Consider the following 98718-nt stretch of genomic DNA (forward strand, 5'->3'; position numbering starts at 1 on the left):
CGAGCTGCCCACCGTGCCGGGTGTTGAGGTGGGGGAGGGCGACGGCCTTGGTGGCGAGCGGGCCGCCGCGCCAGTCGCCCGCGGTGAGGGTGTAGGCGCTGCGGGAGCCGTCCCGGTAGCGCACGGTGCCCTTACCGCGCACGGCGTCGGCCGCGCCGTGCGGCGAGGTGGCGGCGACCAGGAAGGAGAGGGCGTCGCCGCGTCCGCCGACGCGGACCCGCTGGCCGTCGGCGCGTACGTTGTCGGGGTGGCCGGGAGCCCGGTCGGGCCAGCGCAGCTGTGCCGCGTCCAGATCGAGCCGGGTTCCGGGGGCCCAGCCGGCGGCCTTGAGGTCCTGTGCGGACAGGGAGCGGCCCGCGCCGTCGAAGTCGGCGGCGCCGGGGTCGGCATCGTCGCTGACTGCGCGGTTGTCGTAGAGGCGTTCCAGAGGGAGGGCCCGATCGGCGGCGGGGGCGGTCGGTTGTGCGGTCGGCTGCCTGCGGTCCTGCGCGGTGGCGGTCGCCACCAGGGTCGGTGTCGTCGCGGATACGGCGGCCACCAGGACGGTGAGGGATCTGATCCAGGTACGTCTGCGCACGTGATGCCCTCTCGTGGGACTCCAACGGCCTTGAGTGCACCCCGAATTCCACCGGGGCGGGGTGAAATTAGGGAGGCTCTGACGCGGCGTCAAGGTGTCCGGCAGCCCAAGCCGGGCGGCTTGTTCACACAGCGCGCCTATGGTGTCCAGGGGTGTGCGAATGCCACGCTGATGCGCATGCACTTCCCCTTTCTGGACAACTGGCGCAAGCCCCACCCGGATGCCGAGGGGGTGGCGGCATCGACCGGCCGGCTGTCGGACGACCCGGAGAGCGCGGCGCAGCTTCTCTCCGAATGCGAACTCCTGCGCGAGCAGGCGCGAGGGGCCGGTGTCGAACTGGACGACTCCGTGGAGTCCTTGGCCGCGCTGGACCAGCTGCTGCCGCACTGGCGCGAGGACCCGGAGGTCACCCCCTGGCTCGGCACGGACGCCGGGCTCTATCTGGGGACCGTGATGGTGCGCACGGTGCCCGGCGCCCGATGGGTGCTCTCCTCCGGTGGTCAGCCGGTGGTGCGGTTGCCGTCCGGGCGGGAGGCGGACGTGCTGGAGGAGGGCGGCGCCTGGGCGGAGACCGGTTCCCCCGAGCTGTCCCAGGCGTACGCGGAGGTCAGCGAGGACTGACATACCCGACCGGCGTCCGCGCCCGGCGGGTACGGCGGGCGTGCGTCGTGGACGTGCTCCGTCGATGTACTCCGTCCGGTGCGTCCCCTCGCTGCGTGTCATCCAGGTAGTGCCCCATTCGGCCCGATAGTTTCCACATCCTATGGAATCGTCGCCTATGGAAGCCCTGCCCGCGGAACCGCTGATCGAGCTGCGTGGAGTCAACAAGCACTACGGCACGCTGCATGTGCTCCGGGACATCGACCTGACCGTGGGCCGCGGCGAGGTCGTCGTCGTCATCGGTCCCTCGGGCTCCGGGAAGTCGACGCTGTGCCGCACCATCAACCGGCTGGAGACGGTCGGGTCCGGCACCATCACCCTGGCGGGCCGGCCCCTTCCGGCGGAGGGCCGCGAGCTGGCCCGGCTGCGTACCGAAGTCGGCATGGTCTTCCAGTCCTTCAACCTCTTCGCGCACAAGACCGTGCTGGCGAACGTGGCGCTCGCGCCCATGAAGGTGCGCGGCAAGAAGAAGGACGAGGCCCATGCGCAGGCCCGCGAACTGCTGCGCAGGGTCGGCCTCGTCGAACACGCGCACAAGTACCCGGCGCAGCTGTCCGGCGGTCAGCAGCAGCGGGTGGCCATCGCGCGCGCCCTGGCCATGGACCCGCAGGCACTGCTGTTCGACGAGCCGACCTCCGCGCTGGACCCGGAGATGATCAGCGAGGTCCTGGAGGTCATGCAGCAGCTGGCCCGGGACGGAATGACGATGGTCGTCGTCACCCACGAGATGGGCTTCGCCCGCTCGGCGGCCAACCGTGTGGTGTTCATGGCCGACGGCCGGATCGTCGAGGACCGCTCTCCGGAGGAGTTCTTCACCGCGCCGCGCAGCGAGCGCGCCAAGGACTTCCTCTCCAAGATCCTCAAGCACTGAGAGGGGACGGTCGTGCGTACGCCTACTCCGCCCAGCCGCACCGCCCCCTCGGGCACCGGCAGCTCAGCCGGTGGCCCCCGTGTGCTCGGCCGCGGCCTGGTCGCCGCCGTCCTGCTGGCCGCCACCGCCGCCTGCGGGGCCTCCGGCAGCCCCCCGGCGCGCGGGCCGCAGCCCGAGCAGCTGCCGCACTACGACGTCGCCGAGGACTTCTCCCTGCCCTCCTCGCCCACCTGGAAGAGCGCCCACCGGCGCGGAGAGCTGACGGTCGGCGTCAAGGAGGACCAGCCCGGCATGGGCGAGAAGAACCCGGCCACCGGCGAGTACACCGGCTTCGACGTGGAGATCGCCAAGATGATGGCCGCCTCGCTCGGTTTCGATCCGGACAAGCAGATCGAGTACAAGGCCATCGCCTCCGCCAACCGGGAAACCGCGCTGCAGAACGGCCAGATCGACTACTACGTCGGCACCTACACCATCAACGAGGGCCGCAAGAAGCTGGTCGGCTTCGCCGGGCCGTACTACATCGCCGGGCAGCGGCTGCTGGTGCGCCGGGACGAGAAGCAGCTCAAGGGCCCGCAGGACATGGCGGGCAGGAAGATCTGCTCCGCCGTGGGCTCCACCCCGCTCCAGCGCATCCAGGCGGATCACCCGCGCGCCGTGGCCGTCGCCTACGACAGCTACGCCATCTGCGTCGACAACCTCCTCAACCACCAGGTCGACGCGGTCACCACGGACGACACCATCCTGCTGGGCTACGCGGCCAAGGACCCCGAGCGCCTCAAGGTCGTCGGCAAGGCGTTCTCCGAGGAGCCGTACGGCATCGGAGTGCCCCGCCAGGACCGGGCCCTGGCCAGGGCGCTGGACAAGGCCCTCGTCGCCCGCGAGCGCAGCGGCGACTGGAAGCGGGCCTACGACGCCACCCTCGGCCTCTCCGGCCGCCCGGCCCCCGAGCCGCCCCGCGTCGACCCCGCGCTGACGCGCTGACGCGCCGATGAGCTGCCGAGCTGCCGAGCTGCCGAGCTGAGAGGAACGCGAACGGCTCCATGGACGTACTGACAGAGAACTTCTCCCTCTACGGCGAGGGCTTCTGGGGGACGGTGAAGCTCACCGTCTACTCCTCCCTGCTGGCGCTCGCGGTGGGCGTGCTGATGGCGGGGTTCCGGGTGGCGCCGGTGCGGGCCCTGCGCGTGGTCGGCACCACATGGGTCACGGTGCTGCGCAACACCCCGCTGACCCTGCTGTTCTTCGCGATGCTGCTGGGACTGCCCCGCTTCGGGGTGGCGCTGCCGTTCGAGCTGTTCGCGGTGCTGGCGCTGGGCTGCTACACCTCCTCGTTCATCTGCGAGGCGGTCCGCTCCGGCATCAACACCGTGCCGGTCGGCCAGGGCGAGGCGGCCCGCAGCCTGGGGATGACCTTCGGTCAGACGCTGGGCGCCGTGGTGCTGCCCCAGGCGTTCCGCAGCGTCATCGCACCGATCGGCTCCACCTTGATCGCGCTGGCGAAGAACTCCGCGATCGCCGGCTCCTTCAGCGTCGTCGAGCTGCTGAGCACCTACAAGACGCTCAGCGAGAACGGCTACAGCGTCGTGTGGAGCTTCGTGTGGATCGCGGTCGGCTATCTGATCCTGACCCTGGCGATCAGCGCCCTCTTCCATGCCATGGAGCGGCGCTGGGGGGTGGCCCGATGAGCCTCGGTCCCAGCCCGAAGCGCGCGCCGCGCGCCGCCCAGGAGGCGTCCTCGGCGCTCTACGACATCCCCGGGCCCAAGGCGCGGGCCAGGCACCTGGGCTACGGCATCGCCGCGAGCCTCGCGCTGGCCGCGCTGGTCGCCTGGGTGATTCATCTCCTTGTCGACACCGGCCAGTTCTCGTACGTCAAATGGCGGCCGTTCGGCTACGTGGGTATCCAGGAGCTCCTGCTGCGCGGCCTCGGCAACACGTTGAAGGCGTTCGCCCTCGCCGCCGTACTGGCCCTCGCCCTGGGCGCCGTCCTGGCAGCCGGGCGGCTGTCCGAGCACCGGCCGGTGCGGTGGGTCAGCACGGTGCTGGTGGAGTTCTTCCGGGCCATGCCCGTACTGGTGATGATCTTCTTCGTCTTCGTGGCCCTGGAGGTCCAGCCGCTGCCCGCGCTGGTGACCGGGCTGACGCTCTACAACGGCTCCGTCCTCGCGGAGGTCTTCCGCTCCGGGGTGCTCTCCGTCGACCGCGGCCAACGGGAGGCCGCCTACGCGCTCGGCATGCGCAAGACCCAGGTCATGACGTACGTACTGGTGCCACAGGCGGTGCGGGCCATGCTGCCGACGATCATCAGCCAGCTCGTCGTCGCCCTGAAGGACACCTCGCTCGGCTTCCTGATCACCTATGAGGAGTTCCTGCACGCCGGGCGGTTGATCGCCATCAACATGGACTACACCATGCCGTTCATCCCCGTCGTGATCGTCGTCTCGGCCATCTACATCGGGCTGTGCATGCTGCTGTCGTGGTTCGCCAACTGGGTCGCTCGCCGCGAGCGCGGCAACATCAAGAACGAGGCCGTCTCCGTGGGCCCGCCCGAGGCGGCCCCCACCATGCCCGGCGCCCACCCCTGAGCGGCATCCCTCACCCCGGGGCCGTCGTGGCCGCACGGGTCACATCGGCGACCAGCTCGACCACATCGGGCCCGTACGCTTGCGAGTTGACGACCTTCAGCAGCAGGCAGAAGTTCCCGTTCGGCCCGTGCCGGCGGGCCAGCCGCACATGGTGCCGCACCAGATACCGCGCGGCCGCCTGGTTGGTGATGCCCCGCTGGCCGCAGATCAGGAAGACGGGTCGGGCGTCCTCCCGGTCCTGACCGGCGGTCAGCCGCGCCAGCAGCACATACTCGACGAGCCCCTTCTCCGCCGGGTACCGCTCCCCGTCGATCAGGAAGGTGGTCGGCTTCTCCCCGTCCCTGAGCATCGAGACCCCCGGCAGCAGGGAGCGGAGATGGGCGGCCATCCGCTCGTTGGAGACCGGCCCGCCCACACAGATCTCGGTGCGCTCACCGAAACCCTGCCGGGCGGCGTCGTGCGCGACGACGTCCGCCCTGGCACCGCACTCCTTGATGAGCGCCGACAGCTCCAGCAGCGCGAACACGTCGTTGGGGGCCACCGTCCACTCGTCGACAGCAGGGTCCTTGTTGACCACGAGCAGGCACGAGGAGTTCTCGGGCAGCCCGAAGAACCGCTGCTTGCGGCGGAGTTTGCGGCGCCACAAGGAGGAGCGGGCCAGCCAGCCCGCCGTTGCCGTGATCGCGGCGGCGACCAGACCGAGCACGATCTCCCGCAGGTTCTCGTCCATGACGCGGCAGCCTAGGCCCTCGCGCGCCGCGCGGACCGACGGGGTGAGCATGTCCCCGCCCACCGCGGGGTGCTGACGCATCCGCGTCAACCGGATTACGCTGCGCGGATCGCGTTGTCTCCCGGAGCACCCAAAGGAGGCCCCTGCCATGACGCCCTCTCCCGACGACCCTCCGAAGCCGAGTCCCCAGGCACCCGCCACCCGCGTCCGGCGCCGCCCAGCGGTGCGCCGCGCCGTCGCCGTGCTGGGCACCGGCGCCGTGGTCGCGGGGCTGCTGGGCGCCGTGCCGCCGAGCCCGCACCACGGGTCGCACACCGCGGGGCAGGAAGGTCGCGGCGGCGGGACCCCGGCCAAGTCGCCGGTGGCCACCGGCTACGGAGGCGCCGTCTCCAGCGTGGACGCCGACGCCTCCGCCGCAGGCATCAAGGTGCTCAAGAACGGCGGCAACGCGGCCGACGCCGCGGTGGCCACGGCCGCGGCCCTCGGCGTGACCGAGCCGTACTCGGCGGGCATCGGCGGTGGCGGATACCTGGTGTACTACGACGCGGCCGACGGCAAGGTGCACACCGTCGACGGCCGGGAGACGGCGCCCCGCAGCGCCGACAAGCACCTGTTCACCGAGGACGGCAAGCCGATCCCGTTCGCCGAGGCGGTCACCAGCGGACTCGGTGTGGGCACCCCGGGCACCCCGGCGACCTGGGAGAAGGCACTCCGCGCCTTCGGCACCAAATCGCTGGCGCAGACGCTGCGGCCCGCGACGAAGCTGGCGAAGCGCGGCTTCACGGTCGATGAGACGTTCCGGAAGCAGACGGCGGACAACCAGGACCGGTTCCGCGACTTCCCCGCGACGGCAAAGCTGTTCCTGCCGGGCGGCAAGCTGCCCGAGGTCGGCTCCAGGCTCAACAACCCCGACCTGGCCCGCACCTACCAGCAGCTGGCCCGCAAGGGCACCAAGGCCTTCTACCACGGCGAGGTGGGCCGCGACATCGTACGGACGGTGCGCAAGCCCCCGGTGGCGAAGGGCGCCGAGCGCACGGTGCGGCCCGGCGACATGACAGCGCGGGACCTGCGGGCGTACGAGGCACTGTCGCAGCAGCCGACCCGCACCAGCTACCGGGGGCTGGACGTGTACGGCATGGCGCCCTCCTCCTCCGGCGGCACCACCGTCGCCGAGGCGCTCAACATCCTCGAACGCGGCGATCTGGGCTCCCTAGGCGAGAAGGAGTATCTGCACCGCTATCTGGAGGCGAGCCGCATCGCGTTCGCCGACCGGGGCCGCTGGGTCGGTGATCCGGCGCAGGAGGACGTGCCGACCCGGGGGCTGACCTCGCAGCGGTTCGCGGACGCACGCGCCTGCCTGATCGACGACGGCAAGGTACTGGAGAGCCCGGTGGCGCCGGGCGATCCCCGCGACCCGCAGGAGTGCGAGCGCGGCGACGCCGACCAGGCGGCGCCCACCACCTACGAGGGGGAGAACACCACCCATCTGACCGTCGCCGACAAGTGGGGCAACGTCGCCGCCTACACCCTCACCATCGAGCAGACCGGCGGCAGCGGCATCACCGTGCCCGGCCGCGGGTTCCTGCTCAACAACGAGCTGACGGACTTCTCGTTCGTGCCCGTCACCCCCGGCGTCCACGACCCGAACCTGCCCGGCCCCGGGAAGCGTCCCCGCTCCTCGATGGCACCGACCGTCGTACTGGAGCGAGGTGAGCCGGTGCTCGCGCTCGGCTCACCGGGAGGCTCCACGATCATCACGACGGTGCTGCAGACCCTCACCAACCACCTCGACCGCGGGATGCCGCTCCTCGACGCCATCGCCGCGCCGCGCGCCAGTCAGCGCAACTCCGCGCGGACCGACGCCGAACCCGCACTGATGAACAGCAAGGTGCGGCGCCAACTGGAGGCACTGGGGCACTCGTTCAACCGGACTGCGGAGATCGGCGCCGCCACCGCCGTGCGACGGCTGGAGAAAGGGCGCTGGCGCGCCGCCGCCGAGCCGGAGCGCCGCGGCGGCGGATCGGCGATGGTCGTCCGGCCGACGGGACGCTGACGAGCGACACCTCCGCACCGAAGGTCGCGGAGGTGGAAACAGGAGGACGACCGGGTGACCCCGCGCCGCCGCGGCCCTTGGCCGCGGCGGCGGTCACCTGTGCCCGATCCCCGCGCGGTCAGCGGTTCGGGTACGTTCGCGGTCCTCGCCGGGCATACTTCGACCGTACGACTTCGACCTGCGGATCCGGGGGTCCGCCCGCCGGAATCCGCGCGGCGGGCGGGGCGCGGGGTGGGCCGCCCGTACGGCGCGTGGTTGCCACCTGATCACAGGCCGTACGATCGCTTCCCATCAGCTGTGTGACGGCCCGCCCACGGCGGCCGAACGGACCGGGGGAGAGTGCATGAGGTCCCTGCGCGCGGACGATCCCGAACGCATCGGTGAATACCGGCTGTTGGGGCGGCTCGGTGAGGGTGGGATGGGCAGCGTGTACCTGGCCCAGTCCCCGCGCGGCCGCACCGTCGCGGTCAAGCTGGTGCGGCGGGAGCTGTCCGAGCACGCCGAGTTCCGGCACCGCTTCGAGCAGGAGGTCGGCGCCGCCCGCCGGGTCGGCGGTGAGTGGACGGCACCGGTGCTGGACGCGGACACCGAGGCCGATCCGCCGTGGGTGGCCACCGGCTACATACCGGGCATCACCCTCTACGAGGCCGTCGCGGGCCGCAAGGCGCCGCTGCCCGTACGTACGCTGCGCATCCTCGCCAACCGGCTCGCCCGCGCGCTCGGCGCCATCCACGAGGCGGGGCTGATCCACCGTGACGTGAAGCCCTCGAACATCCTGGTCACCATCGACGGGCCGCGCGTCATCGACTTCGGCATCGCCCGCGCGCTGGAGACAGTCGCGGACGCCCAACTGACGCGTACGGGCGCCGTCGTCGGCTCGCCCGGCTTCATGTCGCCCGAACAGATACGCGGCGACCGGCTGACCGGGGCCAGCGACATCTTCTCCCTCGGCTCCGTACTGGCCTTCGCCGCGATACGGCGCACCCCCTTCGGCGGCGAGGGCGTCGCCGGGCACGTCCAGATGTACCGGATCACCCAGGAGGAGCCCGACCTGACGGGCGTCCCCGACGAGTTGCGGGACCTGATCGCCGCGTGTCTGGCCAAACCCGTCGCGGAGCGGCCCGGGTTGCCGGAGATCCTGGACCGTACCGCGGACCCGGAGGACGAGCCGGGCCCCGGCACGACCGGTGCGGAGGCCGCCGAACCCTGGCTGCCGGGCGGCCTGGTGGCCCAGCTCGGACGGCACGCGGCCCAACTGCTGGACGTGGAGGTCCCCGGCGCCCAGGCGGCGGCCGACCGGGCCGCCGAGGCCCCGGCGGTCCCGCCGCGCCCCGGCGCCGAGCCCTCGCTCACGACGGTGGAGCCCGCCACCCCGGCAGCGGCGCCCTCGACCCCGCCCCCGGGGGAGGGGCCCGCGACCGCGGCGCCCGGCCCGGACGCCCCCGCCACGCGACCGGCCGCGTCGGCGGGTGCCGAGCCGGCAGCGGACGAGCCCGCCGCGTCCGGCACCGGGCGCAACGGCGCCCCCACCGCGGGGGCGGACGGCAGCGGCACGGACACGGACGGCCGCGAGGGTTCCGCAGCGCCCGAGGACCCCGGCGAGCCGGAGCAGGGCGCAGCGGGCGCCGCACTCCCGCCCCCACCGCCGGCCCCCGGCGGCCCCGAGATGCACGGCATGGCGACCGTGACCGGAGCCGGCGCGCAGCACACGCCCCCCTCCGGACAGCAGCACACGCCCCCCTCCGGCCAGTGGCCACCGCCGTACGCGCTGCACGGTCCGGCGGCGGCACCCGCGCCGGAACGCTCGCACGGCCGCGGGATGCTGCTCGGGGCGCTCGGCGTGGTGCTGGCGATGGTCTCCGGCGTCGGTACCTTCGTCGCGCTGCGGGTCTACGACAAGGGCGACGAGGACACCAAGCCGCCCAGCTCCCAGCAGAAGCAGTCGCCCGGGACCGAGGACGACGGGAGCGGGAAGCCGTCGCCCGAGGACATCAGCAGCCCCGCTCCCGGCGGCGCGCTTCCCAAGGGGTACCTGGGCGCCTGGCAGGGCAGCGTCCAGGACGCCGACGGCTCCACGATCACCCGGCGGTTCGAGATCACCCAGGGCAAGGAGGGCGAGGTCGTCGCCAAGACCGTCAACATCCGGGCGGATCTGATGTGCGAGGGCGAGGCGACCCTCATCGGGTTCCGGAACAGGATGAGGGTCACCAGCCGGATCACCGCGAGCCACCCCGCGTCCAACCCCTGCTCCCCGTACAAGGAGCAGACGTTGAAGCTGAACAGCGACGGCACTCTCTCCTGGGCCTACCCGGCCGGCTCCCTCTCGGCGACCCTCCGGAAGGCGGGCGATCCGGCCGCACCGGTGCCTTCGGGGATGGCCGGCGAGTGGAAGGGCGTCAACGAGGAAGGGGACGCGCGCACCCTCTCCCTGAGCCGGGGCCGGGTCGGTACCGCGACCATGCGGGTGACCGGCGAGAACGACAAGGGCGGGAGCTGCGAGTGGGAGGGCGTGCTCGGCGGCGCCCACGCCAGGACGCTGCTGTACGGGCCGGAGAAGGTGGCTCGGGACAGCATCGGGGGCGGCTGCGGGGAGTCCGGAAGTTCATGGAGCATCACCTCGGTGGGTGACGACGAGATCCGGGTCTCCAAGGTACGGGAGGGCGACACCCCGCCGCGCGTGTACCGCCGCGTCGGCTCCGACTAGGGCGTCCGGCTCGCAACACCGTGCGACGGACCGGCCCGGAGGCCCCCGTGGCGCCTCCGGGCCGTCGCCAAGTCGTTCACCCTTCCGGCGGCTCACCGGACGCGTTGTCGTGGTGGACGTGCAGTTCGCCGTTCATGACGGTGTACATGGTGCTGTTCCCGTCCGCCGTGTTGGTCTGGGTCGGGCCGCCGTCCGCCGAATCTGGGGACGGTGTGCCGCCGTCGGCGGGCCGGTGGACTTCGACGTGGTTGTCGTGGCCGGCCACGACCGGCCCGGAGGCGTCACCGCCGATCCGGACCGAGAAGCTGTCGCCTGGTGCGGGTCTCATGGGAAGTCTCCTGCCTGTACGGGGATGTGCGTCACACGGGCGCGCCACGGCGCACCGGCGTCACCGCACACGGGTCAGTACGGAGCTGCCGCAGCCGTAGCACGGTCCCTCCATGGAGGACGGCGGCGTTTTCACGACGCGGGCTGTGTCACCCGAGGTTGTGAGGGTGATGGTCGTGTTGAGGTTCCCGAGGCGTCGTCCGCAGGAGCCACCGTCCACCTCGTACAGCGGTTCCGTCCCGCGATAGATCCGGCTGCTGCCGGTGAAGTTCAAGGCGATGATATTGCCGCAGATCGAACGGGCGGTCGCCTTGTAGTTCCCGGGACCGCTCCTTGTGAACACGATGACGGCTCCCTGGCTGTTCCGCCACGTCCCGGCGAGACCGGTGGGCGACGGCCGGGGTTCCGGTTCCTCCTGCGCACGGGTCGGAGTCGGAAAGGTGGTCGGAGTCCGGGGAGCCGTCGGCGCCGACGGGGTGTGCGACCTGACCGGAAGCGGGGTCGCCGACGAGTTCGCCGTCGTCGTGGAGTCCTGGTGGTTCTTCACAGCGACGCCCCCGATGACGAGAGCGGTGATGACGGCGAGCGCCGCGAGCACCGAGGTGCCCGCGGACATCCCGCCCCCGGCGGCCGTCGCGGCCGAGGCGCCCGCAGGGGTGCCGCTCGCCGTCCCGCCGGTCAGCCCGCCGCTCTCCCCGACGCCGGGCGGCGTCGGCGCCACGGTGCCGGACAGGTCCGGGGCGGTGGGACCCGGGCCGCCGGGCGACTGCGTGAAATCCCCCGCGTGGGCCGCCGGTTGGCCGACGTCCCCGGGGTCCGCGGCGAAGGCGCTGTCGGCCGTGGGCCCACCGCCGTGGGACGGACCACCGGCGAAGGAGGGGTCGTTGCCGGGCGAGGGGCCGCTGTCCGGGGCGGTGAAGCTGTCCGGTGGCGCGCTGTCACCCCCGGGAGGGCCTCCGCCCTGTCCGGTGACGCCGCCGTCGGCGTGCGGGGCGGCGTCCCCCTGCGGTGCGGCCGCCCCGGGCCCGTCCGCGGACCCGGAGAGCGGGGGCGGGGCGTACTGCTGGGCGCCCGCCGCCGCCTCGGCCCCGCGACCGTCCCCCAACTGGTGCCAGAGCACCACTGCCTCGGCCAGCAGGACCCCCGCCAGGACGCGGCGGCCGGTGACGAGCCTCCTGATGCCTTGCTCGTGGGTGAAGTAGGCCACGGCCCGGTCGTCGCCCGCCTGTTGCGCGGCGCCTCGTCCTCTGTCGAGCAGTCGGCCCCACGCGTCGAAGCGCAGTGCGCGGGCCAGGGCGGGGGAGGCGGCCCACGCGACCCGGACGGCGAGGTCCGGTCGTCCCGCCCGCTCGGCGAGCTCCGCCGCGACCTCCACCGCCCGTGCGTGGGCGGCCACCTGCTCGGGCTCGGTGGTCGGCTGTGCCGCCCAGTGGGCGAGGTACTCGCACAGCCGGTCGACGGGAAACGGATCCGGGTGCCGCTCCCGTACCGTCCGCCCGGCATCGACCGCGCAGCGGTACCCGCCGTCCGTCGCCGTGATCAGTCCGAGGTCCACCAGCCGCGCGCACACCGTGTACGGCTCCGCCACCTCGGCCAGCGCACCGATGTGTACCACGCCCAACTCGGCGTCGCCCAGGGCGGCCAGGAGGCGCAGCACCTTCTCGGCCCGCGCGTCGAGCTGGTCGAGCAGCAGCGGCAGCAGTTCGGACGTCGCGCCGGGCCGGGGCAGCAGCAGCGTACCGGCGGCGTCCCGCCGGGCGAGTACCCCGGCGCGCAACAGCAGCAGGGGGACCCCGGCCGCCGCCTTCCACAGCTCGGCGGCGGCGCGCGCGTCCTCGGGGGAGGTCGGGTCCAGCTCGCGGGCCAGCAGTTCCACACCGGCCTCCCGGTCGAGCCCTCCCAGTTCCAGGGACCTGCCCCCGCCCAGCGGCACCCGCTCCCGGCAGGCGAAGACGAACGTGGCGTCCGGGGCCGCGTCCGCCAGCTCCCGTAACGCGTCGGCGGACAGTTCGGCGCCGTCGACGTACACGGTCACCCGCACCCCGGTCATCAAGCGCCGCAGTTCGGTGGCGTGCGGCGCGTATCCGGCAGTGTCGTAGCAGGCCTCGAAGATCTCCTGGGCCAGGTCCTCCGCCTCCCGATGGGCCGCGGCGAGGAACAGCACGCCGTCCGGCCCCGGGGGCAGACTCCGTGCTGCGTGCCGCAGCAGAGTGCTCTTCCCGATCCCGGGCGGCCCCCACAGCAGCACGGGGCCGCCGGTGGCCACGGCGTCGGCCAGTGCGGCCAGCTCCGCCTCCCGCCCCAGCGGGGCCGACTGTCGTCCGGGCAGCAGTGCGATGTGGTCCCGGCGCACCGGCCGGGGCCGTTCGCGGTCCATCAGCAAGGTCACGGCCGATCCGTGCTGCGCGTCCACCACCACGTTGTGGTGACCGGCGACGATCGGCCCCATGGCGTCGCCGCCGATGTCCACCCGGACGCGGGTGGTGTCACCGTCACCCGGTTCGCCCCGCGGGCGCTGCCCCGGTCCGGTGGTCACACCGTCGCGGTCCTCCGGCTGCTCCACTGCCACCCCGCCTCCCCGGTCCGCTCCGCGCGTGACCGTCTCGTCGTCACTTGGTCTCCGCGCGTCACGCTAGGTACGAACCCGCCCGGCGACACCGTCCAATGACGGTTTCCGCGCGATTGCTTCGGCGCCCTGCCCGCCCCGGGGGCACCCGGCCGTGGTGGACGCGGCCCGCGTCACGGCCCGGCGAACGCGGTACGGCGCAACAGGGACAGGTCCTCGACGGTGATGGACCGGTATCCCGTGGAGACGACTCCGCTCTCGCGGAGCCCGCGCAGGGCCTTGTGCACGGTCGGTTCGGCGGCGCCGGACAGGGTGGCCAGCTCCGGCTGGGTGATCGGCCAGCGGATCACGGCGCCCGCCCCCAGTGGCTCCCCATAGGTCATCGCGATCTGGTGCAGCACCCGGGCCAGCCGGGTGCGGGCGTCGCAACCGGTGAAGTCGACGCGGTACCTGGTGGCCGCACGCAGCTTGGTCACCACGGCGGTGTTCACCGCGTGGGCGATCTCAGGCTCGCGCCGCAGGCAGCCGAGGAAGTCGCCCCGGGGCACGAGCCGGGCCGCGACGGGGCCGCAGGTGGTGACCGTGGCGGAGCGGGGCCGTCCGTCCACCGCGGCGAACTCGCCCACGAGGTCGCCGCCCATGCGCACCGCGAGCAGGGCGTCCCGCCCGTCGTCGGTCCGGGCCGTCACCTTCACCACGCCGCCGAGCAGGACCAGCACGAAATCGGTGTCCTCCGCCTCCCGGATGAGCACGCGGCCCGCCGCGTACCGCACCCGGGACCCCAGCGCGAGCAGCTGGTCACGCGCGGGCCGTGCCAGGCCGCCGAGCAGGCTCGGCGTCGGCCAGTTCGGCTCGTGGCCCGTTCGCCCCGCACCGCCGTTCCCGCGCCGGCCTGTCTCCCGCATCCGTCCCCCTGGGTCGTCGCCCCGCCTCGGCCGGGGTGCACCCGGGCCACCAGTGTGCGCCGGGGCGCACGCCGTCGTCCTCCCTCCGGGCCGGGAAATCCCCCTTCCACGGCCTCGGCGGGTCCGCTTCCGGGAGTTGAGCGCCTCCCTGTCCGGGAGTCGGGCGGACCCCCGTCCACGACTTGGCCGGATCCCGTACGGCGACGGGTTCCGGGCGCCGCGGGCCGGGCAGTGTGGAGTGTGCCGCGAAGACGCGCCGTGTGCCGGGTGCCGGCGGACACTTGACGCGAAGCCCCGCTGCCGCCCTGGAGGAGCGTATGACACAGACACGGGAACACCGGGCCCTGCTGGCCGTCGACATCGCACACTCGGCCGGACGCGGCGACGTGGCCCTCCACCGGATCCGGGAGGCGCTGTCGCGGGCGCTCGCGGAGTCGTTCGAGTTGAGCGACATCGACTGGCACGCCTCCCTGCGCGACGACTTGGGGGACGGCATGCGCATCACCACGCCGCCCGGCACCCCGAAGACGCGGCTGATCCACCCCTTGGTGCACGATCTGACCGCCCGCCTGCGCGCCCACAACCGGCTGGCAGCGCCCCCGGCACGTATCCGCGTCCGTATCGCGCTGCACGCCGGGGACGTCTGCCTGGGCCCGCGAGGCCAGGTCACCGGCCGACCGCTGGAAGTGCTCGCCCGGCTGCTCGACGCGGCTCCGGCCCGGGCGGCGCTCGCCCGGGCCCCGGAAGCCGTGACCGCCTCGCTGCTCGTCTCCCAGCCCTTCTACGACGACACCGTGCACCACGGCTACCCCGGCATCGAGCCGGAGGCCTTCCGAAGGGTCTCTCTCGCGGAGAAGGAGTACGCCGCCGACGCCTGGCTGTATCTGCCCGGGCACGAGGGCGTCCCCCCGGTGCCCGGACCGGCCGGTGCTCCGGCCCGGGCGGGCTCCGGCGAACCGAAGATGATCAACAAGGCGTCCGGGAACGGCGTCGTCTACGCGACCCAGAACGGTACCCAGAACATTCACCACGGACGGCGGTGAGCGCCGTGGACGGGGAGGAGCGCCGGTGAGTCAGGAACTGGCCGCAGTGGCCGAGGCCGGAGCCGCGGCGGTGGTCGCGGCGATGGCCACGGAGGTGTGGCAGAGCACGAGGGCCGGGCTCCTTCGCCTCTTCCACCGCGGCGACGAGGAGCGCCGGGCGGCGCTCGCGGCCCAACTGGACAACAACGCGGCCCTGGTCGACGCCGCCGCAGCACCGGACGAGGTGCGGCGTGCCGTGCTCGCCTACTGGTCCGGGGAGTTGACGGCGCTGCTGCACGCGGACTCCTCCCCTCGGCAGGCCCTCGCCCAGCTGGCCGCCGAGGTCGCCGCCGCCCTCCCGAAGGAGCGCGGGGCCGGCGTCTTCCAGCAGACCAACACCGCGCACGACCTCGGCACCGTGCTCGCCGTCCAGCAGGGCGATCTGCACGCTAGCCGCCGTGCCGCGTCGGCACCGTCACCCGGGACGGGTCGTTGTTCGGGGAGCTGAACTCCAGGCGGGCGCCGTCCGGGTTGTACTCGGCGTAGAGCGGGTCGACGGTGTCGACGACGACGGCGAGCCGGTGGCCGGCGGGCACGTCGTAGGAGGTGGAGAACAGCTCCAGGTCCACGCCGAACGGCTTGCCGGGGGTGCGGTCGTGGAAGGTGTAGGGGGCGTGGGTGATCAGCTTGCCGGTGCCGAGCGGGCCGACGTCGTAGAGGTGGGCGAAGAAGGTGCCGCTCTCCTTGTCGCTGGTCACCGTCGTGTGCAGCTTCGCCGTGCCCCGTACCCGGGTGGCCTGCGCATGGCGTTCGGACTGCCACACGGCGGCGCGGGAGCGCGGCAGCAGCGGTACGGAGACGACCGGCGGCAGCTTGAGGAACTGGTCGAGGATGCCGGTGAGGAAGACGGTGCCGCCGTTGGCGCCGGAGTCCTTGCCGGTGGCCAGCTCCTTCGTCCGGTCCAGTGGCACGGTGCGGCTGCCGGAGGGGACGTCCTGCCAGCTGCGGTAGCCCTCGTAGCCGCCGTTCGTCCGTGACTTGAGCTGGACGGGGGCCTCGGTGTCGATGCCGTTGTGCTCGTCCTTGAGATAGCGGTCGAACCACCGGTGCGCATGCGACCAGGTGTCGTTGGGGAGTCCGAGCAGACCGCTCGCCTCGGCGGTCGCATGGTCGCCGGGGCGGAACTCCAGCCGCTTGGGCCCGCGCAGCTTCTCGAAGAAGTCGGCGTACTGGTTGGGCGGGAAGATCGAGTCGTTCCAGGCGTTGCCGAGCATGATGGCGGCGCCGTTGTCGTTGATCTCGTCGAGGTAGGTCGCGGGGGAGCGCTTCTTGCCCCAAGCGATCATCTCGTCCTCCTTGGCCAGGTCGGAGGAGAGGAAGTTCTTCATGATCTCCCGCAGTTCGGGGCTCGGTCGGCCGGTGAGCTCGCCGGAGGCGCCGAGCAGCCCCGCCGCCTGGAGATGCTGGGTGCGACCGCTGTAGATGGCGCCGATCAGGTCGGCCCAGCCGCTGAGCGCGGTGACGGCCTTGATCCGCGGGTCGTGTCCGGCCGCCAGCAGACTGATGCCGGCGCCGTAGGAGACGCCGCCCATGCCGATCCGGTCCTTGTCGGCGGGGGTGTGGGCCAGTGCCCAGTCGATGACGCGGGAGGCGTCGGCGATGTCCTTGGGGCCGGCGGTCTCGATCAGGCCGCCGGACTGCCAGAAGCCGCGGGAGTTGTAACTGACCACCACATAGCCGGAGTCGGCGAGTTTCTTGGCCTGCGCGAGATATTCGATCTGCGGGCTGGCCCAGCTGGTGGGCAGCACGATCAGCGGGTAGGTGCGGGTGGCGGCCGGGTGTGCGGTGGCGCCCTCGGGGAGGAAGACGTTGCCCTTGAGGGTGATGCCGCCGTCACCTTCGATGTCGACGAAGTCGACACCGGTGACGGCTGCCGCTGCCGGCCGGGCCGTCGCGGTGGGCTGTGCCGTCGCGGTGGGGGCGAGGGCCAGGCCGCTGGTGAAGAGCGTCCCGGACAGGAGGACGGCGGCGGTACGGACGTGCCCTGAGGTGGGGGAGGGGCGCATGCGCTGCTCCAGATGTCGAGGGTGACCCAGGGGTGGGGGTGAAAGTGACTGGAGAGTAAGCGCGTTGGGCTACCCGGGGTAACCCGCCAGTAGGTTACGGACCGGTAAAGGGATGCGCCGCCCGCCGCTCCGTACGGGTTCTTGTCAGGCGGGCAGAGGGGACTTACGGTCTCAACCTCACGTATATCTACGCGTGTCGAACTGGCTGCCGCCCTCGAGAGACGTCCTCGTGAAGGAGCTGCTCATGCCCGACCTTGTACGTGCCGCGCTGGTACAGGCGACCTGGACAGGCGACACCGAGTCGATGATCGCCAAGCACGAGGAGCACGCCCGCGAGGCCGCCCGCCGGGGCGCGCGGATCATCGGCTTCCAGGAAGTCTTCAACGCCCCCTACTTCTGCCAGGTGCAGGAGCCCGAGCACTACCGCTGGGCCGAGCCGGTCCCGGACGGCCCCACCACCCGGCGGATGTGCCGACTGGCGCAGGAGACCGGCATGGTCGTCGTCTCCCCGGTCTTCGAGATCGACGGCTCCGGCTTCTACTACAACACCGCCGCCGTCATCGACGCCGACGGCACCGTGCTCGGCACCTACCGCAAGCACCACATTCCGCAGGTCAAGGGGTTCTGGGAGAAGTACTACTTCCGCCCCGGCAACCTCGGTTGGCCGGTGTTCGAGACCGCTGTCGGCAAGGTCGGCGTCTACATCTGCTACGACCGCCACTTCCCCGAGGGCTGGCGTGCCCTGGGGCTGGGCGGCGCGCAGCTCGTCTACAACCCCTCGGCCACCTCGCGCGGCCTGTCCGCCCATCTGTGGCAGCTCGAACAGCCCGCCGCCGCCGTCGCCAACGAGTACTTCGTCGCCGCCATCAACCGCGTCGGCGTCGAGGAGCTGGGCGACAACGACTTCTACGGGACGAGCTACTTCGTCGACCCGCGCGGCCAGTTCGTCGGGGACGTCGCCTCGGACAAGGAGGAGGAGCTGCTGGTCCGCGACCTGGACCTGAACCTGATCGACGAAGTGCGGCAGCAGTGGGCCTTCTACCGGGACCGACGCCCCGACGCCTACGAAGGGCTGGTGCAGCCGTGAGCCGGGAGCCGGAGCCGGCGGCCGGCGCCCGTACCGACAGCCACCGCGGCGCCGAGGTCCACCGCGAACTGCACGCCCGGCACCGGGCGGTGCTGCCCGGCTGGCTCGCGCTCTACTACGACGAGCCCCTGGAGCTCACCCACGGCGAGGGCCGCCATGTCTGGGACGCCCGAGGCCGCCGCTACCTCGACTTCTTCGGCGGCATCCTCACCACCATGACGGCGCACGCGCTGCCCGAGGTCACCAAGGCCGTCGCCGAGCAGGCCGGACGCGTCCTGCACACCTCCACCCTCTATCTCAACCGCCCCATGGTGGAGCTCGCCGAGCGCATCGCCGCGCTCTCCGGCATCCCCGACGCGCGGGTCTTCTTCACCACCTCGGGCACCGAGGCCAACGACGCCGCGCTGCTGCTGGCCACCACCTACCGCCGGTCCAACCAGGTCCTGGCGATGCGCAACAGCTACCACGGCCGGTCCTTCTCCACCGTCGGCATCACCGGCAACCGCACCTGGTCGCCCACCTCCCTCTCGCCCCTGCAGACCCTCTACGTACACGGCGGCGTCCGCACCCGCGGCCCCTTCGCGCACCTGGACGACGACGCGTTCATCCGAGCCTGCGTCGCCGACCTGGCGGACATGCTGGGCCAGGCACGCCCGGAGGTCGCCGCGCTGATCGCCGAACCCGTGCAGGGCGTCGGCGGCTTCACCTCGCCGCCCGACGGCCTCTACGCCGCCTTCCGCGAAGTCCTCCGGCAGCACGGCATCCTGTGGATCAGCGACGAGGTGCAGACCGGCTGGGGCAGGACGGGCGACCACTTCTGGGGCTGGCAGGCGCACGGCGCCGCGGGGCCGCCCGACATGCTCACCTTCGCCAAGGGCATCGGCAACGGCATGTCGGTCGGCGGGGTCGTCGCCCGCGCCGAGATCATGAACTGCCTGGACGCCAACTCCATCTCCACCTTCGGCGGCAGCCCCGTCACCATGGCCGCCGCCAACGCCAACCTCAACCACGTCCTCGAACACGACCTCCAGGGCAACGCACGCCGCGTCGGCGGTCTGCTGCTGGAGCGGCTGCGTGCCGCGTGCGCCGGGCTCGGTGTCGTCCGGGAGGTACGCGGCAGAGGATTGATGGCCGGAATCGAACTGGTCGTCCCCGGCACCGAGGAGCCCTCGCCCGAGGCCGCCTCGATCGTGCTGGAGGCGGCCCGCGAGGGCGGCGTCCTCATCGGCAAGGGAGGCGGTCACGCCACCTCCAGCGTGCTGCGGATCGCCCCGCCGCTCACGCTGACCGTCGCCGAGGCCGAAGAGGGCGCCGCCGTGCTGGAGAGCGCGTTGCGCGCCGCCGACAGTGCGATGTGAGGGGCTGCCCCTGTCTGCCGTCGACACCGTGCAGGTGGGTTGTGGCTTGTCGCGCAGTTCCCCGCGCCTCTTCGGGCGCAGAGCACTCAGGAGGGCAACCGTATGACCCTGACGACCCTGATCAAGGGCGGCCTCGTCGTCACCGCCGCCGACGAGACGGAGGCCGACGTCCTCGTCGAGGACGGCCGAATCGCCGCCGTCGTCGCCCGCAACAGCACCGCCGCCGCGTCACTGACCGCCGACCGCACCCTGGACGCCACCGACAGATACGTCATCCCGGGCGGCGTCGACGCGCACACCCATATGGACTTCCCGTTCGGCGGCACCTTCTCCAGCGACGACTTCGAGACCGGCACCCGGGCCGCCGCCTGGGGCGGCACCACGACCATCGTCGACTTCGCCGTGCAGACCAAGGGCCATGCGCTGCGCGAGGGGCTGGACCGGTGGCACGCCAAGGCCGACGGCCGGTGCGCCGTCGACTACGCCTTCCATATGATCCTCTCCGATGTGAACGAGGGCACCCTCAAGGAGATGGACGCCCTGGTGGAGGAGGGCGTCACCTCGTTCAAGATGTTCATGGCCTACCCGGGTGTCTTCTACAGCGACGACGGCCAGATCCTGCGCGCCATGCAGCGCACCGCCGCCAACGGCGGGCTGACGATGATGCACGCCGAGAACGGCATCGCCATCGACGTCCTGGTCGAACAGGCCCTCGCGGCGGGCCGTACCGACCCCCGCCACCACGGGGAGGTCCGCAAGGCGCTGCTGGAGGCCGAGGCCACGCACCGGGCCATCCAGCTGGCCCGGGTCGCCGGATCGCCGCTGTACGTCGTGCACGTCTCGGCGAGCGAAGCGGTCGAACAGCTGGCCGCCGCGCGCGGTATGGATCTGCCCGTCTTCGGCGAGACCTGCCCGCAGTACCTCTATCTGAGCACCGACAACCTCGCCGAGCCCGACTTCGGCGGCGCCAAGTACGTGTGCAGCACCCCGCTGCGCCCCCGCGAGCACCAGGCGGCGCTGTGGCGGGCGCTGCGCACCGACGACCTCCAGGTCGTCTCCACCGACCACTGCCCGTTCTGCTTCACCGGCCAGAAGGAGCTCGGCAGGGGGGACTTCTCCAAGATCCCCAACGGTATGCCCGGCGTGGAGCACCGGATGGACCTGCTCCACCAGGCCGTCGTGGACGGCCATCTCACCCGGCGCCGCTGGATCGACCTGGCCTGCACCACCCCGGCACGGATGTTCGGCCTCCACCCGAAGAAGGGCACCCTGGCCCCCGGAGCGGACGCGGACATCGTCATCTACGACCCGCGGGCGGAACAGACCCTCTCGGCCGAGACCCACCATATGAACGTCGACTACTCCGCCTACGAGGGCAAACGGCTCACCGGCCGCGTCGAGACCGTCCTCTCCCGGGGCGAACCGGTCGTGGAACGGGGCAGCTACTCGGGCCGGGCGGGGCACGGCAGGTACGTCCCGCGCGGGATCTGCCAGCTTCTCAACTGAACACGGACTCGTAAGGGGTATGCCCATGGACTTCGGACTCGTCCTCCAGACGGATCCGCCCGGCGCCGCGACCGTCGCGCTGATGCGGCAGGCCGAGCGCAACGGTTTCCGGTACGGCTGGACGTTCGACTCACCGGTGCTGTGGCAGGAGCCGTACGTCCTCCACAGCCGCATCCTCGCCGAGACGGAGCGGCTGGTCGTCGGGCCCATGGTCACCAACCCCGGCACCCGCTCCTGGGAGGTGACCGCCTCCACCTTCGCCACCTTGAACGAGATGTACGGCAACCGCACCGTGTGCGGTATCGGCCGCGGCGACTCGGCCATGCGGGTCGCCGGGCGCCCGCCCACCACCCTGGCCAGGCTGGGGGAGGCCATGCGGACCATCCGCGACCTGGCCGAGGGCCGCGAGGCGGTGGTGGACGGCACCGCGTTGCGGCTGCCGTGGGTCCGTGACGGCCGGCTGCCGGTGTGGATGGCCGCCTACGGTCCCAAGGCGCTGGCGCTGGCCGGCCGGGAGGCGGACGGGTTCATCCTGCAACTCGCCGACCCGCTGCTGACCGCGTGGATGGTCGGCGCCGTCCGGGAGGCCGCGGTGCAGGCGGGCCGGGACCCGGCCGAGATCACCGTCTGCGTGGCCGCGCCCGCCTATGTGTGCGAGGACACCCCGGAAGCACTCGCGCACGCCCGGGAGCAGTGCCGCTGGTTCGGCGGCATGGTCGGCAACCATGTCGCCGACCTCGTCGCGCGGTACGGCGAGCGCTCCGAGGCGGTACCCGCGGCGCTCACCTCCTACATCAAGGAACGCGCCGGTTACGACTACGCGCACCACGGCCGGGCCGGCAACCCGGACACCGCGTTCGTGCCCGACGAGATCGTGGACCGGTTCTGTGTGCTGGGTCCGCCGCAGGCCCATGTTGACCGGCTGCGCGAGCTGTCCGGGCTCGGCGTGGACCAGTTCGCGCTGTACGCGATGCACGATGCGAGGGAGTACGCCGTCGACGTGTACGGCTCCGAGATCCTCCCGGCGCTGGGTTAGGGATCACTCGTTCTGCTTCTCGTAGACCAGCGGCTGGTAGTCGGGGTGCCGGCGGATGTAGTTGGCGAAGAACGGGCACACCGGCGCCACCTTCTCGCCCGCCTCCTGTGCCGTCTCCAGGATGTGGTGCGAGAGAGCGCCGCCCACCCCCTGGCCCTCGTACTCGGGCTCGACCTCCGTGTGCGTCACCGCGATGACGCCGGGCGCGCGGAGATACTGCGCGATCCCCGCGAGGGAACCGCCGATCCGTGCCTCGTAGCGGCCCTCGGCGGCGTTGTCGGAGATCTCCGGTTGCTGCTCTCCGGCCATGCTGCTCCCTCGCTGTCGTCGGCTGCCGGCTGTCACTCGGTCGCGTCGTGGATCTGGGCGGTGAACTGCTCGGGCCGCACGGCCTGCCCCCCGCTGTCGAGCACGGCGACGGGCCGGCCCCGGAAGACCACCGTCGGGGTGACCGAGATGTCGCTCGCGTCGAAGGCGCGGCCGACCCGCTTCGCCCAGGTGTGATACCCCCGCTCCAGCACCGCTTCGTCGAAGGTGTGGCGGCGCAGCCCCGGCACGTCGTTGGCCAGCCCGAGCAGCATCCGGTCCTCGGCGAACCCGTCGTGCCCCTCGTGCGGCTGGTTGCGGTAGAGCGTGCGCAGATACGCCATGAACTGGGCCTGCCCCACGTCGGCCGCCGCCCCCAGCGCCGCCAGCGCATGGTGCGAGCCCTGCCCGCCCAGCTTGTCGTCCAGGAACGTGCCGAAGTGGAAGTGCAGTACGAACTCCCCGTCGTCGGCCAGCTGTTGCAGCGTGCCGCCCAGCGCGTTCTCCGCACGGGCGCAGTACGGGCAGCGCAGATCCAGGTAGAGGTCCAGCACGGGCGGCCCCGGCTCGGGCGCCTCGGGGTCGGCCCCGTAGACCACCGTCGTGCCGCCCTCGCCAGTCGTGTTCGCCGGGATCATGCGCCCAGCCTCGTCGCACCGGTCGGGCCCGGCAACGGGGGAGCGCCCATTCGGGGTGGCCGGGGCCGGGCGTGCGGAAGTTGACTTGAACCTCACTTCAACTTGCAGGGTGGTGATCACACGGCACGAAGCCCCCGGGACAGCGGCCGTGACCCGCAGCAGTACGCGACGAAGGAGCTCAGCCGTGATTCTGGTAACCGGAGCAACAGGCAAGGTCGGCAAGCATGTGGCGGCGCGGCTCGTGGCGGAGGGGATTGCCGTACGCGCCCTCGTCCGCGACCCCGCGACCGCCGTACTGCCCGACGGTGTCGAGGCCGTACGCGGCGACCTCGCGGACCCCGCGAGCCTGACCGAAGCCCTCGCGGGGGAAGAGGTGGAGGGCGTCTTCCTCATCTGGCCGCTGCCCGGCCCGCGCGGCGGGGCCGAGGCCGTCGCCGCGCTCGCCGAGCACACCCGCCGCATCGTCTATCTGTCGGCCCGCGGTGTGCCGGAGGACGAGACGGCACAGCTCACCGAGGACATCTTCGGCACCCACGCGGCACTGGAGCGGCTGATCCGCGCCTCCGTCGCCGAGTGGACCCTGCTGCGGCCCGGTGGCTTCGCCGGCAACACCCTGCTGTGGGCCCCGCAGATCCGGGCGGGCGGGCCGGTGCGCACGGCTCACCCCCAGGCGGCCCGCACGCTGGTGCACGAGGCCGACATCGCCACCGCCGCCGTCCGCGCCCTGCTCACCGACGACCTGGTGGGGGCAGCACCCGAACTCACCGGCACCGAACTGCTCACCCAGGCCGAGCAGGTCACCGTCATCGGAGAGGTCCTCGGCCGCCACATCGCCGTCGAGAAGCTCTCCCGCGGCCAGGCCCGCGACGATCTGCTGGCGGCGGGACTGCCGCCCGCCTACGCGGACGGCATCCTCGACGCGCACGCCGAGATGGAGGCCCACCCGGAGACCGTCGCCCCCGGAGCCCTGGAGCTGCTGGGCCGTCGGCCCCTCACCTACCGGCAGTGGGTGACCGACCACGTCGCCGACTTCCGGTGACCGGCCCGAGGTGACCGGCCGGGCGGCCTCCGGGCCGGACGAGTCGTCAGTTCGGCAGTGCCCGCAACCAGGTGGGCGGCTGGCTGTCGTCCCGTTCGGCCGATTGCGGTGGCGGACCGCCCGCCTGGAGCTGCCACAGCTTGGCGTATCTGCCGCCGCGCTGCACCAGTTCGGTGTGGGTGCCGCGTTCGGCGACCACGCCGCCGCGTTCCAGGACATAGATGGTGTCGGCGTTGCGGATGGTGGAGAGCCGGTGGGCGATCACGATGAGGGTCCGCTTGTGCGCGAAGGCGTCGAGGCCGCGCTGGATGGCCGCCTCGGTCTCGTTGTCGACCGCGGAGGTGGCCTCGTCGAGGATCACGACAGGGGGATTGGCCAGGATGGTGCGGGCGAGTGAGATGCGCTGCTTCTGGCCGCCCGACAGAGCGGCACCGCGTTCGCCGACCGGGGTGTCGTAGCCGTCGGGCAGGGAGTCGATGAAGGAGTCGGCCCCGGCCGCGCGGGCGGCCTCGGCGACGCGCCCCTGGTCGGCGTCGAAGGTGCCGTAGCGGATGTTCTCCGCGATCGTCCCGTCGAAGACGAACGGCTCCTGGGAGACGTAACCGATCGCGCCCCGCAGCTCGCGCAGGGACAGTTCGCGTACATCGACACCGTCGAGCAGCACCTGTCCCGACGCGGGGTGCCGGAAGCGCATCAGGAGCTTGGCGATGGTGGTCTTGCCGGCGCCGGTCGTGCCGACGATACCGGTGACCTGGCCCGGGGCGATGCGCATCGACAGCTCGCGCAAGGCGGGCTCCCGACCGGGATAGGCGAACGTCACCTTCCGCAGATCGAGCCCGCCGCGGATGCCCTCCGCGGGCAGCTCCCTGCTGCCCGCGGCGTCCTCCTTGGGCAGGCTCAGCAACCGCTCGACGCGCTCGAAGGCGGCGATGGAGCGGCGGTAGCCGTCCGTCATCTCCCCGAGCCGGTTGAGGCGCGAGAGGGCGATGGCGGGCATGTCCAGCAGGGGGGTGAAGCTCTCCAGCGCCAACTCGCCGCGCAGCACGGCGTTGCCGCCCAGCAGGATGGTGCCCGGCAGCGCGGCCAGGGCGCAGCCTCGCACCAGTTGGCCTTGCAGGGCGGAGCTGCGGTCGGTGCGGTGGTTCGCCGCCCCGTGCTCCGCGCTGAGTTCGGCCACGCGCTCGTCCTCGTACTCCTCGGTGCACGCGGCCTTGACCATCACATTGGCCTGCAGGGTGTCCGTCAGCCGGGCGTTGAGCCGCGACCGGGCCGCGGCCGACTTCTCGCGGTCGTCCGCCGTGCGCTCGTGGAACCGGAAGGAGAGCCAGGCGACCACGGGGACGGGGGCGAAGGCGACCCAGGCCAGCTGCGGGGCCAGCAGCAGATACGTGGGCGCGAGCACCGCGAAGCAGGTGGCCAGCTGCACCCCCTCGTGCAAGGTGCGCCCGACGAAGTCGCCGAGCTGCCCGATGTCCTCGGTCAGTACCTGCGAGGTGCGGCTGGTGCGCTCCCCCTCCAGGTCGGCGGTCGACAGTCGCTGGACGTGCGCGAACGTGGCCGTGCGCCACTCGCCCTCGACCTGCTGGCCGAGCTTGTTCCAGCGGACGTTGGCGGCGTACGCCATACCGGTGGCGGCCACCACCGCCAGCGCCGTGGCGCCCGCGAGCACCGGTAGTTGGGCGCCCAGACCGGCCAGCCCCATGCCCGACAGGGCCTCACTGCCGCCTTGGACGAGGACCGCGATGGTGTAGGAGATGAGCGCGAACGCACCCATCTCCAGGGCCTGGGAGACCACCGAGAGCGCTGCCGCGAAGGCGAACTTGCGGCGGTGCGGGCCGATGAGCCGGGGCAGGAAGCCGCGCCGGGAGCGCGGTTGGGAGGTATCGGCGGAGGCATCGACGGCGGTGTCGCCCCCGGGCGCGGCGGAGTTCGACCGCCGCCAGGACCGTCTGACGATCGCTGCCGTGGCCACGGCCACGACGCCGAGACTCACCCACGGTCGGGCCAGCACTTTCAACGTCTGCTTCCCGAAACCCAGCGCGAGGGCGACGGCCGCTCCGGCGCCGGCCACCGCGACGACGCCGGTACCGCTGCCGGACGCCTTCTTTCCGTCCTCGCCGAGAGGTCGTTGCCCGCTCGCGGCGCCGCCCGCTCGCCGCCGCGCCGAGCGGGGCGCCTGCCGGGGCGCGGGGCCGGGGGAGTGGGCGACCCTGGTGAGGAGCTGCGACACCGTCCGGCCCAGCAACCGTGCCACTTCCCGCGCGTCCACGGTCGCGTCGTGGAAGACCAGCACCCGGCCGGTGACCGCGCTGGCCTCCGCCTGCGTGATACCCGGCGCCGCCCGGAGGGAGGACTCCAGCAGCTGGGCCAGGTTGGGCCGACCGCGTACGGCCGTCACCTCCCAGCGCTGCCGACCCGGCAGCACCGAACGGGGGCGGACGGGGACATCGGCGAGACGGCTGAAGGACGGTGCGCTCGCCGCGGGCGGACCCATCAGAAGTGTCATGTACGCAAATCCACCAGAGTGCGGAACCGGTGTCCGCTGGGCGTGGCTGAACAGGGCGTAGGAAATCAGGCGACAAGGGTCGTACGGACCACATCGGCCATAGGGGCAACAACGGTCAGGGGGACTCTAGAGGTTGGCTCCGGCGGCCAGCCAGTGCAGGACCCGCTGGTTCACCCTTCCGGGTAAGCGCGGACTAGGGCACCCGTGCGGTCCACGCCTCGCTGCTGTATTTGGACAGCGCCAGCTCCTCGGCCCGTGCCATCTCCTGCGCGGTCACCCGGCCCTCGGCCAGGCCGTAACGGGTGCGGAAGGAGCCGATCATGCGATCGATGACCTCGTCGCGGGGCAGCCCGGTCTGCCGCCGCAGTGGGTCGACGCGCTTCTTGGCGCTTCTGGTGCCCTTGTCGGACATCTTCTCCTTGCCGATGCGCAGCACGTCGAGCATCTTCTCGGCGTCGATGTTGTACGACATCGTCACGTGGTGCAGCACGGCCCCGCCACCCGCGGCGAGCCGCTTCTGGGCGGCGCCGGCGATCTTGCCCTCCTTGGAGGCGATGTCGTTCAGCGGCAGGTACCAGGCCTTGATGCCCATGTCGCCGAGCGCGTTGAGCACCCAGTCGTCGAGGTAGGCGTAGGACTCGGCGAACGACAGACCCGAGACGAGGGAGGCGGGCACCGAGAGGGAGTAGGTGATGGTGTTCTCGGCCTCCACGAACATGGCACCGCCGCCGGAGATCCGGCGTACGACGGTCACCCCGTGCCGGGCCGCGCCTTCGGGGTCCACCTCGTTGCGCAGCGACTGGAAGCTGCCGATGATGACGGCAGGGGAGTCCCACTCCCAGACCCGCAGGGTCGGCGAGCGGCGGCCGGCGGCCACCTCGCTCGTGAGCACCTCGTCGAGCGCCATATGGAGGGCGGGCGACTGCGGCGGCTCATGGATGAGCTGCCAGTCGTAGTCGGTCCACTCGGTGGCCCGGGTCAGCGCACGGCGCACACACACCGCGATCCCCTCGGCCGTGAGGCCGTACATCGTGGTGCTCTCCGGCAGCGCCGCCTCGATGCGGGCGGTGAGCCCGGCGGTGTCGGTGTCGGAGGGGGCGCCCTCCAGGGCCCGGTCGATGGCGCCGAGCGCCTCGTCGGGTTCGAGGAAGAAGTCGCCGGCGACGCGGACGTTGCGCAGCACCCCGTCCCGGTCGTCCAGATCGACCACCACCAGCTTGCCGCCGGGGATCTTGTACTCGCCGTGCATCGGCTGACCGCCTGCCTCACTGTCCGTTCCGGCGGGACCGCGCTGGTGGTCCCGGCCGGTGTTCAGCCTACGTCCGTGACCAGCCGGCGCGATCGTCGCGTATGGCCGATCAGCAAGAAGGCGGACATCACCAGCGTGACGGCCTGGGCGACGACGGCGAGCCGCTTGTCGTCGAACCAGACCGGCTCGTACATGTCGGGGAACGGCCCCAGCTCTCCCACGTCGACGTAGGTGTAGATCAGCAGCAGCGCCAGCCCGCCCGCGGCGACCAGTGAGGCGAACGCGTCCGAGACCGTGCGCCACCACACCAGCACCAGCAGCCCCGCCAGCGCCGCCACTGCGGCCTCGATCCGGAACAGATCCCCCTGACTGATGCCCGCGCTCACCCTGTCGTACTGGTCGGCGAGGGTGGCGTGGACATAGGCGACCACACCGAGCCCGCCGGCGGACAGCGCACGGGCGCCGCCTTGCACGATGCGGTACGCCTGCCCGTGGGCCGCGGGTGGCGGAGCACGGTGGGGAGTGGGGGTGTTCGCGGTCATCGCCTCTCCTGCCGTCCGGATGTGGGGACACCGGTCCTGGGAGTCAGTAGCCGCCGTCGGTCTGCCTCGGCTTCTTGGAGGGCTTCTTCTCCTTCTCCTCGCGGGTGATCTTCTTGCCGGAGGGGTCGAGGACGAACCACTCGGCGCCGAACTGGTCGAGCCCCTGGCCCTCGGTGTCACCCGGCTTCTCGTCGCCCTCGTAGCGGTAGAGGGGATGGCCGTCGTAGGTGACCTGCCGCTCGCCGCCCTCCCGCTCGCCGGTGCCCAGCAGTTCGCTCCTGGCGCCCGCACCCGCCTCGGGCTCGGCCTTGCCCTTGACGACGACGGGGGGCCACGCCTGCGCGCAGCCCCCCTCGCACGTCGATCGGCTCGACTTGTCCGCCTCGAAGAGATAGAGCGTGCGGCCGGTGCCGTCGACCAGGATCCTGCCCAGGTCGCTGGAGCGCACCTGGACCGTCCCCTCCTTCTTCGTGGGCGACGGGGAGGGGGACGGGCCGCCGTCGCCGCCGTCCGAGCAGCCGCTGAGGACCGCGGCCCACAGCACCGCGGCTGCGGCGCACACGGCTGTCCAGGTGGTGTTCCTCATGTGCTCCTCCGGCTCGGCTCTCCCCGGCCGGGGGGTGGCTGGGGAGCGGCTGCGGGACCAGAGCACCACGCGCCCGGGGGCGCCGCCACTCGGCGGGGGCCGTCCTGCGTACCCGGCCCGCCGACGCGGGTCAGGCGGCGAAGCCGCCGTCCACCGCGAGCAGGGCGCCGGTGACGTAACGGGCGCCGTCGCCGGCGAGATGCGCCACCGAGTCGGCGATCTCCTCCGGCGTCCCGTACCGGCCCAGCATCGTCAGAGCCGCCTGTGCCGAGGCTCCCGGCCCGTCGGCGGGGTTCATATCGGTGTCGATCGGGCCCGGAGAGATCTGGTTGACGGTGATCCCGCGCGGGGCCAGCTCCCGGGCCAGCCCCTTGGTGAGCCCGGTGACGGCCGCCTTGCTCATGGCGTAGAGGGTCATCCCGGGGAAGGGCACCCGCGCCGACACACAGCTGCCGATGTTGACGATCCGGCCGCCGTCCGCCAGCCGCGCCGCCGCAGCCTGCGCCACCAGATAGGCACCGCGCACATTGGCCGTCAGCACCCGGTCCACCTCCGCCGGCTCCACCGAGCCGAGCTCTCCCTGGGCGCCGGTGCCCGCGTTGTTGACGAGGATGTCCAGCCGTCCGAACTGCTCCGCCGCCCCGTCCACGGCGGCCCGGACGGAGTCCACGTCGGCCAGTGCGGCGCGTGCGGTCCACGCCCGGCCCCCGCGCTCCTTGATCTGTTCGGCCACCTCGCGGGCGGACGCGGCGTTCGACTCGTAGGTCAGGGCCACATCGGCGCCCTCCGCCGCCAGCCGGAGGGCGACGGCCGCGCCGATGCCCCGGCTGCCCCCGGTCACAAGTGCCGCCTTGCCGCTCAGCGGCTTGCTGATGGTGTCGCTGCGCATGGTCTCCGCCCGTCTGTCCGTCGTCGTCCTGGCCGTCGTTCCGGATGTACCGGTTGTTCCGGTCATCTCGGTTGTTCGAGTTGTTCCGGTTGTTCGGGTTGACATGACTCGATCCTCGGGTGGGGCGGACGGCGGCGCTGGCGCTATTCGGACCGCACATTCTTGGTTTTCTGTGCTGCACTTCCTGGTACGGTTCAGTGAACCAACACGGGAGTGAAACGCACCATGGACACCACCGAGGAGTGGCTGGACGCCGCCTCCATCGACCCGTCGGTGGGCGCTCTGCGCCCCGACTACCGCGCCCTGCTCATCGTCGCCGAGGGCCTGCGCCCCGGGCCCGGTGACGCCTTCAGCGAGGAACTGCTGGCGGAGGCCGAGGCGAAGGCCTGCGACCCCGAACAGCACCCGCACGTCGCCGCGTGGCGGGAGGCGTTCCGCGCCTTCGGCGCGAAGCCCAAGCGGACCCGCCCCAGCGTCGACGCGCTGCTGCGGCGCGCCCCCGAGGGGCTGCCGCGCGTCGACAGGTTGACCGACATCTACAACGCGGTCTCCGTCGCGCACGTCGTCCCGCTCGGCGGCGAGGACCTCGACCACTACGTCGGCCCGCTGCGGCTCACCCGCGCCGAGGGCACGGAGCCGTTCGCGCTGATGTCCGGCGGCGAGCCGGTGACGGAGAACCCGCGGGCGGGAGAGGTGATCTGGCGCGACGACGAAGGCGTCACCTGCCGCCGCTGGAACTGGCGCCAGTGCGTACGCACCCGGCTGACGACCGGGACCACCCGCGCGGTCTTCATCCTCGACGCCCTCGAAGCCATGGACGACACCGCCCTGGAAGCGGCGGGCCGCGCCCTCACCGAGGCCCTGCGGACCAGCAGCCCCGGCGCGACGACGGCCTCCCGCCTGCTGCGGGCCGCCTGACGCCCACCACCGTCCTTACGACGGAGCGGAACCGCCCGGCCGCAGCTCGGCGAGCAACCGGGGAAGGGCCTGCCCGATCGGGTCCCGCACCACTTCGTCGGCGATCGGGTCGTACGGCGTCGGCTCGGCGTTCACGATGACGAGCCGGGCCCCGTGCTCGGCCGCCAGCCCGGCGAGGGAGGCGGCGGGCTGCACCTGGAGGCTGGTGCCCACGGCGAGGAAGACGTCGCAGGCCTTGGCCACCGCCACGGCCTCGGCCAGCACTTCGCCGTCGAGCTGCTGCCCGAACATCACGGTGGCGGACTTGAGGACGCCCCCGCACGCCTCGCACGCGGGGTCCGGCTCACCCGCCGCCACCCGGGCCAGCGCCTGTTCCATCGTCGAGCGCGCCCCGCACTCCGTGCACAGCACCGTGCGGGCGTTCCCGTGCAGCTCCAGCACCTTCCGCCCGGGGACACCCGCGGCCTGATGCAGCCCGTCGACGTTCTGCGTGATGACCCGCACCGGGGTGCCCGTGCGCTCCAGCCGCGCGATCGCCTCGTGCGCCGCGTTGGGGACGGACTTCCACACGGGGCTCTCGCCGCGCATCCGCCACGAGCGGCGGCGGATGTCGGGGTCCGCCATGTAGTACGCGTAGGTGACCAGCTTCTCGGCCTCCGGATCCTTGCGCCAGACACCCTGCGGGCCCCGGTAGTCCGGGATACCGGAGTCCGTGGAGATCCCCGCCCCGGTCAGGATCGCCACCAGCGGAGCGCTGTCCCTTTCAGCCATGGGACCAGCCTAGTTCTCCACCTGGCCGAGGCGGCCGGTGCGCACGACCTGGTCACCGTCGCCGGCCAGCGCGCCGAACAGCAACTGTCCGAGGCGCTGCGCCGGTTGCTGCCCGGCTCCGCCGTCGTCGGCGAGGAGACCGTGCACGCCCACCCGGCGTCCTACGCGGCGCCAGCCTTCGGCCGGGCGGTGCCCCCAGCCGTGGCGGGGGACGAGGGCTTTTGCACCATGGTCGCCCTCGCCCACGGTGCGACCCTCGCCGGGTGGATCCTGGCCCCGGCGCTCGACAGGACGGCCACAGCGCGGCGCGGCGGCGGCGCGTTCCTCAACGGTGGGCCGCTGCGGGCCGGTTCACCCGCGGCGGGCGCCACGCTGCACGTCGCCGTCTCGCACCCGGACCACACGGACGCCGCCCAGGAGCGCGCGCTGCGCGGACTGCGTACGGACGGCATGGACGTACGACCCACCGGGTCCGCGGGGCTCGAACTGGCGGGAGGCAACGCGCTGCCGTTCACCGCCGCGCGTGACGCGGACACGACCCGGCGTATGGTGGGGCTGCTGCGCAACGGAAGCGACGACAGCGACGACAGTCACCGGAGCCGGCCCGCCTGACCCGGGCCGGGCGGGCCGGGCGAGGGGAGCCGCAAGTGCCATCGATCAGGGACGCGGTGGTCGTGGGGGCCGGCCCCAACGGGCTGACGGCAGCCGTGGAGCTGGCCCGGCGCGGCTTCGAGGTCGAGCTGTTCGAGGCCCGCGAGACCGTGGGCGGTGGCGCCCGTACCGAGGAGTTGACGCTGCCGGGCTTCCGGCACGACCCCTGCTCCGCCGTCCATCCCACCGGCGCCGTGTCCCCCGCCTTCCGCGCCATGCCGCTGGAGCGGTACGGACTGGAGTGGCTGCACCCCGAACTCCCCCTCGCGCACCCCTTCCCCGACGGCAGCGCGGCCGTGCTGGCCCGCTCGGTCGGTGAGACGGCGGCCTCCCTCGGGCCGCGGGACGCGGGGGCCTACCGGCGTCTGGTCGGTCCGTATCTGCGCCGCTGGGAGACGCTCGCCGAGGACTTCTTCGGCTACGGCTCCGCCCTCAACGGGCGCTTCCCCACCGACCCGGTGCAGCTCGTCCGGTTCGGTCTGACCGGTCTGCAGCCGGTCACCTGGTCCAAGGTCCGCTTCCGCGACGAGAAGGCCCGCGCGCTGCTCGCCGGTATGGCGGGGCACGTCATCGCACCGATGAACAACCCGTTCATGACGGCTCCGGCCCTCGTCTTCGCGCTCGCCGGCCATGTCGTCGGCTGGCCGGTACCGCGTGGCGGCTCGCAGGCCATCTCCGACGCGCTGGCCGGATATCTGCGGGCGCTGGGCGGCACGATCCACACCGGCACCGAGGTCAAACGCCTGGACGAACTCCCGCCCGCCCGCGCCTACGTCTTCGACACCTCGCCGACCGCGCTGGCCCGTATCGCCGGGCTGGGCAGCGCCTATGACAACGTCCGCTACGGCGCCAGCCTCTTCAAGGTCGACTACGCGTTGGACGGTCCCGTCCCATGGACCTCCCACGACGCGGCCCGCGCCGGAACGGTGCACGTCGGCCCCACGCTGGACGACATCGACACCGCGATGCGGGACGCTGTCGTACGCGGCCGGGCCCCTCAGCGGCCCTTCCTGATCACCTCCCAGCCCAGCCTCGTCGACCCCTCCCGCGCCCCCGAGGGCAAACACGTCTTCTGGGCCTACGGCCATCTGCCCAACGGCTGGGAGGACGACGCCACCGAGGCGGTGGAGGGCCAGATCGAACGCTTCGCGCCCGGCTTCCGCGACCGGGTGCTGGCCCGCGCGACCGCGGGGCCGCCGCAGCTCGCCGCGCGCAACGCCAACTACGTGGGCGGCGACATCGCCTGCGGTTCGGCCGCCGGGCTGCGGCTGCTGATCCGGCCCAAGCTCAAGCGCGTCCCGTACGAGACCGCACACCCGTCCGTCTATCTGTGCTCCTCCGCGGCCCCGCCCGGTCCCGGCGTGCACGGCATGGCGGGCCACCACGCGGCCCGGGCCGTCTGGCGCCGCCTCCGCCGCACACGGTGAGGCGCAGCGCCGCCCGAGGTGGTGGCCCATGGTCGAGGGAGGCGTGGGAAAGATAGGGTCCCCAAGGCGCGACTGCCTGTTCGACCAACAGAGAGACCCAGGGGCAGAACCATGACAACGACGGCCCGGACCACACCGGCGCGCGTGCTGATCGCCGCGGACAAGTTCAAGGGATCGCTGACGGCCGTCGAGGTCGCAGAGCGTCTCACGGTGGGAATCCGGAAAGCGCGCCCCGAGGTGGACGTGGAGGCCCTGCCGGTGGCGGACGGCGGCGACGGCACCGTCGCGGCGGCCGTCGCCAACGGCTTCGCCCGTCACGAGGTGGAGGTGACCGGACCCCTCGGCGCCCCCGTCACGGCCGCCTTCGCGCTGCGCGAGGGCACCGCCGTGGTGGAGATGGCCGAGGCGTCCGGCCTGCAGCATCTGCCGCCCGGGGTCTTCGTACCGCTCACAGCCACCACCTACGGCGCCGGTCAGCTGCTGCTGGCCGCCGTCGAGGCGGGGGCGCACACCATCATCTTCGGGGTCGGCGGCTCGGCCACCACCGACGGCGGCGCCGGCATGCTCGACGCGCTGGGCGCCCGGCTGCTGGATCGGGACGGCGACTCCATCCCGTGGGGCGGCGGCGGGCTGCGCGAGCTGGTCTCCGCCGACCTGTCCGAGATGGATCCCCGGCTCAAGAACGTCGAGGTGGTGCTCGCCAGCGACGTCGACAACCCGCTGACCGGGCCCAAGGGCGCCGCTGCCGTCTACGGCCCGCAGAAGGGCGCCGCCGAGGAGGACGTGCAGCTGCTGGACGCCGCCCTCACCCACTTCGCCGAGGTCCTCGGCGAGCAGGAGGCCGCCGCCTCGCCCGGCGCGGGCGCCGCGGGCGGCATCGGCTTCGGTGCCCTCGTCGGGTTGCGCGCCCGGTTCCGGCCCGGCATCGAGATCCTGATGGAGGAGCTGGGCGTGGAGGCCGCCATCGGCCGGGCCACCCTCGTGGTCACGGGGGAGGGGTCGCTGGACGAGCAGACCCTGCACGGGAAGGCCCCGGCGGGCGTCGCGGCGGCGGCGCGGCGCGCCGGTAAGCCGGTGGTGGCCGTCTGCGGGCGGCTCGCCATCGGGAAGAAGGATCTGCAGGCCGCCGGCATCGAGAAGGCCTATGCGCTCACCGACATCGAGGCCGACGTCGAGCGCTGCATCGCGGAGGCTGGTCCGCTGCTGGAGACGCTCGCCGAGCGCCTCGCCGCCGACCGGCTGTAGCCGCGCCGGACCCGCCCCGTACCCGGAGCACAAGGCTCCGCACCGTACCCGGAGCAACAAGAGGGGCCCGCCGCAGTGCGCGGCGGGCCCCTCTTCGTGAGCGTATGGAGCGTCGGTCAGCCCTGGGCGGCGGCCCGTGCCTCGCGGCGGTTGTCGCGGAACGCGTTCACCCGGCGTGCTGTGGCGAACAGCGGAATCACCGCGCCGAGGACGACCTGGAGGGCGCAGCCGGTCTGGAGCAGCAGCTCGCCTCCGGGAGCGTCGAAGGCCCAGGAGGCGAGGAGCCCCATGCTGAGCGCGATCCAGCACAGCATCGCCACGGCCAGCCGACCTCGCGGCTTCGGGTACTCCACGCGGCTGACCATCAGCCATGCGACGCCGAGGATGCCGAGCGCGGTCGGCAGGAAGGGCAGCTCCAGCAGCACGATGGAGATGACGGTCAAGGCGCCGAAGGGTCCTGGCATGCCCTGGAACATTCCGTTCCGCATCGGCACGCAGGAGAACCGCGCAAGCCGTAGCACCACCGCCAGGAGGACCACCACGGCGGCGACCACGGAGATCCGCTGGTGTGCGTCGTTGGCGACCATGCCCCAGACGGCCACGAAGTAGGCGGGCGCCAGTCCGAAGCTGATGAGGTCGGAGAGGTTGTCCAACTCGGCGCCCATGGCCGAGCTGCGCAGCTTGCGTGCGACCAGCCCGTCGAACAGGTCGAAGACGGCGGCCATCAGCATCAGCACCACGGCGGTGGCGGCGCTGTGCCGGGCCATACCGCCGTCCTCGCTGCCGGTCAGATGCGGGATGAGGACGCCGGTGGTGGTGAAGTACACCGCCATGAAGCCACAGGTGGCGTTGCCCAGCGTGAGGGTGTCCGCGATCGACAGCCGGGTCGACAGCGGCATCTCGTCGTCGGCGTCGTCCGCGTAGTCGTCGTCCGCGTACTCGGCGTATCCGGCGAAGTCGTCCTCCCGGTCGGTGGACCGCTCCGCCGCGGGGACCCAGGCGGCCTGGGCGTCGGGATCAATCACGGTCAAGGCGAGTCACCCCCGCTGTCGTGGTCTGACCGACCTCCACGGCCGTCTCGACGCCCTCGGGGAGGTAGAGGTCCACCCGGGAGCCGAACCTGATCAGCCCGAGGCGCTCGCCCTGCTCGACCTTGGCACCACTGGGCACGTACGGCACGATCCGCCGGGCCACGGCACCGGCGATCTGGACCATCTCGATATCGCCCAGCTCGGTGTCGAAGTGCCAGACGACGCGCTCGTTGTTCTCGCTCTCCTTGTTGAACGCGGGAACGTAGCCGCCGGGGATGTGCTCGACGGACGTCACCGTGCCCGCGAGCGGGGCGCGGTTGACGTGGACGTTCAGCGGGCTCATGAAGATGGCGACGCGGGTACGGCCGTCCTGCCACGGCATGATGCTCTGCACCACGCCGTCGGCCGGGGAGATCACCCGGCCCTGGCCGATTTCCCGCTCCGGGTCCCGGAAGAACCACAGCATCCCGGCGGCGAGCGCCGTCGCGGGTACGGCGACCAGTGCGGCGCGCTTCGACCTGCGGGCGCGTGCCAGGCTGAGAGCCGCCGTCGCCACGGTCGGGACGAGCCACGGCGAGGCTCCGCGTGCCAGGCGCACCCGGGGTGCACCGGGCGTGCCGTGGTCGGTGCCGGACGAGGGAGAGCCGCTGGGTGCTGTGGATGGGCTGTGGGGCATGAATGACCTTCGTAGCGGAGGGAGCCGCGTAGGTGACAGGGGGACGGCGGCTTTCCCGGGATGCTATCGGTTTCTGATGGCAACTGGGCAAGCCAGCGGGCCAGTCAGTGACCGAAGTCCCGGTCCGGGGTGCGCCTTGAAATCTCAAGAAAACACCCCGAAACGGACATTCAGCCCTGGCTGCGGTACTCCTCCAGGAGCCGCCGGCCCACGATCATTTTCTGGATCTCTGCGGTTCCTTCGCCGATCAGCAGCATCGGCGCCTCCCGGTAGAGCCGCTCGATCTCGTACTCCTTGCTGAAACCGTACCCGCCGTGGATGCGGAAGGCGTCCTCCACGACCTCCTTGCAGTACTCGGAGGCGAGATATTTCGCCATTCCCGCCTCCAGGTCATTGCGTTGGCCGGAGTCCTTCTTGCGGGCGGCACCCACCATCAGGGCGTGTGCCGCCTCGACCTTCGTGGCCATTTCGGCCAGCTTGAACTGAATGGCCTGATGCCCCGCTATGGGCTTGCCAAACGTGTGACGCTGCTGCGCGTAGTCGATTCCGAGCTCGAACGCACGCTGCGCGACCCCGCAGCCACGTGCCGCGACGTTCACCCGGCCGACCTCGACCCCGTCCATCATCTGGTAGAAACCGCGGCCGGTCGCGCCGCCGAGCACCCGGTCGGCCGGAATCCGCAGGTCATCCATGATCAGCTCGGTGGTGTCGACGCCCTTGTAGCCCATTTTGTCGATCTTGCCGGGGATGGTGAGCCCGGCCCTGACCTGGCCGAAACCAGGCTCCTTCTCCACCAGGAAGGTCGTCATCGACTTGTGCGGAGGCGTGCCGTCGGGGTGCCCCTCGTCCGTGCGGCACAGCACCGCGACGAGCGTGGCGGATCCGCCGTTGGTCAGCCACATCTTCTGCCCGTTGAGCAGGAAGTCACCGCTGCCGTCCGGAGCGGGGACCCCCTTCGAGGTGATGGCCGACACGTCCGAGCCCAGGCCCGGTTCGGACATCGAGAAGGCACCGCGGACCTCGCCCGTGGCCATCTTCGGCAGGAAGTGGTCCTTCTGCTCCTGCGTGCCGTGCTGCTTGAGCATGTACGCCACGATGAAGTGCGTGTTGATGATGCCGGAGACGCTCATCCAGCCGCGTGCGATCTCCTCCACGCACAGCGCGTAGGTGAGCAGCGACTCGCCCAGCCCGCCGTACTCCTCGGGAATCATCAGGCCGAAGATGCCCAGTTCCTTCAGGCCCTCGACGATCTCGCTGGGGTACTCGTCCTTGTGCTCCAGCTGAGTGGCGACCGGCAGGATCTCCTTGTCGACGAAGCTGCGCACCGTCGAGAGGATCTCCTGCTGTATCTCCGTCAGACCCTCGGTCTGCGCCAGCCGTCCCATCTCACCTACCGCCCTTCGGCGCCGGCTCGCGCAGTTCGGGGCGGCCCGGCTGCTCACCGCCGCGCTCCTTGACGTAGGTCTCGGTCGGCACCATCACCTTGCGCCGGAAGACGCACACCAGGGTGCCGTCCTGCTTGTAGCCCTTGGTCTCGACGTGCACGATCCCGCGGTCGCTCTTCGACTTCGACGGGGTCTTGTCCAGCACCGTCGTCTCGCCGTAGACGGTGTCGCCGTGGAAGGTCGGCGCCACGTGCTTGAGCGACTCGATCTCCAGATTGGCGATGGCCTTCCCCGACACGTCCGGCACCGACATGCCCAGCAGCAGCGAGTAGATGTAGTTGCCCACCACCACGTTCCTGCCGAAGTCGGTCGTCGACCCGGCGTAGTTGCTGTCCAGGTGCAGCGGGTGGTGGTTCATGGTGAGCAGACAGAACAGGTGGTCGTCGTACTCGGTGACCGTCTTGCCCGGCCAGTGCTTGTAGGTCTCGCCGACGGTGAACTCTTCATAGGTGCGTCCGAACTGCATGGATCAGTCCTCCGGAGGGGTGAAGGAGGTGGTGCGCCGCATGCCGGCGGCTCGGCCCTTGCCGGAGATGACCAGCGCCATCTTGCGGCTGGCCTCGTCGATCATCTCGTCGCCGAGCATCGCCGAGCCCTTCTTGCCGCCCGCCTCGGAGGTGTAGTACTCGTACGCGTCCAGAATCAGCTCGGCGTGGTCGTAGTCCTCCTGGGAGGGGGAGAAGACCTCGTTGGACACCTCCACCTGCCCCGGGTGCAGTACCCACTTGCCGTCGAAACCGAGCGCGGCGGCACGCTGGGCGACCTTCCGGTAGCCCTCCACATCGCGGATCTGCAGATAGGGCCCGTCGATCGCCTGCAGATCGTGGGTACGGGCGGCCATCAGGATCCGCATCAGGATGTAGTGGTAGGCGTCGGCCGGGTAGCCGGGCGGCTGCTCGCCCACCACCAGCGACTTCATATTGATGGACGCCATGAAGTCGGCCGGGCCGAAGACGATGGTCTCCATCCGGGGCGAGGCCGCGGCGATCTCGTCGACGTTCACCAGGCCCTTGGCGTTCTCGATCTGCGCCTCGATGCCGATGCGGCCCACATCCAGGCCCACCGTCTTCTCGATCTGGGTCAGCAGCATGTCCAGGGCCTGCACCTGCGCGGCGTCCTGCACCTTCGGCAGCATCACGCAGTCCAGATTGGCGCCCGCGCCCTCCACGACGGTCACCACGTCGCGGTAGGTCCACTCGGTGGTCCAGTCGTTGACCCGCACGACGCGCGTCTTGCCACTCCAGTCGCCCTCGTTGAGGAACTTCACGATGGTGTGCCGCGCCTCCGGCTTGGCCAGCGGGGCGCAGGCGTCCTCCAGGTCGAGGAAGACCTGGTCGGCGGGGAGGCCCTGCGCCTTCTCCAGAAACCGCGGGTTGCTGCCCGGCACGGCCAGGCAGGAACGGCGCGGGCGGAGCGCACGCTGCCGGTTGTCGCTGTTCACGAGGTGACCTCCAGTGGTTCCATCTGGTCGCGCTCGCTGCGCTCATCGCGCGTATCGAGCTTGTGCTGTGTCCGGATCTCGTCGACGATACGGCCGATGATCCGGGTGATCCCGAAGTCCTTCGGGGTGAAGACGGCGGCGACCCCCGCCTCGCGCAGCGCCCGTGCGTCCGCGGCCGGGATGATGCCGCCCACGACCACGGGGACGTCGGCCGCGCCCGCCTTCCGCATCCGCTCCAGCACGTCGGGCACCAGTTCGGCGTGCGAGCCGGAGAGGATGGACAGGCCCACGCAGTGCACGTCCTCGGCGAGTGCCGCCGAGACGATCTCCTCGGGTGTGAGCCTGATGCCCTGGTAGACCACCTCGAAGCCCGCGTCCCGGGCCCGTACGGCGATCTGTTCGGCACCGTTGCTGTGGCCGTCGAGCCCCGGCTTGCCCACCAGCAGCCGCAGCTTTCCGACGCCCAGCTCCTCGGCGGTGCGCTCCACCTGCTGCCGCACCGCGGCCAGCTCGGAGCCCTCCTCGGCGGTCACCGCGACCGGGGCCGAACTCACCCCGGTCGGCGCCCGGAACTCGCCGAAGACCTCGCGCAGCGCGCCCGCCCACTCCCCGGTGGTGACCCCCGCGCGGGCGCACTCCAGCGTGGCCTCCATCAGATTGGTGTCGCCGGCCGCCGCCTGGCGCAGCGCCGCCAGGGCCTGCTCGGCGCTCGGGTGCAGTCCCGGCTCGCGGGTGCCCTCGCGCCAGAACGGCTCGTCCCGGGTCTCCCGCCAGCGCTTGACGGCCTCCACGGTGGCCGCCTCGCCGGCAGGGTCCACCGTGAGGATCGCGGTGTCCAGATCGGCGGTCAGCGGGCTCGGCTCGGTCGACTCGTAGCAGTTGACGCCGATGATCTTCTCCTCGCCCGACTCGATCCGGGCACGCCGCCGAGCGTGCGAGGCGACCAGCTGGGACTTGAGATAGCCGGACTCGACGGCCGCCATCACCCCGCCCATCTCCTCGATCCGCGCCATCTCGGCCAGCGACTCGTCCACCAGTGCGTCCACCTTGGCCTCGACGACGTGCGAGCCGGCGAACAGGTCCTCGTACTCCAGTAGATCGCTCTCGTGCGCCAGCACCTGCTGGATGCGCAGCGACCACTGCTGGTCCCAGGGGCGGGGCAGACCCAGCGCCTCGTTCCAGGCGGGCAGCTGCACGGCACGCGCGCGGGCGTCCTTGGAGAGGGTGACGGCCAGCATCTCCAGCACGATGCGCTGGACGTTGTTCTCCGGCTGGGCCTCGGTCAGCCCGAGCGAGTTGACCTGCACGCCGTAGCGGAAGCGGCGCTGCTTGGGGTCGGTGATGCCGTAGCGCTCGCTGGTGACCCGGTCCCAGATGCGGGTGAAGGCCCGCATCTTGCACATCTCCTCGACGAAGCGGACGCCCGCGTTCACGAAGAACGAGATCCGCGCGACGACCCGCCCGAACTCCTCGGGCGGCACCTGACCGCTGTCCCGCACCGCGTCCAGCACCGCGATCGCCGTCGCCATCGCGTACGAGATCTCCTGCACCGGCGTGGCCCCGGCCTCCTGCAGGTGGTAGCTGCAGATGTTGACCGGGTTCCACTTGGGCAGGTGGGCGACCGTGTAGGCGATCATGTCGGTGGTCAGCCGCAGCGAGGGCCCCGGCGGGAAGACATGCGTCCCGCGCGAGAGGTACTCCTTGACGATGTCGTTCTGCGTCGTGCCCGACAGCTGGGTGATGTCGGCGCCCTGCTCCTCCGCGACCACCTGGTAGAGCGCCAGCAGCCACATGGCGGTGGCGTTGATGGTCATGGAGGTGTTCATCTTCTCCAGCGGGATGCCGTCGAAGAGCCTGCGCATGTCGCCCAGATGGGAGACCGGGACCCCGACCCGGCCGACCTCGCCGCGGGCGAGGACGTGGTCGGGGTCGTAACCGGTCTGGGTGGGCAGGTCGAACGCGACGGACAGCCCCGTCTGGCCCTTTTCGAGATTGCGCCGGTACAGCTCGTTGGACGCCTCCGCGGTGGAGTGGCCGGCGTATGTGCGCATCAGCCAAGGGCGGTCGCGCTTCCTGTGCTCCCGTTCCTCACTCATGGGGGCGCCTCACACGTTCCGGAACCTGTTGATGGCCTCCAGGTGCTTCGCCCGCTTCTCCTCGTCGCGCACGCCCAGTCCCTCCTCGGGGGCCAGCGCGAGGACGCCGACCTTGCCCTGGTGGATGTTGCGGTGCACGTCGTGGGCGGCCTGCCCGGTCTCCTCCAGCGGGTAGCTCTTGGAGAGCGTCGGGTGGATCTTGCCCTTGGCTATCAGCCGGTTGGCCTCCCAGGCCTCGCGGTAGTTGGCGAAGTGCGAGCCGACGATCCGCTTCAGCGACATCCACAGGTAGCGGTTGTCGTAGCTGTGCTCGTAGCCGGAGGTGGAGGCGCAGGTGACGATGGTGCCCCCCTTGCGGGTGACGTAGACGCTCGCGCCGAAGGTCTCGCGCCCCGGGTGCTCGAAGACGATGTCCACGTCCTCGCCGCCGGTCAGCTCGCGGATGCGCTTGCCGAAGCGCTTCCACTCCTTGGGGTCCTGGTTGTGCTCGTCCTTCCAGAACCGGTAGCCCTCGGCCCTGCGGTCGATGATGGCGTCGGCGCCCATTCGGCGGCAGATCTCGGCCTTCTCCTCGCTGGAGACGACGCAGATCGGGTTGGCGCCGCCGGCCAGCGCGAACTGCGTGGCGTAGGAGCCGAGTCCGCCGCTGGCGCCCCAGATGAGCACGTTGTCGCCCTGCTTCATCCCGGCGCCGTTCTGTGAGACCAGCTGCCGGTAGGCGGTGGAGTTGACCAGCCCGGGGGCCGCCGCCTCCTCCCAGCTGAGGTGGTCCGGCTTGGGCATCAGCTGGTTGGACTTGACCAGCGCGATCTCGGCGAGCCCGCCGAAGTTGGTCTCGAAGCCCCAGATCCGCTGCTCCGGGTCGAGCATGGTGTCGTTGTGCCCGTCGGCGGACTCCAGTTCGACGGAGAGGCAGTGCGCGACCACCTCGTCGCCCGGCTTCCAGGAGTTGACGCCCACGCCGGTGCGCAGCACGACGCCCGCCAGGTCGGAGCCGATGATGTGGTACGGCAGGTCGTGCCGCTTGGCCAGCGGCGAGAGGCGGCCGTAACGCTCCAGGAAGCCGAAGGTGGACAGCGGTTCGAAGATCGAGGTCCACACGGAGTTGTAGTTGACCGAGGAGGCCATCACGGCCACCAGGGCCTCGCCCGGGCCGAGTTCGGGCAGCGGCACCTCGTCGAGGTGCAGAGACTTGCGCGGGTCCTTGTCCCGGGTCTCCAGCCCTTCGAACATGTCCACCTCGTCCTTGTGCACCGTCACGGCGCGGTAGGACTCGGGCAGCGGGAGGGCGGCGAAGTCCTCCGGCGAGGTGTCGGACGCGAGGATCGCGTCGAGGATCTGGTTCACGGTATGCCTCCGGCGGAGCGCGAAGTTACAAGATCGCTTGAGGGACGTCGGTGGTGAGGCAGTGCCGTCGGTTCGGCTCTTGCGGTGTTCGCGCGGGTGTGCGCGGCTCGCTTGTGACGCCAAGCGTTCCGGGGCACACGGTTTTCGCCGTGGGGACAGCGCCCGGACTGATGCCAAGCTATGACACCCAGTGCCAGAGCACAAGACACTGCGTGCCTCGAAATCTCACATGGCGCGATACCTACTCATCTGAGCGATGATCGATCACCGCGGCCCCTCCAGGGGCGCCTCCCGCCACAACTCACCCGCAGCCTGCGACGGCGAAAGAGGGGCAGCCTCCCCGGAAGCGCAGCAGCCCTCACGGCACGTGGTGCGGCGTCGGCTCCTCGCCCCGCCGCAGCCGGCTCTTCCGCCGTCCGTAGACGGCGTACAGCACGGCCCCCAGTGCCATCCAGCCGGCGAACCGTGCCCATGTCTCACTCGGAAGGTTCAGCATCAGCCACAGCGAGGTCAGTACCGAGGCGATCGGCAGTACGGGCACCAGCGGGGTACGGAAGGCGCGCGGCAGATCCGGCCGGGTACGCCGAAGAATGATCACACCCAGTGCCACCACGGCGAACGCGAAGAGCGTGCCGATGTTCACCAGCTCGGCCAGCTCGGAGAGGCTGACGAAGCCCGCCACGACCGCGACCAGCACCCCGAGCAGGATCGTGGAGCGGTACGGGGTGCCGAAGTGCGGGTGCACCCGGGCGAAGAAGGGCGGCAGCAGCCCGTCCCGGCTCATCGCGAAGAACACCCGCGACTGCCCCAGCAGCAGGATCATGCACACGGTCGTCAGCCCGACCGCCGCCCCGAAACTGATCAGTCCGGCCCAGAACGGCTCGCCCACGGCCTTGAACGCGTCGGCCAGCGGAGCATCCACCGTCAGCTCGGTGTACTTGCGCATCCCGGTCACCACGATCGAGACCGCGACATACAGCACCGTGCAGATGATCAGCGAGCCGAGGATGCCCCGGGGCATGTCCCGCTGCGGGTTGCGGGTCTCCTCGGCGGCCGTGGCCACCACGTCGAAGCCGATGAAGGCGAAGAAGACGATGGCCGCGCCGGTGAAGATGCCCATGACGCCGAACGTGGTCGGCTCGTACCCCGACATCAGCTGGATCAGCGGCGCGGCGAACCCGGAGGCGGACTCCGCGGTGCCCTGCGCGGGCGGAACGAACGGGTCGTAGTTGTCGGCCGTGATGAAGAAGGCCCCGGCGACGATCACCAGCAGCACCACCCCGACCTTGACGGCCACGACGGTGGAGGTGACCCGGGCCGACAGCTTCATCCCGGCCACCAGAATGGCCGTCAGCAGCAGTACCAGCACGCAGGCCAGCAGATCGAAACCGAACCCGCTCTGCTCGCTGGTGCCCGAGAGCCACCCCGGCAGATTCCACCCGACGCTCTCCAGCAGGGAACGCACATATCCCGACCAGCCGACCGCCACCACCGCACAGCCCAGCGCCAGCTCCAGCACCAGGTCCCAGCCGATGATCCAGGCGGGCAGCTCGCCGAGCGAGGCGTACGCGAAGGTGTAGGCGGAGCCGGCCACCGGAACGGTCGAGGCGAACTCCGCGTAGCACAGCGCGGCCAGCGTGCACACCACGCCGGCCGCGGCGAACGAGATCGCCACCGCCGGGCCCGCCGTCGACCTGGCCACCTGGCCGGTCAGGACGAAGATGCCGGTGCCGATGATCACGCCGACGCCGAAGACCGTCAGGTCGAGCGCCGAGAGCGATTTACGCAGCCCGCCCTCGGGGTCGTCGGTGTCGAGGATCGACTCCTCGACGGACTTGGTCCGCAACCAGGGCCTGGATCTGATCGCCTTGTGCCTGGGACCCTTCGCCCCGCCCGGCGCCACCGACACTGCCGCACCTCCACGTCGCCTTCGCGCCATGGTTCCGGCTCGCCGTGCCGGGAGCGGGTACGCGGGGCGGGAAGGCGGGGCAATTCACCCGACTCCCTCGCGGGAGGCCGGGGGCGGGGCTCAGTCCCGGGAGAGCGCGCGTTCGATGGTGGACATGATCTCGCCGAGCGGGGCGTCGGTACGGGCGACCGTCACCAGCACCTCGTCCCGGCGTTCCACGGACGCCGCGGGCTGCTCGGCGGCGGGCCGGTGCGCGCCGAACCCGGTGCCGAACGTACGCCGCACGATGGCGAAGGCGTGGTCGAGCTGCGCCATCACATCGCCGGCGGCACCCGAGCGCAGCCAGCGCCGCAGCACATGGTTGTGCGCGGTCACCACCGCTGAGGCGGCGACCTCGGCCAGCAGCGGCTCGTCGTAGCCGCTGACGCCGTCGCGGTGCGCCTCCTCGTCGAAGTGGCCCAGCAGATAGCGGGTGAACAGCCGCTCGTAGCGCGCCACCGAGGCGATCTCCCGCTCCCGCAGCGCCGGTACCTCGCGGGTGAGCTTGTACCGCTCGACGCTGCCCTTGGGGGAGGCGGCGTACATCTTCATGACTTCCTTGATGCCCCGGCACACGGTGTCCAGCGGGTGCTCGTGGGCGGGCGCCGCCTCCAGTACCGCCTGGGCACGTACGAGAGTGTCGTCGTGGTCGGGGAAGATCGCCTCTTCCTTGGAGCGGAAGTGCCGGAAGAAGGTGCGCCGTGCGACACCCGCGGCGGCGGCGATCTCATCCACCGTCGTCCCTTCGTAACCCTTCGTGGCGAAGAGCTCCATCGCAGCGGCGGCCAACTCGCGTCGCACCCTGAGTCGCTGGGTCGCGGCACCGTTCGCACGCTGGCTGGTCGTACGGGAGTTCTTCTCGGGCTCTGGCATGTGGTGAACGTTACACGCCGTTACAGGCTCGGGGGACGGGCCGTTGGCCGTGCTGCTCGCCGACGGCTCCAACAGCCCGCCCCACCCGGCGATGCCGCCGGTCACCGGCGTGCGTACTCGCGGAAGCCGCGCCCCGTCTTCCTGCCCAGACACCCCGCGGCCACCAGGTGTTCCAGCAGCGGGGCCGGTGCCAGCCCCGGGTCCCGGAACTCCTCGTGCAGCACCCGCTCGATGGCGAGCGAGACATCGAGGCCCACCACGTCCAGCAGTTCGAAGGGGCCCATCGGGTAGCCGCCGCCGAGCTTCATCGCCGCGTCGATGTCGTCCAGCGAGGCGTAGTGCTCCTGGACCATCTTCACGGCGTTGTTCAAGTAGGGGAAGAGCAGCGCGTTGACGATGAAGCCGGCGCGGTCGCCGCAGTCGACCGGGTGCTTGCGGACCTTTGTGCAGACCTCGCGGACGGTGGCGTGGGCCTCCCGGTCGGTCAGCACGGTGGAGACCACCTCGACCAGCTTCATGGCGGGCGCCGGGTTGAAGAAGTGCATGCCGATCACGTCCTGCGGCCGGGAGGTGGCGCGGGCGCAGGCGACCACCGGCAGCGAGGAGGTGGTGGTGGCCAGTACGGCACCCTGCTTGCAGACCGCGTCCAGCCGCCGGAACAACTGCCGCTTGATGTCGAGGTCTTCGGCCACCGCCTCGACCACCAGGTCCACCTCGGCGAGCGCGTCCAGCGACCCGGCCGGGGAGATGCGCGCCAGCGTGGCGTCCCGTTCCTCGGCCGTCATCCGGCCCTTGTCGACCGAGCGCCCCAGCGACCGCTCGACGCGCTCCTTGGCCGTCGCCGCCTTCTGCTCGCTGCGCGCCGCCAGCACCGTCGGGTAGCCGGCCTTGGCGAAGACCTCGGCGATACCGCCCGCCATCGTCCCCGAGCCCACGACGCCCACCGCGGTGACGGGGCGGCCCGGGGCGCGGGACGCCGCCGGGTCCCGGGTGAGGGCGTCGGGCACCACTTCACTGCTGCCCGGCGCGGCGTAGGTGTAGAAGCCGCGGCCCGACTTGCGGCCGGTCAGCCCCGCCTCACTCAGCTGTCGCAGGATCGGCGCCGGGGCGTGGAGCCTCTCGCGGGACTGCTCGTACATGGCCTCCAGTACGGTGCGTGCCGTGTCGATACCGATCAGATCGAGGAGGGCGAGCGGGCCCATCGGCAGACCGCACCCCAGTTTCATGGCGGAGTCGATGTCCTCGCGGGTGGCGTAGCGCGACTCGTACATCGCGGCTGCCTGGTTCAGATATCCGAACAGCAGTCCGTCCGCGACGAATCCGGGACGGTCACCGACCGCGATCGGATCCTTGCCCAGTTCCCGGGCCAACTCGGTGACGGCGGCCACCGCCTGCGGCGAGGTGAGCACCGAGGAGACGATCTCGACCAGCTTCATGGCCGGTGCCGGATTGAAGAAGTGCAGCCCCAGCACGCGCTCGGGCCGGTCGGAGTCGGCGGCCAGCCGTGTCACGGACAGCGCGTTCGTGCCGGTCGCCAGGATGGTGTCCGGCTTGACGACGGTGTCCAGTTCCGCGAACACCTGGCACTTGGTGTCGTACTCCTCCGGCACCACCTCGATGACGAGATCGGCCTCGGCCGCCGCGTCGAGGCCGGTGAAGGTGCGAAACCGCGCCAGCACGTCCCGGCGCTCGCTCTGTGTCATCCGCTCGCGCTGCACCGAGCGCGCGGTGGAGGACTCCAGCGCGGCAACGGCCCGCCGCGCGGCTGCTTCGTTCGTGTCGATGCCGATGACCTCACGCCCGGCGCGGGCGAGAATATCGGCGATGCCGGTGCCCATCGTGCCGAGGCCGACGACGGCGATCGTGCGCAGGGGAGGACGGTCCATCAGGGGACTCCAGAGGGTGTGACACAGGCCCCCGGCCAGGGGGCGCGATTGATGAGGGTGAGGGTTTCGTGCACTACCGGGCGCGCGGGCGTACGCACGCGCAGGGCAGGGGAGTTACCGGTCACGCCCCGCTGCGCGGCCCTGTCCCGGGGCCCGGTCACGAGGCGGTCCGTACGGGTCCGACGCGCCTGGGCGCGTGCCGGGCCCACTGCCGAACCGACGTCACTCTCGGCGGCTGCGTCACCAAACCGCCTGAGCGGGGGTACCGCTCTGATGAGCACTTTAACTCGTGGGTAACCATAAAGCCAGGGGTAGGAACACTTCCACCGCTGTGGAACTCAGCACGTGAGGGGGAGCCGGAGTGGGCGACGCGTTCCGAGCGCTGATCGACCGTGTGCGGCCCGAGGCCGAGCCCGTCGAGTACGCACGTCTGGTCACACTGGCCAGGCAGCGCAGCACAGAGGCGCGCGACCAGCTCGCCGCCGTGCTCGTGGAGACCGAACGGCCGCTGTGGGCCCGGGAGATCGCGGCCTTCGCGCTGGGCAGCGCGGGGGACAGAAGGGCCTTCGAGACCCTGATCTTCATGCTGAACTACCGCGACCCGGTCTGCTGCGCCAGCGCGGCCCAGGCGCTGGAACGGCTGCGCGATCCCCGTACGGCCAAGGCCGCGGCGGCCCTGGCCACCAACGAACTGCGCACCGCCTACGCGCTCTACCCGGTACGCCTGCTGACCGCGCTGCGCGCCCCGGAGTCGGTGCCCACCCTCATCAACGTCCTCCAGCGGCTGCTGATCGGGCCCCTGCACTACTGGCCGATCGCGGAGGCCTGCGTCGTCGGCCTCGGTGCGCTGGGTGACAAGCGCGCCATCCCGGTCCTCGACGCGGCAGCCGAACACCACCGCCTCTCCCCCTCCGCGAAAGCGGCGCTGGCCCGCATCCCGGCCTGACGCTCCACGCCCCCTTCTCACTCCCCGGTCAGGACGCGTACGTAGCGGACGTCGGGCACCTGTGCGCCCCCGACCTCGAAGGTGTCGGTGCGGCCGTCGGCGGCGAAACCCGCCCGCTCGTAGAAGCGGCGGGCACGGGAGTTGCCCGCCAGCACCCACAGGAACATCCGGGGGCAGCCGCGTGCTGCGGCCCCGTCGAGGACCGAGGCCAGGAGCAGCCGGCCCACACCGGTCCCGATGTGCTCCGGACGCACATACAGCGCGTACAGCTCCTCGTCCTCGCCGGGCGCTCCCGGTCGCGGTACGGCGTCCGAGGTGCGGTACGGCCCCACCGCTGCCCAGCCCACGACCCCGCCGCCGGCGGTGTCGTCCTCGGCGACCACGTTGTGCACGATTCCCCGGCTCGCGCCGAAGTGGCCCCGGCGCCGCTGCGCGTTCTCGGCAGGCGACATCTCCTCCAGATATTCCCGCGGGACCAGCCCCCGATAGGCGTACTGCCACCCGCGCACCCGCACTTCGGACACGGCGTCGATGTCGTCCTCGGTCATCTCTCGTACTCGCATGGAACGAGGGTGGTCCAAGGCCGTGCGGCTCGGCACCGGATTTTCCTCCGGCCGACACGCGATACTCGACAGAAGATGTCCGGTTACCGCGTCAAGGTGGTGCCATGACGAGGACGCACACCAGGGAAGAGCTGTCCGCACCCGGCGCGAGCTGGGCCGAGTTCCACCAGGCGGAACCCGGGTTCGCCGAGACGGTGGAGCAGCGCTTCCGGAAGTACACGCACCATGTGCTGGCCACCCTGCGCAAGGACGGGTCGCCGCGGCTGACGGGGCTGGAGGCGGACTTCCGGGCGGGTCGGATGTGGCTCGGGATGATGCCGAACTCGCTCAAAGCGCTGGACCTGCGCCGCGACCCCCGCTTCGCGATGCACGCCAACCCCGGCTCCGGCACGGAGATGGACGGCGGAGACGTACGGGTCTCCGGGCGCGCGGTCGAGGTCACGGACGACCCGGAGGAGATGGCGAGCTGGGCCGCGGGCGTGCCCGACGGCGAGGTGCCCGAGGTCTTCCATCTCTTCCGGGCGGAGGTCACCGAAGTGGTGCGGGTGACCATCGAGGGGGAGGAGATCGTCTTCCGCACCTGGCGGCCCGGGCGTCCGCTGCGCACCATCCGGCGCGGCAACGACGACGCGCCGCCGCGCGAGGACCCGGTGGGCTGAGGCTACTGCGGCGGTGCGGGGTCGGCCTGCTGTCCGGTCGGCTGCCCGCTCTGCTGGGTGCGGGCGCCGGAGCGGCCGATCGTGTGGACGAACAGTTCCTTGCGGCCGGGCGCTCCACGGCGCTCGGGGACGGGCAGCTCGTAGGTGACCGGGCGCGCGTGATCGGCCAGCTGCCGGTCGGCGTTGTAGACGCGGCCGAACTTCCACAGCATGCGGGCGAAGTTCGTCTGGCCATGGGCCAGATTGCGGCCCAGGACGCGCATCGCGCCGATGGCCGTGCGCAGCCCCAGGTGCTTGCGGTTGATGACGGCCTGGGTGCTGACCAGCTCCCGGTAGAACTGCTCCAGCGGCAGCCGGGTGGGCACGACGGCGTGCTGGATGTCGAAGAGCCGGTAGTCGCGCGTGGTCAGCTGGCGGCCCTCGGTGTGCCAGACCTCCGTGCCGGGGTACGGCGTCATGACGGTCAGGTGCACGATCTCCGGTACCGCCAGGGCGAACTCGCGCACCAGACGGAACTGCTCCTCGTCCCAGCCCGGATCGACGATCAGGTTGATCGCCACGCTGATGCCCATACGGCGCGCCGTCTCCAGCGCCTTGAAGTTCTCGTCCGGGCTGATGCGCTTGCGGAACTGGTCGAGCCCCTCGGCGTCCAGCGCCTCCATGCCGAGGAACATGTACTTCAGCCCCAGCCGGGTCCAGCGCTCGAAGACCTCCTCGTTGCGCAGCAGGACGTCCGCGCGGGTCTCCAGGTAGTACCGCTTGCGGACGTTGCGGCGCTCCAGCTCGGCGGCGATGCCGTGGCCGTGGTCGGGCTTGATGAAGGCGACGTCGTCGACGATGAAGACGTTCGGCTCGCGGATGGAGGCCATCTCCTCGGCGGCCGCCTCCGGCGCGGCCCGCCGGTAGCTGCGGCCGTAGAACGTCCACGCGGAGCAGAACGAGCAGTCCCAGGGGCAGCCGCGGGTGAACTCGATGGAGGCACAGGGGTCGAGCTCGCCGATGAAGTAGCGGTTGCGGCGGCGCATCAGGTCCCGGGCGGGCCGCGGCCGGTCGATGCTGTCGAGCATCTTGGGCGCCGGGCCGCGCCCGTCCGCCGTCACCACGCCGGGCACGGTGTGCGCCGCCTTGTCCCGTGCGGCCTCCAGCAGCGGCACGATGACGGTCTCACCCTCCCCCCGGGCAATCGCGTCGACCGCGCCCTCGGCCTGCTCCAGCACATGGTCGCCGACGAAGGAGATGCTGTGCCCCCCGAAGAAGACGAAGCACCCCGGGGCGGCCGCCTTGGCGCTCTGGGCGATCCCGATGGCCTCGGGGATGTTGGCCAGATAGTTGAGGGAGATGCCCAGCGCCTCGGGCTGGTAGGAGCGCAGCTCCCTCTCCAGCAGCTTCCGGTCCAGCACCTGCAGGTCCACCACGCGCACCTGGTGTCCGGCCTCCCTGGCGGCGGCGGCGACGCGTTCGAGCCCGAGCGGCTCCAGACGGAGGAAGATTTCGGAGTACATCAGCGCACTCGGGTGGACCAGCATCAGGCGCATACGGGCGCTCCAGATCTCCAGGGCAAGGCGGTCGGCGTGCGGTCGTGGCCAGGGAGCGATGGCCAGGGACATGCCCCTTCGAGGAAATTATCCGTTGAGCGCCTTTTCGTCCTGGGACACGCCGATCCGTCCACGTATGCCCGAGTCGCTGCCGGGTGCTCGGCCCGGAGCGGTCACCTCGGCGGGAGCACGGCGAATGCTTCGACCTCCATGAGAAGTTCCGGCCGGATCAGCCCGGCCACCTGCACGGCGCTGCTCGCGGGGAGCCGTTCCGGGTCGAGATACCGGTCGCGTACGGCACGCAGCGCTGGTATGACGGACAGGTCCGTCACGAAGAAGGTGAACTTCACGACGTCGGCGAAGCCGGCTCCGGCCTCCCGCAGACAGCGCTCCAGGTTGGCGAACACCTGCTCGGCCTGGGCTTCGGGGTCGCCCTCGCCGACGACCTTGCCGTCCGCGTCGAGCGCGATCTGCCCGGATATCGCGGCCAGCCTGCCTTCCGCGACGACGAGATGGCTGTAGCCGTTGCCGGGCGCGAGGCCCTGGGGGGCGACGATGTGAGTGGGCGACGATGACATGCGGCACATGCTGTCAGAGCAGAGTGAGCTGTGTGCAGTGGTTTTCCCCGGCGTCGTCGAGCTCCGGGTCGCCGAGTTCCGCGTCGTCGAGTCCCGGGGCGTCGAGCTGGGCGCCGCCGGGCACCGCGCCGCCGGGCGAGCTCGGTGCCGCCGACTCGATCCGCCGGGTCGCGCCGGACGTCGAGGGCCCCACGCCGTACTCGGCGGCCAGCTCGTGCACCTGCCGCGTGATGCGCCGCTGGTACCACTTGGGCGCATACGCGCCGCCCGAGTAGAGGGCCTCGTAGTGCCGCACCAGGTGGGGATGGTGCTGGTGCAGCCACCGGAAGTACCACTCGCGGGCTCCCGGCCGCAGATGCAGCGCGAGCGGTGTGACGGAGGTGGCCCCGGCCGCGGCGATGGCGCGCACGGTCGTACGCAGCTGCGCCGGCGAGTCGCCCAGGAACGGGATCACCGGAGCCATCAGCACCCCGCACGGAATCCCGTGCTGCGAGAGCGTGCGTACGACATCGAGCCTCCGCTGCGGAGCCGGGGTCCCGGGCTCCACCGTGCGCCACAGCTCCTCGTCCGTGAAGCCCACGGACACCGAGATCCCCACGTCCGCGATGGCGGCGGCCGAGCGCAGCAGGTCGAGATCGCGGAGGATGAGTGTGCCCTTGGTGAGGATGGAGAAGGGATTCGCGTAGTCGCGCAGGGCGGTCAGAATGCCCGGCATCAACCGATAGCGTCCTTCCGCCCGCTGATAGCAGTCGACGTTCGTACCCATGGCGATGTGCTGGCCGCGCCAGCGGGAGCTGCTCAGCTCCTTGCGCAGCAGTTCGGGCGCGTTCACCTTGACGACGATCTGGGTGTCGAAGCCCTCTCCCGTGTCCAGGTCCAGATAGCTGTGCGTCCTGCGTGCGAAGCAGTAGACGCATGCGTGGGAGCAGCCCCGATAGGGATTCACGGTCCATTCGAACGGCATCCGTGAGGCGCCGGGCACCCGGTTCACCAGCGAGCGGGCCCGCACCTCGTGGAAGGTCATGCCGCGGAACTCCGGGGTGTCGAACGTCCTGCTCGTCACGGCGGAGGTGCCGAAGAGGGCGGGCGCCGCGGTCCGGCTGTGCTCGTCCGTGTCCCTCAGCTCGTCCCAGCGCATCGTCGGCCTCCTCGGTGGTGGTGTCGCGTCCCTCTGGCGGCACTGTCGCTTCTTCGTCCTCAGAATAGAACACTCGTTCGCACCGAACGTGTCAAGGCGGATTTGGGGAGCCGACCCGAGGGTGATTGGCTGGCCACCTCGTCCACCACAGGCCGTCCCAACACAGGCCGTCCAACCACAGGAGGAGTCATGGCGCAGGTCGAGGCGACCACGCAGCGGGAGATCGCCGCCGGGCCCGATGAGGTGTTCGATGCGCTGGCCGACTACAGCGGGACCCGGGCCGAGCTGCTTCCCGACCACTTCAGCGAGTACGAGGTCAAGGAGGGCGGCGACGGCGAGGGCACCCTCGTGCACTGGAAGCTCCGGGCGACCAGCAAGCGCATCCGTGACTGCCTGCTCGACGTCACCGAGCCCGAGGACGGTGAACTGGTCGAGAAGGACCGCAACTCCTCCATGGTCACCACCTGGCGGGTGACCCCGGGCAGCAAGGAGAAGACGGCCCGGGTCACCGTGACGACGGTCTGGAACGGTGCGGGCGGTATCGGCGGCTTCTTCGAGAAGACCTTCGCCCCCAAGGGCCTGGCCCGTATCTACGACGAGGTGCTGCAGCGGCTGGCCACCAGGATGGAAAAGGCCGGCTGACCCGTGCCCCGCACCCGGGGACCCGCGGCGCGGCGCGCACTCACCGGATCGGGTGGTTTCCGCCGAAGAGCGCTGCCGCGCCGCTGATCCTCCGCCTCGGCGAAAACCCCTGCTCGGCACGGTGACGGGCGCCTCGGGCAACCGAATTCGTTCCCACCGGCCCCACGCCGCGCAGTCGAACCGTGCTTGAACGCTCTTGTCGTGCAATGCGAGAAATACTCCCCCAGCAGCAGCGGCAAGGGGAGTGCGATGGGCGGGACCGGCGGGGCGATCCTCGACAGCAGGGACGACGAGAATCCCGTACCAGGGACGGGAGTTCGCGTGGGCGGCCCCGGCGCCCGGGGCGGTGCCGGGGCCACTCCCGCCCCGGCCGCTCCGGCCGCCGTCGAGGTCACCCTGGAACTGCCGGGCCGACCGGACATTCCGGTGCAGGCCACGCCGGTACGGGCGCCCGCGGCTGCTGGGGCTGCGGGGCCTGCGGGTGCTGCTGGGGTTGCAGCAACGGTGGGTACTGCGGGGGCTGCAGGGGCTGTGGGCCCTGCCGGGGCTGCGGATGCTGGGGAGTTCGAGGCGGTCGGGGCGGCGACCGCGCCGCGGTCGGCACAACCGGCTCCGGCGTCTGCTGCGACTCGGTCGGCCCCCGCGCCCGGCCCGCACCGGCCGTCCCCCGCATCCGACGAGGCGGTGCCGGACGACGGTTCACCGCAGGTCTCGCTCTCCCCGCGCCGCCTCAGGCTGGTCTTCGGGGCACTGATGCTGTCGCTGCTGCTGGCGGCGCTCGAACAGACCATCGTCGCCACGGCACTCCCCAAGATCGTCGGCGAACTCGACGGCCTGCGGCAGATGTCCTGGGCCGTCACCGCCTATCTGCTCGCAGCGACCATCGGGCTGCCCATCTACGGCAAGCTCGGCGATCTGTTCGGCCGCAAGGGGCTCTTCCTCTTCGCCATCGGCGTCTTCACCGTCGGTTCGGCCCTCGCAGGCTGGGCCGGATCGATGGAGGAGCTGATCATCTACCGCGCGGTGCAGGGCACCGGCGCGGGCGGACTCATGATCGGCGTCCAGGCGATCATCGCGGACGTCGTACCGGCCCGGGAGCGCGGGCGCTACATGGGTCTGATCGGTGCCGCCTTCGGGCTGGCCTCCGTCGCCGGTCCGCTGCTGGGCGGCTGGTTCACCGACGACCTGTCCTGGCGCTGGTGCTTCTGGTTCAACGTGCCGGTCGGCCTGCTCGCCCTCCTGGTCACCTCCTTCGCCCTCGAACTGCCGCGCGCCCGAGTCCGCCCCCGGCTCGACATCCTCGGCGCCCTGCTGATCGCGGTGTTCTCCACCTGCCTGGTGCTGCTCACCAGCTGGGGCGGTACGACCTACGACTGGGACGACCGCGTCATCGTCGGGCTCGCCGCCGGCGCGCTGGTCAGCGGAGTCCTCTTCCTCGTCGCCGAGCGCTTCGCGCCCGAACCCGTGCTGCCGCTGCGGCTGTTCCGCGACTCCGTCTTCAACGTCACCGGACTGGTGGGCGCGGCCATCGGCATCGCGCTGTTCGGCGCCGCCAGCTATCTGCCCAGCTTCCTGCAGATGGTCGAGGGTGTCAGCGCCACCTCGTCGGGGCTGCTGATGCTGCCACTGATGTGCGGGGTCGTCGTCTCGTCCCTGCTGTCCGGTCAGCTCATCTCCCGTACCGGGCACTACAAGATCTTCCCCATCCTCGGCTGCGCCCTCTCGGCAGAAGGCATGTGGCTGCTGTCCAAGCTGGACGAGGACACCTCGTGGCAGGTCTTCGGTGTCTGGTCGGGCATCCTCGGCCTCGGTATCGGTTTCGTGCTGCCGGTGCTGGTGCTGGCCGTGCAGAACTCGGTAAGCCCCGCCGACATCGGGGCCGCCACCAGTGCCAACAACTACTTCCGGCAGATCGGCGGCAGCGTCGGCGCCGCCCTCTTCGGCACCCTCCTCGCACACCGGCTCGCGGACGCCCTCGCCCGTGAACTCCCCCGCGGCCAGGGCGAGGTGCCCGACCCGGACTCCATCACCCCGCAGCTCGTGCGCGCGCTGCCCGCACCGCTGCGTGACGGCTACGTCCACGCGTACGCGGACGCCATGCCGCGGATCTTCCTCTACCTCGTTCCGGTGCTCGTCCTCGGGCTGGCACTGTCCCTCTTCCTCAAGGAGAAACCCCTGGTGTCCCAGCACACGCCTGTGCCGTCGGCCCGTACCGCCGAAGCGCCCGCAGCGTCCGCGCCCGACGCCGACGGCGCGGCACCGCACCTCCAGGCGCAGCCCGCGCCGTACGCGGCGGGCGTCCCGGTCTGCGGCACCGTCCGGCACCACGACGGCAGCGCCGTCCCCCGCGCGGCACTCACCCTCGTCGACACCTCGGGACGGCAGATCGGACGTGGCGCCACCAAGGAGAACGGGCGGTACGCGCTGAGCACCCCCGGTGAAGGCTCCTATGTGCTGATCGCGGCGGCCGGCGGGCACCAGCCGCGCGCGGTCAGCGTCACCGTGGGCGAACGTCCCGTCGACCTCGATGTGGTGCTCGGTGGTGCGGGCAGGCTGGCGGGCAGCGTGCTGACGGCCGACGGCAACCCCGTCAAGGACGCCATCGTCACGCTCACCGATGTACGCGGCGAGGTGGTCGCCACCACCCGCAGCAGCCGGGAGGGCTGCTACGTCATCACCGAACTCGTGGCCGGGGAGTACACCTTGGCGGCCAGTGCGCCCGTCTACCGCCCGGCCGCACTGCCCGTCTCCGTACAGGCGTCCCGCGAGACCCGGCAGGACATCGAGCTCGCGGGCGGTGCCGTACTGCGCGGCACCGTCCGGGCCACCGGCGGGCGCCCCGTCGAGGACGCCAGGGTGACGCTGCTGGACGCCGCGGGCAACGTCGTCGACACGGCGACGACCGGCGCCGACGGTATCTTCCGCTTCGTCGACCTGGCCTCGGGCGAGTACACGGTGGTGGCCGCCGGCTATCCGCCGGTCGCCACCGTCCTGCAGATCGCCGGCGGCGGGCGCACGGAGCGCGACCTGCAACTGGGCCACGAGGACTGAGCGCGGGCCGGCCCGGCTCCCCGGCGGCGCAGGGGCGGGCCGCCTGCCGCCGCCCGGAAGCGGCTGCCCGCCTCGCGGCGCGTCCCCCGTTCGGGCGTCACCCGCCCGGTCGTTGCGCTCCGGCTCTACGGTGGTGCAGGCCGCGCCGTCGCGGCGGGACCGGCCGTCGCCGGGAGAGAGGACTGGTCCGATGGGAAGCGAGCCGTACGCCGGCCGAACGGCCTGGAGGGTGAAGACCCCCGGCACGGCGGAGACCCTTGTCGCCGTGCGCGGTTGTCTTCCGACCGCCGCGGTGGCCGTCGACGCGCGCGGCACCGTGGCGCACTGGAGCGCCGGAGCGCGGGCGCTGTTCGGACACCGCCGCAAAGACGCGCTGGGCGCAGCCGCCGGCGAACTGCTGCCGGTGACCGGCGCCTTGAACGCCGCCGCGCGCCCCGGTGACCACCACTGGCTCGCCGGCATCGGGGATCTGGCGGGGTCCGGCGAGGCGATGGCGGGCCGTGCCCGCGTGCCAGCGCCCGGCGGTGCCCGTGCGGACGTGCTGTGGTGGGGCTACCCCATGGCGGCACCCGCGCCCTTCCGGCTGCTGGTGCTGGCCACCGGGGCCGCGCGGCTCCAACGGCAGCGGGCGCTGCGCGGTACCCGCGTCGTGCCCGGCTTCGGCCCGTACGGCTGGTTCCCCGAGGGGGCCGACCTTGGCGGGCGGCTGCCGCGGATGCTGGGCCGTGCGGAGCCTCAGGTGGTGGCCCCGGTGCTCGCGCGGATACGGGAACTCGGCTGCCCGGTGGTGGAGGTGCACCGTCCCGTCGACCGGGACGATCCGGCGCTCACGGTGCTGAATGCGCAGGTCAGCGGAGGGTGTGCGGAGCGTTCTCACCCGCCGGAGTGAAAACGAGTGGTGTGGACCAGTGGAGTTATCCACAGGGGTGTCCTGGCGCTTGGCTACCGCGTAACGTGCCGCGCATGAAGATCCTCATCAGCGCCGACATGGAGGGCGCAACGGGAGTCACCTGGCCGGCCGACGTCCTGCCGGGCACGCCGCAGTGGGAGCGCTGCCGGTCGATGTTCACCTCGGACGTCGACGCCGCCGTCCGGGGCTTCTTCGAGGCAGGCGCTGACGAGGTGCTGATCAACGAGGCGCACTGGACGATGCGCAACCTCCTGCTGGAGAAGCTGGACGAACGGGCCGAGATGATCACCGGCCGGCACAAGTCGCTGTCGATGGTCGAGGGCATCCAGCACGGCGACGTGGACGGCGTCGCCTATATCGGCTACCACACCGGCGCAGGCAGCGAAGGCGTCCTCGCCCACACCTACCTCGCCAACTCCCTGACCGGGGTGTGGGCCGACGGCGTACGGGCCAGTGAGGGGTGCCTCAACACGCTGGTGGCCACCGAGTTCGGCGTACCCGTCATCCTGGTGACCGGTGACGACCGCACCGTCGAGGACGCCAAGGGCTACGCACCCGAGGCGCTGGGCGTCGCCGTCAAGGACCATGTGTCGCGGTACGCCGCGGTCTGCCGGCCCCCGGCCCGCACCGCCGCCGACATCCGGGAAGCGGCCCGCCGCGCCGCGCCGCTGGCGGTGCGCCGCACCCCGCCCGAGCCCGAACCGCACACCGTCGAGATCGAGTTCGACGCGGAGCACCTGGTCGGGGCCGCCACCGTCGTGCCCGGCGTGGAGCGCACGGGTGAACGCCGGGTGGCCTACACCGCGCCCAGCGCCTACGAGACGATCCGCTGCTTCAAGGCGGTCACGACCGTCGTCTCCGCCGCGGTGGAGGAGCAGTATGGCTGAGCTGACCGAGCAGTCCGCGTCGAGAAAACCGGAAGAGAGCACGATGACGCCTGGGCCACGGCAGAGCCACCTCGACGCGCAGGTCTTCGAGGAGGTGGTGCGGGCGACCTCGGAGCTGATCCGCCTGGACACCACCAACCGCGGCGGCGGCGAGGGCAACGAGCGCGCTGCCGCCGAGTACGTCGCCTCCGGACTCGCCGACGCGGGCATCGAGCCGCGGCTGCTGGAGAAGAAGGCCGGACGGACCAATGTGGTGGCCAGGATCGAGGGCACCGATCCCACCGCGGGGGCGCTGCTGCTGCACGGCCATCTCGATGTGGTCCCGGCCGAGCCCGCCGACTGGACCGTGCACCCCTTCTCCGGCGAGGTCCGGGACGGTGTGGTGTGGGGCCGGGGCGCCATCGACATGAAGAACGCCGACGCGATGGCACTGAGCCTGGTGCGCGCCTGGGCCCGCGCGGGGGTCCGGCCGCCCCGCGACATCGTCCTCGCCTTCACCGCCGACGAGGAGGACAGCGCGGAGTTCGGCTCGGACTTCCTGGTGCGGGAGCACCCCGAGCTGTTCGAGGGCTGCACCGAAGGCATCAGCGAGTCCGGCGCCTTCACCTTCCACGCCGGGCCGGGCATGCGGCTCTACCCCGTGGCGGCGGGGGAGCGCGGCACCGCCTGGCTCGAACTGACCGCACACGGCAGGGCCGGTCACGGCTCCAAGGTCAACCACCACAACGCGGTCAGCCGCCTCGCCGCCGCCGTCCACCGCATCGGTGAGCACCAATGGCCCGTACGGCTCACCCCCACCGTGCGGGCCGCGCTCGCCCGCCTCGCCGAACTGCACGGGCTGCGGCCGCTCGGCCCCGACGCGCAGGACGCCGAGGTGGACGCGCTGCTCGCCCAGCTCGGCCCGGCCGCCGCGCTGATCGAGCCGACCGTGCGCAACAGCGCCAACCCGACCGTCCTGGAGGCCGGTTACAAGGTCAATGTGATCCCCGGGACGGCCAAGGCGCGGGTGGACGGCCGGATGCTGCCCGGCGCCGAAGAGGAGTTCCACGCCACCCTCGACACCCTCACCGGCCCCGATGTGCGCTGGGAGTTCCAGCACCGCGAGATCCCGCTCCAAGCGCCCGTGGACTCCCCGCTGTTCGCCGCCATGGGCGAAGCCCTCGAACACTTCGATCCGGGCGCACACGCGGTGCCGTACTGCATGTCGGGCGGCACCGACGCCAAGCAGTTCTCCCGGCTCGGCATCGTCGGCTACGGCTTCACCCCTCTCAAGCTGCCCGAGGGCTTCGACTACCAGGCGCTGTTCCACGGCGTCGACGAGCGGGTGCCCGTCGAGGCCCTGCACTTCGGCGTCCGCGTCCTGGACCGCACCCTGCTCGGCACCGCCACCGCCACCGACCGCGACGCGACCACCCCGTCAGGAGGCTGACCCTCATGACCGTCCAGGCCCCCTACGGCACCTGGCCCTCACCGATCGACGCTGGAACCGTCGCCGCGCACGACGGGCGGCCCGAGTTCCTCGGCTCCGTCGGCGAGGAACTGTGGTGGACCGAGCCGCGCCCCGAGGAAGGCGGGCGCCGCGCTCTGCTGCGGCTCGCGGCCGACGGGCGACACCCCCCGGTCAGTGTGCTGCCCGCGCCGTGGAACGTGCGCAACCGCGTGATCGAGTACGGCGGTCTGCCCTGGGCCGGCGCACCCCGGAGCGAGGGTGGGCCGCTGATCGTCTTCACCCACTTCGCCGACCAGCGGCTCTACGCGCTGGAACCCGACGCCCCCGACGCCCGCCCCCGGCCGCTCACCCCGCTGTCGGAGGTCACCGACGGCGGGCTGCGCTGGTGCGACCCGGTGGTGCTTCCCGAGCGCGGCGAAGCGTGGTGCGTGCTGGAGGAGTTCACCGGGGAGGGGCCCACCGACGTGCGCCGGGTGCTGGCCGCCGTGCCGTTGGACGGCTCGGCCGCCGAGGACCGCGGGCGGGTGCGGGAGCTGACCGGGGACGGGGACCGGTTCCTGACCGGGCCGCGGCTCTCCCCGGACGGCCGCCGCCTGGCCTGGCTGGCCTGGGACCATCCCGCCATGCCCTGGGACGGCACCCGTGCCATGACCGCGCGGATCCGGGACGACGGCACGCTGGAGACCCCGCGCGCGGTCGCCGGCGGGCGCGAGGAGTCGGTGGCGCAGGCCGAGTTCTCCACCGACGGCTCGCTGCTGATCGCCTCGGACTCCAGCGGCTGGTGGAACCTCCAGCGGGTGGACGTCGAAGCCGCCGAGACGGCCGAGGCCACCGAGCCGGGCCGGGGCCCCGTCGTACCGCGGGTGCCGCTGTGCCCCCGCGAGGAAGAGTTCGCCGGCGCCGCATGGAAGATCGGCCAGCGCTGGTTCGCACCGCTGCCCGGCGGGCTGGTGGCCGCACTGCACGGGCGCGGCGCACAGCGGCTCGGCGTGCTCGACCCGGAGACGGGGGAACTGGTCGACGCGGCCGGGCCCTGGACCGAGTGGGCACCCTTCCTCGCCGTCATCGACTCCCGCGTCACCGGTGTCGCCGCCAGCCCCCGCACCTCCCACGAGATCGTCGAGCTGGACACCCGCACGGGCCACACCGTCGTACTGGCCTCCCACCACAAGGACCATGTGGACCCGGCCTACTACCCGGAACCGCAGATCCGCACCTTCACCGGGCCCGACGGCCGCGACATCCACGCCCACATCTACCCGCCGCACCACCCCGACCACACGGCCCCGGCCGGCGAACTGCCGCCGTACGTGGTGTGGGTGCACGGCGGGCCCACCAGCCGCGCCCCTCTGGTGCTCGACCTGGAGATCGCCTACTTCACCTCGCGCGGCATCGGCGTGGCGGAGGTCAACTACGGCGGCTCCACCGGTTACGGGAGGGAGTACCGCAACCGGCTGCGGCAGCAGTGGGGCGTCGTCGACGTCGAGGACTGCGCCGCGGTCGCCCGCACCCTCGCCCGCGAGGGCACCGCGGACCCGGCGCGGCTGGCCATCCGGGGCGGCAGCGCGGGCGGTTGGACCAGCGCCGCCTCGCTCACCTCACCCCTCGCGGAGGGGCTGTACGCCTGCGGCACCGTCACCTACCCCATCCTCGACCTGACGGGCTGGGCCACGGGGGAGACCCACGACTTCGAGTCGCAGTATCTGGAATCCCTGGTCGGCCCGCTCTCCGAGGTACCGGGCAGATACCGCGAGCGCTCCCCACTGCACCAGGCGCAGCGGGTCGCCGTTCCCTTCCTGCTGCTCCAGGGGCTCGACGATGTGATCTGCCCGCCCGTGCAGTGCGAGCGTTTCCTCGAACAGGTCAAGGGCAGAGGGGTCAGCCACGCCTACCTCGCCTTCGAGGGGGAGGGACACGGCTTCCGCAGAGCCGACACCATCGTGCGCGCGGTGGAGGCCGAACTGTCGCTGTACTCCCACACCTTCGGCCTGCGCCGCGAGGACGTCCCCCCGCTGGAACTGCGCTCATGAGCATGCCGCCGCTCCCCGAGTCGGAGCCCGCTCCGACCCTTGCCGACCCGCACGAACTGCTGGAGGGCTATCTCGACCACTACCGCCGCACCCTGTTGCGCAAGGCGGCAGCCCTGTCCGAGGAGGAGCTGCGCTCCACCCACCTCCCCTCGGGGTGGACCCCGCTGGAGCTGATCCGGCATCTTCAGTACGTCGAACAGCGCTGGCTGAACTGGGGCTTCGCGGCCGAGCAGGTCCCCGACCCGTGGGGCGACCGGCGCTCGGGGGATGTGCGGGACCGCTGGCACGTGCCCGAGGGGATGAGCACCCAGCAGGTGCTCGACGCCTTCCATGCGCAGTGCGACCGCTCCCGGCAGGTCACGGCGGCCGCACGGCTCGAGGAACGTGCCGCGGTCGGTGGCCGCTTCCCCACCGAGGAGGAGGCCCCGACCCTCGCCTGGACCCTCTTCCATCTGCTGCAGGAGTACGCGCGGCACGTCGGTCAGCTCGATGTAGCCGTGGAGCTGGCGGGCGGTGGCACAGGGGAGTAACACGGAAGGGCAACCGCACGGGCAGAACGGGGGACTCATGGTTTCGGCAACGTGCCGGAGGGCGGGCGAGGTGGGGAAGCACGGCGGGGCGAAGAGGAGACCGGCTCCGGTCACGGCGGTGCGGATTCGGCGTATGGCCGGTCTCGCCGCGCTGGCCGCGCTCTGTGTGCCGGCTGTGGCCGGCTGCGGTGATTCCGACGAGGACGCCGACAGCGCCAAGCCGCCGGCCTCGGGCGCGGCCAAGAGCCCTGCTGCCAGCTCGGCCGGTCCGTCCCCCACCGTGACAGCGGCTGACGGGAGCGACCACGAGGCCTGCTCGGACGGAAACTGCGAGATCGCGGTGTCCGAACCGGTGACGATCCGCTTCAAGATCGCGGGAAAGCCCGCCAAACTGTCCCTGACCGAGGTCGGCAAGAACCGGGTCGCCTACAAGGTGACCTCCGGCAGCGGAAGAACGAGCGGCGAGGCGAGCGGTAAGGGCAGCGGCTGCACAGCCGTCTTCCGCAGCGGCGGCAGCAGCAGCTCGTGCGGCGGGGTGGGCGGGGCGCCCGACAAGGTGGACGGCGCGGTCGTGTTGCAGGTGGCGGCAGGGGCCGACGGCACCGCGATGCTGCGCCTCGTCTCGGACTGAGACGGGGGGACGGTCCGGGGTCACAGGCCGGCGACATCCGCCAGGGTCCGGGCCTGGCGCAGCAGCGCGATGCTGTCCTCCAGGTCGTCGTCCTCGTCGACCGACCACAGCGCGTATTCGACATGGCGCGCCATCGACCAGGCGCGTACCCGGTCGGTGTCCTCTCCGAGCGCGTCGGCGAGCAGCGCCGTGCGGTGGCGGAGCACGCGGTGCGGGTCGGGGTGCTCGAAGGGGTCGTCGACCTGTTCGAGCAGAGGCCAGGGATCGAAGGCGGGGTCGCCGGTCATCGGCTTGGCGTCGATGGCCAGCCACGGAGCGCGCCTGGCTGCCAGCAGGTTGCCGGGGTTGAAATCTCCGTGCAGCAGGACCTCGCGCCGGGCGGAGCGCGGCAGTTCGCGGAACAGCTCGGCGGCCAGCCGGTAGAGCCCCGTGTCGAGCTGCGGGGGCCAGTCGCGGGCGGCCTGCCGCTCGGCGAGGTCGGCCCAGGTGGCGGTCGTGTCCGCGACCGGGCCCACGCCGAGCGCGGTCGCCTCGGCCGGGTCCGCGTCCCACAGCCGGCGGAGCACGTCTGCTGCCATGAGCAGCCGTTCGTCGGCCGGAAGGTGGTCGGCGCCGCCCAGTTCGGTGCCGGGCTCCACACGCTCCAGCAGCAGCGCGAAGAGTTCCGCGTCCTGCTCCAGCACCCGTACGGCACCGTTCCCGTCCCACAGGCGGAGGGCGGCGCCCTCGGTGCGGGCCTCCGGGTGTGGCCAGGTCAGTTTGAGTACGGCACGGGTGCCGTCCGGTCGCTCGGCGGGCGCCACCCAGGAGCAACTGCCCCCGTGGAAGGGGGTGCCCAGTCGCAGCTTCCAGCGCTCGCGCATCTGCTCCACCAGTGCGGGGAGCCCGGCCAGCCAGTCGCGGCCGTCGGCCGTATGGCTCATCTCGGTGAGCACGGGAAGGGTGGGAGGGAACAGGGCGGCAGAACTGGGGTCGGGCTCGGTCACGTCACCATTCCAGGCGGTCTTGTGCGGCTGCGGCTGCGGCTTAGGCTGCGGTTCTGGCTGTGGCGGCGGCTGTGGCTGTGGCTGCGGTTCTGGCTGTGGCTGGGGCCGTATCTGTTGCTGTGGGCAGGCCTTGCAACGGTACGGCGCGGACCCCGGTTTCCCGAGTGGTTTTCGACCGCCCGCGGCCCGAGCCACCAGGGCCCTCCGGGGCTCCTGGAACGCGAGGGCGCGGCAGCGCCGCCGTCCCCCGTTCGGGTACGGTCGCGGCATGACGAGCGTCGTACCCGGCATCGACGATCCCGCCCGCTCTCCCGCCATCCATGTGCTCCGCGTCTCCGAGCACGCTGCCGAGACCAGGGCCTTTGGTGCGCTGGCACCGCTCTCGCAGGAGGAGCGGGAGCGTGCGGCGGCGTTCATCCGCCCTGTCGACCGTGAGCGCTATCTGGTGGCGCATCTGGCGTTGCGCAGGGAGCTGGGTGCGCTGCTGGAGCTGGACCCGGCCGAGGTGCGGTTGACCCGTGCGGACTGCCCCGTGTGCGGGGGCCCGCACGGCAGACCGACCGTGCCCGGCGATCCGGTGCACTTCTCCCTCTCGCACGCGGGGGATGTCGTGATGCTGGCGTTCGCCGCCGTGCCCGTGGGCGTGGACGTGGAGGAGTACCCGAGTGTCGCCTCCGCGCGCGAGACGATGACCGCGCTGCACCCCCGCGAGCAGGCCGAGCTGGCGGCGGTCGAGGACACCACCGCGTTGCCCGCCGTGTTCGCACGCTGCTGGACCCGGAAGGAGGCGTATCTCAAGGGCACGGGAACCGGGCTCGGCGAGGACCCTTCCGTCACGTATGTCAGCGCATTGGACGAGCCGGCGCCGGTCCCCGGCTGGCGCCTGACCGATCTTCCGGCACCCGCCGGTTACGCCGCCGCCGGCGCGCTGCGGCAGAGCACGACCCACGAGGCCGGGTGAGGGCAGCAGCGGTGCTGCGGTTTTCCGCAGGGTGCGGGCTGCGGGGAACCGGAAGGGGCCCGACGGCGACCCCCATACCGGCGGTGAATCCGGGTTCCTAGCGTAGCGGGCATCGGGGCTTCGACCCCGGGAAACCGGCTCCGGGAGCGACCCGACGGCGGCGCCGCCGCTGTGCGGAGCCGCTGCCCGGCAGGCGTCACCCGTGCCCCTTGAGAACCCGCCCGTGAAGACCTTCGTGGAGACCTCTGTGCATCTCACCTCCCAGGCCCTGCCGAGCGAGCCGGCCGGCGGTATCGCCGGCTGGGCCGCCGACCTCGTCGACACCATGGGCGGTCCCGGAGCGGGCCTGGCCATCGCGCTGGAGAACCTGTTCCCACCGCTGCCGAGCGAGGTGATCCTGCCGCTGACGGGGTTCGCCGCCGGTCAGGGGGTGCTCAGCCTGGCGTCGGCGCTCTTTTGGACGACGCTCGGTTCGGTCGTGGGCGCCGTGGTCCTGTACTGGATCGGCAGGCTCTTCGGCCGCGACCGTATGCGCGCCATCTGGGCGAAGCTGCCGCTGGTGAAGCTCTCCGACCTGGAGCGCACGGAGGCGTGGTTCGCGAAGCACGGCACCAAGGCGGTCTTCTTCGGCCGTATGGTGCCGATCTTCCGCAGTCTCGTCTCCATCCCGGCCGGGGTGGAGCGCATGCCGTTGCCCGTGATGGTCACGCTGACCATGCTGGGCAGTCTGATCTGGAACTCCGTCCTGGTGCTGGCCGGTTACTGGCTGGGCGACCAGTGGGACCTGGTGGAGACCTACGTCGGGATCGTCTCCAAGGCCGTGCTGGTGCTGGTGGTGCTCGCCCTCGCGGTGTACGCGACCGTACGGGTGCGCGGCCACCGCCGTGCCAAGCACCGCCGCGTCTGATGGCCGTTCACGCCGGGTCCGAGCGCCACCGCTCGGGCCGTACGCCGGTACCCGGCTCCGAGCCCGGGCAGGGTGCCGGGGGAGCGGACGCCGGGGGAGTGGACGCCAAGGTGGGCGCCGCCGCACCCGCCCCGTGGCCGCTGAGGCTGCTCGGCGTCCTCCTCGGCTGCTGCACGGCGCTGCTCGGCTTCGTCTACCTCGTCCTCGCCGGTGCCGCCCTCGGCCCGTTCCTGCTGTGGCCGGCCACCCGCGACGGTGCCCTCGGCCGGCTCACGGCTGGAGCGCGGGGGCTCTCGGGAGTGGAACGGGCCCGCCGGTCCGTCTTCTTCGGCGACCGCTTCCCCGAGCACTACAAGGTGTCCGACCAGAAGCTGTTGCGCTATCTCGCCGTCCGCAGTGGTACGGGACTGCTGTGCGCCGTGGTGCTCCTCCTGCTGGGCTTCGGCCTCACCCTGGCGGGTCTGACGGCGCTGCGGACGGTGCAGGGCGCGTTCGGCGCGGAGGATCTGCTGGTGCAGTTGCTCCTCGGGGGCGCGTTGCTCTTCCTCGACATCCAGGGGCTCCGCTCGCTCACCAAGCTGGACGCGCGCAGCGCACGGGAGTGCTTCGGCCCCTCGGAGCGGGAGTTGCTGCGGCGCCGTATCGATGAACTGGCCACCAGCCGGGCGGCTGTCGTGCACGCGGTGGACACCGAACGCCGCCGTATCGAGCGGGATCTGCACGACGGGATGCAGCAGCGCATGGTGGCGCTCGCCATGCTGCTCGGCCGCGCCCGCAGGGGCCGCGATCCCGGGCAGGCCGAAGCGCTGCTGCGCCAGGCGCACCAGGAGGCGCAGGACGTCGTCACCGAGCTGCGCGAGGTGGCCTGGCGGATCTACCCCTCGGCGCTGGACAGCCTGGGGCTTCAAGAGGCGCTCGGTGGGGTGTCCGAGCGGTGCGCCGTCCCTGTGCGCATCGGGTTCGATGTCGGGGAGCCGCTGCCGCAGCCCGTGGAGACGGCCGCGTACTTCGTGGTGTCGGAGTCGGTGACCAACGCGGCCAAGCACTCCGGCGCCACGGCCGTCTCCGTGCGAGTGACGCTTCGCCGGCGTCCCGGCACCGACCTTCCCGGGGTGCTCGTGGTGCGTGTCCAGGACGACGGCAAAGGCGGAGCCGATCCCCTCGGCAGCGGGCTGAGGGGCCTGCGCAGCCGGGTGGCGGCGCTCGACGGCGCGCTGCACGTCGACAGCCCCCCTGGAGGACCGACCACCATTACCGCGGAGCTGCCATGCACGTGATGATCGCCGAGGACTCGACCCTGTTGCGGGAGGGGCTGGTGCGGCTGCTCGTCGAGGAGGGCCACGAGGTACCGGCCGCGTTCGGCGAAGCTGACCCGCTGCTGGCGCAGATGGCGGCGCGGCAGCCGGACATGGTCGTCCTCGACATCCGGATGCCTCCCACACACACCGACGAGGGCCTGCGCGCGGCGCTGGAGATCCGCGAGCGCTGGCCGCAGGTCGGCGTACTGGTGCTCTCGCAGCACATCGAGCGCAACTACGCGGCTCAACTCCTGTCGGCCAACGCCGAACGGGTGGGGTATCTCCTCAAGGACCGCGTCGCACAGGTCGAGGAGTTCCTGGACGCTTTGGAGCGCATCCACGCGGGCGGTGCCGTCATCGACCCGGAGGTGGTGCGGCAGTTGGTCTTCCGCACCACGCACGGAGATCCGCTGGCCCGCCTCACGCCACGGGAGCGCAGCGTTCTGGAGGCCCTGGCCCAGGGGCACACCAACACCGCCATCGCGCAGAAGCTGCACATCTCGCTGAGCGCGGTGGAGAAGAACCTGGGTGCTGTCTTCGACAAGCTGGAGCTGTCGCAGACCACCGGCTACAGCCGAAGGATTCTGGCGGTCCTGCGATATCTGGAGTCCTAGCCGCATCGGCACCAGCTGCGCCAAGCAGCGTGGCGCGGCCGTACGGGCTGGATGCAGCTGCCGATGCCGTCGAAAGGATCTGGCGCGTGGGCAGTGGAGCGTGTTCCATGGTCATCGGGGGGTCCCGGTCAGGCGGCGGCGCCCGTTGACGACGTATGGAAGAAGCGAGGTTGCCGTGGCCACGACCGTACGACGCAGCACCCGGACCCTGCCCGCCGCGCCGCTCGGCCCCGAGAATCCGCTGCCCGCACTGCTGCCGCTGGACGAGGCCCACACCCTCACCGAGGCCGACCGCGCCGCGCTGCCGCCCGAGATGGCGCGGCAGGTCGGCTACGGGCCGCTGCGTTCGGTGCTGCCCACCCGCGTTCTCGACGGCTACGGGCGGCAGCGCACCCCCACCCGGCTCGATACGCTCGTTCTGGAGAACGACCGGCTTCGCGCCACCGTCCACCCCGGTCTCGGCGGCCGGCTCGCCTCCCTCTTCCACAAGCCGACCGCGCGGGAACTGCTGTATGTGAACCCCGTGCTGCAGCCCGCCGACTTCGCCCTCAACGGGGCCTGGTTCTCCGGCGGTGTCGAGTGGAACATCGGCGCGACCGGCCATACGACGCTCTCCTGTGCCCCGCTGCACGCGGCCCGGGTGCCCGCGCCGGGCGGGGACGGTGCGATGGTGCGGCTGTGGGAGTGGGAGCGGCTGCGCGACACCCCGTTCCAGGTGGACCTGTGGCTGCCGGAGGACTCGGACTTCCTGTACGTCGGGGTCCGCGTCCGCAATCCGCACCACCGCACGGTGCCGGTCTACTGGTGGTCCAACATCGCCGTGCCCGAGGAGCCGGGGGCGCGGGTGCTCGCCCCTGCCGAGGAGACCTGGTATTTCGCGTACGAGCGCAGGCTGCGGCGGATACCGGTGCCCGAGTGGGAGGGCACCGATCTGACCTACCCGCTGCACAGCCGGTTTCCCGCCGACTACTTCTACGAGGTGCCCGAGAGCTCCCGGAAGTGGATCGCCTCGCTCGACGAGAAGGGCCGAGGGCTCGTCCAGACCTCGACGGATCTGCTGCGCGGCCGCAAGCTGTTCGTCTGGGGCGCCGGACCCGGCGGCAGGCGCTGGCAGCAGTGGCTGACCGAACCGGGCACGCCCGGCTATGTGGAGATCCAGGCGGGGCTCGCCCGCACCCAGCTCGAACATCTGCCGCTGGAGGCGGGCGGCGAGTTCTCCTGGCTGGAGGCGTACGGGCCGCTGAGTGCCGACGCCGAGACGGTGCACGGCGCCGACTGGTCGGCCGCCCGGGTCCACACCGAGCGGCGGCTGGAGGAGGCGCTGCCGCGCGGCGCGGTGGAGGCGGCCTACGCGGCATGGCGGCCGCAGGCGGACGTCGAACCGGAGGGCGGGCCGAGGGACGGGTGGCTGGCGTGCGGTTCGGGGTGGGGAGCGCTGGAGGTGGAGCGCGCCGGCTTCACTCTTCCGGGTACACCGTTCCCGCCCGGGACGCTCGGTGCCCAGCAGCGGCCGTGGCGCGAACTGCTGCACACCGGCACCCTGCCGTGCGGCCCGGATCACGCGCCTCCGGGGCCCACACTGGTCGCGGCCGAATGGCGTGAGCTGCTGGAGTCCGCGGACGCGGAGCCGGCCGTGGACGCGGCGGGCAAGGCGGCCCGGCGCGAGTTGGACCATCACCTGGGTGTGGCGCAGTGGCACGCGGGTGACCGCTCGCAGGCGGTCCGCAGCTGGGAGCGGTCCCTCGAACAGGGCGCGTACTGGCCCGCGTTGCGCTCTCTGGCCGTCGCCGACCAGCAGGACGGTAACGGGGCCCGCGCCGCGGAGCGCTACATGGCGGCCGTGCGGGACGCCGGTGAACGGCTCGACGCCGACGACCCCCTCGGTGCCGCGGCGCTCGCCGCGCTCGCGCGGGAGGCGGTCGAGGTGCTGCTGGCCGAGGACCGTGCAGGGGATGCCGAGAGCGTGCTGGACGGGCTCTGCGACGATCAGCGTGCCCGGGGCCGCTGCCAACTGCTGCGCGCCCGTGTGCTGCTGGCGAAGGGCGACGTCAAGGGCGCTCGCGCGCTCTTCGACGCCGGTTTCGAGGTGGAGGATCTGCGGGAGGGCGAGGAGGTGCTGAGCGACACCTGGGCGGCACTGACAGCCGATCCCCTCCCTGCCCGCTACGACTTCCGGATGCGGCCCTGACGGATCGCGTGGGGGGCTACTGCTCGGTTGCTGCCCCCTGCTTCCGGTCCACGTACTCGAAGACGCTGCCGTCGGGGTGGCGGGCGACCAGGTTGCGGCCGATGGGGGTGGGCTTGGGGCCCGCGATGACCTGCGCTCCCACGGTGTGCAGATCGGCCAGCGCGTCGTCCACGTCCTGCACCGCGAGGGTCGCCTTGACCTTGCTGAGCACGTTGAGGTGCTCCTCGGGGCCGCTCATCAGGAAGAAGGGGCCGACGGCGGCGACCTCCACGGGGCCGTTCTGGAAGCGCATCGCCTCCGCGCTTGCCAGTCTTTCGTACACCGGTACGGCGGCGTCCAGATCGTCGACGCAGATGCGCAGCGAGGTCCCCAGAATATCCATGGCCCCACCCTAGAGCGGGGCCGCCTGCCGTGCCGAACCACGGGGGTCACGTGTGCAGTTGCGCACTGGTGCGGCGCGGCGCCGGCGGCTCTCACGCCCGGCAGAGGATCTCGCCGTGGACGACGGTGAACCAACCGTCGGCCTCCCTGCCCCAGGCCCGCCACGCTTCGGCGATCTCATCCAGCCCGTCCTCGGTGGTCAGGCCGCCGTCGACGGCGACGGCGGCATAGCTGGAGGCCACGGTGCGGTCCGCCCACAGTTCGCTCCACCACGCACGCTCCTCCGGGGTGCTGAAACTCCAGGTGCTCGTGGTGACGGTGACATCGTCGAAACCGGCCTCGCGCGCCCACGCGTGCAGCCGTCGTCCGGCATCCGGAACGCCCCCGTTGGCCTGTGCGACCCGGCGGTAGAGATCCAGCCAGACGTCCATGCCGGGCGTTTGCGGATACCAGAACATGCCCCCGTAGTCCGCGTCCCGGACGGCCACCACTCCGCCGGGTACGCATACCCGCCGCATCTGGCGCAGCGCACCCACCGGATCGCCCACGTGCTGGAGGGTCTGGTGGGCGTGGACGACGTCGAAGGAGTCGTCGGGGAAGTCGAGCGCGTGCACGTCGCCGGTGGTGAACCCGACGTTGGCCACGCCGCGTTCCGCCGCGGTCGCCCGCGCCTGTTCCAGCACCCCGGCCGCCGCGTCCAGCCCGGTGACCGAGCCCTGCGGGACCAGCGCCGCGAGGTCGGCGGTGATGGTGCCGGGGCCGCAGCCGATGTCGAGGACGCGGTGGTCCGGGCGCAGCTGGTCGAGCAGGTACGCGGCGGAGTTGGCGGCGGTGCGCCAGCGGTGCGAGCGCAGGACGGACTCGTGGTGGCCGTGGGTGTACACGGCGGTCTCGTGTGCCATGCACGCACTGTAACCCGGCGTCTTGCTATGCGAGCAAGAACATTCCGGAATGTGGACACCCTCGCGCTCGGGTCGAGGAGCGGGTGCCGGTCACCGCCGGCCGGCCGCGCCCTCCTCGGACCAGGTGTCCGGCGCGCGGCGGCTGATGTGGGCCAGCGTCGAGCCCGGATCACTCGCCCGCACCAGATCGCCGAGGCTCACCATCCCGGCGAGCCTGCCGTCCTCCAGCACCGGCAGCCGCCGCACCGCATGGGTGCGCATCAGCTCCGCCGCCGCCCCGATCCGGGTGCCGGGGGTGACGGTCACCGGGTCGGGCGTACAGGCCGACAGGCAGTTCACACTCAGCGGATCCACGCCGTCGGCCACCGCGCGCAGCGTGATGTCCCGGTCGGTGAGCAGCCCGAGCAGTTTGCCGTCCTTGACGACCAGCACGTCGCCGATCTCCTGTGCCCGCATCAGTTGCGCGGCCTCCACCAGGGTCGCGTCGGGACGCACGGTCGTCGCCGCCGGCGTCATGACCTCGCTCACCAACCGCTCCGTCTGTGGGCCCTCTTCCTCCGACGCCATGGCCTCGCCTCTTCGTCTCTCGCCCTGCGGGAGGGACGACGTACCCCGAGCGGATCGGCCGACACCCGTGCGGACAAGGGCAGTTGGCGATCCGGGCGGCGGTGCGGATGTCGGGTGGAGGTTCCGTGGACGGATCGCCGAGGCCGGGTTTGCCGTTCGACGCGTCGGGCACCCGCACACTCGTGCTTCGGAAAGAAGGCACCTTCCGCGGGAGCGACCTGTGCGCCTCGGTCCCCCCGCACGTGCCTTCGCTGCCGCGGTGACCGTCAGACGACGCGACCGCTACGGGAGCACAGCTGATGAACGTTCGTACGACACGCTCCAAGCACCCCCACGACGACGCCCCCGACACCACCGCCGAGTTCCGACGCATCGCCGAACTGCCCGAAGGACCCGAGAAGGAAGAGCTCCGCCAGCGCGTGGTGCGGGCCTGGATGCCGATGGCAGGCCGGCTGGCCAGGAACTTCCGCAACCGCGGTGAGGCACTGGAAGACCTCGAACAGGTGGCGGCGCTGGGATTGGTGAAGGCCGTCGCGCGCTACGACATCTCCCGCGGCTGCGCCTTCGAGAGCTTCGCGATCCCCACCATCGTCGGCGAGGTGAAGCGGCACTTCCGCGACCACATGTGGGGGCTGCACGTACCCCGGCGGGTCCAGGAACTCCGCAACCGGGTGCGCAACAGCCAGCGCGAACTCAGCTACTCCCTGGACGGGCGCAGCCCGTCCGTGCAGCGCATCGCCGAGCACTGCGGCCTCAGTGAGGAGGACGTACTGCTGGGCATGGAGGCGCTGGAGAGCTACAGCACGCTCTCCCTGGACGCCGAGATGCCCGGCGCCGACGACGGCTACTCCCTCGCCGACACGCTCGGCAACCGCGAGCCGGGCTTCGACCAGGTCGTCTACCGCGAGGCCGTCAAACCACGGCTCGCGCGGCTCCCGGAGCGGGAACGCCGCATCCTGTACATGCGGTTCTTCTGCGACATGACCCAAAGCCGCATCGCCGAACAGCTCGGCATCTCCCAGATGCACGTCTCCCGGCTCATCAGCCGCACCTGCCGCCGTATCCACCAAGAGGTCGAGAGCGACCGGCGACTCGAACGCGAGGGGTCCCACCGCCAGTGGGAGACGGTGGGCCGCGAGTCGGCGCGGCACGAGACGGCCCACCGGGAGAAGACCCGGCAGGGCGCCGTGCGGCACGGGCCGCACCGCCGCGAGGCCACCCGGGCCCCGCGCGGGCACCGCACCCACGCCCCCGCCGCTGCCTGAGCCGCGGCGCACACGCGGGCGGCACGCGCGCAGGAGCGCACGTGTCGCCGCTGCCGGTGTCACCGCCGTCTGCCAAGGTGTACGCAAGAAAGGTTGTCAGATAAGCGGTGGAGGCTGAGACGGATGCGGCCGGACCAGGGCGACTCGGACAGCGCGGGTCCCTGCGCGGTGCCGCAGGCGACCGCCGTGCGCCAGGGCGCGTGCGGCTACTGGGACCGGCGCGGTCTGCCGACCGAGCCCGCGCAGGTCGCCGTCGCGCCCGGTGGCGCCCTGCTGCTGCTCGCCGTCCTGGCCGCGGCGGCCGGAGTCGGGGCGGGGACCGGCTCCGGCACGGGCACCGGAGTCGGCACGGGCACCGGGGGAGGTGCGGGCGAGCGGGGGACCGGCAGTGTGCTGCTCCCGCATCCGTGCCCGCCCTGGTACGCGGAGCAGGCGCGGCTGCTCGGCCGGGCGGTGCACACCGTGCCGGTGCCCGTGGAGTGCGGCGGGATCCCGGACCCGTTCGCGCTGCTGGAGGCAGTACGCAGGACCCGCGCGGCGGGTGAGGTCCCGCAGGCACTGGTGCTCTCCGTCGCCGACGACGTCACCGGGACGGCCCCGCCGCCCGAACTGCTGCACGAGGTGTGCGAGGCGGCCGTCGCCGAGGGGCTGCTGATCGTCAGTGACGAGACCTGGCGGGACACCTCGCACGATCCGCACGACACCGTGGTGGTCAGCCCTGCCGAAATGCTCACCGAGGCGGGTCGGGCCGACCATGTGGTGGTGCTCGCCGGCCTCGAAGCCGCCTTCGAGTCCACGTTCGGAACCGGAGCAGGAGCCGGAACCGGAGCAGGCGCCGGGGCCGTAGCAGGAGCCGGCACCGGAGGCGGTGCCGTGAACCGACGGCCCGGCCCGCCCCCCGCCATCGCCCGGGTCCCCGCCACGGGCCGCGGGCGGCTCCTCGGCGAACGGGTGCACGAGGTGCTGGCCGCGCTCCGCGCCGACCTGCCCGGCCCGGCCGCGGAGGCCGCCGCCGAGGCGCTGCGCGAGCCCGCCGAGCTGCTGTCCCGGCGTGCCGAGGCGGCCCGGCTGCACGGCGGACTGGCCCGCGCGCTGCACCAGGCGGTCACCGGGGCGGGCGCGCTCTGCCGTCCCCCGCACCTGGGACGACATCTGTACGCCGACCTCGATCCGTTCCGGCCCCGGCTGGCCCGGCGCGGGATCACCGACGCCGCCGGGCTGGAGGCGGAGCTGGTGCGGCGGCTGGGCCCGTACGCGCTGGGCGGGCACCGCTTCGGCGACGACCCGCACGAACTGCGGGTGCGGCTGACCACCGCACTGCCGGCCGCCGCCCTCCCCGCCGCCGACCGGGCCGCACACCGGCCGGTGGGCACCGGAGGGTCCTGGGCGACTGCCCGACCGGAGCCGGGGGAATTGCCGGGTGTGGCAGAGACGTTGGCACAGGTGCAGTCGGTGCTGGTCGACCTCACGGATGGGAGTCCTCAGTAGATGACCGAACGGACCGGGCAGCCCTCCGAGCGCTCCCCCCTGACCGACGGGGCCACGGGCTCGGAAACCCCCGAGACGGCCGAGACCCCGTCGGCCGGAGCTCCCGCCCCCACCCCCGCGGCCGAAGCCCCGGCCGGAACGCCCGCGGCGGCCGGTCCCGCCCCGGCAGGGCCCGCGCCCGCCTCCGGCGGCACCCCGCACGGTGCGCCGTCGTCACCGGGCGAGGGACCGTCGGGGCAGAGCTGCGCCGGAGGCGGTGGCCGGAGCGGTCCCACCGACGTGCTCCTCCAGCCCCCGCCGCCGGCCCTCTCCCCGCCGCGCCCCGTCGGGGCCCGCCGCATCTGGCCCCGGTCGTTCACCGACCGGCTCACCTCCCCGCTGCCCGGTGTCCGCGCGATGGCCCGGCTCGCCCGCGAGGGGGCCATGCGGCCGATCGGCGCCGCGCTCGCCGAGGAGATCCCCAAGCTCCCCTTCGCGCCGGGCCCGATCCCCGACCCGGGGCCCGACACCGTCTCCGTCACCTGGGCGGGGCACGCCAGCTGGGTGGTGCGGATCGGCGGTCTGACCGTGCTGACCGACCCGGTCTGGTCCCGGAAGATCCTCGGCACCCCGGCGCGTATCACCCCCGTCGGCGTGGCCTGGCAGGATCTGCCGAAGGTGGACGCCGTCGTCGTCTCGCACAACCACTACGACCATCTGGACGCCCCCACGCTGCGCAGACTTCCGCGCTCCACCCCGCTGTTCGTACCGGCGGGGCTGGGCGCGTGGTGCCGCAAGCGCGGCTTCACCACCGTCACCGAGCTCGACTGGTGGGAGGGCGCCGAGCTGCCCGCCGGGGGGGGCGCCACAGGATCGAAGTCCGGGGCTCGGGCGCGGGTGCGGTTCGACTTCGTGCCCGCCCACCACTGGTCCAAGCGCACCCTCACCGACACCTGCCGCTCCCTGTGGGGCGGCTGGGTGCTGACCGACCAGCACGGGCAGCGGGTGTACTTCGCGGGCGACACCGGATACGGGCACTGGTTCGGCGAGATCGGCCGCCGCTACCCGGACATCGACCTGGCCCTGATGCCCATCGGTGCCTACGACCCGCGCTGGATGCTGCGCCCCGTGCACACCGACCCCGAGGAGGCGGTGCTCGCCTGCCAGGACGTGGGCGCGCGCCGGATGGCACCCATGCACTGGTCCACCTTCCTGCTCTCGGGCGAGCCCCCGTTGGAACCGCTCATCCGCGTGCGGGCAGCCTGGCGCAAGGCCGAACGCCCCCGCGAGGACCTGTGGGACCTCCCGGTGGGGGCCTCCAGGGTGCTGGAGCCCGCCTGACGCCTCCCCTTCCGCTGCGTGACGCCCCGCGACGCCCCGGCGACGCGCACCCTCCCCTCCTAGGCCCGTGACCCACGCAGGCGGCGCCACACCGATGGTGCCGAGCTCACCAGCAGCGTCAGCGCGACGGCCGCGACGACGCCCTCCCAGGGGCGGGGGAAGAGGGAGCCTCCCGCGACACCGATGAGCTGGTAGACGGCGGCCCACGCCAAACAGGCCAGTACGTCACCGCGGGCGAACTCCCGCATCCGCATCCGGGACAGCAGACAGGCGAGCATCACGGGGATGCGGCCGGCGGGGATCAGCCGGGAGACGACCAGCACCGCCACCCCGTGTTCGCGCAGCCGTGCGTCGGCCTGGGCGAGCCGCTCGGGTGCGGCCCGCTCGCGGAGCGCCGACAGCCAGCGGGAGCCGTTCTTGGAGCCGATCCCGCGTTTGCCCAGCCAGTACAGCCCGAGGTCGCCGAGGAAGGCGGCGAACGAGGCGACGCCGAAGACGGCGAGCAGGGCGAGCACCGGCAGGCTCTGGTGCAGCGCCACCACGGCGGCGCCGCTGACCAGCGCCCCGGTCGGGACGACGGGCACCAGTGAGCCGAGCACCACCAGCAGGAACAGCGAGGGGTAGCCGATTGCTTGCTGGGTGGACTCCGGCGGGCGTACGACCGTCTCGGAGACGGTGTGGGCGACCGCGCTCAGACCGTCCACGAGCGCAGTACCGTTCACCTGTTCGCCCCCAGCCGTACGCTCTGCCCGTGCTCCAGCAGATGCACCTCCACCTGCGGTGCCGGCCGCGCGGCCAGCCGCTTGAACTCGGCCCCGGGCGCATGGAACTCGTGCGGTCTGACCGCGTCGAGACCGACCGGCCAGTAGGTGCCGAAGTGCACCGGTACCGCGCTGCGCGGGCGCAACCGGGTCAGTGCCTCGGCGGCTCGGCGCGCGTCCAGATGCCCCTCCCCGAGGAAGGGTCCCCAGCCGCCGACCGGGAGCAGTGCCGTGTCCACGTCGCCGACCGCCTCCGCCATCCCGTCGAACAGTCCGGTGTCACCGGCGAAGTAGGTACGCTCCTCGCCCGAGACGACGAACCCCAGCGCGGGTGAGACCTGCCGCCCCACCGGCAGCCGCCGCCCGTCGTGCGCGGCGGGGACCGCCCGTACGGTCACCGGGCCCACCGCGACCTCGTCGCCCGGGACCACCTCGGTCAGCCGCAACAGCGGGGCCAGCCGCCGCAGCCCCGGCACCGCGCGCACCGCGCCGCGCGGGACGACGACACGGGTGCCCGGAGCCAGCATGGCCAGCGACCCCGGATGCAGATGGTCGGCGTGCAGATGGGAGACGAGCACCAGATCGGCCCGGACCGCGTCCGGCGGCGGCAGCGCGCCGCGCCTGCGGCGCAGATGAGCCAGGCGGCGCACCAGCAGCGGGTCCGTCAGCACCGTGACCCCCGAGTCCCGCACGGTGGCGGTGGCGTGACCCCACCAGGTGACCTCGACCGGCACGTGCGCTCATCCTCCTCGGGACCGTCCGGGCTGCACAAAGCACCTACGAGCGTAAGCGTGCACCGGCGCGCCCGTGCCGCCGCCTTGGTGCCAGGACCGCACCGCCCCTGTCCTTCCGAGCCCGTCGCCCGCTTCGGGCATGCCCATACTCCTGAGCCTTTCGAACGCTTCGAGCGCCGTCCTGCCCGCGGACGAGACTGTGCAAAAGTGGAGGTTGTCCCATCAGCCGTGAGGGAGGTGACCCGACGGACGTGCGCGTCTCCCGCATACCGTGGCGCAGGCTGGGTGCCGCCTCGTTGCGCGTCGGAGCCGTCTGGCTGGTGAGTACCCTCACGATGCTCGTGCTCGCCGGGGTGCTGCCGGACTTCCAGCTCCAGTCCCGCGGCGGCGACAGCGCCACCGTGATCGGTATCACCGCCGCAGCGGGCGCCGGTGCCTTCGGGCTGCTGAGCGCACTGGTGTGGCCGCTGCTGGTACGGGCCTTCCTGCTGGTGCCCGCCCTCGTCCTCGGGCTGCTCGTCTTCTTCCTCAACGGCTCGCTGCTGTGGCTGGCACTGTCCCTGATCCCCTACGGCAGGGGAAGTGCCGATCCGTCGATGGCCGTCGTGGTGGCCGCCGTCATGTCCGCCGCCTCCTCGGCGACCAACGCGTTCCTGGTGGTACGGGACGACCGCGCCTACCGGCACCGGCTCGCCCGGATCGCGGGCCGCAGGAGGCGCAGGGAGGGGCAGGGCGCACCGCCGAGCACCCCGGGCACGGTCTTCCTCCAGCTCGACGGGCTCGGCCACGCGGTGCTCAAGGAGGCGCTGGAGACTCCGGAGGGCGGCGAACCGCTGATGCCCGCCGTGGCCGAGCTGTACGGGCGCACCCACCGGCTCACCCGCTGGCGCACCGACTGGTCCAGCCAGACCGGCGCCAGCCAGCTGGGCATCCTGCACGGCAGCAACGAGGACGTGCCCGCCTTCCGCTGGTACGAGAAGGAGACCGGCGAGGTCGTCGTCAGCAACCGGCCCACCAGCGCCGCCGAGCTGCAGCGCCGTGCCGTCGAGCGCACCGGTGATCTGGGGCTGTTGGCGCAGGGCGGCGCCAGCCGCGGCAACCTGTTCACCGGTGGCGCCCGGCAGGTGGCGCTGGTGCTGTCGGTCTCGGCACGCCGGGGCAAGGAGACCCGCTCCCGGGCCGGTTACTTCGCCTACTTCTCCGACCCCGCCAACGCCACCCGGACCGCCGTCTCGTTCGTCGCCGAGGTGTTCCGCGAGATCGGTCAGTCCACGCGTGCGCTGCTGCGCCGCGAGCGGCCGCGGGTGGGCCGGGGCGGGCTGTACCCGTTCATCCGGGCCTTCGCCACCGTCGTCGAGCGGGACGTGGTGGTGGCCGCGGTGCTCGGCGACATGCTCAGCTGCCGTACCGCCGTCTACGCCGACCTGGTCGGCTACGACGAGGTGGCACACCACTCCGGGCCGCGTGGCCGCGACACCCGGCAGGTGCTGCGCCGGCTGGACAGATCGGTGCGGCTCATCGCGAAGGTCGCCGAGCACGCCCCACGCCCCTACCGGCTCGTACTGCTCTCCGACCACGGACAGAGCCCGGGGGAGACGTTCGAGGAGGCGTACGGGCTGACGCTGGAGGACCTGGTACGGGCCGGCAGCGGGCTCCAGGTGCCCCGCCGCGCGGGGCGTACGGCCAGCGGCTCGGAGGCACGCGCGGCGGCCCGTGCCGCGCTGCGCCGCCCCGAGGAGTCCGGCCAGGAGGCGCCCCGCAAGCCGCGGCGCGACACCGGGCCCGTCGTGCTGGCCTCCGGCAACCTGGGGCTGATCTCCTTCCCCGAGCACCCCGGGCGGCTGACCCGGGAGCGCATCGACGAACTGCGCCCCGCGCTGCTGCCCACGCTGGCCGAGCATCCGGGCATCGGTTTCGTGCTGGTGCACAGCGCCGAGCACGGCCCGGTGGTGCTGGGCTCCGGCGGGTGCGAGCACCGGCTGGAGACCGGCGAGGTGGTCGGCCGGTGCGACCCGCTGGCCCCGTTCGGGCCGGGTGCGGCGGAGGCGGTGCTGCGTACGGCGCGGTTCCCGCACGTCGCGGACATCATGGTCAACTCCGCCTTCGATCCCGGGACCGGCGCCGTGCACGCCTTCGAGGAGCAGGTCGGCTCGCACGGCGGGCTGGGCGGTGAGCAGAGCCACGCGTTCCTGCTGTCCCCGCTGGAGCTGTCGCCGCCGGTGGAGCCGGGGGAGGAGCTGGTCGGCGCCGAGGCCGTGCACCGGGTGCTGCGGCGCTGGCTCGCCGAGTCCGCCGAGCCGCGCGTTCTCGGCGGCGCCGATCACTTGGCAGCCCCCCATGGGGCGGAGCCCCTGCCGGCGGCACCGCACCTGTGAAAGGGGCCCCGGTGAGGGGCCCCTGCTGCGGGCCGGAGGCCGGCCGAGCGAGGGCTACGCCTTCGGGGTGGGGGAGTCCTCGCGGAGCGTGGGGGAGTCCTCGCGCAGCGGGGCGCCCACGTCGTGCAGATGACGCATCGCCTCGCGCCAGGAGGCGACCAGCCCCGTCTCGTGGTAGGAGATGCCCAGCTCGGCGCAGTAGTCGCGGACCAGGGGGCGCGCCTTGCGCAGGTGCGGGGAGGGCATGCTGGGGAAGAGGTGGTGCTCGATCTGGTAGTTGAGGCCGCCCAGCGCCACGTCGGTGAGGAGCCCGCCGCGCACATTGCGGGAGGTGAGCACCTGGCGGCGCAGGAAGTCGGGCCGCTCGTCGCCCTTGAGGGTGGGCATGCCCTTGTGGTTGGGCGCGAAGATGCTGCCCAGGTAGACGCCGAAGACCGCGTGGTGCAGGAAGAGGACCGCGAAGGCCATACCGACCGGCAGCGCCCAGAACAGCGCCACCAGGTAGGCGGCGGTGTGCACCAGCAGCAGGCCGCCCTCCAGCCACTTGCGCTTCAGATGCGGCTGGCGCAGCGCGCGGAAGCTGGAGACGTGCAGGTTGAAGCCTTCCAGCGTCAGCAGCGGGAAGAACAGCGCGGCCTGGTGCCGTCCGATGAACCGGGGCAGTCCCCGCGCCTCGGCCGCCTGCTCCCGCGACCAGACGAGGATGTCGGGGGCGACGTCCGGGTCGAGGTCCTCGTGGTTGGGGTTGGCGTGGTGGCGGGTGTGCTTGTTCATCCACCAGCCGTACGACATGCCTATGCACAGGTTGCCGACCGCGCGCCCGAACAGTTCGCTGGCCCGGCGGCTGCGGAAGACCTGGCGGTGGGCCAGATCGTGGGCGACGAGCGCCAGCTGGCCGTAGACCACACCCAGATACGCGGCGACGGCCAGCTGCCACCACGAGGTGCCCACGGCGAACACGGCCACCCAGCCGGCGGCGAAGGCCACTCCGACCAGGGTGAGGCGTACGGCGTAGTAGAGCGGCCTGCGGTTCATCAGGCCGGCTGCCGAGATCCGGGCGGAGAGCTCGGAGAAGTCGCTGCCCTGCCGGCCACTCCGGGAGCCGCCGGCAGAGGCGCGACGGGGCGTGCGGCCGGGGTCCGGGACGGTCCTCGGCTGCGGGGCGTCGATCGCTGTCGTCATACCCCTGAGCCTTCCGGGTACGGGCGGGGGCCGACAGCCGGGCAGCATGCCTGTCGCGGTGGGGGCTGGCCTCCCGGGCGGGTGTAGCTAGCTACACCCGGTTCTCCGGGAGATCCCGGAGAACCGGTCGGGGAACGGCCGTAGGGGACGGGTCAGTAGTCCTGGTCGGAGGCGGCCGTGCCGGGCGCCGCACGGTGCGCCTTGCGGAGGTGGAGCTGGCGGGTCAGCCGGATGAGGGGGCGGATCATCAGCTCGACGCTGCCGAACACGAAGCACCAGGTACCGGTACGGGTCCACTCCGGTGAGAAGAACATGATGCTGCCGATCAGGAACCAGACCGCGATCAGAACGTCGTTGGCGATGCTGGCCGCTTCGTAGCGCTGCCGGATGACCAGTTCCTCGTTGCCGATGTGCAGGGTGAGACTGCCGGGCTTGTTGTGCGGGGGCCGCTCATGTTCTGACATGGGACCGGACGCTAGTGGATCACCCGGTGCCGTGCAGCGCCTTGGCGGTCGCCGGATCGGCCGGCAGGAAGGTCTCCACGGCCAGCTCCGAGACGGTCACGTCCAGGGGCGTGTTGAAGGTGGCGATGGTGGACAGGAACGAGAGGATCTGCCCGCCGTGCTCGATGACCATGGGGAGGGCGAAGCGGGACTCCACGGGATCGGCCGGATGTGCGGCGTCGCCGTCGCTGACCGGTTCGGGCATCGGATACGCGGCGACCTCGTCGTGCAGGGCGCGCAGCGCCCGGGAGCGGTGCAGGGCCAGTTGCCGGCTCATCTGGTCCAGCAGATGGCCCCGCCAGGCGGCGAGGTTGCGGATGCGGGGGGCCAGGCCCTCGGGGTGCAGGGTGATCCGCATGGCGTTCAGCGGGGGCTCCAGCAGTCGCGGCGCCACCCCCTCCAGCAGCGCCGCTATGCCCTGGTTGGCGGCCACCACCGTGTAGCAGCCGTCCAGGACCAGCGCGGGGTACGGCTCGTAGGCGGCGACCATCCGCTCCAGCGCCCCGCGTACCTGGTCGAGAGCTGGGTCGTCCAGCGGGGTCGCGGCGAAGGCGGGGGCGAACCCGGCCGACAGCAGCAGCGTGTTGCGTTCGCGTATCGGGACGTCCAGCGTGGTGGCCAGCTTGAGCACCATGTCGCGGCTCGGCGCGGTGCGCCCCGTCTCGATGAAGCTGATGTGGCGTGCTGAGGAGTCGGCGCGCAGCGCCAGTTCGAGCTGGCTGAGCCCCGCGCGCTCGCGCCAGTCGCGCAGCAGCACTCCGATGGTGGGGGTGCCTTCGGGCTCTTCGGTCGCAGCGGTCATGGACCAGACGGTAACCGAACCCGCGTGGCACGCTGGGGCCGTGGACGGACGGTAGGACGGTCCGCGAGAGGATCACACAGCCGACCCGAGGAAGGGAACTCCATGGCGCCCCAGCCGCTGACCCCCGAGGAGACCGAGCAGGCGCTGTCCGGCCTTCCGCACTGGACGACCGACGGAGACAGCGTCTCCCGCTCCTACTCCCTCGCCGGCCACCTCCCGGCAGCCGCGATGGCCCTGCACATCGCGGCGATCCAGGAGGAGCTGAACCACCACTCCGAGCTGACGCTGGGCTACAACTCGCTCTCGGTCACCGTCAACACCCACAGTGTCGGCGGTCGGATCACCGAGCTGGACATCGCCCTGGCCCGGCGGATCGAGCAGATCGCGCCGGGCCACGGGGCGAGCTGAGGGCCGCCGGGGACGCTTCGCCGACGGCGGCCCGGGCCGGCAAGGCCCTTGAGCCGTCAGCCCAGCCAGTTCATGGTCTCCGGGTCGGGGCCCAGCCGGGTGTCGGTGTTGAGCTCCGCGATCCGGGCCATGTCCTCGCCGCTCAGCTCGAAGTCGAAGACGTCGATGTTCTCGCGCACCCGGGCGGGCGTGACCGACTTGGGGATCACCACGTTGCCCAGCTGGAGGTGCCAGCGCAGCACCACCTGGGCGACGGTCTTGCCGTGCTCGGCGGCGATCTCGCCCAGCGCCGGATCGTCGAGCAGGTCGCCGCCCTGGCCGAGCGGGGACCACGCCTCGGTGACGATGCCGTGGTCGCCGTGGAAGGCCCGCGGCACGGACTGCTGCAGCCGGGGGTGCAGCTCGATCTGGTTGACGGCGGGCACGGTGCCGCCCAGCTGGATGAGCCGGTTGAGATGCGTCGGCTGGAAGTTGGAGACACCGATGGCGCGGGCGCGTCCGTCGGCGTAGATCTTCTCGAAGGCGCGCCAGGTGTCCTCGTACTTGTCGACGTCCGGCATCGGCCAGTGGATCAGGTACAGGTCCGCGAAGTCGAGACCGAGCCGGTCGAGGGAGGTGTCGAAGGCGCGCAGAGTGGTGTCGTACCCCTGCTCGGCGTTCCACAGCTTGGTGGTGATGAACAGCTCGTCGCGGGGGAGGCCGGACTGGGCGATGGCGCGGCCCACGCCTTCCTCGTTCTCGTACGCCGCCGCCGTGTCGATGCTGCGGTAACCGGACTCCAGCGCCGTGGTCACCGCCGTTGCCGCCTCGTCGGCCGGCACCTGCCAGACGCCGAAGCCGAGCTGGGGCATCGTGACGCCGTTGTTGAGCGTGGTGGTGGGAACGTTGCTCACGCGATGGGTCCTTACGTTCGTTCGTTGTTCTGCGTTGTCGGCGCGTGTTCCGCCCCTGGGTGAACGCCCGGAGCCGGACACCTGTTCCAGGTCGAACGCGCATTCGGATGAAGGTGGCCCGCTCGGCCCACCGGCGCTTCAGCCCTGGTACAGCGCTTCTATCTCCGCCGCGTACGCCACTTCGATCGCCGCCCGCCGCAGCTTGAGCGAGGGCGTCAGCAGCCCGTCCTCCTCGGTGAAGGGCGTCGCCAGGATGCGGAACGTGCGGATGGACTCCGCCTGGGAGACCTGGGTGTTCGCCGCGACGACCGCCCTGCGCATCTCCGTCTCCAGATCCTCGTCCCGCAGCAGCTCGGCCGGGTCCAGCTCCGGCTTGGCCCGCATGGCGAGCCAGTGCTGCACCGCCTCCTGGTCGAGGGTGAGCAGCGCCGAGATGTAGGGCCGGTCGTTGCCCAGCACCACGCACTGCCCGACGAGCGGGTGCTCGCGCACGCGCTCCTCCAGCAGGCCGGGGGAGACGCTCTTGCCGCTCGAAGTGACCAGGATCTCCTTCTTGCGACCGGTGATGGTCAGATAGCCGTCGTCGTCCAGGGTGCCCAGATCACCGGTGGCCAAGCAGCCGTCCCGCAGAGCGGCCTGGGTGGCGCGCGCGTTGTTCAGATAGCCGCCGAAGACATGGCCGCCGCGCAACAGGATCTCACCGTCCTCGGCTATCCGCACGGTGGTGCCGGGCACCGGCTGGCCGACGGTGCCGAAGCGGGGGCGCTCGGGCGGGTTGGCGACGGCCGCCGCCGTCGTCTCCGTCAGCCCGTACCCCTCGAAGATCCGCATGCCCGCCCCGTCGAAGAACAGCCCCAGCCGCCGCTCCATCGCCGAGCCGCCCGACATGGCGTACCGGCACCGGCCGCCCAGGGCGTGGCGCAGCTTGCTGTAGACGAGCTTGTCGTACAGCTGGTGCTGCATCCGCAGCGAGGTGCCGGGACCCGGGCCGGTGCCGAACGCCTTGTGCTCCACCGCCTCGGCGTACCGGACCGCCACGTCCACGGCCTTGTCGAACGGGCCGAGCTTCCCCTCGGACTCGGCCTTGCGGCGCGCGCCCTGGAAGATCTTCTCGAACAGGTGCGGCACCGCTTGGACGAAGGTGGGCCGGAACGCCGCCAGGTCGGGCAGCAGCGCCCGTGCCGACATCTGCGGTTGGTGCCCCAGCTTGAGCCCGGCGCGTACCGCCGCGACCTCCACCATGCGGCCGAAGACGTGGGCCAGCGGCAGAAACAGCAGCAGCGAGCCCTGCTCACCGGCCTTGGCACTGAAGACCCGGTCGTACCGGGCGATGATGTTGTCGGTCTCGGCCATGAAGTTGGCGTGCGTGATCACACAGCCCTTGGGGCGGCCGGTGGTGCCGGAGGTGTAGATGACGGTCGCGACCGTGTCCGGGGTCAGCGCCAGCCGGTGCCGGTGGACGACCTCGTCCTCCAGATGCGCGCCGGCGGCCATCAGCTCCTGCACGGCGCCCGCGTCGAGCTGCCACAGCTTCTTCAGCCGCGGCAGGCCGTCGACCACCGAGCCGACGGTCATCGCGTGGTCCTCGTGCTCGACCACCGCGGCCGTCACCTCGGCGTCGTGCAGCATCCACGCCACCTGCTCGGCCGAGGAGGTCGGATAGACGGGGACGGGCTGGGCGCCGACCGCCCACAGTGCGAAGTCCAGCAGCGTCCACTCGTAGCGCGTACGCGACATCAGCGCGACGCGGTCCCCGAACCGGACGCCTTGGGCCAGCAGCCCTTTGGCGACCGCCACCACCTCGTCCCGGAACCGGGCCGCCGGTACGTCCTGCCAGACGCCGTCCGCGTCCTTACGCGCCAGTAGCGGCAGATGCGGGGTCTGGTCGGCGTGCGCGAAGACGGCATCGGCCACCCCGCCCACCTGAGGTGCCGTTGCCAGGGCCGGAACGGTGAACTCGCGCAAAGACTCTGCTCCTCGACTGCACAGTGACATGTGACACTGCGCGAGTGACCGTATCCGATCGGGCAGGTTGATCGGGAGGGGTGTCGGCGCAGGTCAGTCGGTCAATTGGGACAGTTCGTCGACGTGCTCACAGATGGCCGCGAGGTCGTTTCCCGACCCGTCCGGTTTCTGCACGGAACCTTCGCGAGCCGAATCGGACTGTTTGCGGGACACGAGGGTTACTGGGGGTAGGTGTGACACATGGGGCGTAGCCCGGACGGGGTGCAACGGTCGTGAGTGGCCGGGCGCGTCATGGGCCCGTCAGTGCCGTCGGCCGCACAACGGGCACTCGGGCCGCACCGGCCCGCGGCGGTGCTCGGTGGAGCCGTCAGCTGTTGCCCACCGGAAGGGACAGCCGGTGGGCGCCCGCGTAGATGTTCATCGAGGCGCCGCGCAGAAAGCCGACCAGGGTCAGGCCCGTCTCCTGGGCCAGGTCGACGGCGAGCGACGAGGGGGCCGAGACGGCGGCCAGCACCGGAATGCCCGCCATCACGGCCTTCTGCGCCAACTCGAACGAGGCGCGGCCCGAGACCATCAGCAGCGCGTCGCGCAGCGGCAGTGCGCCGTTCTGCGCCGCACGGCCCACCAGCTTGTCCACGGCGTTGTGCCGGCCCACGTCCTCCCGTACGTCGAGGAGTTCGCCGTCGGGCGAGAAGAGGGCGGCCGCGTGCAGTCCGCCCGTACGGTCGAAGACCCGTTGTGCGGCGCGCAGCCGGTCCGGCAGCCGGGCCAGCAGTTCGGTGCCGACGCCCAGCGGCCGGTCGCCGTCGAGTTCCCAGCGCGCCGTGGTGCGCACCGCCTCCAGGCTGGCCTTGCCGCACAGTCCGCACGAGGACGTGGTGTAGACGTTGCGCTCCAGCGTGCCGAGGTCGGGCGCCGGTACGTGCGGCGCCAGGCGTACGTCGACGGTGTTGTAGGTGCTGACGCCGTCCTCGTCGCGGGCGCTGTCGCAGTAGACGATCCCGGCGAGGTCGTCGGCCGCGGAGGCGATGACCCCCTCGCTGACCAGGAAGCCGGCCGCGAGGGCGAAGTCGTCGCCCGGGGTGCGCATGGTGACCGCCAGCGGCTTCCCGTCGAGGCGGATCTCCAGGGGCTCCTCGGTGACGAGGGTGTCGGGGCGCGTACTGAGCGCGCCGTCCCGGATCCGGATGACGGAGCGTCGTGTTGTGACCCTGCCCATGACCTCACCCCGGTGGTCCGAACCTCCGATGGTCCGACCCTAATGGAACGCTCGGCGTTCCGTGCACCGAGGCTTTGTCCATTCTCGGGAAGAAGTCGAACCAGTTCATGCAGAACTTCTTCCCAACCCCGGCCGCCACTGCTACGTTCCCCGTGCATTCCCGGACGCGACGCCGACACGGACGGCTGGAGGGGTAGCGGTGAGGCGCATGACTGCACGGCCCGCGAACGCGCACCAGGCGCGGCTGCTCCGCCTGCTGCGTGACGGCGGCCCCAGGTCACGCGCCGAACTCGGGGACCGCGTCGACCTGTCCCGCTCAAAGCTGGCCGTCGAGGTCGACCGGCTGCTGGAGACGGGGCTGGTCGTCGCGGACGGTCTCGCCGCCTCGCGCGGCGGGCGCCGCTCGCACAACATCCGGCTCGCACCCGGACTCCGCTTTCTGGGCGTCGACATCGGCGCCACCTCCATCGACGTCGCCGTCACCAACCCCGAGCTGGAGATCCTCGGCCATCTCAACCAGCCGATGGACGTCCGCGAGGGACCGGTCGCGGTCTTCGACCAGGTGCTGGCGATGGTGGCCAAGCTGCGGGACAGCGGGGTCGCCGAGGGGTTCGACGGCGCGGGTATCGGGGTGCCCGGCCCCGTCCGCTTCCCGGAGGGTGTGCCGGTGGCGCCGCCGATCATGCCCGGCTGGGACGGCTTCCCCGTCCGGGAGGCGCTCAGCCAGGAGCTGGGGTGCCCGGTCATGGTCGACAACGATGTGAACCTGATGGCCATGGGCGAGATGCAGGCCGGAGTCGCCCGCTCGGTGCGCGACTTCTTCTGCGTCAAGATCGGCACCGGCATCGGCTGCGGCATCGTCGTCGGCGGCGATGTGCACCGCGGAACCACCGGCAGCGCCGGCGACATCGGGCACATCCAGGTCGAACCCGACGGCCGCCAGTGCGCCTGCGGCAACCGGGGCTGCCTGGAGGCCTACTTCGGCGGCGCCGCGCTGGCGCGGGACGCCGAGGCGGCGGCCCGTGAGGGGCGCTCGCCGGAACTGGCCCGGCTGCTGGAGGACAACGGCCGCCTCGGCGCCGCCGACATCGCCACCGCCGCCTCCGCGGGGGACGGCACCAGTCTGGACCTCATCCGCGACGGCGGCGCCCGGGTGGGCCAGGTCATCGCGGGGCTCGTCAGCTTCTTCAACCCCGGCCTGGTCGTCATCGGCGGCGGCGTCACCGGGCTGGGCCACACCCTGCTCGCCAGCATCCGCACCCAGGTCTACCGCCAGTCGCTGCCGTTGGCGACCGGCAACCTTCCCATCGTCCTGGGCGAGTTGGGCCAGGTCGCGGGGGTGACGGGCGCGGCCCGGCTCACCAGCGACCACCTGTTCTCGCCCGCGTAGCCCACCCCGACGTCGGCGCTTTCCACCGACGCCCCCCGGCACAGCACTCGGCACAGCCCCGCGCACAGCACCAGGCACCGACCGGCACCATCCCGCCCCACCAGTACGACGCACAGCGCAGCGCCCTGCACCGCCCGCTTTCGCCCTGCACCGCTACCGCACAGCGAGTCCCGTACGGCCCCCTGGGACGGAGGTCCTGCATGCCCCTGTTGACGATGTCCTCGATCACCAAGTCGTTCCCCGGTGTCCGTGCGCTCGACGGTGTCGACATCGACGTCGAGGAAGGCGAGGTGCACTGCCTGCTCGGCCAGAACGGGGCGGGCAAATCCACGCTCATCAAAGTGCTCGCGGGCGCCCACCAGCCCGACAGCGGCGACATCACCTGGCAGGGCAGGCCGGTGCGGCTGACCAGTCCGGTCTCCGCGATGCGGCTGGGCATCGCCACCATCTACCAGGAGCTCGACCTGGTGGAGCACGTGTCCGTGGCCGAGAACGTCTTCCTCGGCCACGAGATCGCCACCCGCGGCATCGTCCGCCCCCGCGAGGCGCGGGCCCGCACCGCTGAACTGCTGGCCCGGCTCGGACACCCCGAGATCGATCCGGCGGCGCTGGTGGGCTCCCTCTCAGCGGCCGGCGCACAGGTCGTGTCCATGGCGCGCGCCCTCTCGCACGACGTACGGCTGATCATCATGGACGAGCCGTCGGCGGCGCTCGATCCCGACGAGGTCGACAACCTCTTCCGGATCGTGGGGGATCTGACCGCGGACGGCGTCGCCGTCGTCTACATCTCCCACCGGCTGGAGGAGATCCGCCGCATCGGCGACCGTGTCTCCGTCCTCAAGGACGGCCGGGTCGCGGCGCGCGACCTGCCGGCGCGCACCACGCCCACCGAGGAACTCGTCGCCCGGATGACGGGCCGGAACGTGGAGTACGCCTTCCCCGAGCCGACGGTCGACGACGCGCCGCCTGCCGAGCCGGTTCTCGTCGCCGAAGGGCTGGCGCGCCAGGGCGAGTTCGAGCCGCTCGATCTGGAACTGCGCCCCGGCGAGATCGTCGGCCTGGCGGGGCTGGTGGGGTCCGGCCGCTCGGAGCTGCTGGAGACGCTGTACGGCGCGCGCCGCCCCACCGCCGGGCGGGTCCTGGTGGACGGCAAGCCGCTGCGGCCCGGCAGCATCGTGGCCGCCGTACGCGCCGGTATCGGGCTGGCACCCGAGGAGCGCAAGTCCCAGGCGCTGCTGATGCTGGAGTCCGTCACCCGCAACGTGTCCGTCTCCTCGCTGCCCCGCTTCTCCCGCGGCGGCTGGCTCGACCGGGCGCGGGAGCGGGCCGAGGCCCGCCGGCACACCCGTGAGCTGGGGCTCAGCCCCGACGACCCCGAGCGGCCGGTGCGCACCTTCTCCGGCGGCAACCAGCAGAAGGCCGTGCTCGCCCGCTGGCTGCTGCGCGGCTGCCGGGTGCTGCTGCTGGACGAGCCGACCCGCGGCGTGGACGTCGGCGCGCGCGCCGAGTTGTACGCCGTCATCCGGCGGCTCGCCGATTCCGGGGTGTGCGTGCTGCTCGTCTCCAGCGAGCTGCCCGAGGTTCTCGGCCTCGCCGACCGGGTGCTGGTCCTCCGCGAGGGCCGCGTCGTCCACAGCGCTCCCTCCCACGAACTGGACGAGCACCGGGTGCTCGACCTGGTGATGCGGAGCCCCGCATGAGGGCGCGCTCCCTGCCCGCGGACAGCGACGGCGAGTCCGCACCCAACCACCGGTCCTCCCACCCGAGAGGTGACCTTCCATGAACTCACCCGCAGGCGTGGCCCGTACGCCGAAACCGGCGCCGCCCCCGGCCAAGGACGGTCCGACCAAGCGCCGGGTGCCCTTCGACGTACGGCAACTCTCCCTCATCGGCGTACTGCTCGCGCTGGCGGTCGTCGGGGCGATCACCAAGCCGGACGAGTTCCTGGCGGGGGAGAACCTGCGTCTGATCCTCACCCAGGCGTCCGTCATCGGCGTCGTCACCGTCGGGGTCACCTTCGTGATCATCGGCGGCGGTATCGATCTGTCCGTCGGTGCGATCGTCGCGCTGGCCTCCGTGTGGGCGACGACGGTGGCCACCCAGGACTTCGGACTCGGCGGCATGCTGCTGTGCAGTGTGCTGGTCGGCGTCGGCTGCGGCCTGGTCAACGGGCTGCTGATCGCCTACGGGCCGATGGTGCCCTTCATCGCCACCCTCGCCATGCTGGCCTCGGCCCGCGGCCTGGCACTGCAGATCAGCGACGGCAAGACACAGGTCGTCACCGTCGAGTCCGTGCTGGACCTGGGCGTCAAGGACTCCTACGTGCTGGGCGTCCCGCCGATCGTGCTCGTCTTCGCCGTCGTCTGCGTCCTGGGCTGGCTGCTGCTCAACCGCACCACGTTCGGCCGTCGCACCGTGGCCGTCGGCGGCAACGCGGAGGCCTCCCGGCTGGCGGGCATCGCCGTCAAACGGCAGCGGCTGCTGCTGTATCTGCTCTCCGGGCTGTGCTGCGGCATCGCCGCGTTCATGCTGGTGATCCTCACCGGCTCGGGCCAGAACACCAACGGCAACCTGTACGAACTCGACGCCATCGCCGCGGCGATCATCGGCGGCACGCTGCTCAGCGGCGGTCGCGGCACCATCCTCGGCTCGGTGCTCGGCGTCCTGGTCTTCACCACCATCACCAACCTGTTCGCCCTCAACAACCTCCAGACGGACATCCAGCAGATCGCCAAGGGCGCGATCATCGTCGCGGCCGTCCTGGTCCAGAAGGGTCGTTCCTCCTCATGACTGACAACCCACGCGCACCCCGTACGGCAACCAGCCGCAGAAACATGCTCTTCGGCACCGCGGCAGCGGGCGCGGCCCTGCTGGCCGCGGGCTGCACCAGCAACGAGAACAACGACGACAGCAAGGAGTCGGCGGGCGCCGACGTCGCCGACTCCAAGCCCGGCAAGAAGGTCACCATCGGCTTCGCCGGGCCGCAGGCCGACCACGGCTGGCTCAACGCCATCACCACCCAGGCCAAGAACCGGGCCGAGAAGTACCAGGACGTCACCCTGGAGGCCACCGAGGGCTCCAACGACAACGCCACCCAGGTCGGCCAGATCGAGACGCTCATCAACAAGAAGGTCGACGTGCTCGTCGTGCTGCCGGCCGACGGCAAGGCGCTCACCCAGGTCGGCCTCAAGGCGATGCGCGCCGGGATACCCGTCGTCAACCTCGACCGGATCTTCTCCTCGCAGCAGGCGTACCGCTGCTGGATCGGGGGCGACAACTACGGCATGGGCCTCAACGCCGGGCACTACATCGGCGAACAGCTCAAGGACAAGAAGAACGCCAAGGTCGTCGAACTGGCCGGGATCGACAGCCTGGAGCTGACCCAGGAGCGCACCAAGGGATTCGACGACGCGCTCAAGAACTACCCCAACATCAAGAAGGTCGCCCGGCAGGCCGCCGAGTTCACCGTCGAGTCCGGGCAGAAGAAGATGTCCCAACTCCTCCAGGCGCAAAGCAGCTTCGACGCGCTGTGGAACCACGACGACGACCAGGGCGTCGGCGCCGAGCGCGCCATCAAGCAGGCCGGCCGGGACGAGTTCCTGATGGTCGGCGGCGCCGGCTCCAAGCGCGTCATGCAGGCCATCAAGGACGACGACAGCGTCGTCAAGGCGACCGTCCTCTACCCGCCGACCATGGCCGCCTCCGCCATCGACCTGGCCCGCGCGCTCGGCCAGGGCAAGGGCATCGCCGGTATGGCCGAGTACGAGATCCCCGCCCACGTCACGCTCTACTCGGCGGTGGTGACCAAGAAGAACGTCGACGAGTACCTCCCGATCGGCTTCACCTGACAGTGCGGGCCCTCGGCCCTGCCCGCCGGGGCCGTCCGCCGCACAGCCCCGACCGCTGACGCAGATCTGCGGGTACCCCCCGGCCGACGGCCGGGGGAGACCCCGAAGAGGGAGGACCTCAATGCCGTACGACAGCACCGCGCCCGCCGCCGCGCCGCCTTTGGGGGTGGGCATGGTCGGCTACGCCTTCATGGGACAGGCGCACTCGCAGGGCTGGCGCACCGTGGGGCGGGTCTTCGACCTGCCGCTGAGTCCCGCGCTGGCCGCCGTGTGCGGGCGTGACCCGGCGGCCGTGCGCGCCGCGGCCGGACGGCTGGGCTGGGCCGCCGCCGAGACCGACTGGCGGGCGCTGATCGCCCGCCCGGACGTCCAGCTCGTCGACATCTGCACCCCCGGCGACAGCCACGCCGAGATCGCCGTCGCCGCGCTGGAGGCGGGCAAGCACGTGCTGTGCGAGAAGCCGCTGGCCAACACCGTCGAGGAGGCCGAGGCCATGGTCGCCGCGGCCCGCGCGGCACGGGCACGCGGCCAGGTCGCCATGGTCGGCTTCAACTACCGCCGTACGCCCGCACTGGCGCTGGCCCGGCGCATGGTGGCGGACGGCCGACTGGGCGAGTTGCGGCACATCCGGGTCAGCTATCTGCAGGACTGGCTGGTCGACCCGGCCTTCCCGCTCGCCTGGCGGCTCCGCAAGGAGACCGCGGGATCCGGCGCGCTCGGCGACCTGGGCGCGCACGCGGTCGACCTCGCCCAGCACCTGGCGGGCTCGCACCTGGCCGGTGTCTCCGCGCAGACGGAGACATTCGTACGGGAACGTCCGCTGCGCCAGGAGGAACCCGACGGCGAACGGGGACAGGTCACCGTGGACGACGCGGCGGTCTTCACCGGCCGGCTCGACTCGGGTGCGCTCGCCTCCTTCGAGGTCACCCGCGTCGCGGCAGGCCGCAAGAACGCGCTGCGGGTGGAGCTGAACGGCACCCTCGGCTCGCTCGCCTTCGATCTGGAGCGCCTCAACGAGCTCCAGTTCCACGACCACACCCAGGCCGCCGACGAGGCCGGGTTCCGCCGCATCCTCGTCACCGAGCACGACCACCCCTATCTGGAGGGCTGGTGGCCACCGGGCCACGGCCTCGGCTACGAGCACACCTTCACCCACCAGGCCCGCGACCTGGTGCGTGCCATTGCCGACGGCACCCAACCGGAACCCTCATTCGACGACGGGTTGCAGGTGCAGTGTGTATTGGCTGCCGTCGAGGAGAGCGCCGCGCGCGACTGCGTGTATACGGCGGTTCCATCGCGGGCGCCGCGGTGAGTGCCCCTGTCCCGCCGTCGCAGGCTGCGGCTGGTCTCTGGCTGGCCGCGCAGTTCCCCGCGCCCCTTCGGGGCGCAGGTTCTGCACCCTGCTGTGCTTGGGAGGTCTGCGCCAGAGGCGCAGGGCCGGCAAGCGCAGCCCCCCATGCTGGGAAGGCGAACGTAGGAGGTCACCGTGGCACGTAAGTTCACTCTGTTCACCGGTCAGTGGGCGGACCTTCCGCTCGAAGAGGTCTGCCGACTGGCCCGCGAGTTCGGCTACGACGGCCTGGAACTGGCCTGCTGGGGCGACCACTTCGAGGTCGACAAGGCGCTGCACGAACCCGGGTACGTGGACGGCAGGCGCCGGCTGCTGGAAAAGTACGGCCTGGAGTGCTGGGCCGTCTCCAACCATCTGACCGGCCAGGCCGTCTGCGACCACCCCATCGACGAGCGCCACCAGGCCATCGTCGCCCCGCGCATCTGGGGCGACGGCGACCCCGAAGGCGTACGGCGCAGGGCCGCCGAGGAGATGAAGGACACCGCACGGGCCGCCGCCGCGCTCGGCGTACGCACCGTCATCGGCTTCACCGGCTCCTCCATCTGGCACCTGGTCGCCATGTTCCCGCCGACGCCGCCCGAGATGGTCGAGCGCGGCTACGCCGACTTCGCCGAGCGGTGGAACCCCATCCTGGACGTCTTCGACGCGGAGGGTGTGCGCTTCGCCCACGAGGTCCACCCCAGCGAGATCGCCTACGACTACTGGACCACCCAGCGCGCCCTGGAGGCGGTCGAGCACCGCCCCGCCTTCGGCCTCAACTTCGACCCCTCCCACTTCGTGTGGCAGGACCTGGACCCGGTCGGGTTCCTCTACGACTACCGGGAGAGGATCTATCACGTCGACTGCAAGGAGGCCCGCCGCCGGCTGGACGGCCGCAACGGCCGGCTGGGCTCCCACCTGCCCTGGGGCGACCCCCGGCGCGGCTGGGACTTCGTCTCCGCCGGACACGGCGATGTCGCCTGGGAGGACGTCTTCCGCATGCTGCACGCCATCGGCTACGACGGGCCCGTCTCCGTCGAGTGGGAGGACGCGGGCATGGACCGCCTCGCCGGTGCTCCCGAGGCGCTGGCCAGGCTGCGGGCGTTCGACTACGACCCGCCGACCGCCTCCTTCGACGCGGCCTTCGGCAACTGACCGCTGCCACCACCACTTTTGAGCGGGGGCGCGCTCTGCCGGGCTGCTTTGTCCTGCGCGAGGACAAATTCGACGCCGCTCGCGTCAAAGGGGTTCCCGCCCCGGACGAACGTCGCTACCGTCCTTGAGGCATACGGGACCGGAGCGCGCCCCCTCCATGAACCGCCCACGCAGCGCAGCAACGCAGCACAGCAACGCAGCGCAAGGCACCACAACGCATCGCATCGCATCGCACGGCACCGGACGACGGCACCCGACACCCGTTACCTCCCAGGGAGGAACCGCTGTGCACCAACGAAATCGCAGACTACGAATCCGCGTGACAGCCCTCGCGAGCGCTCTTCTGATCAGCGGCGCGACTGCCGTGGCCGCTCAGGCGGCGCCCACCCCCACGGCCGCCGACAAGCCCGAGAAGCCGCAGGCGGCAGCCGAGTTCCAGCAGGTGACCCTCGCCAAGGGGGTGGCCGAGACGGGCGAGCCGATGACGATGGCCGTCCTGCCCGACCGCTCCGTGCTGCACACCTCCCGCGAGGGCACCCTCCGGCTGACCGACGCGAAGGGCAACACCAAGGTCGCCGGCGAACTCGACGTCTACAGCCACGACGAGGAGGGGCTGCAGGGCGTCGGCGTCGACCCGCGCTTCACCAAGAACCGCTTCGTCTACCTCTACTACGCACCGCCGCTCGACACCCCCGAGGGGGACGCCCCCGACACCGGGACGGCAGCCGACTTCGAAAAATTCGAGGGCGTCAACCGGCTCGCCCGGTTCGTGCTCAAGAAGGACGGCACGCTGGACAAGAGCAGCGAGAAGAAGATCCTCGACGTGCCCGCCAACCGGGGCACCTGCTGCCATGTGGGCGGCGACATCGCCTTCGACTCCAAGGGCAATCTGCTGCTGTCGACCGGCGACGACTCCAACCCGTTCCAGTCGGACGGCTTCACCCCCATCGACGAGCGGAAGAACCGCAACCCCGCCTTCGACGCGCAGCGTTCGGCCGGCAACACCAACGACCTGCGCGGCAAGATCCTGCGCATCAAGGTGCGGAAGGACGGGTCGTACAAGATCCCGCGCGGGAACCTCTTCCGCCCGGGTACGAAGAAGACCCGGCCCGAGATCTACGCGATGGGCTTCCGCAACCCGTTCCGGATGAACGTCGACAAGAAGACCGACACGATCTACGTCGGCGACTACGGCCCCGACGCGGGCGCCGCCGACCCGAAGCGCGGCCCGTCCGGACAGGTCGAGTTCGCCCGGGTCACCGAACCAGGCAACTACGGCTGGCCGTACTGCACCGGTAAGAACGAGGCCTACGTCGACTACGACTTCGCCACCGGCACCTCCGGGGAGAAGTTCGACTGCGCCGCGCCGAGGAACACCTCACCGAACAACACCGGCCTGACGAAGCTGCCGGCCGCCAAGCCCGCGTGGATCCCCTACGACGGCGCCTCCGTACCCGAGTTCGGCGACGGCTCCGAGTCCCCGATGGGCGGCCCCGTCTACCGCTACGACAGGAAGTCCGACTCCCCGGTGGCGTTCCCCAAGGCCTACGACGGCGACTTCTTCGCCGGCGAGTTCGGCCGCCGCTGGATCAAGCGCATCGAGCAGGACAAGAACGGCGGCAACGTCAAGATCAACGACTTCCCGTGGTCCGGCACCCAGGTCATGGACATGGACTTCGGCCCCGACGGCGCGCTGTACGTCCTCGACTACGGTCTCAACTGGTTCGGCGGCGACGAGAACTCGGCGCTCTACCGCATCGAGAACGCCACCGAGGGCCACAGCCCGGTGGTCGAGGCGAGCAGCGACGTGAGCGACGGGCAGGCACCGCTGAAGATCGCCTTCACCTCGAAGGCGACCGACGAGGACGGCGACGACCTCAAGCTGAGCTGGGACTTCGGTGACGGAGCCACCTCCACCGAGGCCGACCCGACGCACACGTACGAGAAGAACGGCACCTACACCGCGACCGTCACCGCCGAGGACCCCTCCGGCCGTACCGGCTCCGCGAGCGTGCACATCACCGTCGGCAACACCGCGCCCAAGGTCGAACTGAAGCTCCCGGCCGACGGGCAGCCCTTCTCCTTCGGCGACGAGATCCCCTTCGAGGTGCAGGTCACCGACCCCGAGGAGGAGCAGATCGACTGCTCCGAGGTGGAGGTCGCCTACGTCCTCGGCCACGACAGCCACGGCCATCCGCTGACCTCCGCCAAGGGCTGCAAGGGCACCATCAAGACGCTGGCCGACGGCGAACACGACCCGAACGCCAACATCTTCGGTGTCTTCGACGCCTCCTACACCGACAGCGGCGCGAACGGACAGCCCCCGCTGACCAGCCACGGGCAGAGCATCCTGCAGCCCAAGCACCGGCAGGCCGAGCACTTCTCCTCCGCCGCCGACGGCGTCACCAAGGGCGATGTGTCCGGTGCCGAGGGCGGCAAGGCCGTCACCGGGGCGCAGAACGGGCAGTGGATCTCCTACGACCCGTACCGGCCCGCCGACCTCACCAAGCTCACCGTCAGGGTGACCGGCAAGGCCGCAGGCGCCATCGAGGTCCGCGCCGACGCACCCGACGGGCCGCTCCTGGGCACCGCGCAGGTCTCCCCCACGGACGGCTGGGCCGATGTGGGCACCGACATCACCGGTGCGCCCGAAGGCGCCGACAAGCTCTACCTGGTCTTCACCGGAGGCGACGGCGCCCTCTTCGACCTGGACAGCTTCACCGTCACGACCGGATGAGGGGAGGAGCCATGACCACAGCCCCCCGACGACGTACGGTTCTGACCGCGGCGGCGACCGCGCTGCTGGCCGGGGCGTTCGCGCTGCCGAGCCAGGCGGTCGAGCCCCGGGCGGTGCCCGGAGGGGAGTCCGCCGCCGAGCAGCGCAAGGTGCTGGTCTTCTCCAAGACCGCCGGGTTCCGGCACGACTCCATCCCCGACGGCATCGCGGCCGTACGGCAACTCGGCGCACAGCACGGCTTCACCGTCGACGCCACGGAGAAGGCCGCCGCCTTCACCCCGAAGAAGCTGGCCGCCTACGACGCCGTCGTCTTCCTGTCGACCACCGGAGACGTGCTCAACAAGCGCCAGCAGAAGGCCTTCGAGGGGTACATCGCCGACGGCGGCGGTTATGTCGGGGTGCACGCCGCCGCCGACACCGAGTACGACTGGAAGTGGTACGGCGGGCTGGCCGGCGCCTACTTCGAGTCGCACCCGGCGATCCAGTCCGCCACCATGAAGATCGAGGACCGCGGCCATCCGGCCACCGCCCATCTGGGCGAGGAGTGGAACCGTACCGACGAGTGGTACAACTACCGCTCCAACCCGCGCGCGAGGGCGCACGTCCTGGCCAGCCTGGACGAGGACTCCTACTCCGGGGGCACCATGGGCGGGGACCACCCGCTGGCCTGGTGCCAGGAGTACGCCGGTGGCCGCGCCTTCTACACCGGCGCGGGCCACACCAAGGAGTCCTACACCGACCCCGCCTTCCGGAAGCATCTGCTGGGCGGCATCCGGTACGCGACCGGTGCGGCCGATGCCGACTGCCGCCCCGAGGTCGGCTACACACCGCTGTACGACGGGACCAAGGACGGGCCCGGCCTGGACGGCTGGAAGCAGGCGGGCCCCGGTTCGTTCGAGGAGAGCGCGGACGGCACCCTCACCACGCGGGGCGGCATGGGACTGCTGTGGTACGCCGCACGTGAGTTCGGCTCGTACTCGCTGAAGCTCGACTGGAAGATGGCGAGCGAGGACGGCGACGACAACTCCGGTGTCTTCGTCGGCTTCCCCGCCTCCGACGACCCCTGGTCGGCGGTCGAGAAGGGGTACGAGATCCAGATCGACGCCTCCGACGTCGACGAGAAGACGACGGGCTCGGTCTACGGCTTCCAGTCGGCCGACCTCGCCGCGCGGGACGCCGCACTCAACCCGCCGGGGGAGTGGAACACCTACGAGGTGCGGGTCGAGGGCGAACGCCTGCGCGTGTATCTGAACGGCGTGCTCGTCAACGACTACACCAACACCGATCCGGCCCGCAGCCTCAAGGACGGGTACGTGGGCCTCCAGAACCACGGAGAGGAGGACGAGGTCGCCTTCCGCGACGTCCGCATCCGCGGGTTGGGGTGATCCGCCCTTCCCGCCCACCCACCCCTTCGGCCGCGACGG

The 98718-nt window shown here is 71.8% G+C and carries 86 protein-coding genes and 1 pseudogene (1 of these 87 only partly in view); 46 read left to right on the top strand and 41 right to left on the bottom strand.

What is annotated here, in order from left to right:
* A protein-coding gene (locus JW613_RS18265; RefSeq protein WP_209211881.1) for an SGNH/GDSL hydrolase family protein crosses the window boundary here: on the bottom strand, positions 1–577 show its 5' end (the start). Its footprint begins 1271 nt before the window's first position; only the first 577 of its 1848 coding nucleotides appear in the window; it begins with the start codon at positions 575–577; its stop codon lies beyond the left edge, outside the window.
* 177 nt (positions 578–754) lie between these two features.
* Between JW613_RS18265 and JW613_RS18270 the strand changes: the two genes are divergently transcribed.
* The 5 genes from JW613_RS18270 (at position 755) to JW613_RS18290 (ending at position 4695) form a co-directional block, all read left to right on the top strand.
* A complete protein-coding gene (locus JW613_RS18270) occupies positions 755–1198 on the top strand; it encodes a DUF6278 family protein (protein WP_209211882.1) in 444 nt (147 codons plus the stop codon).
* A 166-nt stretch (positions 1199–1364) separates the two neighbouring features.
* Positions 1365–2108 (top strand): amino acid ABC transporter ATP-binding protein, encoded by a 744-nt coding sequence (locus JW613_RS18275; RefSeq protein ID WP_099886870.1) that lies wholly within the window; start codon positions 1365–1367, stop codon positions 2106–2108.
* Positions 2109–2189: 81 nt separating this feature from the next.
* A complete protein-coding gene (locus tag JW613_RS18280; RefSeq protein WP_209211959.1) occupies positions 2190–3092 on the top strand; it encodes a glutamate ABC transporter substrate-binding protein in 903 nt (300 codons plus the stop codon).
* Between the two features lie 59 nt (positions 3093–3151).
* Entirely contained in the window at positions 3152–3796 is a 645-nt protein-coding gene (locus JW613_RS18285) for an amino acid ABC transporter permease (protein WP_209211883.1), read from the top strand.
* Positions 3793–4695, top strand: coding sequence for an amino acid ABC transporter permease (locus JW613_RS18290; RefSeq protein WP_209211884.1), 903 nt, complete (start codon positions 3793–3795; stop codon positions 4693–4695). Before JW613_RS18285 ends, JW613_RS18290 begins: the two co-directional genes overlap by 4 nt.
* A gap of 10 nt (positions 4696–4705) precedes the next feature.
* Here the strand turns inward: JW613_RS18290 and JW613_RS18295 are convergent, their stop codons facing one another.
* Complete coding sequence (locus JW613_RS18295; protein ID WP_209211885.1) at positions 4706–5425, bottom strand: hypothetical protein; 720 nt, start codon at positions 5423–5425, stop codon at positions 4706–4708.
* Between the two features lie 148 nt (positions 5426–5573).
* On the opposite strand from JW613_RS18295, the gene ggt reads away from it, so the two are divergent.
* Complete coding sequence (gene ggt, locus JW613_RS18300; protein ID WP_245225890.1) at positions 5574–7478, top strand: gamma-glutamyltransferase; 1905 nt, start codon at positions 5574–5576, stop codon at positions 7476–7478.
* A gap of 343 nt (positions 7479–7821) precedes the next feature.
* A complete protein-coding gene (locus JW613_RS18305; protein WP_209211886.1) occupies positions 7822–10182 on the top strand; it encodes a serine/threonine-protein kinase in 2361 nt (786 codons plus the stop codon).
* Positions 10183–10258: 76 nt separating this feature from the next.
* On the opposite strand, the gene JW613_RS18310 is transcribed toward JW613_RS18305, so the two are convergent.
* From JW613_RS18310 to JW613_RS18320, 3 genes are all read right to left on the bottom strand, one after another.
* Positions 10259–10510 carry a hypothetical protein gene (locus tag JW613_RS18310; protein ID WP_099885033.1) on the bottom strand — a complete coding sequence of 84 codons (252 nt, stop codon included), beginning with the start codon at positions 10508–10510 and terminating at the stop codon, positions 10259–10261.
* A gap of 60 nt (positions 10511–10570) precedes the next feature.
* Positions 10571–13078, bottom strand: coding sequence for an ATP-binding protein (locus tag JW613_RS18315; RefSeq protein ID WP_209211887.1), 2508 nt, complete (start codon positions 13076–13078; stop codon positions 10571–10573).
* A 170-nt stretch (positions 13079–13248) separates the two neighbouring features.
* The gene (locus JW613_RS18320) at positions 13249–13980 is read right to left on the bottom strand and encodes a Crp/Fnr family transcriptional regulator (protein WP_209211888.1); all 732 of its coding nucleotides are present in this window, start codon (positions 13978–13980) and stop codon (positions 13249–13251) included.
* A gap of 317 nt (positions 13981–14297) precedes the next feature.
* Between JW613_RS18320 and JW613_RS18325 the strand changes: the two genes are divergently transcribed.
* Positions 14298–15023, top strand: a complete 726-nt coding sequence (locus tag JW613_RS18325) for a hypothetical protein (protein ID WP_209211889.1) — start codon at positions 14298–14300, stop codon at positions 15021–15023.
* Positions 15024–15048: 25 nt separating this feature from the next.
* Positions 15049–15510, top strand: coding sequence for a hypothetical protein (locus tag JW613_RS18330; RefSeq protein ID WP_209211890.1), 462 nt, complete (start codon positions 15049–15051; stop codon positions 15508–15510).
* Here JW613_RS18330 and JW613_RS18335 read toward each other — a convergent pair.
* Positions 15452–17068, bottom strand: a complete 1617-nt coding sequence (locus JW613_RS18335; protein WP_209211891.1) for an alpha/beta fold hydrolase — start codon at positions 17066–17068, stop codon at positions 15452–15454. The two genes, JW613_RS18330 and JW613_RS18335, sit on opposite strands and share 59 nt — an antisense overlap.
* Before the next feature lie 244 nt (positions 17069–17312).
* Here JW613_RS18335 and JW613_RS18340 point away from each other — a divergent pair, with 244 nt between their 5' ends.
* The 4 genes from JW613_RS18340 (at position 17313) to JW613_RS18355 (ending at position 22055) form a co-directional block, all read left to right on the top strand.
* The gene (locus JW613_RS18340) at positions 17313–18155 is read left to right on the top strand and encodes a nitrilase-related carbon-nitrogen hydrolase (RefSeq protein WP_209211892.1); all 843 of its coding nucleotides are present in this window, start codon (positions 17313–17315) and stop codon (positions 18153–18155) included.
* 68 nt (positions 18156–18223) lie between these two features.
* Positions 18224–19513, top strand: a complete 1290-nt coding sequence (locus JW613_RS18345) for an aspartate aminotransferase family protein (RefSeq protein ID WP_209211961.1) — start codon at positions 18224–18226, stop codon at positions 19511–19513.
* A gap of 102 nt (positions 19514–19615) precedes the next feature.
* The gene (hydA, locus tag JW613_RS18350) at positions 19616–21019 is read left to right on the top strand and encodes a dihydropyrimidinase (protein WP_209211893.1); all 1404 of its coding nucleotides are present in this window, start codon (positions 19616–19618) and stop codon (positions 21017–21019) included.
* 25 nt (positions 21020–21044) lie between these two features.
* On the top strand, positions 21045–22055 hold the full coding sequence (locus tag JW613_RS18355) for a TIGR03842 family LLM class F420-dependent oxidoreductase (protein ID WP_209211894.1): 1011 nt from the start codon (positions 21045–21047) through the stop codon (positions 22053–22055).
* Between the two features lie 3 nt (positions 22056–22058).
* Here the strand turns inward: JW613_RS18355 and JW613_RS18360 are convergent, their stop codons facing one another.
* Both JW613_RS18360 and JW613_RS18365 read right to left on the bottom strand, forming a co-directional pair.
* Positions 22059–22364, bottom strand: a complete 306-nt coding sequence (locus JW613_RS18360) for a GNAT family N-acetyltransferase (protein WP_209211895.1) — start codon at positions 22362–22364, stop codon at positions 22059–22061.
* 32 nt (positions 22365–22396) lie between these two features.
* Complete coding sequence (locus tag JW613_RS18365) at positions 22397–22999, bottom strand: thioredoxin domain-containing protein (protein WP_209211896.1); 603 nt, start codon at positions 22997–22999, stop codon at positions 22397–22399.
* Positions 23000–23183: 184 nt separating this feature from the next.
* Here JW613_RS18365 and JW613_RS18370 point away from each other — a divergent pair, with 184 nt between their 5' ends.
* A complete protein-coding gene (locus tag JW613_RS18370; protein ID WP_209211897.1) occupies positions 23184–24038 on the top strand; it encodes an NAD(P)H-binding protein in 855 nt (284 codons plus the stop codon).
* Positions 24039–24084: 46 nt separating this feature from the next.
* On the opposite strand, the gene JW613_RS18375 is transcribed toward JW613_RS18370, so the two are convergent.
* From JW613_RS18375 to JW613_RS18395, 5 genes are all read right to left on the bottom strand, one after another.
* Positions 24085–26544: an ABC transporter ATP-binding protein/permease gene (locus JW613_RS18375; protein ID WP_245225891.1), complete on the bottom strand. Its 2460-nt coding sequence runs from the start codon at positions 26542–26544 to the stop codon at positions 24085–24087.
* A gap of 193 nt (positions 26545–26737) precedes the next feature.
* The gene (gene lplAB / locus JW613_RS18380) at positions 26738–27793 is read right to left on the bottom strand and encodes a lipoate-protein ligase LplAB (protein ID WP_209211898.1); all 1056 of its coding nucleotides are present in this window, start codon (positions 27791–27793) and stop codon (positions 26738–26740) included.
* A gap of 62 nt (positions 27794–27855) precedes the next feature.
* Complete coding sequence (locus JW613_RS18385; RefSeq protein WP_099885045.1) at positions 27856–28335, bottom strand: hypothetical protein; 480 nt, start codon at positions 28333–28335, stop codon at positions 27856–27858.
* Positions 28336–28378: 43 nt separating this feature from the next.
* The gene (locus JW613_RS18390) at positions 28379–28921 is read right to left on the bottom strand and encodes a COG4315 family predicted lipoprotein (RefSeq protein ID WP_209211899.1); all 543 of its coding nucleotides are present in this window, start codon (positions 28919–28921) and stop codon (positions 28379–28381) included.
* A 130-nt stretch (positions 28922–29051) separates the two neighbouring features.
* Positions 29052–29810 (bottom strand): SDR family NAD(P)-dependent oxidoreductase, encoded by a 759-nt coding sequence (locus tag JW613_RS18395; RefSeq protein ID WP_245225892.1) that lies wholly within the window; start codon positions 29808–29810, stop codon positions 29052–29054.
* A 225-nt stretch (positions 29811–30035) separates the two neighbouring features.
* On the opposite strand from JW613_RS18395, the gene JW613_RS18400 reads away from it, so the two are divergent.
* Positions 30036–30728, top strand: coding sequence for a B3/B4 domain-containing protein (locus JW613_RS18400; RefSeq protein WP_099885048.1), 693 nt, complete (start codon positions 30036–30038; stop codon positions 30726–30728).
* 15 nt (positions 30729–30743) lie between these two features.
* Here the strand turns inward: JW613_RS18400 and JW613_RS18405 are convergent, their stop codons facing one another.
* Together JW613_RS18405 and JW613_RS36810 are read right to left on the bottom strand one after the other, a co-directional pair.
* A complete protein-coding gene (locus tag JW613_RS18405) occupies positions 30744–31499 on the bottom strand; it encodes an SIR2 family NAD-dependent protein deacylase (RefSeq protein WP_209211900.1) in 756 nt (251 codons plus the stop codon).
* A 9-nt stretch (positions 31500–31508) separates the two neighbouring features.
* Positions 31509–31652, bottom strand: coding sequence for a hypothetical protein (locus JW613_RS36810; protein ID WP_372447958.1), 144 nt, complete (start codon positions 31650–31652; stop codon positions 31509–31511).
* Here JW613_RS36810 and JW613_RS18410 point away from each other — a divergent pair.
* The 3 genes from JW613_RS18410 (at position 31641) to JW613_RS18420 (ending at position 34822) form a co-directional block, all read left to right on the top strand.
* Positions 31641–32111: an inositol monophosphatase family protein gene (locus tag JW613_RS18410; RefSeq protein WP_372447960.1), complete on the top strand. Its 471-nt coding sequence runs from the start codon at positions 31641–31643 to the stop codon at positions 32109–32111. The two genes, JW613_RS36810 and JW613_RS18410, sit on opposite strands and share 12 nt — an antisense overlap.
* Positions 32112–32146: 35 nt before the next feature.
* Positions 32147–33577: a phytoene desaturase family protein gene (locus JW613_RS18415; protein ID WP_209211901.1), complete on the top strand. Its 1431-nt coding sequence runs from the start codon at positions 32147–32149 to the stop codon at positions 33575–33577.
* A 111-nt stretch (positions 33578–33688) separates the two neighbouring features.
* The gene (locus JW613_RS18420; protein ID WP_209211902.1) at positions 33689–34822 is read left to right on the top strand and encodes a glycerate kinase; all 1134 of its coding nucleotides are present in this window, start codon (positions 33689–33691) and stop codon (positions 34820–34822) included.
* Between the two features lie 116 nt (positions 34823–34938).
* On the opposite strand, the gene JW613_RS18425 is transcribed toward JW613_RS18420, so the two are convergent.
* The 10 genes from JW613_RS18425 to JW613_RS18470 all read right to left on the bottom strand — a co-directional run bounded on the left by JW613_RS18425 (position 34939) and on the right by JW613_RS18470 (position 47565).
* The gene (locus tag JW613_RS18425; RefSeq protein ID WP_099885052.1) at positions 34939–35853 is read right to left on the bottom strand and encodes a CDP-alcohol phosphatidyltransferase family protein; all 915 of its coding nucleotides are present in this window, start codon (positions 35851–35853) and stop codon (positions 34939–34941) included.
* Positions 35840–36529 carry a phosphatidylserine decarboxylase gene (locus tag JW613_RS18430; protein ID WP_245225893.1) on the bottom strand — a complete coding sequence of 230 codons (690 nt, stop codon included), beginning with the start codon at positions 36527–36529 and terminating at the stop codon, positions 35840–35842. The genes JW613_RS18425 and JW613_RS18430 overlap by 14 nt, the downstream gene beginning before the upstream one ends.
* A gap of 170 nt (positions 36530–36699) precedes the next feature.
* Positions 36700–37914, bottom strand: coding sequence for an acyl-CoA dehydrogenase family protein (locus JW613_RS18435; protein ID WP_209211903.1), 1215 nt, complete (start codon positions 37912–37914; stop codon positions 36700–36702).
* A 1-nt stretch (position 37915) separates the two neighbouring features.
* The gene (locus tag JW613_RS18440; protein ID WP_209211904.1) at positions 37916–38440 is read right to left on the bottom strand and encodes a MaoC family dehydratase; all 525 of its coding nucleotides are present in this window, start codon (positions 38438–38440) and stop codon (positions 37916–37918) included.
* A gap of 3 nt (positions 38441–38443) precedes the next feature.
* Positions 38444–39415, bottom strand: coding sequence for an HpcH/HpaI aldolase/citrate lyase family protein (locus JW613_RS18445; RefSeq protein WP_099885056.1), 972 nt, complete (start codon positions 39413–39415; stop codon positions 38444–38446).
* Positions 39412–41511, bottom strand: a complete 2100-nt coding sequence (locus JW613_RS18450; protein ID WP_209211905.1) for an ethylmalonyl-CoA mutase — start codon at positions 41509–41511, stop codon at positions 39412–39414. Before JW613_RS18450 ends, JW613_RS18445 begins: the two co-directional genes overlap by 4 nt.
* A 9-nt stretch (positions 41512–41520) precedes the next feature.
* Positions 41521–42858: a crotonyl-CoA carboxylase/reductase gene (gene ccrA, locus JW613_RS18455; RefSeq protein WP_209211906.1), complete on the bottom strand. Its 1338-nt coding sequence runs from the start codon at positions 42856–42858 to the stop codon at positions 41521–41523.
* Positions 42859–43216: 358 nt separating this feature from the next.
* On the bottom strand, positions 43217–44704 hold the full coding sequence (locus tag JW613_RS18460; RefSeq protein WP_245225894.1) for an amino acid permease: 1488 nt from the start codon (positions 44702–44704) through the stop codon (positions 43217–43219).
* A 183-nt stretch (positions 44705–44887) separates the two neighbouring features.
* Positions 44888–45679, bottom strand: coding sequence for a TetR family transcriptional regulator (locus JW613_RS18465; protein ID WP_209211908.1), 792 nt, complete (start codon positions 45677–45679; stop codon positions 44888–44890).
* A gap of 101 nt (positions 45680–45780) precedes the next feature.
* Positions 45781–47565 carry a 3-hydroxyacyl-CoA dehydrogenase family protein gene (locus JW613_RS18470; RefSeq protein WP_209211909.1) on the bottom strand — a complete coding sequence of 595 codons (1785 nt, stop codon included), beginning with the start codon at positions 47563–47565 and terminating at the stop codon, positions 45781–45783.
* A 361-nt stretch (positions 47566–47926) separates the two neighbouring features.
* On the opposite strand from JW613_RS18470, the gene JW613_RS18475 reads away from it, so the two are divergent.
* A complete protein-coding gene (locus JW613_RS18475; RefSeq protein ID WP_209211910.1) occupies positions 47927–48511 on the top strand; it encodes a HEAT repeat domain-containing protein in 585 nt (194 codons plus the stop codon).
* A 17-nt stretch (positions 48512–48528) separates the two neighbouring features.
* On the opposite strand, the gene JW613_RS18480 is transcribed toward JW613_RS18475, so the two are convergent.
* Positions 48529–49074: a GNAT family N-acetyltransferase gene (locus JW613_RS18480; RefSeq protein ID WP_245225895.1), complete on the bottom strand. Its 546-nt coding sequence runs from the start codon at positions 49072–49074 to the stop codon at positions 48529–48531.
* A 104-nt stretch (positions 49075–49178) separates the two neighbouring features.
* Between JW613_RS18480 and JW613_RS18485 the strand changes: the two genes are divergently transcribed.
* Complete coding sequence (locus JW613_RS18485) at positions 49179–49733, top strand: pyridoxamine 5'-phosphate oxidase family protein (protein WP_209211911.1); 555 nt, start codon at positions 49179–49181, stop codon at positions 49731–49733.
* 2 nt (positions 49734–49735) lie between these two features.
* Here the strand turns inward: JW613_RS18485 and hpnR are convergent, their stop codons facing one another.
* From hpnR to JW613_RS18500, 3 genes are all read right to left on the bottom strand, one after another.
* A complete protein-coding gene (gene hpnR / locus JW613_RS18490; protein ID WP_245225932.1) occupies positions 49736–51268 on the bottom strand; it encodes a hopanoid C-3 methylase HpnR in 1533 nt (510 codons plus the stop codon).
* Positions 51269–51441: 173 nt separating this feature from the next.
* Positions 51442–51846 carry a RidA family protein gene (locus JW613_RS18495; protein WP_209211912.1) on the bottom strand — a complete coding sequence of 135 codons (405 nt, stop codon included), beginning with the start codon at positions 51844–51846 and terminating at the stop codon, positions 51442–51444.
* Positions 51847–51859: 13 nt separating this feature from the next.
* Positions 51860–52984, bottom strand: coding sequence for an Rv2578c family radical SAM protein (locus tag JW613_RS18500; protein ID WP_209211913.1), 1125 nt, complete (start codon positions 52982–52984; stop codon positions 51860–51862).
* Positions 52985–53173: 189 nt separating this feature from the next.
* Between JW613_RS18500 and JW613_RS18505 the strand changes: the two genes are divergently transcribed.
* From JW613_RS18505 to JW613_RS18540, 8 genes are all read left to right on the top strand, one after another.
* Positions 53174–53626 (top strand): SRPBCC family protein, encoded by a 453-nt coding sequence (locus JW613_RS18505; protein ID WP_209211914.1) that lies wholly within the window; start codon positions 53174–53176, stop codon positions 53624–53626.
* 531 nt (positions 53627–54157) lie between these two features.
* Positions 54158–56677 carry an MFS transporter gene (locus tag JW613_RS18510; protein ID WP_504739759.1) on the top strand — a complete coding sequence of 840 codons (2520 nt, stop codon included), beginning with the start codon at positions 54158–54160 and terminating at the stop codon, positions 56675–56677.
* Between the two features lie 190 nt (positions 56678–56867).
* Positions 56868–57566 carry a nitrogen regulation protein NR(II) gene (locus tag JW613_RS18515; protein WP_209211915.1) on the top strand — a complete coding sequence of 233 codons (699 nt, stop codon included), beginning with the start codon at positions 56868–56870 and terminating at the stop codon, positions 57564–57566.
* A 74-nt stretch (positions 57567–57640) separates the two neighbouring features.
* Positions 57641–58474, top strand: coding sequence for a M55 family metallopeptidase (locus tag JW613_RS18520; protein WP_099885070.1), 834 nt, complete (start codon positions 57641–57643; stop codon positions 58472–58474).
* Between the two features lie 43 nt (positions 58475–58517).
* On the top strand, positions 58518–59903 hold the full coding sequence (locus JW613_RS18525) for a M20/M25/M40 family metallo-hydrolase (RefSeq protein ID WP_209211968.1): 1386 nt from the start codon (positions 58518–58520) through the stop codon (positions 59901–59903).
* A gap of 5 nt (positions 59904–59908) precedes the next feature.
* A complete protein-coding gene (locus JW613_RS18530; RefSeq protein ID WP_209211916.1) occupies positions 59909–61954 on the top strand; it encodes a S9 family peptidase in 2046 nt (681 codons plus the stop codon).
* Positions 61951–62484 (top strand): DinB family protein, encoded by a 534-nt coding sequence (locus tag JW613_RS18535; protein WP_209211917.1) that lies wholly within the window; start codon positions 61951–61953, stop codon positions 62482–62484. Before JW613_RS18530 ends, JW613_RS18535 begins: the two co-directional genes overlap by 4 nt.
* Before the next feature lie 133 nt (positions 62485–62617).
* A complete protein-coding gene (locus JW613_RS18540; RefSeq protein ID WP_209211918.1) occupies positions 62618–63115 on the top strand; it encodes a hypothetical protein in 498 nt (165 codons plus the stop codon).
* 20 nt (positions 63116–63135) lie between these two features.
* Here JW613_RS18540 and JW613_RS18545 read toward each other — a convergent pair whose 3' ends face one another.
* Complete coding sequence (locus JW613_RS18545; protein ID WP_307865939.1) at positions 63136–64101, bottom strand: aminoglycoside phosphotransferase family protein; 966 nt, start codon at positions 64099–64101, stop codon at positions 63136–63138.
* Positions 64102–64369: 268 nt separating this feature from the next.
* On the opposite strand from JW613_RS18545, the gene JW613_RS18550 reads away from it, so the two are divergent.
* From JW613_RS18550 to JW613_RS18570, 5 genes are all read left to right on the top strand, one after another.
* Positions 64370–65062, top strand: a complete 693-nt coding sequence (locus JW613_RS18550; RefSeq protein ID WP_209211919.1) for a 4'-phosphopantetheinyl transferase family protein — start codon at positions 64370–64372, stop codon at positions 65060–65062.
* Positions 65063–65309: 247 nt separating this feature from the next.
* Complete coding sequence (locus JW613_RS18555; protein WP_209211970.1) at positions 65310–65969, top strand: DedA family protein; 660 nt, start codon at positions 65310–65312, stop codon at positions 65967–65969.
* The gene (locus tag JW613_RS18560; RefSeq protein ID WP_209211920.1) at positions 65969–67246 is read left to right on the top strand and encodes a sensor histidine kinase; all 1278 of its coding nucleotides are present in this window, start codon (positions 65969–65971) and stop codon (positions 67244–67246) included. The genes JW613_RS18555 and JW613_RS18560 overlap by 1 nt, the downstream gene beginning before the upstream one ends.
* The gene (locus JW613_RS18565) at positions 67237–67881 is read left to right on the top strand and encodes a response regulator transcription factor (protein ID WP_209211921.1); all 645 of its coding nucleotides are present in this window, start codon (positions 67237–67239) and stop codon (positions 67879–67881) included. The genes JW613_RS18560 and JW613_RS18565 overlap by 10 nt, the downstream gene beginning before the upstream one ends.
* Before the next feature lie 175 nt (positions 67882–68056).
* The gene (locus JW613_RS18570) at positions 68057–70069 is read left to right on the top strand and encodes a DUF5107 domain-containing protein (protein WP_209211922.1); all 2013 of its coding nucleotides are present in this window, start codon (positions 68057–68059) and stop codon (positions 70067–70069) included.
* A 16-nt stretch (positions 70070–70085) separates the two neighbouring features.
* Here JW613_RS18570 and JW613_RS18575 read toward each other — a convergent pair whose 3' ends face one another.
* The 3 genes from JW613_RS18575 to JW613_RS18585 form a co-directional block, all read right to left on the bottom strand.
* On the bottom strand, positions 70086–70451 hold the full coding sequence (locus tag JW613_RS18575) for a VOC family protein (protein WP_209211923.1): 366 nt from the start codon (positions 70449–70451) through the stop codon (positions 70086–70088).
* Between the two features lie 91 nt (positions 70452–70542).
* A complete protein-coding gene (locus JW613_RS18580) occupies positions 70543–71352 on the bottom strand; it encodes a class I SAM-dependent methyltransferase (protein WP_209211924.1) in 810 nt (269 codons plus the stop codon).
* Between the two features lie 90 nt (positions 71353–71442).
* Positions 71443–71919: a CBS domain-containing protein gene (locus JW613_RS18585; protein WP_209211925.1), complete on the bottom strand. Its 477-nt coding sequence runs from the start codon at positions 71917–71919 to the stop codon at positions 71443–71445.
* Between the two features lie 299 nt (positions 71920–72218).
* On the opposite strand from JW613_RS18585, the pseudogene JW613_RS18590 reads away from it, so the two are divergent.
* From JW613_RS18590 to JW613_RS18600, 3 genes and pseudogenes are all read left to right on the top strand, one after another.
* A pseudogene (locus JW613_RS18590) lies at positions 72219–73004 on the top strand (SigB/SigF/SigG family RNA polymerase sigma factor); the annotation flags it as partial.
* A 303-nt stretch (positions 73005–73307) separates the two neighbouring features.
* Positions 73308–74672, top strand: coding sequence for an aminotransferase class I/II-fold pyridoxal phosphate-dependent enzyme (locus JW613_RS18595; protein ID WP_209211927.1), 1365 nt, complete (start codon positions 73308–73310; stop codon positions 74670–74672).
* Entirely contained in the window at positions 74673–75992 is a 1320-nt protein-coding gene (locus tag JW613_RS18600; RefSeq protein ID WP_245225897.1) for an MBL fold metallo-hydrolase, read from the top strand.
* Positions 75993–76051: 59 nt separating this feature from the next.
* Here the strand turns inward: JW613_RS18600 and JW613_RS18605 are convergent, their stop codons facing one another.
* Positions 76052–76687: a DedA family protein gene (locus JW613_RS18605; protein WP_245225934.1), complete on the bottom strand. Its 636-nt coding sequence runs from the start codon at positions 76685–76687 to the stop codon at positions 76052–76054.
* Between the two features lie 23 nt (positions 76688–76710).
* Positions 76711–77487, bottom strand: a complete 777-nt coding sequence (locus tag JW613_RS18610) for an MBL fold metallo-hydrolase (protein ID WP_209211929.1) — start codon at positions 77485–77487, stop codon at positions 76711–76713.
* Positions 77488–77822: 335 nt separating this feature from the next.
* Between JW613_RS18610 and JW613_RS18615 the strand changes: the two genes are divergently transcribed.
* Positions 77823–79862, top strand: coding sequence for an alkaline phosphatase family protein (locus JW613_RS18615; RefSeq protein ID WP_245225936.1), 2040 nt, complete (start codon positions 77823–77825; stop codon positions 79860–79862).
* 54 nt (positions 79863–79916) lie between these two features.
* Here the strand turns inward: JW613_RS18615 and JW613_RS18620 are convergent, their stop codons facing one another.
* The 3 genes from JW613_RS18620 to JW613_RS18630 form a co-directional block, all read right to left on the bottom strand.
* Complete coding sequence (locus JW613_RS18620) at positions 79917–81044, bottom strand: fatty acid desaturase family protein (RefSeq protein WP_209211931.1); 1128 nt, start codon at positions 81042–81044, stop codon at positions 79917–79919.
* Positions 81045–81196: 152 nt separating this feature from the next.
* Positions 81197–81508 (bottom strand): YrhK family protein, encoded by a 312-nt coding sequence (locus JW613_RS18625; protein ID WP_209211932.1) that lies wholly within the window; start codon positions 81506–81508, stop codon positions 81197–81199.
* A 19-nt stretch (positions 81509–81527) separates the two neighbouring features.
* Positions 81528–82349 carry a helix-turn-helix domain-containing protein gene (locus tag JW613_RS18630; RefSeq protein WP_209211933.1) on the bottom strand — a complete coding sequence of 274 codons (822 nt, stop codon included), beginning with the start codon at positions 82347–82349 and terminating at the stop codon, positions 81528–81530.
* A 102-nt stretch (positions 82350–82451) separates the two neighbouring features.
* Between JW613_RS18630 and JW613_RS18635 the strand changes: the two genes are divergently transcribed.
* Positions 82452–82757 carry a 4a-hydroxytetrahydrobiopterin dehydratase gene (locus JW613_RS18635; RefSeq protein ID WP_099885086.1) on the top strand — a complete coding sequence of 102 codons (306 nt, stop codon included), beginning with the start codon at positions 82452–82454 and terminating at the stop codon, positions 82755–82757.
* Between the two features lie 56 nt (positions 82758–82813).
* Here the strand turns inward: JW613_RS18635 and JW613_RS18640 are convergent, their stop codons facing one another.
* The 3 genes from JW613_RS18640 to fdhD all read right to left on the bottom strand — a co-directional run bounded on the left by JW613_RS18640 (position 82814) and on the right by fdhD (position 86834).
* Positions 82814–83650: an aldo/keto reductase gene (locus JW613_RS18640; RefSeq protein WP_307865940.1), complete on the bottom strand. Its 837-nt coding sequence runs from the start codon at positions 83648–83650 to the stop codon at positions 82814–82816.
* Between the two features lie 138 nt (positions 83651–83788).
* Positions 83789–85615, bottom strand: coding sequence for an AMP-dependent synthetase/ligase (locus JW613_RS18645; RefSeq protein WP_209211934.1), 1827 nt, complete (start codon positions 85613–85615; stop codon positions 83789–83791).
* 367 nt (positions 85616–85982) lie between these two features.
* On the bottom strand, positions 85983–86834 hold the full coding sequence (gene fdhD / locus JW613_RS18650; protein ID WP_209211935.1) for a formate dehydrogenase accessory sulfurtransferase FdhD: 852 nt from the start codon (positions 86832–86834) through the stop codon (positions 85983–85985).
* Positions 86835–87042: 208 nt separating this feature from the next.
* Here fdhD and JW613_RS18655 point away from each other — a divergent pair, with 208 nt between their 5' ends.
* The 8 genes from JW613_RS18655 (at position 87043) to JW613_RS18690 (ending at position 98679) form a co-directional block, all read left to right on the top strand.
* Complete coding sequence (locus JW613_RS18655; RefSeq protein WP_099885091.1) at positions 87043–88224, top strand: ROK family transcriptional regulator; 1182 nt, start codon at positions 87043–87045, stop codon at positions 88222–88224.
* Between the two features lie 215 nt (positions 88225–88439).
* On the top strand, positions 88440–89924 hold the full coding sequence (locus JW613_RS18660; protein ID WP_209211973.1) for a sugar ABC transporter ATP-binding protein: 1485 nt from the start codon (positions 88440–88442) through the stop codon (positions 89922–89924).
* Between the two features lie 79 nt (positions 89925–90003).
* On the top strand, positions 90004–91014 hold the full coding sequence (locus tag JW613_RS18665; RefSeq protein WP_209211936.1) for an ABC transporter permease: 1011 nt from the start codon (positions 90004–90006) through the stop codon (positions 91012–91014).
* The gene (locus JW613_RS18670) at positions 91011–92072 is read left to right on the top strand and encodes a substrate-binding domain-containing protein (protein ID WP_209211937.1); all 1062 of its coding nucleotides are present in this window, start codon (positions 91011–91013) and stop codon (positions 92070–92072) included. The genes JW613_RS18665 and JW613_RS18670 overlap by 4 nt, the downstream gene beginning before the upstream one ends.
* 121 nt (positions 92073–92193) lie before the next feature.
* The gene (locus JW613_RS18675; protein WP_209211938.1) at positions 92194–93384 is read left to right on the top strand and encodes a Gfo/Idh/MocA family protein; all 1191 of its coding nucleotides are present in this window, start codon (positions 92194–92196) and stop codon (positions 93382–93384) included.
* A gap of 174 nt (positions 93385–93558) precedes the next feature.
* Entirely contained in the window at positions 93559–94557 is a 999-nt protein-coding gene (locus JW613_RS18680) for a sugar phosphate isomerase/epimerase family protein (protein WP_209211939.1), read from the top strand.
* 286 nt (positions 94558–94843) lie between these two features.
* Positions 94844–97294: a PQQ-dependent sugar dehydrogenase gene (locus JW613_RS18685; protein WP_209211940.1), complete on the top strand. Its 2451-nt coding sequence runs from the start codon at positions 94844–94846 to the stop codon at positions 97292–97294.
* Positions 97295–97305: 11 nt separating this feature from the next.
* The gene (locus JW613_RS18690) at positions 97306–98679 is read left to right on the top strand and encodes a ThuA domain-containing protein (protein WP_209211941.1); all 1374 of its coding nucleotides are present in this window, start codon (positions 97306–97308) and stop codon (positions 98677–98679) included.
* Positions 98680–98718: the final 39 nt, after the last annotated feature.

Source organism: Streptomyces smyrnaeus (genome assembly GCF_017676345.1).
Taxonomy (GTDB): Bacteria; Actinomycetota; Actinomycetes; order Streptomycetales; family Streptomycetaceae; genus Streptomyces; species Streptomyces smyrnaeus.

Bases quoted from the DNA above. Each gene is read 5' to 3' on its own strand.
- JW613_RS18270 (WP_209211882.1), top strand. From the start codon at position 755: ATGCACTTCCCCTTTCTGGACAACTGGCGCAAGCCCCACCCGGATGCC.
- JW613_RS18285 (WP_209211883.1), top strand. From the start codon at position 3,152: ATGGACGTACTGACAGAGAACTTCTCCCTCTACGGCGAGGGCTTCTGG.
- JW613_RS18290 (WP_209211884.1), top strand. From the start codon at position 3,793: ATGAGCCTCGGTCCCAGCCCGAAGCGCGCGCCGCGCGCCGCCCAGGAG.
- JW613_RS18295 (WP_209211885.1), bottom strand. From the start codon at position 5,425: ATGGACGAGAACCTGCGGGAGATCGTGCTCGGTCTGGTCGCCGCCGCG.
- ggt (WP_245225890.1), top strand. From the start codon at position 5,574: ATGACGCCCTCTCCCGACGACCCTCCGAAGCCGAGTCCCCAGGCACCC.
- JW613_RS18305 (WP_209211886.1), top strand. From the start codon at position 7,822: ATGAGGTCCCTGCGCGCGGACGATCCCGAACGCATCGGTGAATACCGG.
- JW613_RS18310 (WP_099885033.1), bottom strand. From the start codon at position 10,510: ATGAGACCCGCACCAGGCGACAGCTTCTCGGTCCGGATCGGCGGTGAC.
- JW613_RS18320 (WP_209211888.1), bottom strand. From the start codon at position 13,980: ATGCGGGAGACAGGCCGGCGCGGGAACGGCGGTGCGGGGCGAACGGGC.
- JW613_RS18325 (WP_209211889.1), top strand. From the start codon at position 14,298: ATGACACAGACACGGGAACACCGGGCCCTGCTGGCCGTCGACATCGCA.
- JW613_RS18335 (WP_209211891.1), bottom strand. From the start codon at position 17,068: ATGCGCCCCTCCCCCACCTCAGGGCACGTCCGTACCGCCGCCGTCCTC.
- JW613_RS18340 (WP_209211892.1), top strand. From the start codon at position 17,313: ATGCCCGACCTTGTACGTGCCGCGCTGGTACAGGCGACCTGGACAGGC.
- hydA (WP_209211893.1), top strand. From the start codon at position 19,616: ATGACCCTGACGACCCTGATCAAGGGCGGCCTCGTCGTCACCGCCGCC.
- JW613_RS18355 (WP_209211894.1), top strand. From the start codon at position 21,045: ATGGACTTCGGACTCGTCCTCCAGACGGATCCGCCCGGCGCCGCGACC.
- JW613_RS18360 (WP_209211895.1), bottom strand. From the start codon at position 22,364: ATGGCCGGAGAGCAGCAACCGGAGATCTCCGACAACGCCGCCGAGGGC.
- JW613_RS18365 (WP_209211896.1), bottom strand. From the start codon at position 22,999: ATGATCCCGGCGAACACGACTGGCGAGGGCGGCACGACGGTGGTCTAC.
- JW613_RS18375 (WP_245225891.1), bottom strand. From the start codon at position 26,544: ATGACACTTCTGATGGGTCCGCCCGCGGCGAGCGCACCGTCCTTCAGC.
- lplAB (WP_209211898.1), bottom strand. From the start codon at position 27,793: ATGCACGGCGAGTACAAGATCCCCGGCGGCAAGCTGGTGGTGGTCGAT.
- JW613_RS18385 (WP_099885045.1), bottom strand. From the start codon at position 28,335: ATGACCGCGAACACCCCCACTCCCCACCGTGCTCCGCCACCCGCGGCC.
- JW613_RS18390 (WP_209211899.1), bottom strand. From the start codon at position 28,921: ATGAGGAACACCACCTGGACAGCCGTGTGCGCCGCAGCCGCGGTGCTG.
- JW613_RS18395 (WP_245225892.1), bottom strand. From the start codon at position 29,810: ATGCGCAGCGACACCATCAGCAAGCCGCTGAGCGGCAAGGCGGCACTT.
- JW613_RS18400 (WP_099885048.1), top strand. From the start codon at position 30,036: ATGGACACCACCGAGGAGTGGCTGGACGCCGCCTCCATCGACCCGTCG.
- JW613_RS18405 (WP_209211900.1), bottom strand. From the start codon at position 31,499: ATGGCTGAAAGGGACAGCGCTCCGCTGGTGGCGATCCTGACCGGGGCG.
- JW613_RS18420 (WP_209211902.1), top strand. From the start codon at position 33,689: ATGACAACGACGGCCCGGACCACACCGGCGCGCGTGCTGATCGCCGCG.
- JW613_RS18430 (WP_245225893.1), bottom strand. From the start codon at position 36,529: ATGCCCCACAGCCCATCCACAGCACCCAGCGGCTCTCCCTCGTCCGGC.
- JW613_RS18435 (WP_209211903.1), bottom strand. From the start codon at position 37,914: ATGGGACGGCTGGCGCAGACCGAGGGTCTGACGGAGATACAGCAGGAG.
- JW613_RS18440 (WP_209211904.1), bottom strand. From the start codon at position 38,440: ATGCAGTTCGGACGCACCTATGAAGAGTTCACCGTCGGCGAGACCTAC.
- JW613_RS18450 (WP_209211905.1), bottom strand. From the start codon at position 41,511: ATGAGTGAGGAACGGGAGCACAGGAAGCGCGACCGCCCTTGGCTGATG.
- JW613_RS18465 (WP_209211908.1), bottom strand. From the start codon at position 45,679: ATGCCAGAGCCCGAGAAGAACTCCCGTACGACCAGCCAGCGTGCGAAC.
- JW613_RS18470 (WP_209211909.1), bottom strand. From the start codon at position 47,565: ATGGACCGTCCTCCCCTGCGCACGATCGCCGTCGTCGGCCTCGGCACG.
- JW613_RS18480 (WP_245225895.1), bottom strand. From the start codon at position 49,074: ATGCGAGTACGAGAGATGACCGAGGACGACATCGACGCCGTGTCCGAA.
- JW613_RS18485 (WP_209211911.1), top strand. From the start codon at position 49,179: ATGACGAGGACGCACACCAGGGAAGAGCTGTCCGCACCCGGCGCGAGC.
- hpnR (WP_245225932.1), bottom strand. From the start codon at position 51,268: ATGCGCCTGATGCTGGTCCACCCGAGTGCGCTGATGTACTCCGAAATC.
- JW613_RS18495 (WP_209211912.1), bottom strand. From the start codon at position 51,846: ATGTCATCGTCGCCCACTCACATCGTCGCCCCCCAGGGCCTCGCGCCC.
- JW613_RS18500 (WP_209211913.1), bottom strand. From the start codon at position 52,984: ATGCGCTGGGACGAGCTGAGGGACACGGACGAGCACAGCCGGACCGCG.
- JW613_RS18505 (WP_209211914.1), top strand. From the start codon at position 53,174: ATGGCGCAGGTCGAGGCGACCACGCAGCGGGAGATCGCCGCCGGGCCC.
- JW613_RS18515 (WP_209211915.1), top strand. From the start codon at position 56,868: ATGGGAAGCGAGCCGTACGCCGGCCGAACGGCCTGGAGGGTGAAGACC.
- JW613_RS18520 (WP_099885070.1), top strand. From the start codon at position 57,641: ATGAAGATCCTCATCAGCGCCGACATGGAGGGCGCAACGGGAGTCACC.
- JW613_RS18525 (WP_209211968.1), top strand. From the start codon at position 58,518: ATGACGCCTGGGCCACGGCAGAGCCACCTCGACGCGCAGGTCTTCGAG.
- JW613_RS18530 (WP_209211916.1), top strand. From the start codon at position 59,909: ATGACCGTCCAGGCCCCCTACGGCACCTGGCCCTCACCGATCGACGCT.
- JW613_RS18535 (WP_209211917.1), top strand. From the start codon at position 61,951: ATGAGCATGCCGCCGCTCCCCGAGTCGGAGCCCGCTCCGACCCTTGCC.
- JW613_RS18540 (WP_209211918.1), top strand. From the start codon at position 62,618: ATGGCCGGTCTCGCCGCGCTGGCCGCGCTCTGTGTGCCGGCTGTGGCC.
- JW613_RS18550 (WP_209211919.1), top strand. From the start codon at position 64,370: ATGACGAGCGTCGTACCCGGCATCGACGATCCCGCCCGCTCTCCCGCC.
- JW613_RS18560 (WP_209211920.1), top strand. From the start codon at position 65,969: ATGGCCGTTCACGCCGGGTCCGAGCGCCACCGCTCGGGCCGTACGCCG.
- JW613_RS18565 (WP_209211921.1), top strand. From the start codon at position 67,237: ATGCACGTGATGATCGCCGAGGACTCGACCCTGTTGCGGGAGGGGCTG.
- JW613_RS18575 (WP_209211923.1), bottom strand. From the start codon at position 70,451: ATGGATATTCTGGGGACCTCGCTGCGCATCTGCGTCGACGATCTGGAC.
- JW613_RS18580 (WP_209211924.1), bottom strand. From the start codon at position 71,352: ATGGCACACGAGACCGCCGTGTACACCCACGGCCACCACGAGTCCGTC.
- JW613_RS18585 (WP_209211925.1), bottom strand. From the start codon at position 71,919: ATGGCGTCGGAGGAAGAGGGCCCACAGACGGAGCGGTTGGTGAGCGAG.
- JW613_RS18595 (WP_209211927.1), top strand. From the start codon at position 73,308: ATGCGGCCGGACCAGGGCGACTCGGACAGCGCGGGTCCCTGCGCGGTG.
- JW613_RS18600 (WP_245225897.1), top strand. From the start codon at position 74,673: ATGACCGAACGGACCGGGCAGCCCTCCGAGCGCTCCCCCCTGACCGAC.
- JW613_RS18615 (WP_245225936.1), top strand. From the start codon at position 77,823: ATGCTCGTGCTCGCCGGGGTGCTGCCGGACTTCCAGCTCCAGTCCCGC.
- JW613_RS18620 (WP_209211931.1), bottom strand. From the start codon at position 81,044: ATGACGACAGCGATCGACGCCCCGCAGCCGAGGACCGTCCCGGACCCC.
- JW613_RS18625 (WP_209211932.1), bottom strand. From the start codon at position 81,508: ATGTCAGAACATGAGCGGCCCCCGCACAACAAGCCCGGCAGTCTCACC.
- JW613_RS18630 (WP_209211933.1), bottom strand. From the start codon at position 82,349: ATGACCGCTGCGACCGAAGAGCCCGAAGGCACCCCCACCATCGGAGTG.
- JW613_RS18635 (WP_099885086.1), top strand. From the start codon at position 82,452: ATGGCGCCCCAGCCGCTGACCCCCGAGGAGACCGAGCAGGCGCTGTCC.
- fdhD (WP_209211935.1), bottom strand. From the start codon at position 86,834: ATGGGCAGGGTCACAACACGACGCTCCGTCATCCGGATCCGGGACGGC.
- JW613_RS18655 (WP_099885091.1), top strand. From the start codon at position 87,043: ATGACTGCACGGCCCGCGAACGCGCACCAGGCGCGGCTGCTCCGCCTG.
- JW613_RS18660 (WP_209211973.1), top strand. From the start codon at position 88,440: ATGTCCTCGATCACCAAGTCGTTCCCCGGTGTCCGTGCGCTCGACGGT.
- JW613_RS18665 (WP_209211936.1), top strand. From the start codon at position 90,004: ATGAACTCACCCGCAGGCGTGGCCCGTACGCCGAAACCGGCGCCGCCC.
- JW613_RS18670 (WP_209211937.1), top strand. From the start codon at position 91,011: ATGACTGACAACCCACGCGCACCCCGTACGGCAACCAGCCGCAGAAAC.
- JW613_RS18675 (WP_209211938.1), top strand. From the start codon at position 92,194: ATGCCGTACGACAGCACCGCGCCCGCCGCCGCGCCGCCTTTGGGGGTG.
- JW613_RS18690 (WP_209211941.1), top strand. From the start codon at position 97,306: ATGACCACAGCCCCCCGACGACGTACGGTTCTGACCGCGGCGGCGACC.